We start from the raw sequence: 115,343 nt of genomic DNA on the forward strand, positions 1-115,343 counted from the left end.
CCGGTGCGCGATGACCGGGGCGCGGTGGACGAGACGGCCGTACTGCCTCCGGTACGGCAGGACGCGCTCGCGGACCGTATGCCGTCCGGGTTCTTCCGGGACGAGCGGGAGGGCGCCGCGCCCGACGGCTCCGAGGGCCGCACGCGCGAGCTGCCCCAGGTCGACGAGGCGGGCGCGCCCCGGCAGCGGCCCCGGCCGGACTGGGCCGAGGAGACCCCGCTGGACGACCTGCCGTCCCTCGCGGACGAGCTGCTGGGTCCGCACCGCGACGACGACGGGTTCGACGAGGACCGGGACGGCGGCCGGGGACGCGGCCGGCGGCGCTGAGCAGGACGGGTGCCCGAGCAGTCGGTGCCCGAGCGGGTCGGGTGCTCGAGCGGGTCGGGTGCCTGAGCGCCACGGGGGTCATCCAGCCGTTTCGGCCGGTGGCCCCCGTTGTCGGTGGGGGCCCGCACAATGGAGACCGGCAGCGGACGTGACGGAAGGGCGGCGTGACCCATGAGCGTGTGGGACGACCTCGTCGGGCAGGAGAAGGTGAGCGAGCAGCTGACCGCTGCCGCCCGGGACGCCGACGCGCTCGTGACCGCGGCCGTCTCCCAGACCCCGCCGCCCGAGGCCTCGAAGATGACCCACGCCTGGCTGTTCACGGGCCCACCGGGGGCCGGCCGGACCCAGGTGGCGCGGGCGTTCGCCGCGGCGTTGCAGTGCGTGAGCCCCGACCGCGCGCTGGGCGGCGCCCCCGGCTGCGGCTTCTGCGACGGCTGTCACACGGCGCTGATCGGCACCCACGCCGACGTCACCACCGTCGCCGCCGTCGGCACCCAGATCCTCGCCGAGGACATGCGGGACACGGTCCGCAAGTCGTACACCTCACCGGCCACCGGCCGCTGGCAGGTCATCCTCGTCGAGGACGCCGAGCGGCTCAACGAGAAGTCCGCGAACGCCGTCCTCAAGGCGGTCGAGGAGCCCGCTCCCCGGACGGTGTGGCTGCTGTGCGCGCCCTCCCTGGAGGACGTGCTGCCCACCATCCGCTCCCGCTGCCGGCACCTGAACCTGCGGACGCCGTCCGTCGACGCCGTCGCCGACATGCTCGTCCGGCGCGAGGGCATCGAGCCGGGGGTGGCCGCGGCGGCCGCCCGCGCCACCCAGGGGCATGTGGACCGGGCCCGCCGGCTGGCCACCGACCCGGCCGCCCGGGAGCGCCGCGCGTCGGTGCTGAAGCTGCCGCTGCGGATCGAGGACGTCGGGGGCTGTCTGAAGGCCGCCCAGGAACTGGTGGACGCGGCGGCGGAGGACGCCAAGGTGCTCGCCGAGGAGCGGGACGGCAAGGAGACCGAGGAGCTGAAGGCGGCGCTGGGCGCGGCCCAGGGCGGCCGGATGCCGCGCGGTACGGCGGGCGTGATGAAGGACCTGGAGGACAAGCAGAAGCGCCGGCGCACCCGGACCCAGCGCGACAGCCTCGACGTCGCGCTGACCGACCTCACCGCCTTCTACCGGGACGTCCTCGCGCTCCAGCTGGGCTCCCGTATCGCGATCGCCAACGCGGACGCCGAGGACACCCTGGAGCGGCTCGCCCGTGGCACCACCCCCGAGTCCACCCTGCGCCGGATCGAGGCCATCGGTGCGTGCAGAGAGGCACTCGACCGCAATGTGGCGCCGTTGCTGGCGGTGGAGGCGATGACGATGGCGCTGAGAGCGGGCTGACCGGGGCGGCGCCGGGGCGCGGCCGAGATGGGGCCGCGGCGCGGGTGAACGTCGGCCGGGGGTTGACGGTGTCGCTCGTCCGTGGCGGTTAGCGCACGGAAAGCACTCGCGCAGTAGCGCAGAGTTAGGCTCACTGGATGCACCTCAGGAGCTGTCCCCGCAGGCCCCGCAGGCCAGGTATGCCCCGCAGGACCCGCACCGGCATCGCCCTCCGCGCCCTGTCCGCCCTCCCCCTCGCCGCACTGCTCGCCGTCTCCGCCTGTTCCTCCGGAGGCTCGACGGCCACCGCAGGCTCCGCGGCGCGGGCGGAACTGGCGGCGCTGCCGAAGGCGACACCGTCGGCGCTGGAGCCGTACTACGGGCAGAAGCTGTCCTGGCGGTCCTGCGGCGCCCCCGGCTTCCAGTGCGCCACGATGAGGGTGCCGCTGGACTACGCCCACCCGGGCGCGGGGGACATCCGGCTCGCCGTGTCCCGCACCAAGGCGACGGACCCCGCCGAGCGGCTGGGATCGCTCCTGGTCAACCCGGGCGGGCCGGGCGGCGCGGCCGTCGGCTACCTCCAGTCGTACGCCGGTGTCGGCTACCCGGCCTCGGTCCGCGCCCGGTACGACCTGGTCGCCGTCGACCCCCGGGGCGTGGCCCGCAGCGAGCCCGTGGAGTGCCTCGACGGGCGCCCGATGGACACGTACACCCAGACCGACACGACCCCCGACGACCGGCGTGAGACGGACGGGCTGGTCGAGGCGTACCGGGGGTTCGCCGAGGCCTGCGGCGCACACGCGGCGCGGCTGCTCCGCCATGTCTCCACCGTCGAGGCGGCCCGGGACATGGACATCGCGCGGGCGGTGCTGGGGGACCGGCGGCTGACGTATGTGGGGGCGTCGTACGGGACGTTCCTCGGGGCGACGTACGCGGGGCTGTTCCCCGACCGGGTGGGGCGGCTGGTCCTGGACGGCGCGCTGGACCCGTCGCTGTCCGCCCGCGAGCTGAACCTGGAACAGACGGCGGGCTTCGAGACGGCCTTCCGGTCCTTCGCGAAGGACTGCGCACGGCGGGCGGACTGCCCCCTCGGCGACAAGGGGAGCGGGATCGGGCCGCGCCTGAAGGCGTTCTTCGGCGCGCTGGACCGGCGCCCCCTGCCCACCGGCGACCCCGACGGCCGCAGGCTCGGCGAGGCGCTCGCCACCACCGGGGTGATCGCGGCGATGTACGACGAGAGCAGCTGGGAGCAGCTGCGCGCCGCGCTGACCGCGGCGATTGAGGACCGGGACGGGGCCGGGCTGCTCGCCCTGTCCGACAGCTACTACCAGCGCGACCCCGACGGCCGGTACTCGAACCTGATGTCCGCCAACGCGGCCGTGAACTGCCTCGACCTCCCGGCCGCCTTCGCCACACCCGAGCAGGTGGAGCGGGCCCTGCCGGCCTTCGAGAAGGCCTCGCCGGTCTTCGGCGAGGGCCTCGCCTGGGCCTCCCTGAACTGCGGGTACTGGCCGGTGAAGCCCACGGGCCGGCCGCACCGCATCACCGCGAAGGGCGCCGCCCCGATCGTCGTCGTCGGCACCACCCGCGACCCCGCCACCCCCTACCGCTGGGCCGAGTCCCTGGCCCGCCAGCTCTCCTCCGCCCGCCTGCTCACCTACGTCGGCGACGGCCACACGGCCTATGGCCGCGGCAGCGCCTGCATCGACTCCACGATCGACGCCTACCTCCTCCACGGAACGCCCCCAGCACGGGGAAAGCGCTGCTCATAGCCCCACCCCGACCCCCGGAACGACCCCCTCCGGGGGTGGTGCGGAGCACCCCCGGAAACTGTGTAGACTTACCGACGTTGCCGATCGCACCATAGTGCGGACGGCGCGCCGCCTTAGCTCAGATGGCCAGAGCAACGCACTCGTAATGCGTAGGTCTCGGGTTCGAATCCCGAAGGCGGCTCTGTGGTGAACCCCAGGTCATTCCTTTGACCTGGGGTTTCTTGTTTCTGGTTACCTTGGAATTCGGGCCAATTGGGCACGTGGGGTCTGTGCATCGCGATGCGTAGGTCTGAGGTTTGCATTCGGTGGCGGTTTTGCTCTACAGGGCTGTGAGCTGGTCTTTTGTCTCTCGCGGTCACTTCTCTTCGGGCCAGCCGGATTGGCGTGGTGGCCGTGTGATGGCCGAGCGTGCAGACCTGCTCCCGGCCAACCGCGAGATTGGCAGTCCATGGGGGGAGCCATGGTTCGTGGCATCCCGACAATCGCGCGTCCAACTGCGTCCATGTTCGGGAGGTCGCCGGGCCTGGCAGGTTGTCGCCCGCTGGGCTGGGTCCCGTCCGCGCTGCTCGTCGCGATCGTTCTGTGCCGGTGTAATCGCGTCTGTGAGCGGCTGCGTGCGGAAGGGGCCGTCGAAGCGGACCTGGGCGGCATCCCGAGTCTTGGTGCCGCCCGGCCTGACAGCGTCGGCGTACCGATCTTGCGGTGTCTCTCCAGAGTTTGACGGCTGCAGCGATTGAGGTCATGCGGTCTGGGCTGACGCGGGGCAGGCGGAAGATACGTCAGGGATTTCAGCTGTGGTACCCCGTCTTCGATGGGGTGTCCGGGCCTGGAACGGCTCGTGCGCTGATGCGGAGACCGTTCGCCGCTTCGAGGGCCGTTGCGCCCGATGGCCACCCGCGGGCCGGCCACAAGTTCTACGTGCTGGGCCGCGGGTGGACACTGGTCTCCGACCTGCGCGTCGGCGACCCGCTGCGCACCCCGGATTGCTCCGTCAAGGAGTTGACGGCCGTCAGGGACCGTTCGGGCCTGGCTCCGAGCACGGTCTACGACCTTACCGTCGACGACCTGCACACGTTCTTCGTGCGCACCTCGGGTGAGCAGTCCCAGGATCTCCTTGTCCATAAGTGCCTGGACCTAATACTCCAGCTGTAGATCTTGATCTTCATGTCTGGGATGCAGCTTGTCGCCGATAGTGGCTGGCTCGTGATCGCGCCTGGTGGCGGCGTCGCCAGGCGGACCAACGGAGTCGGTAGGCTGGGCCGTGATCGGGCCGGACGGCGACGGTGATGAACAGGCGCTGGATCTCGTTGCAGGTCTGAGGTTCCCCCGCTGTGCGAGAGGTGCTGACTAGCTGGTCAGGGCGGGGTGACGTGGTTTCAGGTTCACTTGTTCGGTCGCTGCCTGGTCGGCGTAGTGTTTCTCCTCGTACTCGATGGGGCTGAGGTAGCCGAGCCGTTTCTGGATGCGGCGGGGGTTGTAGAAGCCGTCGATGTACTCGAAGAGCGCGAGGTTCGCTTCGGCCCTGGTGGTGAAGACGCGTCCGCGGATGCATTCGGTCTTGACCAGCATCCACAGGTTCTCCGCCAGGGCATTGTCGAACGAGTCGCCGACCGAGCCCATGGACGCCTGGATACCGGCCCTGACCAGGCGTGTTGTGAGCTTCACGGACGTGTATTGACAGCCGTGGTCCGCGTGGTGAACGAGCTCGCCGGGCGTGACTTCGCGGCTGGCCAGGGCGTATTCCAGCGAAGTGAGGACCAGGTCCGCGTCGGCGCGGGCGGAGGTTTCCCAGGCCACGACCCGGCGCGAGAACGCGTCACGGATCGCGGACAGCCACAGCGGGCCCTCCAGCGTCGTGACCATGGTCAGGTCGGTGACCCACAGCCGGTTCGGCCCGTTCGCGGTGAAGTCGCGTTGCACCAGGTCAGGGGCAAGATCGGTGTCCGGGTAACGGCAAGTGAAGCCCTTGCCACGGCGGGGGCTGATCCCGGCCAGGCCGGCCTGGCGCATGAGCCGCTCCACGCGCTTGCGACCGACGCGGACGCCCTCACGCTTGAGGACGGCGTGCACGCGGGGTGAGCCGTAGATCCCGCCGGACTCGTCGTGGACCTGCCGGATCCTCCCCGTCAGCTCGGCGTCCCGGCGGTGCCGCTCGCACGGCTCGGTCTCGGCCCGGCGCCACCGGTAATAGGTGGAGGAGGGGATGGAAAGCTCCCGGAGAACAGGCTCGACCCCCAGATGCGGGTGCTCGTCGACGAGCGCCGTCACCTGGGCCGGGTCGGGTCGAGCTGGGCCGCGAAAAAAGCCGAGGCCGTCCGCAGGACCTCATTCGCACGCTTGAGCTGGGCATTCTCCTTGCGCAGGGCGGCAAGCTCCTCACGCTCGGCGGTGGTGAGCATGTCACCTCGATCGCCGGTATCGGCCTCGGCCTGGCGAATCCAGTTGCGCAGGGCCTCGTGGTGCACGCCGAGTTCCTCGGCCATGCGGCGGATCACGGGCTTCGGCTCGGAAGCGCGGTACATCCGCACCGCACGCTCACGCAACTCCAGCGGGTACTTCCTCGGGGCAGGCATCGTCAGAGCTCCTCTCGCGAGCCCCATCTGACCTGCTGTCAGCTCTCCCCGCATCTCGGGGGAACCTCAGTCAGCGGGATCAGGCCGTCCGGTGTGGGCTGGTGCGTGTGTTCGTCCGCGCGGACGACGGCGAGGAAGGCATGGGCCAGCATCGCGAGGGTGACCCAGCGGGCCCAGGAGGGGTAGCGGCGGACCTGGTGCTCCCGGTGGGCACTTCGGTCGAGCAGGCTACCGCGAGGACGTAGCCGATGCCGCGCTTCTCCAGCGCCGTCCGCAGTTTCGGGTTGCCGCCGTAGACCTCGTCCCCGGTGACCCAGCCCACGTGGTGTCCGGCGTCCAGGAACCGTTCGATCATCATTCTGGCCAGTTCCGGCTTGGTCGCGAACGCGGTGTCCTCGCCAAGCCCCGCGGCCTGGCAGCGGTCCGGATCGCAGGTCCAGGAGCGCGGGATGTACAGCTCCCGGTCCACCGCTGCGTGCCCGCGCATCCCGGCGTAGACGAGGTAGACGGCGACCTGGGAATTTTCGATCCGGCCGGCGGTGCCGGTGTACTGGCGTTGGACGCCGACGGTGTGGGTGCCCTTCTTCACGTCGCCGGTCTCGTCGACGACCAGTACCGCGGCCTCGTCGTGGAGGTGCTCGACGACGTATTCGCGCACGTCGTCGCGGACGGCGTCGGCGTCCCAGGAGGCCCGGCACAGCAGGTGCTGCATGCCGTGCGGGGTCGATTCCCCGGCCCACTCCGCGATCGTCCAGCAGTTCTTGCGCGGCAGGTCCGACAGCAGGCCCAGCACCAACCGTCCCGCTCGCAGCCGGGGCTCAACGCGGGCGAACCGGCCCGCAATCCGGCCCATGGCCACTTTGAACGCCTCCCGCCAACGGGTGGGATCTACGCTGTGGCCTGCGGCCACCGTCTCTTCGTCAGTCCACACAACTCACGATGATCAACGGTGGCCGCACCCCTGCGGTGTTGCCTGTCAGTCCCGGACGAGACAGAACGGGTGACCTGCGGGATCCGCGAAGATGCGCCAACTCCGCTTTCCATCGCCCTCATCGAGCAGTGCGGCGCCCATATTGAGTACGTCCTCCTGAGCTTGGTCCAGGTCCGTGACCCCCATGTCGAGGTGGAACTGCTGGGGCCGAGCGGGATCCGGCCACCGTGGTGGCTGATGGTCTTCCACGCGCTGGAAGGCCAGCACGAGCCCACCCTCGGTGTGGAGCGTTGCCCACCTGTCGCCGAGTGACCACCGCGGATCCGGCTGGTTCACCACGCCGCCGAGAAGCGACTGGTAGAACCGCGACAGCTCAACGACATCGGCACAGTCCAGCACCACACACTGCAGCTTGGCGATCATGCAGGGCAGCGTAGAGCAGCACCGCGCACCAGGCTCAGGCGAGCCTGATCAAGATCTACAGCTGGAGTACTAAGGGACCACCTGTTGGGTGCGCGACGGTGTCGCCTTTGGGGCACTGGCCCCAACCTGGGGCCGTCACAAGGAAATAACAATCCTCGAGACAGTAACTTCACAGACTCGGTGGGGTGTTTGGCATACCTTGTGACGTTGTCTCGCTATGTCTGACAGGGGTGGCATCGGTCAGTCATAGAGTTCGCAGTTCTTAGAGTGCCGACTTCCGGTCAGGTCAAGGAGCAGGAACATTACTTGCGCGTTTCTTCCATTCATTCACCTCTACCAGGAATTCCCTCCACAGCTTCTTGACCTTTGATTACGGCGCTTGTGACGCAGTGGGTGTCGCGAGATGATCACAGGAGTTGTGATGAGACTCAAGGGGAAAAGAGTCTTCCCGGCTTCCAGGGGGCGGGCGAGATCCTCGTGCGCTGCGCTGAAGCGGACGGCGTTGGCGGTCGCGGCGGTCCTGGCGGCGGAGACGGCGCTGGTGTCGCTGGAGACGGGGGCGGCGTTCGCGGCCGACTCGGGCACGACCGAGGTGACGTTGACGTCTGACGACGCGAAGTCAGCTGTGTCGTCAGCGGATTCGATGGCGGCAGCGCTGTTGATGGCCCGTCTGCAGGACCGCAAGATCGAGGTGTTGTCGGAGCGTTCGGCCACGTCGACGACCTATGCGCTGCCGTCCGGGGAGTTGCAGACGTCGACGTATGCGGGGCCGGTCCGGCAGAAAGTGGACGGCAGTTGGAAGGACATCGACACCTCGCTGTCGGATACGGGTGCGTCGCTGGAGCCGGATGTGGCGGCGGCGGACATCGCGGTCTCGGACGGCGGTGACACCGCGCTGGTGTCGGTCGACAAGGGGAGCAAGTCGTTCGGCCTGGGGTGGGAGTCCAAGCTGCCGACGCCGACGGTGAAGGACGACACCGCCTCCTACGACCTGGGCGACGGTCAGACCCTGACGGTCACGGCACTTGCTCAGGGGTTCAGTCAGAACGTGGTTTTGGATTCCGCGCCCGAGGGGGGCCTGGAGTACCGCATCCCGTTGACACTGGGCGGACTTGAGCTGTCGATCGCCGACTCCGGGCATCTGCTGCTGAAGGACGCCGACGGCAAGCTGGTCGCCGAGGCGCCCGCGCCGATGATGTGGGACTCATCCACCGACGACGCCTCCGGTGAGTCGAAGTACCAGGCATCCGTCACGACCAGGGTGGAGACGGCCGACGACGGCTCGCAGACCCTGGTGCTGACCCCGGACGCGGACTACTTCACGCAGGATCTGACCTATCCGGTCACCATCGACCCGACCACCACCCTGGCCGTGACCACGGACACGTGGCTGGCCACCAACTACACCGACTCGCAGGTCTCCTCGACCGAGCTGAAGTCGGGTACGTACGACGCCGGGTCGACGGTCGCGCGGTCGTATCTGAAGTTTGATGTGTCGGCGTTCAAGGGCAAGCACATCACCGACACCAACCTGGCGCTGTACTCGTACTACTCATCCTCCTGTACGGAGGGTTCGGGCACGGTGGTGCGCCGGGTGACCGAGTCCTGGGACTCCTCCTCGGTCACCTGGTCGACCAAGCCGGCAGGTACCACGACCGGTCAGGTGATCAATACCGCGGCGAAGGGGTACAGCGATTCGTGTCCGGCGGGCACGATGAATTTCGACATCGACGACATCACTCAGGCGTGGGCGGACGGGACGTCCAATTACGGTCTGCTGGTCCGCGGTGTGACGGAGACAGACTCCTCCACCTGGCGCCGCTTCCGGTCGGCGAACTACGTCTCGGGTGACGGTTCGACCGAGCCGCATCTGACAGTGACGTACAACTCCTACCCATTGGCGCCGAGTTCGCCGGCGATCTCGCCGTCGCAGGTCAACGCCTACAACGGCAAGCGGTACGTCACCTCGCTGACCCCGACGCTGTCGGCGAAGGTGACCGACCCGGACGGCTCCAGCAGCAAGGGCCAGTTCGAGATCACCGCCGATCCGGACTACGCGGACACCACGTACTCCTACACGGGCACGTCCTCGTCGGCGTCCTCCGGCTCGACGGCCAAGCTGACCGTCCCGTCCGCCTCCGCCCTCCCGGCCGGTGTGCATCTGCGCTATCGGGTGCGGGCGTACGACGGCACGGACTACGGATCCTGGTCGGGCTACACGACGTTCGTGATGAACACCGGTCTGCCCGCCGCTCCGACGGTCACCTGTGACACGTACCAGGAGAACGGCTGGACCGCCAAGGCCGACGACGCCGTCGCCTGCACCATCGACACCAGCTCCAGCGACGGTGCCGGCTACTACTGGGGGCTGGACAACAGCAGCCTGCCGAACAAGAAGCTGGACACCACCAACGGCACCGGCGGCGACTCGGCCACCGTGTCGATCAATCCGGCGAACGGCTGGCACACGCTGTACGCTCGCACGGTCGACTCCGGTGGCAACCTGTCGTCGGCCACGACGAAGTACGCGTTCGGTGTGGGTGAGGACGGCGCCGCGATCCTGTCTCCGGAGGACGGCGACGACACGGCCCGCCGTCTGACCCTGTCGGCGAAGGGCCTGGCCTCCTACACCGGGGTGACCTGGCAGTACCGCCGCGGTGAGACCGACTCCTGGCACACCGTCCCGGTCGGTGACGTCAACGCCTCCGGCGACGCCGTCTCCGCGTGGCCAGTCTCCGTCACCGACGGCACCGCCACCAAGCTCATGTGGAACACGGTCAGCACGCTCGCCGAGGACGGCGTGATCGAACTGCGTGCCGCGTTCACCGACGGCACGACCACTGGGCACTCCCAGACCGTCGAGGTCACCCTGGACCGAGACGCGGGCACCGCCCCGACTGCCGCGGTCGGCCCCGGTGAGGTCAACCAGCTCACCGGCGATTACACGCTGGAGGCCACGGACGCGAACGCGTTCTCGGCCAGCGTGGAGCGCACGTACTCATCGCGCGCCAACGACACCGACACCGAGGGCCAGGTGGAGATCTTCGGCCCCGGCTGGACCTCCTCGATTACCGCTGAGGCGAGCGACTACACCCAGATCCGCAAGACCTCCGACACCTCGGTGGAACTGCTCTCCGGCGACGGCAGCGCGACCGCGTTCACCCTCAACTCGGACGGCAGCTGGGCAGCGGAGACCGGCGCCGAGTACCTGACCCTGACCGGCACACTGTCGGGTACGAAGTTCACGCTCACCGACACCGACGCCGGCAACACCGTGTTCGCCAAGGCGGCGACCGCGGCGACCACCTGGACGCTGTCCTCGTCGGCGACCGCGGTGGACGACACCACGGTCTCCACCGTCTCGGAGACCGTCACCTCCGGCAGCGAGACCCTGGCCCGCCCGAAGTACGTGATCTCGCCGACCGGCGCGGTGACCGCGTCCACCTGCCAGACCGAGCCCACCACCAAGGGCTGCCGCGTCCTGGAATTCGTCTACGCATCCTCGACGACGGCGACCGACTCCTCGCTGGGTGACTACGCGGGCCAGGTCAAGGCGATCAAGCTGTGGGCCACCACCCCGGGTGCCTCCACCGCCACCGCCGAGACCCTCGCGTCGTACGCGTACGGCTCCTCCGGCAAGCTCCGCCAGGTCTGGGACCCGCGGATCAGCCCGGCACTGAAGACGGAGTACACCTACGACTCCGACGGCCGCGTCGACACCCTCACCCAGCCCGGCCAGCTGCCCTGGAACTTCACGTACGGCAAGGCCGGCTCGGCCCTGACCGCGGGCTCCGGCATGCTGCTCAGCGCGAGCCGCGCGGCCCTCGTGGAGGGGTCCGACAGCACCACATCGGGCACTGCCGTCACCACCGTCGTCTACGACGTGCCGCTTTCCGGTGATACCGCCCCGTACCAGATGGACACCGACACGGTCGCCGGCTGGGCGCAGGACGAGGCGCCGACCGACGCCACCGCCGTCTTCCCGGCGGACTTCGTCCCCGCCTCCAGCACGGGCAGTGAGCTGACGTCTTCCGCCTACGACCGCGCCACCATCACCTACATCGACGCCAACGGTGAGGAGACCAACACCGCCACGCCCGGCGGCTCGATCACCACTACCGAGTACGACGTCTACGGCAACACAGTCGCCGAACTGACGGCGGCCAACCGCGAGCTGGCACTGGACGGCTCCGCCGAAGACCTGGCCTCGCTCGGTCTGAGCGGCCTGTCGACGGCTGACCGTGCCCAGTTGCTGGCTACCGTCTCGCAGTACTCGGCGGACGGGCAGCGTTTGACCGACGAGTACGGTCCACTGTACGAGGTCACCCTGACTGAGGAACTCACCGGCTCCACCACCGAGTCCACCCTGGCCGCAGGCACAGTGATCCCGGCCCGCGCCCACACCGCGTACACCTACGACGAGAACAAGCCGGACACGGCCGCGGTTTCCGGGCTGGTCACCTCCGTCGTGATGGGAGCCGCCATCTCGGGCTACGCCACCGACGCCGACACCCAGCAGTCGACGGCCACCTATGACTGGTCGACCGGTCAGCAGAAGTCCACGACCGGTGGAGAGACCAGCAACGCCGTCACCACCTACGACGCCGGACGGGTGGCCACCACCCGCACCGCCGGATCGTCCGGCTCGGACGCGGGCACCCTGGCGTACACGTACTACGACGCGGACGCATCTGGTACTTGCGCATCCGCCGAGTGGGACGGTCTGCTCTGCAAGACCGTGCCTGCGGCTGCCGTCACCGGCGGAGGTGACAACCCGACGGAGGCGGTGACCACCGTCTACACCTACAACCGCTGGGGCCGGCTTGCGACCAAGGCCGAGACCGCCAACGACGTGACCCGCACGACTACCACCACAGTCGACGCGGCCGGCCGTGCGACCAGGACGACGGTCACGGGCGGCACCGGCGAGGAAACCCCGGCGACCACGTACACGTACGACGAGTCCAACGGTCAGATCGCCACCCAGACGTCGAACGGCCAGACCATCGCGAACGGTTACGACGACCTTGGCCGTCAGACGTCCTACGCCGACGGTGCGGGCAACAGCGCCACCACGACGTACGACGTCCTGGACCGTCCGGTGAAGGCAACCGACTCCGCCCCGTCCACCGTCACCTACGCCTACGGCACCGCCGGTGACTTGAAGACCCTCACCGACTCGGTCGCGGGCACCTTCACCGGCATCTACAACGCCGACGGCAGGCTCATTACCGAGACCCTGCCTGGCGACTACACCCTCACCCTCACCACAGACCCGGTCGGCCAGCAGACCGGACGAGAGTACGTAGCGTCGGACGGCACGACGGTCGCCTCTGATACCGCCGGTTACACGGTTACCGGACTCCAGTCCGGTCACACCCAGACCGACGGTTCCACGACGGCAACCTCCTATGCCTACGACACCGCAGGTCGCCTCACTCAGGCAGCCGACACCACCGCCACCGGCTGCACCACCCGCGCCTACACCTTCGACGCGAACAGCAACCGCACGGCGCTGGCCACGACGTCGGACGACTGCGACACCAGCACTTCCGACACCGCCACGGCCACCACGTCGTACACGTACGACTCCGCTGACCGCCTGGTCAACTCCGGCTACGCGTACGACGCTTTCGGCCGCACCACCACCAGCAGTGACACGACCCTGTCGTACTACTCCAACGACCTGGTCGCGACCGAGACCCTTGGCACCAGCCGCAATACCTGGACCCTCGACGCAGCAGGACGCCTCGCCGTCCAGACCGCCCAGAGCCAGGGCACTGACGGCACCTGGACCACATCGAGCACCACGACCAGTCACTACGGTGGAAACGGTGACAGCCCGACCTGGACCGCGACCGGCAGCACCGTCAGCCGCATCGTCAGGGACCTGACCGGCGGCCTGGCTGCCATCACCTCGGCGTCCGGCAGCACGGTCCTGCAACTTGCCAACGTTCACGGTGACGTCACGGTTCAGCAGCCACTGGACACCACCGTGGCCAGCGTCGTCCAGCACTATGACGAGTACGGCAGTGCCCTGGACGAGACCGCGGCCACGACGTATGGCTGGCTCGGAACACATCAGCGTTCCTCGGACATGCTCAGTGGCTACATCCTCATGGGCGTCCGGGTGTACGACGCTGGGACCGGACGGTTCCTGCAGACCGATCCGGTATATGGGGGCAATTCCAACGTGTACGTCTATCCGGCGAACCCAATCAGCCGGTACGACCTCGACGGCCGCAAGGCCATCAAGAAGTACAACAAAACGGGGATTTCGTGCGGTTGGTACAGCTGCACGCTGAAATTGAAGCGGCGTCACGCAGGCATGCTGCAGGACATCCTGACAGGAAACTCTCCCACGGTTGGAGGTGCAACTGTCTTCCTGGAAAGGGTGACGAAGGCCAGCTGGAGTGCATCGGCCTACATGGCTGTCGCAGTTGCCGCGCTCTGGTATACCCTGGGGTGGTACATCGGCTTTCTGCTGAAATGGTGGCCGCGTCGCGGAATCAAGATCGTTCACACCTATTCAAGTGTCATGTGGGCCTGGCACCAGTAGAGGCTGGAGATAGATGAACCACGTGAGATCACTTCTTTCAACCCGGCCTGGGCGGCTTTCGCTGGCCCTCTTCCTGGCTGGAGTGGCCATTTCGATCTGGGGTACAGTCCGCATGGTTAACACCTGGACGCCGGATTCCCACCAGGGCACTTACATGATGTACGCGGGTGCGGCCGTCATACTGTTCGGAGTTCCCTTCGTTGGGGCCCACCATCGACGACTCGAATCGCGTCAGCGTGAAACCGGCGAGAAGGACTGCTGAGGGGCAAGTGGTCAGCTCATTCCATTGAGCGCCAGCTCGTGATGGATTCCGGCCGTTGGTGTGATCCTCTCTTTGGTCACGCCGACGGCCGGTCGCGTGGGTCACGAAACTTCGAGGTGAGAAGGTGACGGGGGGCGGCGGGAACTGAGTGGCCCTGTAGGTGCCGACACTTCCGTTTTGTGCCGCGAGGTCCAGTCAGGGCGGTTAAGGACGCGGCCGTCCGCGATCACAAAGTACGGCGACACCTTCTCGCCCCTGCCGGCGCAAAGCCTTTGCATTCATTGCGGAAATGGAGGCGTGCCGAGCGGCGACGCGGGCTGATGACGGGTGTGAGCTGGTCGGTGACATGCCCTTTGGTGATGCACTGCGACGCGCGATCACCCGGACCCGCCTGGATTTCGAGCGGAGCCAACCACGGGGTGGCAGACGATCGCCGACACGATTCTCGCCGTCTGTGGGAAGACGACAACCCTGGTGCCTCGGCTCTTTGCCATCCGAGATGTCCTTCCCGGTGGCCAGCCGGTGGCCGGACGCCTTTGGACGGTGCGGCACGAGGCGCCATGATTGCTCATGGCCTCGTCATGCTGGCTGATTGCCGAGCGCGGTCGGGGGCTCGCGCGGCGTCATGCGTGAGCGGGTGTGCCCGCGATCTGCACGCGTCAGGCTTTGATGACCGCGACGGCGGGTCCACAGAGCAGACTGATGTCCTCAGGGTCGGAGGTGAGGACGGTGACTGGTCTTGGCGCCGAGCGTGCAACGGCCGCGAGGACGGCGTCGATGGCGTACTTGTGGCCGCTGAGGCGGTGGTCGCGCAAGAGTGCTGCCGCTTGGTCGGTGACGCTCTTGGTGACGTCGTGGGCGTCGATCCGGGAGAGCACCCACCGGATGCGGGCGGGGTGGATGTGCTCGTAGTCCGCCTCGAGCGTGGTCATGGCGGTCGCGGCCACGCGGATGCCTTCTTCCGAGGCTGCTTGGACGAGACCTAGGACGGTGCGGTCCTTGAGGTAGAGCTTGGACAGGCACTCGCTGTCGAGGAGGAGCGTGCCGGGCATCAGGCTGCGGCACCGCTCGAGTCGCGCTGATCATGGCGCAGTACGGCGCGTGCCGCTTCGATCTCTTCCCGGGGCAGCGGGTCGTTGTCGGTCTCGAAGTCGGCGACGATCTCACGAAGCTTGTCCATGGCCACACGCTGCTCGAGGGCCTCGGCCACGTAGGCGGAGAAGCCGCCTGGGCCTACATGGGTACGTGCCAGCCCACACGGGCACAGTGGCCTTCTGGGCCCGAACGCGGTATCCGCGCACTCAGCTGTGCACAAGCCCGTGCAGCTGGCTGCGGGGTCCCGCGCTTCCCCGTCCACGCTTCCCGTGGGCGGCCCGCCCACCCCTTCGGGGGTGCTGGAATGGCAAGGCGCGGCGACCGAGACGGCGCCGGTGACGACTGGCGGCTCACCATCGCGATTACGGACTCGCCGATGCCGGTGGCCGAGCACTGCGACACCGGCACGGCTGCGCGTCCAGCTGTGCATCCTCCTGAGGGTGGGGCATGGGGGGCGGCATGGGGGGGCGGTTCGGACAGGAGATTCGGGTCGTCCGCAGACCGGCGGTTCGGAGGTGGCGTAGAAAGGCGTTTCTGCAAAATCGCGGCGGATTCTCGCCGAACTGGTCAGGCCGAGGGCCCGTGGACGGCGTGAGCCCCCGGGGGACAGGAGGGTGTCCCGCCGGGGGCGGCTCGGTTGCCGGGCTTCCGGTCAGCGGGTCACTTGACGCCGATCTGGATCATCAGGCGCAGGATGCTCGCGATCGCCTGGAGCGTGTCGAAGTGGTAGCGGCCGATGTTGGGCGTGGGCGCGGTGTGCGGGTTGTTCATCCGGTTCTGGAGGTTGTTGCCGATCGTCTGCCAGTTGTGGATCAGGCCGTCGTCATCGGCGTCGAACTGGTATCCGGTGCTCGATCCCATGTTCGCCTGGATCCGGTCGGAGATCGCGTTGAAGCGGGCACCCTCGGCGATGGCCTCGACGTAGAACATCAGCGCGCCGGCGCGCTGGGCACCCGTTGAGTTCGCGCCGGCCAGGATCCCCTGGTTGTACGCCATCCAGGTGTAGGAGAACCGGGGGCTGCGCGGGGTCTGGTGTGCGTAGCTCGCCATGGAGGCGTAGCTGCCGCCGAACGGCAGCCGCAGGGCGCGGGGCGGGTTGGCGGACGTGCCCGCACCGGGCCAGTGGCTCAGTGTCGCGTCGCTGAAGTAGTAGTACGTCCTGGTCCCCGGGACGTAGTAGCCCTGGACGTACAGGTCGTGGGCGCGGAGCAGGATGCGGATCTGCGGGTGCTCGTTGCTGGTGATGTTGACGGTGAAGTAGTTGTTGATCTCGTCGTTGCTGATCTGCTGCTTTTCACTGCCGGTGTGCTCGGTGGGGACCGTGTACCACGTGCTCGACGACCTGCTGCCGTAGGCGACGCCCAGCTCGGCGCTGGCCCGGACCTCGTCGATCATGCTCCGGTACGCGGACTTGCCGCCGTTGAGGTTCCAGTGGACGTCGTCGTTCTGGTCGATGGCGTGGGCCCTGGTGGCGCCGAAGGGGGCGAGCAGGGTGAGGATCAGGGCGATCAGGGCGGTGCCGGTGATGGCCAGCGGGGTGCGGACGCGGCCGGTCCGGGGCCGGTCGGAGAGCAAGAGGTCACTCACGATGGTGCTCCAGTCGTTCAGGGTGTTCGGTGAGCCACGACCGACGTTCGCAACCGGCGGATTGATTGGCACCCCACTCTCATCAGGGCAATCAATCCTTTTCCGGCGGACCATGTCACCCATCCGTCACCTGACGTCCATCCCGTCGTTTCCGCCCGACCCTTAAGGTCTTCGCTCCTGATGTCGCTTCCGCGGCGTATACGGAGGTACGAGAGCATGGGGCGTCCTGAGCGACCGGTGGACCCGCAGACCGGTCCCGTGCAGCGGCTCGCGCACGACCTGCGTCAACTGCGCATGGCGGCCGGCGGCCCCTCGTACCGCGAGATGGCGAAGACCGCGGGCTTCTCCGCGACCACCCTGTCGCAGGCCGCCGCCGGAGAGCGCTTGCCGTCCCTCGCCGTGGTGCGGGGGTACGTGCACGCGTGCGGGGCGGACCCCGAGGAGTGGGAGCCGCGCTGGAAGGAGGCCGAGGCCGAGGTCGGCGCCCGCCCGGACGACGAGGACGTGCCGTCGCCGTACCGCGGCCTGGCCCGCTTCGAACCGGCCGACCGGGAGCTGTTCTTCGGCCGCGACCGGCTCGCCGACGACCTGTGCGCCCTGGTCTCCGAGCACCGGTTCGCGGTGCTGTTCGGCGCCTCCGGCAGCGGCAAGTCCTCCCTGCTGCGAGCCGGCCTGATCCCGCGCCTCCAGCACGAGATCGGGGCCCGGGGCCGCCCCGCGGTGCTGCGGGTGCTCACCCCCGGCGACAAGCCCGCTCAGACCTACGGGCATCTCCTCGCGCCCGCCGAGGGCGAGCCGGAGAGCTGGGTGGTGGTCGACCAGTTCGAGGAGGTCTTCACCCTGTGCCGGGACCGCGCCGAGCGCACCCGCTTCCTCGACCTGCTGCTCACCGCCCGCGCCCCGGCCGGCCGGCTGCGCGTGCTGGTCTCCGTACGCGCCGACTTCTTCCCGCGCTGCGCCGAGCACCGCGACCTCGCCGACGCGCTGCGCGGGGCCGGGCTGCTGGTCGGTCCGATGACCGCCGACGAGCTGCGGGAGGCGGTGATCAAGCCGGCGCAGGCCGTCGGCCACCTCGTCGAGCGGGAGCTGACCGCGCGGATCGTCGAGGAGGTCCTGGACCAGCCCGGCGGACTGCCGATGCTCTCGCACGCCCTGCAGGAGACCTGGCGCCGGCGCAGGGGCCGGATGCTGACGTTGGCCGCGTACGAGGCGGCCGGCGGGGTGCGCGGGGCGATCGCGGCGAGCGCCGAGGAGGTGTACGGGGAACTGACCACGTCCCGCCGCCGGGCCGCCCGGCAACTGCTGCTGCGGATGATCGAGCCCGGCCGCGGCACCCCCGACACCCGAAGACCGCTCGGCCGCGCCGAACTCGACGAGTGGGCCGATCCGGACGTCCCGGCGGTGGTGGAGGGCCTGGCCCGGGCCCGGCTGCTGACCGCCGACGAGGACGGCGTCCACCTCGCCCACGAGGCGCTGATCACCTGCTGGCCCCGGCTGCAGGACTGGATCGAGCAGGACCGCGAACGGCTGCGCGCCCACCGCGCGCTGACCGAGGCCGCCCGTACCTGGCTGGAGCACGACCGCGACTCCGGCGTCCTGTACCGGGGAGTGCGCCTGGAGCGCGCCGAGGAGCATTTCCCGGACCACGAGCACGACCGCGCGCTGACCGCGACCGAGCGGGCCTTCCTGGTCGCGTCCCTCGAAGCCCGCGAGGCCGAGCGGCAGATCGCGGCCCGCCACACGCGCCGGGCCCGGACCGCGCTCGGCGTGTTGTCCGCCGTCCTCGTCGTGGCCCTGGTGGCCGGCCTGGCCGCCTGGACGCAGAGCCGCGACAACCGTCGTCGCTCCACCGAGGACGCGGCCCGCCGGATCGCCTCCGTCGCCGCCGGCCTGCGCAGCACCGACCCGCGCACCGCCCAGCTGCTGGGCGTCGCCGCCTGGCGGGTGGCGCATCTCCCGGAGAGCCGCGCCGCCCTGCTCGGCTCGCTCGGCCAGACCGAACGGGACATCTTCAGCGACCCGGCCCTGGACGAGGGCACCACCCGCTTCCTCACCCACCAGGGCCGTACGCTGCTCAGCGTCGCGGGCGGCGCCTGGCGCACCTGGGACACGGTGACCCACCGGCGCACCGGCACCGGGCGGCTGCCGGCCGGCGGCAGCGTGGAGTCGGCCAGCCCCGACGGACGGCTGCTGTCGGTCCGTTCCCCGGACGGCGTACGGCTGTGGGACACGGCCGCGGGGCGCTGGCGCGGCCGGAAGCTGGCGGCGACCGCGTCCGTGGAGTTCTCCGGCGGCGCCTACCTGGTGAGCGACACCGACACCCCCGAGGTGCAGGTCCGCTCGACGGCGGACGACCGCACGCTGTTCAGCACCGAGGCGAACGACTCGGCCGTGGTGGCGGTCGGCCCCGACGGCTCGGTGGTCGCGGCCTGCCCGAACGGCGGCGGTCCCCTCCAGGTACGGGACCTGCGCACCGGCCGTACCCTGTCGGGCCGCTGGCAGCACACGGGCGAGGTCTGCGGCCTCGAGCGCTCGCTGCTCGTGCTCGGCGGCCGGGGTCAGCTCGCCGCGCTCACCCCGACCGGTGTCCTCGTCTGGGACGTCCGCACCGGCCGGCAGCTCGCCGACCTGAAGGACACGGGTGTCTCGTACGTCTCCTTCAGCGGGGACGGCCGGTTCGTGGCGACCGCCGACGCCCGCGAGATCAGACTCTGGCGCCCGGGCCTGGACGCCCCCGTCCTGCGGCACGACCTCAACAACCAGCACCTGTACGGCGGTCTGCTCTGGGACGGCTCCCACCCCGTGCTGCGCTACCTGGAGGGCGGCACCGTGCACACCCTGGACGTCTCCTCGGCGACCACCTCCGCCTGGCAGGACACCCCCGTCGACCGGGTGCTGCTCAGCCCCGACGGCCGTACCCTGGCCACCGCCCGCCGCATGGGCGACCACTACCGCGTCGACCTGCGCGACCCGTCCACCGGCCGCGTGCTGCGCACCCTCCCCGCCCCGCGCCTGCCCGTCTCCACCGACCCGTCCTACCCGGTCTACGGGCCCGACACCTCCGCCCTGCTGTCCTTCTCCCCCGACGGCAGGACCCTCGCGTACGGCGTCTCGGCGCCCAGCAGCGACACGAACCGCCAGCCCCTCACGCTCTGGGACCTCCCCGGCGGCCGGACCCGCACCACCCTCGACCTGGCCGGCCACGGCTCCACCGGCGCCGTCGTCACGGTCGCCCTGGGCCCGGGCGCCCGTACCCTCTTCGTCACCCGCGCCCTCCTCTCCGGCAACGCGGCCGGCGGCACCGGCACCCTGAGCAACGAGGTCTGGAACACGGCGGAGGACCGCAGAACAGGCCTGCTCCCCGCCTTCTCCAGCAGCCATCTGGCGGCTTCGCCCGACGGCCGTGTGCTGGCCGGCGACAACCGGGTCGCCGCCCTGCCGGCGGACCGGGTCAAGGCCCGGGACCTGGTCCAGGGCGACGGGATCGGCGCCCTCGCGTTCGCGGCGGACGGCTCGCTGTTCGCCGCCGGCGACCAGACCGGCCGGGTCGCCCTCTGGGACGGCCGCCTGCGCGAACGCGTCGGCATCCTGCGCAACGTCTTCTCCGCTCTGCCCGACGACATCGGCGACGCCGTCTTCGGCGACACCTCGGAGGCGGTCACCGCTCTCGCCGTCAGCCCCGACGGGAAGACCCTCGCGGTGGGCGGCGAGGCGGGCAGCCTCCAGCTCTGGGACATCCCCACCCAGCAGCCTCTCGGCGACCCCCTCACCACCTCCGGCGAACAGATCGACACCCTGGCCTTCAGCCCCGACGGCGGCACGGTGTACGGGGGCAGCGACCACGTCCCCCTGCGGCACTACACCGTCGACCCCGCGAAGGCGATCGAGACGGTGTGCGCGCGGACGGACGACGGCGAGCTGCCCCGGGCGCAGTGGCGGACGTACGTGCCGGGGGTGCCGTACCGGAAGGTCTGCTGAGGGCCCCGGCCGGGCCGGTCGCGGCGGGCACGGGATTGATTTCCCTGATGGAACGGGTGTCGGATCAACTTCCGGCTGCCGAGCATGGGCCGTGTCACCGCACCCGAACCGACGGGAGACGATCTCATGCAGCTCAAGCTCGGCCGCCGCAGGCCGGCCGCTCTGACCCCCGCTCTCGCCCTCGCCCTCCTGCTGATCCCCTTCTCCGCCGGGACCGCGAGCGCCAACACCAGCCCCGGCTGGGGCGACGACAAGCCGGACGTGATCTGGGACTGCAACCACGGCAAGACGGACCTGTGCCAGTACCACGAGGTCAACGCGTGGACCTCGCTCGCCAAGCGGCGCCAGGTCTCCAACGTGATCAGCAACTGCTCCAGCAACCGGGACGTGACCCTCACCCGGACCGACTCCAACACCACGAGCACCGGGTACTCCTTCGAGCGGTCGACGTCCGTCGAGGTGTCCGTCGGCTTCAGCGACAAGCTGGAGGAGGGGGTGAAGGCCAGTTCCTCGCAGACCGAGACCTGGACCGTCGGCAGCTCCCACACCGCGACGGAGACCCACACCTCCGTCGTCCCGGCCGGCCAGCGCGGCGCCTGGTGGTTCGCCCCGTACGTCCGCCACTCCCAGGGCTGGCTGGAGGTCCACTACGGCAAGCGCAAGCACGGCCACTACTTCTGGTACTACCCCGGCAAGGGCAGCACGGGCGTCCAAGTGGACACCCCCGTCTACCTGAAGAGCAACGGCGAGCTGAAGGGCAACTTCTACTGGGCGACCTGGAACTGCTGACCGGCGGGCCGGGTCCGGGACTCCCGGACCCGGCTCACGCGGCAGGTGGAGCAGGTTCCGGTCCACTGCGTCTTCGGCGGCTCCGGAGGAACCCAGGTCAGATACTGCGCTGACCTGGGTTTTTTTGCGTCCTGTGATCGAACACGGCCCCGGTGAACCGGGCGCTGGCACGTGCTTACGTGTGATGGCAGTTGACACTCAACTCTGGCACCTGCAAGTATTTGTTTGCAGATAGAGGAGGGGCATGGAGCTTTCCGAAGTGACGGGTGATCGGCTGGTGCAGATCCTGGCCACGCTCGCCAACCCGCACCGGATGCGCATCGTGGCCGCCCTCGCGGGTGGTCGGGACTACGTGAGCCGGTTGGCCCGCGAACTGGGGATCAGCCGCGCGCTGCTCCAGGTTCATCTGCGCAAGCTGGAGGCGGCCGGGCTGGTCACCTCGACGCTTGTGCTGTCCGAGGACGGCAAGGCGATGAAGTACTACGACATCGAGCCGTTCTCACTGCTACTCACGCCGGAGGCCGTCGCCGCGGCCACGCGTTCTCTCACCGCCGACCGAAGTCAAGGAGACTCTGAATGAGCACCACGCAGCTGGCCGCAGACGACGGAATGATCTGGTCCTTCGGATCGATGGGCTTCATCCTCGTGTGCGCGATCCTGGTCATCTGGCCGACGATCGCGGTGTGGCGGGCCAAGTCGACGATGTCCCGCGAGAGCGACTACAAGCAGATCGCGGAGAAGGCCGTGACGGCCCAGCAGGACATGGAGCGCGAGCTGATCGAGGTGCGTCTGCAGCTCAACGACATGAGCGACCGCGTGAAGTCCGTCGAGCGGGTCCTCAAGGACGTCGAGTAGTCGGGGCGGTCCAGCCCTCAGCCCCTCACCCCCATCAGCTGGAAGGACACTGCCATGCTCGGGAACGTCGCGATCCGCAGGACGCCGACGGCCGCAGGGGCGGCCGCTCCCGCCCCGCTCCCGGCGAGAGGGGCCGCGCGCCCGGCTGCCGGAACGGCCTTCGTGCTGGCCAACAGCGGAATGAAGGTCCGGCTGGTGCCGGACGCGGCACGGCCCGGCGAGGTGTCGCTCGCGCTGGTGGCCGACGACGGCATCATGGCCCTGACCTCGGCCCGCGGTGACTCCCGCCCCGTCATCGCGGGCGCGGTGCACGGGCGGCGCGCGGGACGCCCCTGGTCGCTCGCGTGGGGGCGGCTGCGCCCCGGCGGGATCAGCGTCTGCGCCGAGTTCGTCGGCGAGTCGCGCGGCCGTGCCCCTCGTACGATTTCGGCCACTCTGCTGGCGGAGGGCTTCTGGATCGCCGAGACCGCGGGCGACTATCGCGGGGTCACCATCACCACCGCGGACAGCCGGCTCCACAGCGAGCTCTGGCCCGTACCCCGGGTGCGCCCGGCTCTGTGACCCTCCGGGGACACCCCGCGCCGGAATGGCATCGTCCTGTCATTGCAGGAGGCTGACACGTCGATCCAGTGACAGTTCCGCGCCAGGACGGCAGGATTCTGACCGGGAGAACTTGATGGTTAGCGAGTGGATCTGATCGTTTCCGGCGCTTTCTGAATGGAGCCGACCTGTATCCGGGTCCCCGGCACATCCTGTTCACCTTGCAGCAGGTGAGGTTCTGGGGGGAGATCCAATGGCAGAAGGCGCGGTGGATCCATCGTTCGCCGTCATCTCCGGCGCGCAGGTGCACGACGCACTGCACGGCCAGGAGAAGAAGATCGTCGCACTCGTCGACGAGACGTACCGGCTGCACGGTTCCGGGGGGACCGTCAATCCGCCGTCCTACTTCCTGAGATTCCCGGACCGTCCGACCTCGCGGATCATCGCCCTCCCGGGTTCCGTCGGAGGGCGACGGCGGCTGGACGGCATGAAGTGGATCTCCAGCTTTCCCGGGAACGTGGACCGGGGCCTGCCCCGCGCCTCCGCGGTGCTCGTCCTCAACGATCCCGACACCGGCTACCCGTTCGCCTGTCTGGAAAGCTCCATCATCAGCGCCACCCGCACCGCCGCCTCCGCGGCGCTCGCGGCCGACGCCCTCACCCGTGACCGTGCCCGCCCGCGCAGCGTCGGCTTCATCGGCACGGGACTGATCGCGCGCTACATCCACACCTACCTCGCCGCCACCGGCTGGTCCTTCGACGAGACCGCCGTGCACGACCTGTCCGCCGAGTCCGCCGCGGGCTTCCGCGGATACCTCGAACAGGCCGGCTCCACCGGCCGAATCACCGTGCACGACCGGGCCGAGGACCTGATCCGCTCCTGCGACCTGGTGGTGTTCGCCACCGTCGCGGCCGCCCCGCACATCACCGAACCCGCGTGGTTCGCCCACCGCCCGCTCGTACTCCATGTGTCCCTGCGCGATCTGTCGCCGCAGATCATCCTCGGCGCCGTCAACGTCGTCGACGACATCGAGCACTGTCTCAAGGCGGACACCTCACCCCACCTGGCCGAACAGCTCGTAGGCCACCGGGACTTCGTCCACGCCACGCTTCCCGACGTCCTCGCGGGACGAGCCGCCCTGCCGGCCGACCGGCCGCTCGTCTTCTCGCCCTTCGGACTCGGGATCCTCGATCTCGCCGTCGGCGGACACGTCTACGAGGAGATCCGCGACCGCGGCGAACTCCGCCTCGTCGACGGCTTCTTCCACGAACTCGATCGCTACGCGCGCAGCTGAGCGGATCCTCCGCTCGCTCCACCGCGCCCGCGACACGATCCGCGCCCGGCCACCCGCCGTGGCGCCTGTTCCCGGCCGGCGCACAAGGCGGACACCACCGCCTGCCGTCGACGGCCCCAGGAAGGGCCGCCAGGGGCACCGTCCCCGCCGAGCGGTTGTTCCCCGGGCCGGTCCACCACACAGCCGCAGCAGCCGTGGAGTGCTCCTAGCGGGGAGACGCTCCTCGTCCGCTCATGCATGCAGAGGGACACCATGAGATTCCAGGTTCTTGGCCCGGTCGAAGCGTGGACGCACCCCCACGGGAAGGTCGCCCTCAGCGGATCCAAGCTGAGAACCGCCCTTGCGGCGCTGGTCCTCGCCCGCGGCAGAGTCGTGCCCGACTCGCACCTCTCCTCCCTGCTGTGGGGCGAGGCCCCGCCCGCGACCTCCGCCGCACAGATACAGACGTACATGTCACGGCTGCGGCAACTGCTCGACGACCACGCCGAGGTGGTGCGACAACGCCCCGGCTATCTGTTGCGTGTACCCGACGACGCCGGCGGACAAGGACCGCTCGACACCGATCTCGCCGAGTTCGAACAGGTCGCCGGTCTGGGCCGCGACGCGCTGGCGGCCGGCGACTCCGCACGCGCGGCCCGCTTACTGCGCCAGGCGCTCGCGGTGTGGCGGGGGCCGGTGCTGGGCGGAGTGACCGACTTCCTCGCCGAGGCCGAGCGCGGCCGTCTGGAGGAGATGCGTCTGGCCGTGCTGGAACGGCGCATCGAGGCCGACTTCGCACTCGGACGGCATGTCGAACTCGTCTCCGAACTGATCGGCCTGACCGCCGCGTACCCGCTGCGCGAGCAGTTGTGCGGTCAGCTCATGAAGGCCCTGTACCGCTGCGGACGGCAGGCGGACGCCCTGACGGTGTACCAGGACTGCCGGCGGACCCTGGCCGACGAACTCGGCATCGACCCCACTCCGTCGCTCCAGCGGCTGTACCAGTCGATCCTGACCGCCGCTCCCGTGCTGGCGACGCCGACGCCCGACGGGAGCCGAGAGCGCGGCCCCGCACCGGCGCCCGCACCCCCTGCCGAACTCCCACCCTCGCTCCCGGACTTCACCGGCCGCGAGCAGGAGCTCATACGGCTGCGGACCCAGCTGACCGCCACCCGCGCCGGAGTCGGCAGCGCGACCGTCGGCGCTGTCGTCGGTATGCCGGGGGTCGGCAAGACCGCCCTCGTGCTGCGGGTGGCGCACCACCTGGTGGAGGAGTACCCCGACGGGCAGCTCTGGGTGGACCTGGGCGGCAGCACGTCCTCCCCGCTCGACCCGTCCGACGCCCTGGCGGACCTGCTGCGGGCGCTGGGGACCGACGGCCGGGAGATGCCCGCCGGGCTCGCCGAGCGCACCCGGCTGTACCGCAGCACGCTCGCCGAACGCCGCTGTCTGATCGTGCTGGACGACGCCGTGGACGCCTGGCAGGTGCGGCCCCTGCTGCCGGCCGCTCCCGGCTGCGGGGTGCTGGTCACCGGCCGGGCCCAACTGGCCGCGCTGGAAGGCGTCCGCCCGATCGTGCTGGGCACCTTCAGCCGCGAGGAGTCCATGGCGCTGCTGGGCAGCACCGCGGGGGAGGAACGGTTCGCCGCCGATCCGCAGGCCGCGGAGGACCTCGCCGAGGCGTGCGGCGGACTGCCCCTGGCCGTGCGGATCGCGGGGTCGAAGCTGGCCGCCCGGCCGTACTGGACACCGCGTGACCTGGCCGACCGGATCGTTCACCCGCGGCGCGGGCTCGACGAGTTGAGCGTGGGCGACCTGAGGGTGCGCGACACCCTGGAGGCGGCCTACCGGCGGCTGGGCGAGCCCGCCCAGCGGGCCCTGCGGCTGCTGGCCCGGCCCGACGTCCCGGCGTTCACCGCGCGCACGGTGTCGCTCCTGCTCGACCTGCCTCTGGAGGCGGCCCGGGACCTGATGGAACTGCTGGTCGACGACCATCTGCTGCAGCCCGTCGAAGGGGAGCACGGCGGTTACCGCATGCACCCCCTCGTCCGGGCCTTCGGCCTGGAGCGGGCGGCCCCGTGCGAGACGGTCCCGCAGCAGCGCACCGTCCTCGACCGGGCCACGCCCGACCGGACCGGCCGGCCGCAACCGAGGCTGGTCAGGGACCGCGAGCGTGACGAAGTGGCCTGACGGACACTTCGTCACGGGGCGGGTGCGGCGGGGGCGTCAGGAGGTGACGGTGACGGTCCCGCCGCCGGATTTGGCGGTCACCTTGTGCGAGGAGGCGGGGTCCGTTTTGACGGTCACCTTCTCGTCGCCGCCCTGGGCGTCCGCGTCCACGGCATAGGAGCCGCTCGGCAGCTTCAGCGTGAGGTCTCCGCCGTCGGTGCCGGCGTCCACGGCATCGGGGGCGGTGGCGAAGGCGGCGTCCACATCACCGCCGGAGGTGCGGATCTCCGCGGTCGTGGACGCCAGCTTCTCCCCGCTCGCCGAACCTCCGTCGGTGGCGACGGTCAGCTCTCCCGACACGGCGCTGACCTCGACGTCGCCGCCCTGCGAAGCGAGGGAGAGGGCCAGCTCACGCGGCACCTCGATGCGGTACGACACCTCGCAGGGCGAGGAGCCGGAGGAGCAGTCGGCCGTCGTCAGGGAGAGCGTGGAGCCGCTGACCGTGTGCTTCGTCTCCGGCTTGCCGTCGGAGTAACGGAACGTCTCCGTGACCTCCACGGTGGTGCGGTCGCTCGCGACCACCTCGATGAGACCGCCCCTGCTCTGCACCTTCAGCGCCGAGACGGACTCGCTCACCGTATAGGAGTTGGTGTCCGAGGTGACGTCGTCGGACGAGCAGCCGGAGAGCAGCGCCATGAGCGTCAGCGCCGCAGCAGCGGGAGCCTTGGATTTCACGGAGGGTCTTCCTTTGCCTTGAGTGACACGGCACGCGAACGGTCCCGTCCGCTCTGTCGACAAGTCTGCTTACCCTTCGGGGGGCTGTCAGGCCACCGCGATGGCAGGAGCCTGCGGTGGCAGCTAGTTGCCGCCCCGAGCGCCACAACCACCCCGCGCCGACAGTGCCCCGTGTGCCATGGTGAAGCCGCGCCCCGGCTGACGCCAGAGCGTGTCCCTCGGACCGGCCCGACGCCACGGTACGTCGCCCAGCCGGCCCCCGCGGCCCGGTGCGGGCCGAAGGACACATCCCAGGGGCCTCGCGTCCGCCGTCCGGCCGCGACGACATCTCCCGGACCCCGGCCCGTCGCCGGTGGGCGCGGACCGACAGAGAGCCGAAGACGAGAACATGGCCGATCGCGGTGGTGAACTCCCCGTACGGCACCGGGCGATGCCCCTGCCATGGGGCCGCGATAGGTGCGGCATAGAAGCGCGCCGCAGGCTGTTCGCGGTCAGCCGGTGCCCTGCGGCGGTTTCCGACGGGTCCCGGGACAACACGATTCAGCAGCGGAGGGCAGCCGACATGGGCCGTCCCGTGCTCAACGGAATTCTGGCGGCCATTGGGGACACCCCGTTGGTGGAGCTGGGAAAAGTCAACCCTGGTCTGGGCTCCAGGGTCTTCGCCAAGATGGAGAGGTTCAACCCCGGAGGAAGCGTCAAGGACCGGTCAGCCCTGGGCATGCTGCTGAGCAGGATCCGGGACGGTGCGCTCGTCCCCGGCCGCTCGGTGGTGGTCGAGTCGAGTTCCGGCAACCTCGCCGTCGGTATCGCCCAGATCTGCCGGTACTACGGACTCGACTTCATCTGCGTCGTCGACGCCAAGACCACACAACAGAACCTGGCACTCCTACGGGCCTACGGTGCCAGACCCGAGGTGGTCACCAGCCCCGACCCGAAGACGGGCGAGTACCTGGGCGCACGGCTCGCACGGGTGCGCGAACTCGTGGCGACCGTGCCCGGGGCCTACTGGCCCAACCAGTACTCCAACCTCCTCAACCCGCAGGCCCACCGGGACACCATGCGCGAGATCGTGGAGGCGCTGGACGGGCGGGTGGACTATCTGTTCGCCGCCGTCAGCACCTTCGGCACCCTGCGCGGCTGCTCGGAGTACCTGCGTGACCAAGGGCTCGACACCACCGTGGTGGCGGTCGACGCGGTGGGCAGCAGGATCTTCGGCCAACAGGGGGCGCCCCGGCTCATCCCCGGGCACGGAGCGTCCGTACCCCCGGCGCTCCTGGACCCCGACGCCGCCGACCACGTGGTCCATGTGTCGGACATCGACTGCGTCGTGGCCTGCCGGCGGCTGGTGCTGACCGAGGCGATCCTCGCCGGAGGATCGTCCGGCGCGACCCTGGCGGCCCTGCACAAGTTCGCCGACCGCATCACTCCCGGCTCCCACTGCGTCCTGATCTTCCCGGACGGCGGCGACAGATACCTGGACACGATCTACTCCGACCGCTGGGTCAATTCGTCTTTCGGTGAGATCTCCCACCTGTGGAAGCAGCCGCGGGGCAGCCACGGCTGACCCCGCCCGATCCACCACGGTCCGTCGGCCCCTCACACCGTCGGCGGACCCACAGGCGTGTCGCGCAGGCCCGCGCGGTACTTGAAGGAACGAACAAGAAGGAGAGCCGCTCGTGTCCTCCCAAGGTGAGCCGGCTGCCCACACCGACCCGATTCCGTCAGGACGGGGACAACCCCTGCTCGAAAGGGTGGCCACCTGGTCGGCACGCCGCCGCAAGACCGCCCTGTTCGGCTGGCTGCTCTTCGTCGTGCTCACCTTCGCGGTGGGCGCGGCCGTCGGCGGCAAGGGACCGCAGAACCATGACCCGGGCGAGTCGGGCCGGGCCCAGACCATGATCGAGGAGGCGGGTGACGACACCCGGCCGCCGAGCGAGAACATCCTGGTCCAGGCCGACGCCGACTCCCCCGGCTTCGGCAGCGACACCGCACTGCAGAAGGCCGTCCAGGACGTCGGCACGATGCTGCGCGGCCTGACCGGCAAGGTGTCGGACGTCACGGTGCCCACCCCCGCCGAACCCGGCGGCCTGGTCTCCACCGACGGCCGTTCCGTGCTCGTCACGTTCTCCCTCGACGGGTCCGGCCACGGCTGGGACACCGCGGCCGAGGTGGTGGAACTGACGCAGAAGAAGGTCGCCGAACTCGCCGACCAGCACGAGGACATGACGATCGTGCAGGCCGGTGACGCGAGTGTCGACCTCGCCGTCGACCGGGCCACCAGCGAGGACTTCGCCACGGCGGAGCTGACGTCGATCCCGCTGACGCTCGTCATCCTCCTCGCGGTCTTCGGCGCGCTCATCGCGGCGGGCATCCCCCTGCTGCTGGCGGTGACCGCCGTCCTCGCCGCGATGGGCCTGCTCACCCTGGCCGCCAACTGGCTCCCCGTCAGCGACACGGCCTCCTCGGTCGTGCTCCTCGTGGGCATGGCCGTCGGCGTCGACTACACCCTGTTCTACCTGCGCAGGGAACGCGAGGAACGGCTCGCGGGCCGGGACACGGCCGAGGCGCTGCGGATCACCGCGGCCACCTCCGGGCGCGCGGTCGTCGTCTCCGGACTCACCGTCGCGATCTCCATGGCCGGACTGTTCCTCACCGGCATCGACACCTTCACCGGCATGGCCGTCGGCACCATCGCCGTCGTGCTGCTCGCTGTCGTGGGCTCCCTGACCGCCCTGCCCGCCGTGCTGTCCATGCTCGGCGCGAAGGTGGACCGCGGACGCATCCCCTGGCTGGGCCGGCGGCGTGCCGAGGCGCGCAGCTCACGGGTCTGGACGGCGGTCGTCGCCCAGGTCGTGCGGCGCCCGCTGATCTGGGGCGCGGCCGCGGTCGCCGCCCTCGTGCTGGCCGCGCTCCCCGCCGCGGGCATCCGGTTGGCCGACCCCGGACTGCAGGACCGGTTCCCCGACACCGTGCCGGAGATCTCCCACCTGATCGCCATCCAGGAGGCCTTCCCCGGCAGCCCGGCCCCCGCCCAGGTGGTCGTGACCGGATCCGCTCTCGACACCGACGCCTTCGACACGGCGCTCACCGCGCTGCGCGAGCAGGTCGCCGACAGCGGGGGCGCGCTGCGCGAACCCGTCAAGGCCGCGAAGATCGGCGACGGCGACACCGCAGTCGTCACCGTCCCGCTGGCCGGCAGCGGCAACGACGCGGCGTCGCGGAAGGCGCTGAAGGTGCTGCGCGAGACGGCCCTGCCCCGCAGCCTCGGCGAGGTCGACGGTCTGCGCTACGCGGTCACCGGCCAGACCGCCGGCCCCGCCGACATGGCGGCCGCGCTGGACAGCCGTACGCCGGTCGTCTTCGCCTTCGTCCTGGTCTTCGCGTTCCTGCTGCTCGTCTCGGCGTTCCGGTCCCTGGCGATCCCGCTGGTGTCCATCGCGCTGAACGTGCTGTCCATCGGAGCGGCGTACGGAGTCGTCACGCTGATCTTCCAGGACGGCCACCTCAGCGGGCTGCTGGGCTTCCAGTCCTACGGCGGGATCATCAGCTGGCTCCCGCTGTTCATGTTCGTGATCCTCTTCGGGCTCTCGATGGATTACCACGTCTTCATCATCAGCAGGATCCGGGAACTGCGGATGGGCGGCGCCGACACCAACACCGCCGTGACCCGCGGCATCGGCGGCAGCGCGGGTGTGGTGACCAGCGCGGCCGTCGTCATGATCGCGGTGTTCTCGATCTTCGCGACGCTGTCCATGCTCGACTACAAGATGCTCGGCATCGGTATGGCGGCGGCGATCCTCGTGGACGCCACGCTGGTGCGCGGTGTCCTGCTGCCGGCGGCGCTGGCCCTTCTCGGGGAGCGCAGCTGGACGCTTCCCCGGGCGCTGGCCTGGATCCCGGCGGTGGCGGCGGAGGCCGCACCGCAGGCGCCGGCGAAGCCTGAGCCGACGCACGAGGGCGACGAGCGGACGCCGGCGGACGAGGACCGGGACAAGGGCCAAAACACGGACGAGGGCCAAAGCAAGGACGAGGACCGGGACAAGGACGAGGACCGGGACAAGGACGTCGAACGAGTCTGATTCCCGCCCCGCGTCGCACCGTCCCTCCGCGTCGCGTCTTCCCCGCGGCCCGGCCGTCCCGTCACCCACGGGGCGGCCGGGCCGCGGCCGTCCCGTCCTCGCGCCCTGTCCGGCTGTCTCGATAGCTCCGGTAGAGCCGGAGTATGGGAGCCCCCGGAAAGGTGGGCAGCACGATGCCCGCAGCCTGACGGAGCGACCGCGGGCCAGGGCATCCGCTGCCGCGTCATCGGCGGGCAGCGCCGACACACCACCCCGACGAGGAGTCCTGTGATGGCCGACGAGCGTGCCGACGACCGCATCTACCACGTGGTCCTGAACGACGAGGAGCAGTACTCGATCTGGGCGGCCGACCGCGACCTGCCCGCCGGCTGGCGCGCGGAGGGCACCACGGGCAGCCGTGAGGAGTGCCTCGCCCGCATCGGCGAGGTGTGGACCGACATGCGCCCGCTGAGCCTGCGGCGCCGCATGGAGCAGCAGGCGAGCGCCTGACCTTCCCCCTCCGGGCCCGTCGGCGGCCGGCCGTCGGCGAGCCGCGCGCGGTCGCGCCGCACCCCATCCACCGCTGACCATCCAGGAGCACCCATGAAGTCCGAGTCGGCACGGAACGGCTCGCTCGACGAGACCATCACCGTCCAGGAACTCGTCGCGATCCAGGCGGCTCGGACGCCGAACGGGACCGCGGTCAGCCACGGAACCCAGTCCCTCACCTACGGGGAACTGGACGCGCGCGCCAACCGGCTCGCCCACCTCCTCCGCGACCTCGGCGTCACCCCGGACACACGGGTCGCCGTCTGCCTGGAGCGCGGCCTCGACCTGGTGACCGCCTTCCTGGGCGTATGGCGGGCCGGCGCCGCCTACGCACCGCTGGACCCGGCGCAACCCGCCGCCCGGCTGGTGGGCCTGCTGGCGGACCTGGGGGCCGACCTGGTCCTGACCGACGAGGCGACGGCACCCCTCGCAGCCCGGGCCGGTGTACGCCCGCTGGTGCCGGCCGCCGCCGACACCGCCGGTCTGCTGGCGGTCCGGCCCGCCGACCCGCCGGCCGTCGACATCCACCCGGCCCAGGCCGCCTACACCCTCCACACCTCCGGCTCGACCGGGCGGCCCAAGGGCGTCGTCGTCACCCACGAGGGCATCGCCAACCGCGTCCGCTGGGCGGTCGAAGCCCACGGGCTCGACGCCCGGGACCGGATCCTGCAGAAGACGGCCGTCACCTTCGACGCCTCCTGCTGGGAGATCTTCGCCCCGCTCGTCAGCGGCGGCACGGTGGTCCTCGCCCCCGCCGGGGCCGAACGCGACCCGGCCGCCCTGGTGCGGGCCGTCGCCGAGAACGGGGTGACGGTCCTGCAGGCGGTTCCCTCGGTCCTCCGGGCACTCGCCGAGGAACCCGGCTGGGCGGACTGCACCTCCCTCCGGCTGCTGTTCTCGGCCGGCGAACCCCTCCACGCCGACCTGGCCCAGCGCCTCCTGGCCGGTCTCCCGGGCCTGACGATCTGGAACACCTACGGTCCCACCGAGTGCTCCATCGACGTCACCGCCCACCGCTTCGACCCCTCCCAGGCGACCGGCCCCGTGCCCATCGGCCGGCCCATCCCGGGCATGCGGGTGCTGGTCCTCGACGCCGCCGGCGCCCCGGCCGCGATCGGCGCACCCGGTGAACTCCACGTCGGCGGCGTCGGCGTGGCCCGCGGCTACCTGGGTCTGCCGGACCTCACCGCCGACCGTTTCGTGCCCGACCCCTACGGCAGGACCGGCGGCGCCCGGCTCTACCGCACCGGTGACCGGGTCCGCTGGAACCCCAACGGTCACCTGGAGTACCTGGGCCGGTTCGACGACCAGACCAAGGTGAACGGCGTCCGTATCGAACCCGGCGAGATCGAGGCCGCCCTCGCCGCCCACCCCGGCGTGCGCGGCGCCGTCGTCGTCCCGGTGAAGACCGAGGACGGCACCACTCGCCTCGCCGCCCATCTGCTGCTGAGCCGGCCCGAGACCCTCGCCGACGTACGGGACTTCCTGCGCGGCCGGCTGCCCGACAGCCACATCCCGTCGGCCTTCCTGGACGCGGGGGAGTTCCCGCTGACCGCCCACGGCAAGGTCGACCGCGTCGCGCTGGCCGAGCGCGGCCTGGACGCCGGTCAGACGCACATCCCGCCGCGCACCGAGGCGGAGAAGCTCGTCGCCGGGGTGTGGCGGCAGCTGCTGAAGGCCGAGAACGTCGGTGTCCACGACGACTTCTTCCAGCTCGGCGGCTCCTCCCTGCAACTCACCCGGCTCGCCAACCACCTGCGCGCCGCCGCCAAGCAGGACATCCCGCTCCGCGGACTGCTGACCGCGACCACCATCGAGACGCAGGCCCTGCTGATCGCCCCCGCCGCCGACGAGACCGCGCAGCAGACGGACTCCCTCGACGCCGTCGTCCCCGTACCGCGCGGCGGCAGCCTGCCCGTCTCCTCGGGCCAGCGCCGGCTGTGGGCCCTGGACCGGATGAACCCCCGGAGCGCCGAGTGGGTGGCGGGTGTCTTCCTGCCGGTCCCGGCCGAGGCGGACACCGGCACGGTCCGCCGGGTGCTCGACGCCCTCGTCGCCCGGCACGAGTCCCTGCGCACCCGGTACGTCACCGAGGACGGTGAACCCCGCCAGCTCGTCGACGCACCCGCACCCGTGGAGCTCGGCGAGACCGAGACCTCCCGGGAAGGCCTCGCCGAACTGCTCGGCACCCTCCTCGGCCACGGCTTCGACCTCGAACGCGGCCCCCTGCTGCGGGCCACCGTGGTGCGCACCCTCGACGACGACCGACGCGTCCTGGTGCTGGCCGTCCACCACATCACCAGCGACGGCTGGTCCACGCAGGTCCTCCAGCGCGACTTCCACGAACTGATCTCCGCGGCCCTCGACGACCGCACCCCGGTGCTGCCGTCCCTGGGCGTGCAGTACGCCGACTACGCGAGCTGGCAGCAGGCCCGGCTCGGCGAGGACGTGCTGGAGCGCGAACTCGCCCACTGGCGCGCCGTCCTGGCGGACAGCACCCCGGTGGCCCTGCCCACCGACCGGCCGCGCCCCCCGGCGCGGGACGGCCGCGGCTCCGTCGCCGCCTTCACCGTCCCCGCCGCCGTGGCCGAGGCCCTCACCGACCTCGGCCGCAGCCGCGGCGCCACGCCCTTCATGACCTTGCTGACCGCCTACGCCACCCTGCTGGCCCGGCACACCGCACAGTGGGACCTCCCGGTCGGCACTCCCGTGGCCGGCCGCGACCGCCCCGAACTCGAGGACGTCGTCGGCTTCTTCCTCAACAACGTGGTGCTGCGCTGCACACTCGACGCCGATCTCACCTTCGTCGAGGCTCTCGACCGGGTACGCGGTGTCTGCCGGGACGCCTTCGCCCACCAGGACCTGCCCTTCGACCGTCTGGTCGAGGACCTGGCGCCCGAGCGCGACCTGTCCCGCACCCCGCTCTACCAGCTCGCCTTCGACCTGCACGACCAGGAGTTCACCGGTCGTGCGAGCAGTCTGGAGGACACCGGCACCCTCGTCGAGTCCTGGCGACTGGCCCACACCGACCTCACGCTGCTGATGCGCCCGGCCGCCGACGGCACCCTGCAGGGCGCCTTCGAGTACGCCACCGCCCTGTTCGAGCCCGCCACCATGAAGCGCCTGGCGGCCCAGTTCGAACAGCTGCTGGCCGCGGTCGCGGCGGAGCCCGGCAGCCGGCTCGGCGACCTGCCCGTCCTGCCGGAGAACGAGGCGGGGATGGTCGCGGAATGGTCGGTGGGTGTGGGTCCGGTGGTGGAGCGGCCGGTGGTGGAGGTGTTCGAGGAGCGGGTGGTGCTGGCGCCGGATGCGGTGGCGGTGGTGTGTGGTGGTGTGTCGTTGTCGTATGCGGAGCTGGATGCGGAGGCGAACCGGCTGGCGTGTCATCTGCGGGAGTCGGGGGTGGGTCCGGAGTCCGTGGTGGGGGTGTTGCTGGAGCGGGGTGTCGGGTTGATGGTGGGGCTGCTGGCGGTGTGGAAGGCCGGTGGTGGGTATGTGCCGTTGGATCCGGGGTTGCCGGGGCGGCGGGTGGCGGGGATGCTCGCCGATGCCGGTTGCCGTGTGCTGGTGACGCGTGGTGGTGGGCCCGAGGGGTTCGCGGGGACGGTCGTGGACGTGGACGCGGATGCGGGGGTGATCGCGTCGCGGTCGGCGGAGCGTACGGGTGTGCGGGTGGATCCGGACGGGGTGGCGTATGTGGTGTTCACCTCGGGTTCCACGGGGCGGCCGAAGGGGGTGATGGTCTCGCACCGGGGCCTGGGCAACCATGTGGGCTGGGCGGCACGCGAACTCGCCGCCCGGGGCACTGGCGGTGGTGCGGTGTTCTCGTCGGTGGCGTTCGATCTGGTGGTGCCGAATGTGTGGGCGCCGTTGTGTGTGGGGCAGCGGGTGGCGTTGTTCGACGCGGAGGGTGGTCTGGATGCTCTGGGTGGCTGGCTGGTGGAGCAGGGGCCGTTCAGTTTCCTGAAGTTGACGCCGGGTCATCTGGAGGTGTTGTCGCATCAGGTGTCGCCGGAGGAGGCGGCCGGGCTTGCGGGTGTGGTGGTGGTGGCGGGTGAGGCGTTGCCGGGTGGGCTGGCCGCACGCTGGGCGGGCTTGCTCGGTGAGGGCCGTCTGATCAACGAGTACGGGCCCACGGAAGCCTCCGTCGGCACCACCGTCCACCCGGTGCCGCTCTCCACCGACCCGGACTCGGTTGTGCCGATCGGTCGTGCGTTGCCGGGGATGCGGGTGTATGTGCTGGACGGGGGGTTGCGGCCGGTTCCGGTGGGTGCGCTGGGTGAGTTGTATGTGGGTGGGGTGGGGGTGGCTCGTGGGTATGCGGGTCGGCCCGGGCTGACGGCGGAGCGGTTTGTGCCGGATCCGTTCGGTGGTGCGGGTGGGCGGTTGTACCGGACGGGTGATGTGGTGCGGTGGGGTGTGGGGGGTGCGGTGGAGTTCCTGGGGCGTGCGGATGATCAGGTGAAGATCCGTGGGTACCGGGTGGAGCCGGCCGAGGTGGGTGCGGTGCTGGCGGGGTGTCCGCTGGTGCGGGATGCGGTGGTGGTGGCGCGGGCGGACGGCGGGGAGACGCGTCTGGTCGGGTATGTGGTCGCGTCGGGTGTGCCTGGTTCGGTGTCGGGGGAGCGGTTGGCGGCGTATCTGGGGGAGGTGTTGCCGGAGTACATGGTGCCGTCGGTGTTCGTGGAGCTGGAGGAGATCCCGCTCAACGCGAACGGCAAGACCGACCGCGGGGCGCTGCCCGTGCCGGAGGCCACGGCGGGCGATTCCGCGCACGTCGCCCCCCGCGACGAGGTGGAGGAGCGTATCGCCGAGCTGTGGCAGGACGTCCTCGGCCCGGTCGGGTTCGGCGTCCACGACAGCTTCTTCAAGGTCGGCGGCAACTCCATCCTCGCCATCCGCCTGATCGCCGCGCTGCGCGCCGAGTACGAGATCGACCTTCCGGTCCGCGTCCTCTTCGAGGGACCGACCGTCGCCGCTCTGGCCGAGGCCGTCGAGGCCTGCATCAGAGCCGAAATCGACATGATGTCCGACCTAGACGTGGCGGACTCGATGCTGCCGAAGGAGCAGAACCGATGAGCAACGGGGTCCCCGAGTCCCACGTTCCGTCCACCGCCACGTCCGCCCGTGACGAACTGGTGCGGCGACGGCTGGCCGGCCGGCGAACGGGCGGCGGCCGTGCCGCGATACCGCGCGCCGACCGCACCGCCCCGCTGCCGCTGACGTCCGGGCAGCAGCAGATGTGGTTCCTGCAGCGGCTCGACCCGGACAGCACCGAGTATCTGATCCCGCTGGTGGTCAGATTGCGGGGCGCCCTGGACACCGAGGCGCTCGAGCGTGCCCTGGGCGAGATCACCGCCCGCCACGAGATCCTGCGCACCCGCTACGCGATGACCGACGACGGACGCCCCGTGCAGCTCGTCGACGCGCCCGACGGACCCGCGACCGCCCTGCCCGCGGAGCAGGTGCCCGGCGCATCCGCCGCCGAACGCGAGCGGAACCTCGCCGAACTGGTCGCGGCAGGCACCGCGGCCCCGTTCGACCTGGAGACCGAATGGCCGCTGCGCACCCGGCTGTTCCGCATCACCGAGGACGACCATGTCCTGAGCCTGGTCTTCCACCACATCGCCTGCGATGCCTGGTCCACCCGTATCCTCCTGACCGAAGTCAGCGCCCTGTACGGCGCGTTCGTCGACGGACGGCCGTCTCCGCTGCAGCCGCTCGCGCTGCAGTACGGCGACTACGCGGCCTGGCAGCGCGAGCAGCTCTCCGGAGAGCCGCTGCGGCGTCAGCTCGCCCACTGGCGGGAGGCCCTGGCGGACGCCGCCCCCACCGAACTGCCCACCGACCGGCCGCGCCCCGCCGTGCGGGACCACACCGGCGCCGAGGTGCTGTTCGACTTCCCCGAGGGGCTGTCGGAATCGGTGCGCGCGCTCGCCGCCGCCCATGACACGACCCCGTTCACGGTGATGATGGCCGCGTTCTGGGCGGTCGTGGCCCGCAGCACGGGACAGAGCGACATCTCCGTCGGCACCGTCGTCTCCGGACGGGCCCGGCCGGAGCTCCAGTCGCTGATCGGATACGGCATCAACAGCCTTGTCCTGCGCGGGCGGTGGGACGAGAACACCGACCCCGCCTTCGCGGACCTGCTCGACCGCACCCGCGCCACGGTGCTGGACGCCTTCGACCACCAGGATGTGCCGTTCGCCCGGCTCGTGGACGAACTCCAGCCCGAACGCGACCTCTCCCGCACCCCGCTGTACCAGATCGCGTTCACCATGCACGAGTCCCGGCTGGACGCCGTGGACCTGCCGGGTCTGAGCGTCGAACCCTTCTCCGGCGGCGCGCCCGTAGCCAAGTGCGACCTGACCCTCCAGGTCGAGGAGGCCACCGACGGCTCCTTCCACGGACGCGTCGAGTACGCCGCCGCCCTCTTCGATCCCGCGACCGCGCAGCGCACGGCCCGGCACTTCCTCGAGTTCCTCACCAGCGCCACGGCCGACCCGGCCGCCCGTATCTCCCGCCTGCGCATGCTGGACAGCGCCGAGCACGCCATCGTCACCGGGGCCCTCGACGGCCACGTCCCGTCCACCGGGGTGGAGCGGTGTGCGCACGAGGTGTTCGAGGAGCAGGTGCGGCGGACGCCGGACGCGGTGGCGGTGGTCGCGGGCGGGGTGTCGCTGACGTATGCGCAGCTGGACGCGGAGGCGAACCGTCTTGCGCATCATCTGCGGGAGCTGGGTGTGGGCCCGGAGTCGTTGGTGGGGGTGTGTCTGGAGCGGGGGCCGGAGCTGGTGCCGGCGTTGTTGGGTGTGCTGAAGGCGGGTGCGGGTTATCTGCCGCTGGACCCGGCGAATCCGGCGGACCGGTTCGGGTTCGTGCTGGCGGACGCGGGTGCGCGGGTCGTGGTGACCTCCGGTGCTCTGGTGCCGGTGCTGGACGGTGTGTTCGACGGTGAGCTGGTCGTGCTGGACCGGGACGCGGAGGTCATCGCGTCGCGGCCGGGGACGGCTCCCGTGGTGTCGGCGGTGCCGGACAACGTGGTGTACGTCATCTACACGTCGGGTTCGACGGGCCGCCCGAAGGGTGTGGCGCTGGCCCACACGCAGGTGGTGCGACTGCTGGAGACGGCCCAGGCCCACTACGGGTTCGGTGCGGACGACGTGTGGTCGATGTTCCACTCGTACGCGTTCGACGTGTCCGTGTTCGAGATGTGGGGTGCGCTGTTCCACGGCGGCACCCTGGTGGTGGTGCCGCGTGAGGTGACGCGTTCACCCGAGGAGTTCCTGGACCTGCTCGTGCAGGAGCGGGTGTCGGTGCTGTCGCAGACGCCGACGGCGTTCCGGTCGCTGGTCGCGGCGGCGGGCCAGGACGATCCGCGGATCGGCCGGCTCTCCCTGCGTGCGGTGATCTTCGCGGGCGAGAAGCTCGAGGTGGGCGAGTTGCGGCCGTGGACGGACCGGCTGGGTCTGGAGCGGCCGTGGCTGGTCAACATGTACGGCATCACCGAGACGACCGTCCACACCACCTTCTACCGGGTCGGCGAGGAGGACTTCGAGCCTTCGGCGGCCAACCGGGTGGGATACCCCCTCAGCGACCTCACCGTGCATCTGCTGGACCGGTTCGGGGAGTTGGTGCCGGTCGGTGTGCCGGGTGAGATGTACGTGGGGGGTCCTGGTGTGGCCCGTGGGTATCTGAACCGTCCGGAGCTGACCGCGGAACGCTTCGTGCCCGACCCGTTCGGTCCGGCCGGTGCCCGGCTGTACCGCAGTGGTGACCTGGCGCGGCGTCGGCCGGACGGCGGCCTGGAGTTCCTGGGGCGTGCCGACGACCAGGTGAAGGTGCGTGGGTACCGGATCGAGCCGGGCGAGATCAGTGCCCGGCTGTCCGCCCACGACGCGGTGCGTGAGGCCGTGGTGGTGGTGCGCGACGAGCGGCTGGTCGCCTACCTCGTCACCGACGGCGAACTCCCGTCGACGTCCGAGCTGCGGGCGTTCGTGGCGCGGGAGTTGCCGGAGTACATGGTTCCGGCCGCCTTCGTGGCGGTGGAGCGGATTCCGCTGACGGTCAACGGGAAGCTGGATCGGCGGGCTCTGCCGGCGCCGGACTCTGCCGCGGTGGAGAGCGGGAGCCGGTTCGTGGCGGCGCGTACTCCCACCGAGGAGCGCGTGGTGGCGGTGTGGCGGGAGTCGTTGGGGGTGGAGCGGGTCGGGGTCGAGGACGGGTTCTTCGAGCTCGGCGGCGACTCCATCAGGGCCGTCGCCCTGGTGGGGGCGTTGCGGGCGGCCGGGTTCGATGTGGCGGTGCGGGATGTGTTCGAGCACCGTACGGTGGCGGGGCTGGCGCGGCTGATCACGGGGCGGCCCGCCGTGGTGGACGCGGACCGGTGGGTCGAGCCGTTCGCGCTGGTGGGTGCGGAGGACCGGGCGAGGCTGCCCGAGGGACTCGTGGACGCCTATCCGCTCTCGCAGATCCAGCTGGGCATGGTCGTCGAGATGCTCGTCGACGACAGCCGCAACAACTACCACAACGTCAGTACGTTCCGGATCCTGGACGACAAGCCGTTCTCGTTCGAGGCGCTCGAAGCCGCCGGCCGTGTCGTGGTCGAGCGCCACGAGGCGCTGCGTACGTCGATCGACCTCAACGCCTACACGATCCCGCTCCAGCTGGTGCACGCCACCGCTCAGCTCCCGCTCGGCATGCAGGACCTGCGGGGCAGGGGCGAGGCCGAGGTGGAGCAGGAGCTCCGCGCCTTCACCGTGCGCGAGCGTGCCGACCTCTTCGACCTCGGTACACCGTCCCTGATGCGCTTCTTCGCGCACGTCACAGACGGCGACTGCTGGTGGATCTCGGTCACCGAGTGCCATCCGGTGCTGGAGGGGTGGAGCCACCACTCCCTGCTGATGGAGCTGCTCGACCTCTACCGCCGGCTGCGGGACGGACAGGAGCCGGAGCCGTACGACGCCCCGGGTGTGCGGTTCGCCGACTTCGTGGCCGGTGAGCTCACCTCGCTGGCCTCCGCCGAGGACCGCGCCTACTGGCACGGCATCGTCGAGCGCCACGCCCCCTTCTCCCTGCCCGAGGGCTGGGGCGGGGAGCAGGACGGTCCGCGCGAGCTCTACCAGGCCTGGACGTCGTGGGAGGACCTGGAGCGGGACCTGCGCAAGCTGGCCACGTCCGCCAAGGCCTCGCTGAAGAGCGTGCTGCTGGCGGCGCACCTGAAGGTGATGAGCCAGCTCACCGACGAGGAGGCCTTCTACACCGGCGTCGTCTGCGACGCCCGCCCCGAGGTGCTCGGCGCCGACCGCGTGCTCGGCATGTACCTCAACACCCTGCCGTTCGCGGTGGACCGCACCGCGCGGACCTGGCGCGAGCTGGTCCAGCAGGTGTTCGCCCGGGAGGTCGAGCTCTGGCCGCACCGCCGGTTCCCCATGCCGGAGATCCAGCGGGACGCCGGAGGCGGCCGACGGCTCCTGGACGTCATGTTCAACTACCAGGACTTCCGGCAGATGGACGCCACCGTCGTCGACGATCGGGCGGGCCTCGACGACAGCCCGACCGAGTTCCCGCTGACGGTCTCCTCGCGCGCCGGTCACATCATCATCACCGCCGATCCCCGCGTCCTCGGCCGCGCCCACGGCGACCGGCTGATCGGCATGTACCGCGCGGTGCTGGAGTCGATGGCGGCCGGTGCCGACGGCGACGCGCGTGCCGTGTACCTGCCGGCGGCCGACCTGGACGTCCTGGCCTCCACCGCCCTCCCCGCCGCTCCGTCCGCTCCGGTGGAGCGGTGTGTGCACGAGATCTTCGAGGAGCGGGCGGCGCTGACGCCGGATGCGGTGGCGGTGGTGTTCGGTGAGGTGTCGCTGACGTATGCCCAGGTGGACGCGGAGGCGAACCGTCTTGCGCATCATCTGCGGGAGCTGGGTGTGGGTCCGGAGTCGTTGGTGGGGGTGTGTCTGGAGCGGGGGCCGGAGCTGGTGCCGGCGTTGTTGGGTGTGCTGAAGGCGGGTGCGGGTTATCTGCCGCTGGACCCGGCGAATCCGGCGGACCGGTTCGGGTTCGTGCTGGCGGACGCGGGTGCGCGGGTCGTGGTGACCTCCGGTGCTCTGGTGCCGGTGCTGGACGGTGTGTTCGACGGTGAGCTGGTCGTGCTGGACCGGGACGCGGAGGTCATCGCGTCGCGGCCGGGGACGGCTCCCGTGGTGTCGGCGGTGCCGGACAACGTGGTGTACGTGATCTACACGTCGGGTTCGACGGGCCGCCCGAAGGGTGTGGCGCTGGCCCACACGCAGGTGGTGCGACTGCTGGAGACGGCCCAGGCCCACTACGGGTTCGGCGCGGACGACGTGTGGACGCTGTTCCATTCGTACGCGTTCGACTTCTCGGTGTGGGAGATCTTCGGTGCGCTCCTCCACGGCGGCCGCCTGGTGATCGTCCCCGAGATGACCGCGCGGGAACCGGGCCTCTTCCACGAACTCCTCGTACGCGAGGGGGTCACGGTCCTCAACCAGACCCCGTCGGCGTTCAACCAGCTCATCGAGGAGAACGCCAGGCGCGACGACGAGGCCGACGGCCTCGCCCTGCGCACGGTCGTCTTCGGCGGCGAGGCCCTGGACTACCGGCCCCTGCAGAAGTGGGCGGCGCGGCACGGGCTGGAGCGGCCTCGGCTGGTGAACATGTACGGCATCACCGAGACGACCGTGCATGTGACGTACTCCCCGGTCACCGAGGAGGACGTGGCCGCCGGGGGTTCGGCGAGCCCGATCGGACGCCCGCTCGACGACCTCACCGTGCATCTGCTGGACCGGTTCGGGGAGTTGGTGCCGGTCGGTGTGCCGGGTGAGATGTACGTGGGGGGTCCTGGTGTGGCCCGTGGGTATCTGAACCGTCCGGAGCTGACCGCGGAACGCTTCGTGCCCGACCCGTTCGGTCCGGCCGGTGCCCGGCTGTACCGCAGTGGTGACCTGGCGCGGCGTCGGCCGGACGGCGGCCTGGAGTTCCTGGGGCGTGCCGACGACCAGGTGAAGGTGCGTGGGTACCGGATCGAGCCGGGCGAGATCAGTGCCCGGCTGTCCGCCCACGACGCGGTGCGTGAGGCCGTGGTGGTGGTGCGCGACGAGCGGCTGGTCGCGTATCTGGTCGCCGAGGGCGAGCTGCCGTCGTCGTCGGAGCTGCGGGCGTTCGTGGCGCGGGAGTTGCCGGAGTACATGGTTCCGGCGGCCTTCGTCGCCGTGGAGCGGATACCGCTGACGGTCAACGGCAAGCTCGACCGCCGTGCCCTGCCCGTCCCTGGCGAGGGCGCGCTCGCGGAGTCGGTGTTCGTCGCCCCGCGGACGACGACCGAGGAGCGGATCGCCGCCGTCTGGCAGAACGTGCTGAACGCGGAGCGGGTCGGCGTCGAGGACGGGTTCTTCGAGCTCGGCGGCGACTCCATCAGGGCCGTCGCCCTGGTGGGCGCGATGCGGGCGGCCGGGTTCGACGTCGCCGTACGGGACGTCTTCGAGCACCGGACCATCGCCGGGCTCGCCCAGCTGATCACCGGTCTGCCCGCCCCCGAGCCGCAGCAGCTGTCCGTCGATCCGTTCGCGCTGATCGGCGCGGACGACCGGGCCCGGCTGCCCGAGGACGCGGCCGACGCCTACCCGCTGTCCCAGGTCCAGCTCGGCATGATCGCCGAGCAGCTCGCCGACGACCGGCGGAACAACTACCACAACGCCGGCCTCTTCCGGATCCGCGACGGCCGTCCGTTCGATGCCGCCGCCCTGCACGAGGCCGTGCGGACCGTCGTCGAGCGGCACGAGGCCCTGCGCACCTCCGTCCACCTGGACGGATACACGGTGCCCCTCCAGATCGTGCACCGGTCCGCCGAGGCTCCCGTGACCGTGCGGGACCTGCGCACGGTGACCGACCCCGACACGCGGAACACCATGCTCCGGGACTTCGTCGCGGCGGAACGCGCCGCCGCGTTCGACCTCTCGGCGGCCCCGCTGCTGCGGGTCTCCGCCCACCTGGAGAGCGACGAGGCGTGGTGGCTCGGGCTCACCGAGTCGCACGTCGTCCTCGAAGGCTGGAGCGTGAACTCGCTCAGCAGCGAACTGCTGGCGCTCTACGGCGAACTGCGCGACGCCCGCCGCCCGGAGCCCCACCGGACACCGCCGGTACGGTTCGCCGACGCCATCGCCGCCGAACTGCGCGCCCTCGCGTCCGAGGAGGACCGCGCGTACTGGCGGGACGTCGTCACCGCGCACGCCAAGTTCGTGCTGCCGCCGGGCTGGCACGCAGACCTCGACGTCCCCGCCGAGCCGGTCGGCGCCGCCTTCCGCCTGGGCGACCTGGAGCCGGGGCTGCGTGCGCTCGCCTCCGTCTCCCAGACCTCGCTGAAGAGCGTGCTGCTGGCGGCCCACCTGAAGGTGATGAGCCAGCTCACCGACGAGGACGCCTTCCACACCGGCGTCGTCTACCACACCCGGCCGGAGGCGCCGGGCGCCGACCGTGTCCTGGGCATGCACCTCAACACCCTGCCCTTCGCCGCGGACCGCACGGCGCGGACCTGGCGCGAGCTGGTCGGCCAGGTGTTCTCGCGCGAGGTCGCCAACTGGTCGTACCGCCACTTCCCGATGCCCGCCATCCAGCGGCAGAACGGATCCGGCGAGCGTCTTGTCGACGTCTTCTTCAACTACCTCGACTTCCACCAGGTGGACGGCGAACTGGTCGACGAGGGCGCGGAGCTGAGTGAGAACCCCAACGAGTTCGCCCTCGCCGTGACGGCGATCAACGGTCTGCTCGGCATCCGTGGGGACTCCCATGTCATCAGCCGCGCCAACGTCGAGCGGCTGGCCGGGATGTACCGCGCGGTGCTGGAGTCGATGGCCGCCGACCCGGACGGCGACGCGCGTGCCGTGTACCTGCCGGCGGCCGACCTGGACGTCCTGGCCTCCACCGCCCTCCCTGCCGCTCCGTCCGCTCCGGTGGAGCGGTGTGTGCACGAGATCTTCGAGGAGCGGGCGGCGCTGACGCCGGACGCGGTGGCGGTGGTGTTCGGTGAGGTGTCGCTGACGTATGCCCAGGTGGACGCGGAGGCGAACCGTCTTGCGCATCATCTGCGGGAGCTGGGTGTGGGCCCGGAGTCGTTGGTGGGGGTGTGTCTGGAGCGGGGGCCGGAGCTGGTGCCGGCGTTGTTGGGTGTGCTGAAGGCGGGTGCGGGTTATCTGCCGCTGGACCCGGCGAACCCGGCCGAGCGTCTGGGGTTCGTGCTGGCGGACGCGGGGGCGCGGGCCGTGGTGACGTCCGGTGGGCCGGCTGCGGTCCTGGCGGGCGTGTACGACGGTGAGCTGGTCGTGCTGGACCGGGACGCGGAGGTCATCGCGTCGCGCCCGGAGACCGCGCCGGCGGTTCTCACCGCGCCGGACAACATCGTCTACGTGATCTACACGTCGGGTTCGACGGGCCGTCCGAAGGGCGTGACACTCGCCCACGCGCAGGTGGTGCGGCTGCTGGAGACGATGCAGGAGCACTACGGCTTCGACGAGCACGACGTGTGGGCGCTGTTCCACTCGTACGCGTTCGACGTGTCGGTGTTCGAGATCTGGGGCGCGCTGCTGCACGGCGGCACGCTCGTGGTGGTGCCGCGCGAGGTGACACGCGCGCCCGAGGAGTTCCTGGACCTGCTCGTGCAGGAGCGGGTGTCGGTGCTGGCGCAGACGCCCACCGCCTTCCGTTCCCTGGTCGCGACGGCGACCGCGCCCGGCGAGAAGCGCGTCGGGCAGCTGTCGCTGCGGGCCGTCGTGCTGGCCGGCGAGAAGCTGGAATCGGCCGATGTACGTCCCTGGGGCGAGCGTCTGGGTCTGGAGCGGACCGCGCTGGTCAACATGTACGGGCCGACGGAGACGACGGTCTACTGCACCTACCACCGGCTCACCCCGCGCGATGTCGCGCCGGGAGCCGTGGCCCCGATCGGCCACCCGCTCGGCGACACCACGATCCATCTGCTCGACGCCGAGGGCGCGTTGGTGCCGGTCGGTGTTCCGGGTGAACTGCATGTCGGGGGTCCTGGTGTGGCCCGTGGGTATCTGAACCGTCCGGAGCTGACCGCGGAACGCTTCGTGCCCGACCCGTTCGGTCCGGCCGGTGCCCGGCTGTACCGCACCGGGGACCTCGCGCGGCGCCGCTCGGACGGCAGCCTGGAGTTCGCCGGCCGTATCGACGACCAGGTCAAGGTCCACGGCTACCGGATCGAGCCCGGTGAGATCAGCGCCCGGCTGTCCGCCCACGACGCGGTGCGTGAGGCCGTGGTGGTGGTGCGGGACGAGCGGCTGGTCGCGTATCTGGTCGCCGAGGGCGAGCTGCCGCCGTCGTCGGAGCTGCGGGCGTTCGTGGCGCGGGAGTTGCCGGAGTACATGGTTCCGGCGGCTTTCGTGGCGGTGGAGCGGATTCCGCTGACGGTCAACGGGAAGCTGGATCGGCGTGCTCTGCCGGCGCCGGACTCTGCCGTGGTGGAGAGCGGGAGCCGGTTCGTGGCGGCGCGTACTCCCACCGAGGAGCGTGTGGTGGCGGTGTGGCGGGAGTCGTTGGGGGTGGAGCGGGTCGGGGTCGAGGACGGGTTCTTCGAGCTCGGCGGCGACTCCATCAGGGCCGTCGCCCTGGTGGGGGCGTTGCGGGCGGCCGGGTTCGATGTGGCGGTGCGGGATGTGTTCGAGCACCGTACGGTGGCGGGGCTGGCGCGGCTGATCACGGGGCGGCCCGCCGTGGTGGACGCGGACCGGTGGGTCGAGCCGTTCGCGCTGGTGGGTGCGGAGGACCGGGCGAGGCTGCCCGAGGGGCTCGTGGACGCCTATCCGCTCTCGCAGGTCCAGCTCGGGATGGTCGTCGAGATGCTCGTCGACGACAGCCGTAACAGCTATCACAACGTCAGCGGCTTCCGGATCCATGACGAGCGGCCCTTCGACGCGGACGCCCTGCGGGAAGCCCTGCGGACCGTGGCCGCACGCCACGACATCCTGCGGACCTCGTTCACCATGCACGCCTGCTCGGTACCGATGCAGCTGGTGCACGCCGAGGCCGAGATCCCGCTGACCGTGCACGACCTGCGGGAGCTGGACGAGGAGGCGCGGGGGCGGGCCCTTCGCGACTTCGTCGCCGCCGAGCGGGAGGCGGTCCTCGACCTCGCGGCCGCGCCGCTGCTGCGGGCCGCCGCGCACGTGGCGGACGACACCGGCTGGCGGCTGACCTTCACCCAGCCCCACGCCATCACCGAGGGCTGGAGCCAGCACTTCCTGCTGACGGAGGTGATCTCCTGCTACCGCAGGCTGCGGGACGGACAGGAGCCGGAGCCGTACGACGCCCCGGGTGTGCGGTTCGCCGACTTCGTGGCCGGTGAGCTCACCTCGCTGGCCTCCGCCGAGGACCGCGCCTACTGGCACGGCATCGTCGAGGAGTACACGCCCCTCTCCCTGCCGGCCGCTTCGACCGCCGCCGACGAACCGGGCGAGGACTACACGGTCGTCGTCCCGCTGCGGGACCTCGAGGCGCCGCTGCGGGCCTTCGCCACCCGGTCGAAGGTGTCGCTGAAGAGCGTGCTGCTGGCGGCGCACCTGAAGGTGATGAGCCAGCTCACCGACGAGGACGCCTTCCACACCGGCCTGGTCTGCGACGCCCGCCCCGAGGCGCTGGGCGCCGACCGGGTGCCGGGCATGTACCTCAACACCCTGCCGTTCGCGGTGGACCGCGGCGCGCGGACCTGGCGCGAGCTGGTCCAGCGGGTCTTCGCCCGCGAGGTCGAGCTGTGGCCGCACCGGCGGTACCCGCTGCCGGAGATCCAGCGGCAGGCCGGCACCGGCCGACGGCTGCTGGAGACCATGTTCAACTACCTGGACTTCACGGGGGCCGTCGACACCGCCGTCGTCGACACCGACGCGGGGCTCGGCGCCGGGGCGATGGAGTTCGCGCTCGCCGTGACCACGGCCGCCGAGGGCCTCGTCCTGAAGACCGGGACGGCGCACTTCGACCGGGCCGACGGTGAGCGGCTCGCCGCCATGTACCGGGCGGTGCTGGAGTCGATGGCGGCGGACGACGAGGGCGACGCGACCGTACCGCTGCTGCCCGCCGGGGAGCGGGAACTGATCCTGGGCACCTGGAACGCCACCGGTGCCGAGCACGTCGACGCCTGTCTGCACGAACTGTTCGAGCGGCAGGCGGCGGCCACCCCCGACGCGGTGGCCGTGGTGTGCGAGGACGAGGAGGTCGGCTACGCCGAGCTCAACGCCCGCGCCAACCGGCTCGCCCACCACCTCCGGGCGGTCGGTGTGGCCCCGGGCACCCTCGTCGGGGTCTCCGTCGAGCGCTCCGTCGACCTCGTCGCCACCGTCCTCGCGGTGTTCAAGTCCGGCGGTGTGTATGTGCCGCTGGACCCGGAGTACCCGGCCGAGCGGCTCTCCCACATGATCCGGGACGCGAAGATCGCCGTCCTGGTCACCCGGCGGGAGCTGCTGCCGCTGGTCGAGGGCAGCGGTGCGGCCGAGGTCCTGCTGGACGACGCCGACCGCTGGAGCGGTCAGGGCACGGACGACCCGGAGCCGGTCACCGGACCGGACGACGCCGCCTACCTCATCTACACCTCCGGATCGACGGGCCGGCCCAAGGGCGTGCTGTGCGACCACCGGGGCCTGGTCAACCGGCTCGACTGGACGCAGCGCACCTATCTGCGCCTGACCTCCGACGACGTGGTGCTGCTGAAGATCCCGATCGGCTTCGACCCGTCGCTGGCCGAGATCTTCGGCCCGCTGATGGCGGGTGCGCGCATCGCCGTGGCCCGGCCCGGCGGCCACCGCGACCCCGCCTACCTGCGGGCGGCGATCGCCCGGTACGGCGTCACCAACCTGCACTTCGTGCCGTCGATGCTGGCCGCCGTCCTGGCCTCGGACGACCTGTCCGAACTGCGGTCCCTGAGGATCGTCGTCTCCGGCGGCGAGGACCTCTCCGTGGCGCTCGCCCGGGAGTTCACCACCCGGCTGCCGTGGGCCGAGCTGCACAACCAGTACGGGCCGTGCGAGGCCGCGGTCGACGTGTCGGCCTGGCACTGCGCGCCCGAACGGCTGGCGGGGCTGCAACGGGTGCCGCTGGGCGCGCCCATGCAGAACGTCACGATCCATGTCCTCGACGCCGGGATGCACCCGGTGCCGGTCGGCGCTCCCGGCGAGCTGTACATCGGCGGCGTCGCCCTCGCCTTCGGCTATCTGAACCGGCCGGACCTGACGGCGCGGGCCTTCGTGCCCGATCCGTTCGGCCCGACGGGCGCCCGGCTCTACCGGACCGGCGACCGGGCCCGCTGGCGCGCCGACGGCACCGTCGAGTTCCTGGGCCGCACCGACGACCAGGTGAAGATCCGTGGCGCGCGCGTCGAACCGGGCGAGACCGAGGCGGCGCTGGCCGCGCTGCCCGGAGTCTCGAACGCGGCCGTCGTGGTCCGTGCGGACACCGCGGGACTGCCCCGGCTGGTCGCCTACGTCGTCCCCGTCCCGGGCCAGTCGGCCGACCCGGCCGAGCTGCGCTCGCGGCTCGCCCACGAACTGCCCGAGGCGCTGATGCCGACGGCGTTCGTGCAGCTGGACGCCATGCCGCTGGGCGCCAACGGCAAGGCGGACCGGCGGGCCCTGCCCGCCCCGGGCCTGGACGCCTTCGCCGCGGGCGAGTACGTCGCGCCGCGCTCCTGGCTGGAGGCCCGGATCGCCGCGGTGTGGAGCGAGGTCCTCGACCTCGAGCGGGTCGGTGTCGAGGACGGGTTCTTCGAGCTGGGCGGCGACTCCATCCGCGCCGTGGCGCTGGCGGGCGCCCTGCGTGCCGCCGGTTTCGAGACCGGCGTCCAGGAGGTCTTCGAGCACCGGACGGTCGCGCGGCTGGCCGCTCTGCTGGCCGGTCGTACCCCCGCCGTGGCGGGGACGGCGGCCGAGGACGGCGTACGGCCGTTCGCCCTGCTGCCGGAACCGGACCGGGCCAGGCTGCCCGGGACGGCCGTGGACGCCTACCCGCTGACGCAGGCACAGCTCGGCATGGCCGCCGAACTGCTCTCCGGCGACGGCCGGAACAACTACCACAACGTGACGATGGTCCGGGTCCGGGACACGGGCCCGTTCTCCGAGCGGGCGCTGCGCGAGGCGGTGGCGCTGCTGGTCGAGCGGCACGAGGTGCTGCGCACCTCGGTGCACCTGTCGGGCTGGTCGGTACCCCTGCAGATCGTCCACGCGACGGCCGAGGTGCCCGTGTCCTGCACCGACCTGCGCGGCACCACCGACCGCGCGGCCGGCGAGCGGGAACTGCGCGCGTACGCGGCCCGGGAGCGGGCCGAGCTGTTCGAGCTGACGCGGGCGCCGCTGCTGCGGATCTCCGCGCACCTGGAGAGCGACGACGCGTGGTGGCTGACGCTCACCCAGTCGCACGTGATCCTGGAGGGCTGGAGCCACCACACCCTCCAGACGGAGCTGCTCGACTGCTACCGGGTGCTCAGGGACGGCGGCGTACCGGAGCCCCACCAGGCGCCCGCCGTGCGCTTCGCGGACTGCGTCGCCGGTGAGCTGGAAGCACTGGCCTCGGCCGAGGACCGCGCCCACTGGGCGCGGGTCGCCCAGGAGCACCGGCCGCTCACCCTGCCGGACGACTGGGCCGACGGCTCCGGACGGCCGCTGGAGGTGTACAGCGTCCGCGTCCCCGTCGAGGACCTCGCGGACCGGCTGCGCTCCCTCGCCGCCGAGATCCACGTCCCCGTCAAGAGCGTGCTGCTGGCGGCGCACCTGAAGGTGATGAGCCAGCTGACGGACGAGGACGCCTTCCACACCGGCGTCGTCTTCCACACCCGGCCGGAGGCGCCGGGCGCCGACCGTGTGCTGGGCATGCACCTCAACACCCTGCCGTTCGGCTTCACCCGCGGCGCCCGCACCTGGCGGGAGGCGGTGCGCCAGGTCCTGGACACCGAGCTGGCCGCGTGGCGGCACCGCCGTTACCCGATGCCGGAGATCCAGCGGCAGTGGGGCGGCGGCCGCATGGTCGACGTGTACTTCAACTACGTCGACTTCCACCAGGTGGACACGGACGTCGTGGAGACCGGCACCGGTATCAGCGACGCGCCCAACGAGTTCGAGCTGTCGGTGCACGGCCACGGCACGCACCACCTCACGCTCGCCACCCACAGCCATGCCGTCAGCCGTGCCAACGGCGAGCGGCTGGCCGGGATGTACCGCGCGGTGCTGGAGTCGATGGCCGCCGACCCGGACGGCGACGCCCGGGCCGTGTACCTGCCGGCGGGCGAACGGGAGGCACTGCTCGGCGCGGTGTCCTCCGTACGGACCGCTCCGGTGGAGCGGTGTGTGCACGAGATCTTCGAGGAGCGGGCGGCGCTGACGCCGGACGCGGTCGCGGTGGTCGCGGGCGGGGTGTCGCTGACGTATGCGCAGCTGGACGCGGAGGCGAACCGTCTTGCGCACCACTTGCGGGAGCTGGGCGTGGGCCCGGAGTCGTTGGTGGGGGTGTCTCTGGAGCGGGGGCGGGAGCTGGTGCCGGCGTTGCTGGGTGTGCTGAAGGCGGGTGCGGGTTATCTGCCGCTGGACCCGGCGAACCCGGCCGAGCGTCTGGGGTTCGTGCTGGCGGACGCGGGGGCGCGGGCCGTGGTGACGTCCGGTGGGCCGGCTGCGGTCCTGGCGGGCGTGTACGACGGTGAGCTGGTCGTGCTGGACCGGGACGCGGAGGTCATCGCGTCGCGCCCGGGGACCGCGCCGGCGGTTCTCACCGCGCCGGACAACATCGTCTACGTGATCTACACGTCGGGTTCGACGGGCCGTCCGAAGGGCGTGACACTCGCCCACGCGCAGGTGGTGCGGCTGCTGGAGACGATGCAGGAGCACTACGGCTTCGACGAGCACGACGTGTGGGCGCTGTTCCACTCGTACGCCTTCGACGTGTCGGTGTTCGAGATCTGGGGCGCGCTGCTGCACGGCGGCACGCTCGTGGTGGTGCCGCGCGAGGTGACACGCGCGCCGGAGGAGTTCCTGGACCTGCTGATCGAGCACGAGGTCACCGTGCTCGCGCAGACGCCCACCGCCTTCCGTTCCCTGGTCGCGACCGTGACCGCGCCCGGCGACAGGCGCATCAAGCAGCTGTCGCTGCGGGCCGTCGTGCTGGCCGGCGAGAAGCTGGAAGTGGCCGACGTACGCCCCTGGGTCGAACGCCTCGGCCTCGGCCGGACCGCGCTGGTCAACATGTACGGGCCGACGGAGACGACGGTCTACTGCACCTACCACCGGCTCACCCCGCGCGATGTCGCGCCGGGAGCCGTGGCCCCGATCGGCCGCCCGCTCAGCGACACCACGATCCACCTGCTGGACTCGTTCGGTGAACTCGTCCCCATGGGGACGGTGGGCGAGCTCCACGTCGGCGGCCCGGCCGTCGCCCGCGGCTATCTCAACCGGCCCGAACTGACCGCCGAACGCTTCGTACCGGACCCGTTCGGTCCGGCCGGCTCCCGGTTGTACCGCACCGGGGACCTTGCGCGGCGCCGCCCGGACGGCAGCCTGGAGTTCGCCGGCCGTATCGACGACCAGGTCAAGGTCCACGGCTACCGGATCGAGCCGGGCGAGATCAGCGCCCGGCTGTCCGCCCACGACGCGATCCGCGAGACCGTGGTGGTCGTCCGCGACGAGCGGCTGGTCGCCTACCTCGTCACCGACGGCGAACTCCCGTCGACGTCCGAACTGCGGGCGTTCGTGGCACGGGAACTGCCGGAGTACATGGTCCCGGCCGCCTTTGTGGCGGTGGAGCGGATCCCGCTGACGGTCAACGGCAAGCTCGACCACCGTGCCCTGCCGGACCCCGGCACCTCCTCGTCGGCGCGCACCGGGCGCGACCACGTCGCCCCCCGCACCCCGCTGGAGGAGCGGGTCGCCGCGATCTGGCAGGAGACGCTGGGCGTCGAGCGGGTCGGCGTCGACGACGGCTTCTACGAGCTGGGCGGCGACTCCATCCGCGCGGTGATGCTCGTAGGCGCCCTGCGCGAGGCCGGATACGCCGTGACCGTCCGCGAGACGCTCCAGGCGCAGACGCTCGGCACGCTGTGCGAGCGGCTCTCCGGACGCACCACCGACGGCGGTGCGACGACGCCGGCGGTCGCACCGTTCGCGCTGATCGGCGACGCTGACCGCACCCTGCTGCCCGAGGGCCTCTCCGACGCCTACCCGATGCTGCAGAACCAGATCGGCATGCTCGTCGAGATGCTCGGCGCCGGCGACCGGCTCAACTACCACCTCGTGACCTCCCTGCGGGTACGGGACGGCCGCCCGGTGGTGACCGGGGCCATGCGGTCCGCGGTCGCCGAACTGCTGCGCCGCCACGACGTGCTGCGCACCTCCCTGGAGCTCGACCGCTACTCGGTGCCGCTGCAACTGGTGCACGCCGAAGTGCCCGCGCCCGTCCGCTTCTTCGACCTCGGCGGCCTCACCGAGGCCGAACAGGACGACGCGCTGCGCCGGTTCGTGGAGCGCGAGAACACGACCGCGTTCGACCACGCCGCCGCACCCCTGGTGCGCATCGCGGTCCACCAGTGCGGCGACGGCAGCTGGCAGTTCACCATCGCGCAGTCCCATGTGATCCTCGAGGGCTGGAGTTTCAGCGCCCTGCTGACCGAACTCCTCGACATCTACCGCGCGTACGCCGACGGCCGGGATCCGGACGAACAGCAGACCCCGTCGATCCGCTTCGCCGACACGGTCGCCGCCGAGCTGTCCGCGCTGGCCTCGGACGGACACCGCGCCTACTGGCGGGACATCCTCGCCGGCCGCGAGAAGTTCACCGTGCCCGAGGGCTGGGGGGACCGCGCCGACGCGGCGGCGGGCACCGCCGAGAAGTACAAGCTGGAGGTGGCCTTCGACGACCTCACCGACCGGCTCCAGCTGCTCGCGACGGCGGCGAAGGTGTCGCTGAAGAGCGTGCTGCACACCGCCCATCTGAAGGTCCTCTCCCAGCTCACCCGCGAGGAGGAGTTCTTCACCGGCCTCGTCGCGCATGTGCGGCCCGAGGCCGTGGGCGCCGAACGGGTCTACGGCATGTACCTCAACATCCTCCCCTTCGCCGTCGACCGCACCGCCCGGACCTGGCGGGAGCTGGTGCAGAAGGTCTTCGAGCAGGAACTCGGCATGTGGGAGCACCGCAACTTCCCGATGCCCGCCATCCAGCAGGAGTTCGGCGGCGGCAGCCGGATCATCGACGTGTACTTCAGCTACCAGGACTTCAGCGGCAGCGACACCAGCATGATCGATGCCGGCGCCAGTACCGGGAACAGCACCAACGAGTTCGGCTTCTCGGTGTCGACCGCGCCCGGCCGCATCAACCTGCGGGCCGACTCGCGCACCCTCGGCCGCGCCGACGCCGCCCGCCTGGCCGGGATGTACCGCGCGGTCCTCGAGGCCATGGCGGCCGACCCGGACGGCGACGCCCGGCTCGTCCATCTGCCCGAGGGCGAGGCGGACACCGTGGCCGAGTGGTCGGTGGGTGTGGGTCCGGTGGTGGAGCGGCCGGTGGTGGAGGTGTTCGAGGAGCGGGTGGTGCTGGCGCCGGATGCGGTGGCGGTGGTGTGTGGTGGTGTGTCGTTGTCGTATGCGGAGCTGGATGCGGAGGCGAACCGGCTGGCGTGTCATCTGCGGGAGCTGGGGGTGGGTCCGGAGTCCGTGGTGGGGGTGTTGCTGGAGCGGGGTGTCGGGTTGATGGTGGGGCTGCTGGCGGTGTGGAAGGCCGGTGGTGGGTATGTGCCGTTGGATCCGGGGTTGCCGGGGCGGCGGGTGGCGGGGATGCTCGCCGATGCCGGTTGCCGTGTGCTGGTGACGCGTGGTGGTGGGCCCGAGGGGTTCGCGGGGACGGTCGTGGACGTGGACGCGGATGCGGGGGTGATCGCGTCGCGGTCGGCGGAGCGTACGGGTGTGCGGGTGGATCCGGACGGGGTGGCGTATGTGGTGTTCACCTCGGGTTCCACGGGCCGGCCGAAGGGGGTGATGGTCTCGCACCGGGGCCTGGGCAACCATGTGGGCTGGGCGGCACGCGAACTCGCCGCCCGGGGCACTGGCGGTGGTGCGGTGTTCTCGTCGGTGGCGTTCGATCTGGTGGTGCCGAATGTGTGGGCGCCGTTGTGTGTGGGGCAGCGGGTGGCGTTGTTCGACGCGGAGGGTGGTCTGGATGCGCTGGGTGGCTGGCTGGTGGAGCAGGGGCCGTTCAGTTTCCTGAAGTTGACGCCGGGGCATCTGGAGGTGTTGTCGCATCAGGTGTCGCCGGAGGAGGCGGCCGGGCTTGCGGGTGTGGTGGTGGTGGCGGGTGAGGCGTTGCCGGGTGGGCTGGCCGCGCGTTGGGCGGGCTGGCTCGGTGAGGGCCGTCTGATCAACGAGTACGGGCCCACGGAAGCCTCCGTCGGCACCACCGTCCACCCGGTGCCGCTCTCCACCGACCCGGACTCGGTTGTGCCGATCGGTCGTGCGTTGCCGGGGATGCGGGTGTATGTGCTGGACGGGGGGTTGCGGCCGGTTCCGGTGGGTGCGCTGGGTGAGTTGTATGTGGGTGGGGTGGGGGTGGCTCGTGGGTATGCGGGTCGGCCCGGGCTGACGGCGGAGCGGTTTGTGCCGGATCCGTTCGGTGGTGCGGGTGGGCGGTTGTACCGGACGGGTGATGTGGTGCGGTGGGGTGTGGGTGGTGCGGTGGAGTTCCTGGGGCGTGCGGATGATCAGGTGAAGATCCGTGGGTACCGGGTGGAGCCGGCCGAGGTGGGTGCGGTGCTGGCGGGGTGTCCGCTGGTGCGGGATGCGGTGGTGGTGGCGCGGGCGGACGGCGGGGAGACGCGTCTGGTCGGGTATGTCGTCGCGTCGGGTGTGCCTGGTTCGGTGTCGGGGGAGCGGTTGGCGGCGTATCTGGGGGAGGTGTTGCCGGAGTACATGGTGCCGTCGGTGTTCGTGGAGCTGGAGGAGATCCCGCTCAACGCGAACGGCAAGACCGACCGCGGGGCACTGCCCGTGCCGGAGGCCACGGCGGGCGATTCCGCGCACATCGCCCCGCGCACGCCCACCGAGCGCAGGCTCGCGGAGATCTGGGGCGAGGTCCTCGGCAAGGAGGGGATCGGCGCCTCGGACAGCTTCTTCGAGCTGGGCGGGCACTCGATCCTCGTCATCCAGGTGATCGCGGCCGCCCGCCAGCAGGACCTGCCGCTCTCCCTGTTCATGCAGTACCAGGCCCGGGACCTGGCCGAGCTGGCCGCCATGGTCGACGAGGCCGTCGCCGAGACCCGGGCCCAGGAGGCGGCCGCGGAACAGCACACTGCCCCGGCGGCCGCGGGGTCCACGCTGTCGGCCCTGCCCGCCCGGCTCGCCGAGCACCGGGTGCCCGGCGCCGTGGTCGCCGTCGTCGAGGGCGGCGAGGTGGTGGCCGTGGAAGCCTTCGGCACCCGGTCCGCCGACGGCCCCGAACCGGTCACCCAGGAGACGCTCTTCCACGTCGGCTCACTGAGCAAGCACATCACCGCGCTCGGTGTCCTCAAGCTCGTGGACGAGGGGCTCCTGGAGCTGGACGCGGACGTCAACCGGTACCTCACCGGCTGGCGGGTGCCCGGCGACGCGGACGCCGTGCCGGTGACCGCGCGGCATCTGCTGGGCCACCTCTCGGGACTCACACCGACCCCGGGCAAGGGCTTCGCACGCGACACCCGCACGGTGCCGTCGCTGCTCGACCTGCTGCACGGCCGGGCCCCCGCGACCACCCCGCCCGTCGGCCGCGAGACCGTGCCCGGCAAGGAGTTCCGCAAGGCGAACGTCCACTACTCGGTGCTCCAGCAGCTCATGTGCGACCTCACCGGCCGGCCCTTCGCCGAGCTGATGACGGAGCTCGTCCTCGAGCCGCTGGGCATGCGGGCGACCAGCTTCGACCAGGCGTTCCCGGAACGGTCCGGACGTCCGGTCGCCCTCGGCCACGACGAGCGGGGGCGGCCGGTCGACGGCGGCTGGCTGGTCCGCGCCGACCAGGCCGCGGCCGGTCTGTGGACCACCGCCGCCGACCTGGCCAGGGCCGCGCTGGAGATCCGGCGCTCCGCCCTGGGCCGCCCGCTCGGCCTGCTGTCGCAGCCGACGGCCCGGCTGATGCTCGCGCCCAGCAGCGACAGCTTCTACGGACTGGGCACGGTCGTGGACACCACCCACGACGAGGTGGAGTTCGGTCACGCCGGTTCGCCGGTCGGCTACCAGGCCGTGTCCCTCTGCGGCCTCCAGCGCGGCAACGGCTTCGTGGTCCTGACCAACGGCGAGGCCGGCAAGCACCTCGTGGCCGATGTCGCCGAGGCGCTGGGACACGGCGGACGGCGATCCCCTCTGGGACCGGTCGGACAGGCCTGACCCCTCCCGGTGCCGGCGGACACCCCCTCCGTCCGCCGGCACCGTCCGCCGGGGCGCTGTCCACCGACATCCCGCCCGGTATTCGTACACACGCACGAGACACCCTCTGGAGCGCTCCGTGACCGCACGGCATCTGATATCCCTCGACGACCTCACCGACGCCGACCTGCGCCACCTCGTGGACCGGGGCGCCGCGTTCTCGCAGGGCACCGCCCGGCCCGGCGGAGTCCTCGACGGAACCATCGCCGGCATCTACTTCCGCCGTACCTCGACCCGGACCCGTACGGCCTTCTCGGCGGGCGCTCTGCGGCTCGGGGCGCGGATCATCGCGTACGGGGGAGGCGACCTCCAGACCAACACCGGTGAGACCAGCGAGGACACGGGGCAGGTGTTCTCCCGGATGCTCGACGTCCTCGTCGCCCGCACGGCCGACGACCCGGCGGAGATGCGCGGCTGGGCCGCCCAGCACCGGATGTCGGTGATCAACGCCATGAGCTCCGACGAACACCCCACCCAGGGCCTGACCGACCTGAGCACCCTGATGTGCCGGTTCGGCCGGATCGAGGGACTGCGGCTGCTCTACGTGGGAGAGGGCAACAACACCGCCGCCGCGCTCGCCCTCGGCCTGTCCCGCTTCGCCGGCACCGCACTGGACCTGCGCACCCCGCCCGGCTACGGGCTGGCCCCCGACATCCTCGCGCGCGCCCTGGCCCATGCCGAACGCTCCGGAGCCACCGTGACCGAGCGTCACACCATGGACGAGCTCCCCAAGGACGTCGACGTCGTCTACACCACGCGCTGGCAGACCACCGGCACGAGCAAGCCCGACGCGGACTGGCGGGAGCGGTTCGCCCCGTTCCAGGTGACCCGGGACCTGTGGACGCACAGCCCCGACGCGCTGTTCATGCACGACCTGCCCGCCCACCGCGGCGAGGAGGTCACCGCCGAGGTGCTCGACGGGCCGGCCAGCATCGCCTTCGACCAGGCCGAGAACAAGATGCACAGCGCCATGGCGGTCCTCGAGTGGTGCCGCGGCGGGAACGCCGGCGCTCCCGCATGAGCCTGACCGAGGAGTCCCGCGACGGGGGCGCCGGACCCGGCGCCGACCCGCCCCCGCTGCGCAGGAACCGGGACTTCCTGCTGCTGTGGACCGGCGCGGGGATCTCCCTGCTCGGCACCCGCGCGAGCACCGTCGCCTACCCCCTGCTGATGGTCTGGTACGGCGGCTCGCCGACCGGCGCCGGACTCGTGGGCTTCGCCGCGCTGCTGCCCCAGCTCCTCCTGCAGCTTCCGGCCGGGGCGCTGGTGGACCGCTGGGACCGGCGCCGGCTGATGATCCTGTGCGATGTCGCCGGCCTCACCGCCATGGGCAGCGTCGCCGCCGCGCTGGTCACCGGCCGGCTCTGGCTGCCGCACCTCATGCTGGCCGCGTTCGTGGAGGGCGCGGCGGCGATCTTCTACCGGCTCGCCGAGCGGGCCGCCGTACGCAACGTCGTCCACCCCGACCACCTGTCCGTGGCGCTCACCCGCAACGAGGCCCGCGGCCAGGGCGCCGGGCTGCTCGGCCAGCTCTCCGGCAGCTCGCTGTACGCCCTGGCCAAATGGGTGCCCTTCCTGTTCACGGCGGTGACGCACCTGGTCGCCCTGGTCACCCTGGTGATGATCCGCAAGGAGTTCCAGGGGGAACGCCCCGACCGGCCCGGCGACCTGCGCCGCGAGATCGGCGAGGGGCTCACCTGGGTGTGGCGGCACCGGTTCATGCGGGCCGCCGTGGGACTGATCGCCGGCAGCAACATCCTCTTCCAGGTCCTGTCCCTGGCCCTGGTGCTGATCGTCAAGGAGAGCGGCGGCTCCCCGGCCACCATCGGCCTGATCGGCGTGGTGTCCGGCCTCGGCGGTATCGCCGGCGCGTTCACCGGGGCGTGGTGGCTCAAGCGCCTGTCACCCGGCACCCTGGTCACCGGGACGCTGGCCGTGTGGGCCCTGCTGATGCTGCCCGTCGGCCTGGTCACCGGGGTGCCGGTCATCGGCGCCCTGTTCGCCGGGATGTCCTTCGCCGGAGCGCTGCTCAACGTGGCGGCGGGCGTGTACCAGGTGCAGATCACCCCGGACGCCATGCAAGGCCGGGTGACGAGCGTCTTCGCGCTCATCGGGTCGGGCATGAACTCCGCCGGCGCGCTCGCCGGAGGCCTGCTGCTCGCCGCGTTCGGTACGACCCCGACCGTGCTCGGGGTCGCGGCGGCGATGGCCGTCATGGCGGTGACCGCCGTCCTCAGCCCGGTCATCAGGAACGCCGGCCGGGAACCCGAGGCCGCCGGACCGCGCACCGGAGAAATGACCGAAGAAATATAGGCCGCCCCGACACAGTGGAGGACGGGCGGGGATCGCCCTGTCCGACCCGCTGCCCGATTCCCCGCCCCTCCCATCGTCTTCCAGGAAGGCACGCCACCGACGATGTCCGCCCACCGCACAGCCCCGGCGCCGCGGCCGCTGCCGCTCCTGGTCGAGGCCGCCCCCGAGGACCGGGATGTCATCCGACGGATCAAGACGGACCGAGAACAGCTGCGCGCGTCCCTCAGGACACACGGCGCACTGCTGCTGCGCGGGTTCGACGTCGGCGGCGTCGACGGCTTCGACCAGGTGGTGCGAGAGCTCTCCGGCGAGCCGCTGACCTACTCCGAGCGGTCCTCCCCCCGCAGCACGATCAAGGGGAACGTCTACACCTCCACCGACTACCCGCCCGAGGAGGAGATCTTCGTCCACAACGAGAACTCCTACCAGGCGAGTTGGCCCCGGACGCTGTACTTCTACTGCGACCGGCCGCCGGCGACACAGGGCGCCACCCCGCTCACCGACATCCGGCAGGTGCACGCCTCCCTCGACCCGGACGTCCGCGAGGAGTTCGCCCGGCGCGGCTGGATGGTCGTACGCAACTTCCACGACCGCTTCGGCGTGGCCTGGCGGGAACTGTTCAACACCGACGAGCGGGCCGAGGTGGAGGCCTACTGCCGCGCCAAGGACATCGAGTTCGAGTGGCTCGGCGCCGACGGACTGCGCACCACGGCCCGCCGCAAGGCGGTCCACACCCACCCCGACACCGGCGAGACGGTGTGGTTCAACCACATCGTCTTCTTCCACCACACCACGCTGCCCGCCGAGGTCCGCGAGGGCCTGCTCGGCCTGTTCGGCGAGGAAGGGCTGCCCACCAACACGTACTACGGCGACGGCGGCCGTATCCCCGACGAGGTCACCGACCATCTGCGGGCCTGCTACCGGGCCGCCACCGTCCGCTTCGACTGGCAGCAGGACGACGTGCTCGTCGTCGACAACATGCTCGCGGCGCACGGCCGGGAGCCCTTCACCGGAGCACGCCGTATCGCCGTCGCCATGGCCGAGGCGTACACGCCGGGCGAACGGACCGCCCCGTGACCCTCCACCACACGGCACCCGTGGACGCCTGGCTGCGCCGGTACGACCCACGCCCCCGGGCCCGGCTGCGGCTGATCTGCTTCCCGCACGCCGGCGGCAGCGCGAGCGCCTTCCGGGACTGGCCGGAGCTGCTGCCCCCCGACATCGAGCTGATCGCCGTGCAGTACCCCGGCCGCCAGGACCGCTACGCCGAACCGCTCGTCGGGGACTTCCCCACCCTGGTCTCGGAAGCGGCCCGGGCGGTGCTCCCCTGCCTCGACCGGCCGGTGGCGCTCTTCGGCCACAGCCTCGGCGCGACCGTCGCCTACGAGGTCGCCCGCGCCCTGCGGGCCTACGGCGCCCCCACGCCCGGCCGGCTGATCGTCTCCGCCCGCAAGGCACCCTCCGCGCCCCGCGCGGACACCGTCCGCTTCGCCACCGAGGAGGACGTCATGCGGTACATCCGCGACCTGGGCGGATCCGGCGCCACCCTGCTGGAGGACGAGGACCTCTTCCAGCTCGTCCTGCCCATGCTGCGCAACGACTTCGGCCTCGTCGCCTCCTACCGGCATGTGCCCGGCGCCCCGCTCGGCTGCCCCGTCACCGCCGTCGTCGGCGACGAGGACACCTCGGTGAGCGAGGACGAGGCCCGGCAGTGGGCCCGTCACACCACGGGACCCTTCGACCTCCATGTCCTCCCCGGCGGCCACTTCTACACCGAGACGGCGACCAGCCGGCTGGTGACCCTGCTGGCCGACACGCTGAGCGACGTCACGAAGAGGATGTGACCACGCCATGAGCACCCACCCGTTCGACGACCCCGCCGCCGTGTACCACGTGCTGGTCAACGACGAGGGCCAGCACTCGCTGTGGCCCGCCTTCGCGGACGTGCCGGCCGGCTGGACCGTCGCCCTGCGCGAGGCCGGGCGCGAGGCGTGCCTCGAGCACGTCAACACCCACTGGACGGACATGCGGCCCAGGACCCTGCGCGACCGGACGGCGTGACCGCCCCGCACCCCTTGTCCCTCCCGCACCTCTTCTCCCTCTGCGCCCACGCGCACCCTTTACCGGTACCCGGAACCCTGGTGGTGGAACAGCCGTGCCCAAGCCCGAAGCAGCAGGAATCGTGAGCCTCCCTCTGTCGGCGGCACAGGCGGGCGTCTGGGCGGCGCATCAGATCGACCCGACCGGCGCCCGCTACAACATCGCGGAGTACATCACCCTCCACGGGGCCGTCCGCCCCGACTGGCTGGAGGCCGCCTGGCACCAGCTCCTCAGCGACGCCGAGACGCTCCGGGTGCGGGCCGTCGTCAAGGAGGACGGCGAACTGCGCCAGCAGGTCCTGCCCGAGCTGCGCCCCGCGCTGCCCGTCGTCGACCTCACCGGCGAGGCCGACCCCGAGGCCGCCGCCCGGGAGTGGATGCACCGGGACCTGCACCGCCCCGTCGATCTGGCCGAGGGCGGCCTGATCACGTTCGCCCTGCTCAAGGTGGCCGAGGAACGGTTCCACTTCTACGAGAGGGTCCACCACGTCCTGATCGACGGCTCCGGCGGCCCGCTGATCACCGGCCGGATGGCCGAGGTCTACACGGCCCTGGCCCGCGGCGAGGAATGCCCTCCGAGCACGTTCGCGCCGCTGTCCACACTGCTGGAGGAGGACGCCGCCTACCGCCGGTCGCCCGACTTCGAGGCCGACCGCGGCCATTGGTCCGAGCTCCTCGCGGACGCCCCGGAGCCGCCGCGCCTCGCCGAGCCCGCGCCGCCCGGCGACCCGTCCCTGTTCCTGCGCCGGACCAGCCACCTGCCCGCCACCGAGCTCGACCGGATGCGGGTCGTGGCGCGCGCGCTGCGCACCCGCTGGCCCGTGGTGACCATCACCGCCGCGGCCGCCTACCTGGCCCGCACCACCGGGCACCGCGACATCGTCCTCGGTCTTCCGGTCACCGCCCGGACCACGCCGGCGGACCGCCGCACCCCCGTCCTGCGGGCCAACGTCGTACCGGTGCGGGTGCGCATCGCGCCCGAGGACACCCTCGCCGGGCTCGTCCCCCAGGTCACCCGCGCCATGCGCGGCGCCCTGAAGCACCAGCGGTACCGCTACGAGGACATGCGGCGCGACCTCGGCCTCCTGGGCGACGACCGGCCCCTGGTCGGCCCGGTCGTCAACATCATGGACTTCGACTACGACCTGGAGTTCGGCGGGATCCGCGCCAGCGCCCACAACCTGTCACTCGGCCCGATCGACGAACTGTCCATCGCGGCCTACCACCGGGCGGACGGACAGGGCCTGCGGTGCGACTTCGACGCCAACCCCGCCCTCTACACCGCCGACCGCCTCGCCGACCACCAGGACCGCTACCTGCGCTTCCTCACGGGCCTGGTGGCGGACCCGGAACGGCCCACCGGCGAGGTGGACGTCCTGTCGCCCGAGGAGCGGGAGCAGCTGCTGGAGGAGGCGAACCCGCCCCGGCGGGAGGTTCCCTGCGGCCCGCTCGGCGACCTGTTCGCCGCCCGCGCCGCGGCCACCCCCGAGGCGCTCGCCGTCGTCGGCGACGGTGTGGCACTGACCTACGCCGAACTGGACGCCCGCGCGAACCGGCTGGCCCACCGCCTGGCGCGGCTCGGGGTGACGACGGAGACGCCGGTGGCGCTGCTGCTGGAGCGGTCCGCGGACGCCGTCGCGGCGACCCTGGCCGTGGTGCGCGCGGGCGGCGTCTATGTCCCGCTGCACACCGGCTTCCCGGCGGAGAGGCTGGCCTGGGTGCTGCGCGACGTAGGCGCGACCCTGCTCCTCACCGACCGCGAGGTGCCCGACCTCGGCGTCCGCACGGTCCCCCTCGACGCGGCCGTCTGGTCCGGCGAGGGCAACCCCGGGGCACCGGACACGACCACGCGCCCCGACCACCTGGCCTACGTGATGTACACCTCCGGCTCGACGGGCGTGCCGAAGGGGGTCGCGATCCGGCACCGGGACGTCGCCGGGTTCGCGGCCGACCACCGCTGGCGGTCCGGCGCGCACGAGCGGATCCTGCTGCACGCCCCGCAGTCCTTCGACGCCTCCACGTACGAGCTGTGGGTTCCGCTGCTCAACGGCGGCCGGGTGGTGGTGGCCCCGCCGGGCCAGGTCGACGGCGCCGTCCTCGCCCGTATGGTCGCCGAACACGGCGTCACCGCCGCGTTCCTGACGTCCGCCCTGTTCAACCTCGTCGCCGACGAGCACCCGAAGGCCTTCGCCGGCATGCGCACGGTGTGGACCGGCGGCGACGCCGCTTCCGCCGCGGCCATGGGCCGCGTCCTGGAGGCCTGCCCCGGCATCACCGTCGGCAACGGCTACGGCCCGACGGAGACCACCACCTTCGCCGTGACCGACCTCGTCCGCACGCCCGAGGACATCGGCACCGTCCCGCCCATCGGCCTCCCCCTGGACAACATGGGGGCGTACGTCCTGGACGCCGGCCTCCGGCTGGTGCCGCCCGGCACGGTGGGTGAGCTCTACGTCTCCGGCTCGGGCCTGGCCCGCGGCTACGTCGGCCGCCCCGACCTGACCGCGGAACGCTTCGTGGCCTGCCCGTACGGCGAGCCGGGCGAGCGCATGTACCGCACCGGCGACCTGGTCCGCCGGCGCCGGGACGGCCGGCTCGAGTTCGTCGGCCGCGCCGACCTCCAGGTCAAGATCCGCGGCTTCCGTATCGAACTGGGCGAGATCGAGGCGGTCCTGGCCGGCCACCCCTCGGTCGCGCAGGTGGTCGTGGTCGCCCGCGAGGACCGTCCCGGCGACAAGCGGCTCGTCGCCTACGTGGTGCCGGAAGGGGAGAGCGCGGATCCGTCGGAGTTGAGGGTGTTCGTGGGTGGGGTGTTGCCGGAGTACATGGTGCCGGTGGCGTTTGTGGTGGTGGAGCGGCTGCCGTTGACGGTGAATGGGAAGGTGGATCGGGGTGCGTTGCCGGCGCCGGAGTTTGTGACGGGTGTGGGGTGTGGGCCGCGGTCGGGTGTGGAGGAGGTGTTGTGCGGTCTGTTTGCTGAGGTGCTGGGTGTGGAGCGGGTGGGGGTGGGTGATTCGTTTTTCGATTGTGGTGGGGACAGCATCATGGCGATTCAGTTGGTGTCGCGTGCGCGTCGGGCGGGGTGGGTGTTTTCGGCGCGTGAGGTGTTTCAGTTTCCGTCGGTGGAGCGGTTGGCGCGGGTGGTTGTTCCGGTGGGGGATGTGGGTGTGGTGGGGGAGGTGTCGGGTGCTGGTGTGGGGGTGGTGCCGTTGACGCCGGTGATGGGGTGGTTGCGGGGGTTGGGGGGTCCGGTGGGTGGTTTTCATCAGCATGTGGTGGTGCGGTTGCCGGGGGGTGTGGGGCGGTCGGGGTTGGTGTCGGCGGTGCAGGCGGTGGTGGACCGGCATGACATGGTGCGGTCGCGGTTGGTGCGTGAGGGTGGGCAGTGGCGGTTGGAGGTGGCGGAGCCGGGGACGGTCGACGCCGACCGCCTCCTGGAACGGGTCGAACTGGGCGCCCACGACGAGGAGTCCGTCCTCAGGGCGGTGACGGAACAGCGCGCGAGGGCCCAGGAACTCCTCGACCCGGATGCCGGAACCATGCTGCGTGCGGTGTGGCTCGACGAGGGCTGGCTGCTGCTGGTCGCGCACCATCTGGTGGTGGACGGGGTGTCGTGGCGGATCATCCTGGAGGATCTGCGGGCTGCGTGGGAGGGCCGGGAGCCGGAGCCGGTGGTGTCGTCGTTCCGGGGCTGGTCGCGGCGGCTGCGTGAGCAGGCCGCGGACGGGACCTACGCCGGGCAGCTCGACCTGTGGCGCGAGGTGATCGGCGACCGGCCCGGACCACCGCTCGGCGCACGGCCGTTGGACGCCGCCCTGGACACCACGGCGACCCGGCGCGAGCTGTCCCTCACCCTGCCGGTGGGGGTGACGGAGGCGTTGCTGACGCGGGTTCCGTCGGTGTTTCACGGTGGGGTGAACGATGTGTTGTTGGCGGGGTTGGCGTTGGCGGTGGGGGAGTGGTGCCGGCGTCGGGGGCGTGTGGTGGGTGGTGGGGTGCTGGTGGATGTGGAGGGGCATGGGCGGGTGGAGGTGCCGGGGGTGGATGTGTCGCGGACGGTGGGGTGGTTCACGTCGATTCATCCGGTGCGGCTGGATGCGGGTGAGGTGGTGTGGGGGCAGGTCCGTGCGGGTGGTGCGGTGGTGGGTCGTGTGGTGAAGGGGGTGAAGGAGCAGGTGCGGGCGGTTCCGGATGACGGGATCGGGTTCGGGGTGCTGCGGTATCTGGATCCGGTGGCGGGTGCGGAGCTGGCGGGGGGTGGCCGGGCGGAGCTGGGGTTCAACTATCTGGGGCGGTTCACCGGTGGTGGTGGTGCGTGGGAGCTGAGTTCGCGGGCCGGGATGGTCGGTGGTGGTGCGGATGCGGGGCTGGCGTTGGCGCATGCGGTGGAGGTGAACGCGGTCACGTATGACGGGGTGGAGGGTCCGGGGCTGCATGCGGGCTGGGCCTGGGCGGACGGTGTGCTGTCGGAGGGTGAGGTGCGGGAGCTGGCGGAGCTGTGGTTCGAGGCCCTGGAGGGTCTGGCCGTGCACGCGAGTGCTCCGGACGCCGGCGGGCTGACCCCCTCCGACCTCGACCTCGTCCAGCTCAGCCAGGCGGAGATCGAAGCACTCGAGGGCTTCGAGGACGACGACTACGACCTTGACTGGGAGTTCTCAAAGTGAGCACGTCGCGTATCGAAGACATCCTGCCCCTTCAGCCGCTTCAGGAGGGTTTCCTGTTCCATTCGCTGATGGCGGACGGGGCGGTGGATGTGTACACGGCGCAGTTGCGTTTCGATTTCGCCGGTGAGGTGGATGCGGGGGCGTTGCGCCGGGCGGGGGAGAGTCTGCTGGCGCGGCACGCGAATCTGCGGGCGGGTTTCCGGCACGAGGGGCTGAGCCGGCCCGTGCAGGTGATCCGTCGCCGGGTGCGGCTTCCGTGGGCGGAGGTGGATCTCACTGATGTGGCCGGTGCGGAGGAGCGGGCGGGGGAGCTGGCGGCGCGGGACCGGTTGCGTCCGTTCGATCTGGCGCGTCCTCCGCTGCTGCGGCTGACGCTGCTGCGGCTGGGGGAGCGGCGGTGGCGGCTGCTGTTGACGGGGCATCACATCCTGTGGGACGGCTGGTCGGTTCCGGTGCTGGTGGAGGAGTTGTTCCGGTTGTACGCGGCCGGGGGTGAGGGCGCGGACCTGCCGCCGGTGACTCCGTACCGGGAGTATCTGTCGTGGCTGGCGGGGCAGGACCGGGAAGCGGCCGGGGAGGCGTGGTCGTCGGCGCTGGCCGGGCTGACCGAACCCACCCTCGTCGCCCCCGACACCACCCACAGCTCGACCGCGCTCCAGGCGTACGTGTCCACCGACGTCCCGCACGAGCTGATCGAGCGGGTCACCGCGCTGGCCCGCCGTCACGGGGTCACGCTGAACACGGTGGTGCAGGGGGTGTGGGGGCTGGTGCTGGCACGGCAGACCGGGCGGGAGGACGTCGTGTTCGGTGCGACGGTCTCGGGCCGGCCGCCGGAGCTGGACGGGGTCGAGCGGATGCTGGGCCTGTTCATCAACACACTGCCGGTCCGGGTGCGGCTGCGGCCGGAGGAGACGCTGATCGGGCTGCTGACCCGGCTCCAGCAGGAGCAGGCCCGGCTGATCCCGCACCACCACCTCGGCCTCCCCGACATCCAGCAGAAAACCGGACTCGGCACCCTCTTTGACACCAGCATGGTCGTCGAGAACTACCCGCTGGACCCGTCCGTCCTCGCCACCGTCCTGGGCGACCTCGACCTCGTCGGCATCGACTTCGACGACGCCACCCACTACCCCCTCAGCGTCACCGCCCTCCCCGTCCCGGGCGCCGGCCTCACCCTCAAGGTCAGCTACCGCCCCGACGTCTACGCCCGGGACGAGGCCCGGCGCATCAGCGACCGTCTGCTGCACGTCCTGCGGACCCTCGTCGAGGACCCGCGGCGCCCGGTCGGCACGCTGGACGTCCTGCCGCCCTCGGAACGGGAGTTCCTGTTGTCGGTGGCGGGTCCGGCGATGGCCTCCGCTCCGGTGGAGCGGTGTGTGCACGAGATCTTCGAGGAGCGGGCGGCGCTGACGCCGGACGCGGTCGCGGTGGTGTTCGGTGAGGTGTCGCTGACGTATGCCCAGGTGGACGCGGAGGCGAACCGTCTTGCGCACCACTTGCGGTCGTCGGGTGTGGGTCCGGAGTCGCTGGTGGGGGTGTGTCTGGAGCGTGGGCCGGAGCTGGTGCCCACGCTGCTGGGTGTGCTGAAGGCGGGTGGGGGTTATCTGCCGTTGGATCCGGCGTCTCCGGCGGAGCGGTGGGGGTTCGTGCTGGCGGATGCGGGTGCGCGGGTCGTGGTGACGTCCGGTGCGCTGGTGCCCGCGGTGGAGGCGGTGTACGGCGGTGCGGTGGTGGCGGTCGACCGGGATGCGGAGGTGGTGGCGGGGTGGCCGTCGACGGCTCCGGTGTCGGGGGTGACGCCCGGGAACACGGTGTATGTGATCTATACGTCGGGTTCGACGGGGCGGCCCAAGGGTGTGGTGCTGGGGCATGCTCAGGTGGTGCGTCTGTTCGAGACGGCGCAGGCCGATTTCGGTTTCGGTGCGGACGACGTGTGGACGCTGTTCCATTCGTACGCGTTCGACTTCTCGGTGTGGGAGATCTTCGGGGCGCTGCTCCACGGCGGCCGCCTGGTCGTCGTACCGGAGGCCACGGTCCGTGACACCCCCGTCTTCCACGACCTGCTGGTCCGCGAGGGCGTGACCGTCCTCAACCAGACACCGGCCGCCTTCAACCAGCTCATCGAGGAGAACCGGGGCCGCGGCGAGGAAGCCGGCCGTCTCGCCCTGCGCACGGTCGTCTTCGGCGGCGCCGCCCTGGACTACGGGGCGCTGCAGACCTGGGTGGCGCGGCACGGGCTGGAGCGGCCTCGGCTGGTGAACATGTACGGCATCACCGAGACGACCGTGCATGTGACGTACTCCCCGGTCACCGAGGAGGACGTGGCCGCCGGGGGTTCGGCGAGCCCGATCGGACGCCCCCTCGACGACCTCACCGTCCATCTGCTCGACGGCAACGGCGCGCTGGTGCCGGTCGGTGTGCCGGGCGAGATCCACGTGGGGGGTCCTGGTGTGGCCCGTGGGTATCTGAACCGTCCGGAGCTGACCGCGGAACGCTTCGTGCCCGACCCGTTCGGTCCGGCCGGTGCCCGGCTGTACCGCAGTGGTGACCTGGCGCGGCGCCGGCCGGACGGCGGCCTGGAGTTCCTGGGGCGCATCGACGACCAGGTGAAGGTGCGCGGCTACCGGATCGAGCCGGGCGAGATCAGTGCCCGGCTGGTGGCGCACGAGGCGGTCCGTGAGGCCGTGGTGGTCGTCCGCGACGAACGGCTGGTCGCCTACGTCGTCCTCGACGACGAGGCCGTCGATCCGTCGGAGTTGAGGGTGTTCGTGGGTGGGGTGTTGCCGGAGTACATGGTGCCGGTGGCGTTTGTGGTGGTGGAGCGGCTGCCGTTGACGGTGAATGGGAAGGTGGATCGGGGTGCGTTGCCGGCGCCGGAGTTTGTGACGGGTGTGGGGTGTGGGCCGCGGTCGGGTGTGGAGGAGGTGTTGTGCGGTCTGTTTGCTGAGGTGCTGGGTGTGGAGCGGGTGGGGGTGGGTGATTCGTTTTTCGATTGTGGTGGGGACAGCATCATGGCGATTCAGTTGGTGTCGCGTGCGCGTCGGGCGGGGTGGGTGTTTTCGGCGCGTGAGGTGTTTCAGTTTCCGTCGGTGGAGCGGTTGGCGCGGGTGGTTGTTCCGGTGGGGGATGTGGGTGTGGTGGGGGAGGTGTCGGGTGCTGGTGTGGGGGTGGTGCCGTTGACGCCGGTGATGGGGTGGTTGCGGGGGTTGGGGGGTCCGGTGGGTGGTTTTCATCAGCATGTGGTGGTGCGGTTGCCGGGGGGTGTGGGGCGGTCGGGGTTGGTGTCGGCGGTGCAGGCGGTGGTGGACCGGCATGACATGGTGCGGTCGCGGTTGGTGCGTGAGGGTGGGCAGTGGCGGTTGGAGGTGGCGGAGCCGGGGACGGTCGACGCCGACGGCCTCCTGGAACACGTCGGGGCCTCCCATGCGGACGAGGACGCCCTGGCCCGCGCCATCGACGAGCGGGCGGAGGCCGAGCGCCGGCGCCTCGACCCGGACGCGGGAGTCGTCTTCCGCGCGGTGTGGTTCGAGGAGGGCTGGCTGCTGCTGGTCGCGCACCATCTGGTGGTGGACGGGGTGTCGTGGCGGATCATCCTGGAGGATCTGCGGGCTGCATGGGAGGGCCGGGAGCCGGAGCCGGTGGTGTCGTCGTTCCGGGGCTGGTCGCGGCGGTTGCGTGAGCAGGCCGCGGACGGGACCTACGCCGGGCAGCTCGACCTGTGGCGCGGCATCGTGGGAGAACCCCGTCTCCAGCTGGGGACGAGGGAGCTGAGCGCGCAGGACACGGTGGCCACCCGCCGGGTTCTGGAACTGTCCCTGCCGGTGGGGGTGACGGAGGCGTTGCTGACGCGGGTTCCGTCGGTGTTTCACGGTGGGGTGAACGATGTGTTGTTGGCGGGGTTGGCGTTGGCGGTGGGGGAGTGGTGCCGGCGTCGGGGGCGTGTGGTGGGTGGTGGGGTGCTGGTGGATGTGGAGGGGCATGGGCGGGTGGAGGTGCCGGGGGTGGATGTGTCGCGGACGGTGGGGTGGTTCACGTCGATTCATCCGGTGCGGCTGGATGCGGGTGAGGTGGTGTGGGGGCAGGTCCGTGCGGGTGGTGCGGTGGTGGGTCGTGTGGTGAAGGGGGTGAAGGAGCAGGTGCGGGCGGTTCCGGATGACGGGATCGGGTTCGGGGTGCTGCGGTATCTGGATCCGGTGGCGGGTGCGGAGCTGGCGGGGGGTGGCCGGGCGGAGCTGGGGTTCAACTATCTGGGGCGGTTCACCGGTGGTGGTGGTGCGTGGGAGCTGAGTTCGCGGGCCGGGATGGTCGGTGGTGGTGCGGATGCGGGGCTGGCGTTGGCGCATGCGGTGGAGGTGAACGCGGTCACGTATGACGGGGTGGAGGGTCCGGGGCTGCATGCGGGCTGGGCCTGGGCGGACGGTGTGCTGTCGGAGGGTGAGGTGCGGGAGCTGGCGGAGCTGTGGTTCGAGGCCCTGGAGGGTCTGGCCGTGCACGCGAGTGCTCCGGACGCCGGCGGGCTGACCCCCTCCGACCTCGACCTCGTCCAGCTCGGCCAGGCGGAGATCGACGTCCTGGAGGACGGCGAGGCACAGGTGGAGGACATCCTTCCGCTTCAGCCGCTTCAGGAGGGTTTCCTGTTCCATTCGCTGATGGCGGACGGGGCGGTGGATGTGTACACGGCGCAGTTGCGTTTCGATTTCGCCGGTGAGGTGGATGCGGGGGCGTTGCGCCGGGCGGGGGAGAGTCTGCTGGCGCGGCACGCGAATCTGCGGGCGGGTTTCCGGCACGAGGGGCTGAGCCGGCCCGTGCAGGTCGTCCACCGCCACGTCCCGCTTCCGTGGGCGGAGGTGGACCTCAGTGACGTGGCCGGTGCGGAGGAGCGGGCGGGGGAGCTGGCGGCGCGGGACCGGTTGCGTCCGTTCGATCTGGCGCGTCCTCCGCTGCTGCGGCTGACGCTGCTGCGGCTGGGGGAGCGGCGGTGGCGGCTGCTGTTGACGGGGCATCACATCCTGTGGGACGGCTGGTCGGTTCCGGTGCTGGTGGAGGAGTTGTTCCGGTTGTACGCGGCCGGGGGTGAGGGCGCGGACCTGCCGCCGGTGACTCCGTACCGGGAGTATCTGTCGTGGCTGGCGGGGCAGGACCGGGAGGCGGCCGGGGAGGCGTGGTCGTCGGCGCTGGCCGGGCTGACCGAACCCACCCTCGTCGCCCCCGACCTGCCCCACGGCCGAAGCCCCGTCCAGGACATGATCCGTACCGAGATGCCCAAGGACCTGGTCGAGTCCCTGGCCGCCACCGGACGTCGTCACGGGGTCACGCTGAACACGGTGGTGCAGGGGGTGTGGGGGCTGGTGCTGGCGCGGCGGACCGGGCGGGAGGACGTCGTGTTCGGTGCGACGGTCTCGGGCCGGCCGCCGGAGCTGGACGGGGTCGAGCGGATGCTGGGCCTGTTCATCAACACGCTGCCGGTCCGGGTGCGGCTGCGGCCGGAGGAGACGCTGATCGGGCTGCTGACCCGGCTCCAGCAGGAGCAGGCCCGGCTGATCCCGCACCACCACCTCGGTCTCTCCGACATCCAGCAGAAGACCGGGCTCGGCACCCTTTTCGACACGACCACCGTGCTGACCAACTATCCGCTGGACCCGTCGGTCCTGGACACCGTCCTCGGCGATCTGCGTCTGCTGGAGCTCGACAACGAGGACGCCACCCACTATCCGCTGCGGATGGCGGTCGTCCCGGACGGGACCGGGCTGGGGCTGAGGCTGGGCTACCTGCCGGAGTTGTACTCGCGTGACGAGGCCCGGCAGATGCTCGACCGCGTCCTTTCCCTGATGGAGCTCCTGGCGGAGGATCCCGAGCGCCCGGTGGGCGGCATCGACCTGATGACCGAGGAGGAGCGCCACCAACTCCTCGTGGAGTGGGGTGGTTACTGATTCCGATGTGGCACTTTGCTGCAACCGACAGAAGCGGACATGGGTTCTACTGGCGGCCCGTCAGACCCCGTTGAAAGAATCATTACATCGGGATGAGCCGATATTCGAATTCTGAAAGGTGTGTTGTGAAGGGCCTGGGACGACTGAAGTTCGCTCTGCTGGTTCCGCTTGCCGCCCTACTGACCGCGGTGGCCGCATCTCCCATGGCGGGGGTTCCCGCCGGTCAGGTGGCCGTGTATGTCGAGGCGGAGACACCGCCTTCCACCGCCCTCGCGGACAACACCTGGGGGCCGTGAGCCGGGAGGGCGGCATGGCGGGCCGTCAGCTGGGCAGCCATCCCCGCGCGACGGCCAGTACACCGGCCTGGAAGCGGCTGCCCGCGTTGAGGCGGGTCATCAGGGCGGCGGTCATACGGCGGACGGTGCGTACGGAGACGGCCAGCTTGCGGGCGATCATCTCGTCCGTGAGCCCTCGTGCGAGGAGCTCCAGCACCGCCCGCTCCTGGGCGATGAGCCCGTGCGCGTCGGGCGTGCGGTCCGCGCCGAGCGGGGCGGCCTGTTCCCAGGTCCGCTCGAAGAGCGCGTGCAGGGCGTGCACCACGCCCGGGTCCTCCAGGGTGATCGCGGCGGCGTCCGCGGCCTGTGGATCGACGGGCACGATGGCCAGCGAACCGTCGTAGATGAGCAGTCGGGTCGGCAGGTGCGGCACCGTCCGTACCTGGCCTCCCTGCCGGGTGAGCCACTGTGCGTAGGCGGTGGTGGCACCGTCGTTGCGGACGCTGTCCAGATACACGTAGCGCACCTTCACCCCCCGGCCGAGGACCTCGGAGTCGAGGGGTTTGGCCGCGTCCAGACTCTCCGCCGGCTGGCCCCCGCCGGTGGCGAAGACGGCGACCTCGGAGGTGCAGGTGTGGGCCATGTTCTCGATGAGGGAGCGGATCGCCTCCATGCCCTCCACACGACGGGCCCGGTGGTAGTCGGCGGGATCGGACTCGGTGTATTCGGCGAGCAGCCGGAAAACGGCGTGACGGCTGGTCGCGATTTCCTTCTGGCGCCGCATCAGTTCCTCCTCCTGCCGGTCCAGGAACGCGATGAGGTTGCGCTTTATCCGGGCGATCCGGTGTTTGGAGGGAGAATTTTCGGGGCCCAGTGAAGAGATGTGAATGAGTTTGTTGAAAGAGGCTGTCACTCGTTCGGGAGGCCAGTTCAGGAATTCGGAAAGGCCGGCCACGGTCAAGTTCGGTTTTTCGAGGAGCGCCCGGTACAGGGCTTCCTCGTCGTGGCCCATTTCCAGGCTGTCGATCATGATGGTCCCCCGTGTTCGTGGCTCCGCCCGTGCAACCGCATCACGGGGCGAAGCCTCTTCGCGCCCCCGGTGAAAGCGGGGCCGAATGAAGATTGTTTAACTATCTTCTAATTGATCGCCTCGTGCGGTCTGTCCTCCCCCGCCTCGGGCAGCGGCACCCAGCCCCGGGCCGCCGCCAGGGCGCCGGCCTGGAACCGGCTGCGGGCGCCGAGGCGGTTCATCAGGCCCGACGTGAGGCGCCGCCCGGTGCGCACGGACACCCCGAGCCGGCGGGCGATCACCTCGTCGGTGTTGCCCGCGCAGAGCAGTTCGAGCAGGGTGCGCTCCTGCTCCGTGAGCGCTTCCGCGTCGTCGCTCGACGCCGAGCCCAGCGGAGCGGCGTGCGCCCACACCTGGTCGAAGAGGGTGAGCAGGGCGGTGACCGCACCCGTCCCCTGGATGGCCAGCGCCTCCGCGTCCGGCTGTGCGGGGTCGGTGGGCACGATGGCCGAATAGCGGTCGAAGATGATGACCTGCGGCGGCAGATGCCGCGCCGTCCGCACCTGCCCGCCCCGGGCCGTCAGCCGGTCGGCGTACCGGACGGTCGGGGCGTCGGAACGCATCCGGTCGGGGTAGACGCGGCGTACGTCGACACCGCGCGACAGCATCGCCGAGTCGAGCCGCTCGGCGGCTTCCAGACGCTCCGCCGACTGTGTGTCGCCGACCTCCAGGGCCGCGATCTCCACCTCGCAGGCCGCCGCGAACCGGTCGATCCGGTCCCTCACCGCCTCCTGGCCCGGCAGCCGCACGACATCGGGGCGGTCCTCGGGGGCGTTGTACGCCGCGATCACCTGGGTGACCGCCGTGCTGCTGGCCGCCACCCTCCTGCGGTGGTCCAGGAGCGCGGCCTCCTCGTCGAGGAGCAGTGAGGCCAGGGCCAGCTCGGGCCGGACGAGGACCGGCCGGCCGGGGGCGTCCCGGGGGAGCCGGACGAGCGAGCGCCGGGCGAGACGGTCGATGGCGGCCGCGACTCTTCCGGTCGGCCACCCGAGATGTGCGGCGAGTTCGGTCGCGCTCATGCGAGGGTTCGTCAGCATGGCCCGGTACGCGGACTCCTCGTCCGGGTGCAGGCCAAGACTGTTGGTGAACACCGACGTCTCCAAACCGGCCGTGCGTGGGGGGCCTGTTTGCTCAAGGAACTGGTGGGGGGCCGAACGACGGAGGGGCCTCAGAAGTACGTACCCATGTCCTGATCCCCCCTCGAGTCAACCGCAGACGTTCCCTGGATTGTAAAACAACCGGTCTGATCGCGTGAGGTTGAATTTCACAACTTCCGTATTCCATAGAATTCGTGATTACATGAAATAAATCGCTTATCTCGGTATGTTTTGCAAAGCCCCGTTCCGGGCCCGCCGTATCAGCCGCAGGCCGGTACGCACCAGCTCAGATCGGCACCGACGGCGGCGGCCGCCCGGCCGAGCGCGGTCGGCGGCACCGGGGCGTCGGTGTGGAAACCGGCGAGTGCGGTGGCCCCGGAGGCGTCCCGGGAGACCTGCATGGCCGCGATGTCGGCGCCCTCCGCCGCGAACTCGCCCCCGATGAGCCCCACCGCGCCCGGCCGGTCCGGGTAGCGCAGAAAGGCGAGATGGCCCGAGAGCGGAAGATCCAGCTCATGGCCGAGCACCTCGACCAGCCTCCCCCGCAGACGGGGCCCGGCCAGGGTGCCCGTGACCGTGACGACCCGGCCGTCGGGGAAGATCCCGCGCAGCGCGACCGCCGACCGCTGCCCGCCGGCGCTCTCCCCGGTCGTCGGCCCGGTCGTCGGCCCGCAGGTCAGCCCGGAGGTCAGCCCGCGCTCCCGGGCGACCAGCGGAGCGTTCACATGGCTGACCGCGCCCGTGGCCCTGTGGTCCAGCACCCCCTTGAGGGCGCCGAGTTCCAGGACCCCCGCCGGCTCCCCGGCGAGCCCGCCGAGCAGCCGGACCTCCAGCCGGGCCGGGACCCCGCCCGCGGCCCGGGTGAAGACCTGGCCGAGCCGCTCCGCGAGCGGCAGCCACGGGCGCACCGCCTCGGAGACCGGCCCGCCCCGCACATTGACGGCGTCCGGCACGGCGTCACCCGCGAGCGCCAGCCGCACCGAGCGCGCGGCGGCGACACCCGCCTTCTCCTGGGCCTCGTCGGTGGAGGCGCCCAGATGGGGAGTCACCACGACGCTGTCGAGGCCGAACAGGGGCGAGTCCGTGCACGGTTCGCTTTCGAACACGTCGAGCCCGGCACCCGCGACGCGGCCCTCCTTGAGCGCCGCGTACAGCTCGTTCTCGTCGACGATGCCGCCCCGCGCCGCATTCACGATACGGACCGTCGGCTTCACCTTGCGCAGCGCCTCGAAGCCGATCAGACCCGTGGTCTCCCGGGTGCGCGGCAGATGAACGGTGAGGAAGTCGGCCCGCGCGAGCAACGCGTCGAGGCTCAGCAGCCGTACCCCGGCCGCCGCCGCGTGGCCGGCGCTCACATACGGGTCGTAGCCCACCACCTCCATGCCGAAGGCGGCCATGCGGTGGGCGACCAGGCTGCCGATGCGGCCGAGACCGACGACCCCGAGGACCTTTCCGCTCAGCTCCGTCCCGGTCCAGCGGGCGCGCTGCCACGAGCCGGCCTTCAGTGCCGCGTCGGCCTGCGGGATGGTGCGGGCGACGGCGAGCAGCAGGCCGCAGGCGAGTTCCGCGGCGCTGGCGATGTTGGAGGTCGGGGCGTTGGCGACCAGGACGCCGGCCTCGGTGGCGGCCGTGACGTCGACGTTGTCCAGGCCCACCCCGGCCCGCGCGATGATCTTCAGCCGGGGAGCGGCGCCGAGCGCCTCCCGGTCCATCAGGGTGGCGCTGCGCACCAGGACGGCGTCGGCGTCGGCGAGGGCCGGCAGCAGGGCGGCGCGGTCGGTGCCGTCGACACGGCGGACCTCCACGTCCGGGCCGAGCGCGTCGACGGTGGCGGGGGAGAGCTCTTCGGCGAGCAGGACGACGGGGGGTCGGGGCACGGTGGGGCCTCTCTGCGAGGGCCGGGCGGCCCGCCCGGCCGGAGTCGGTGACAGCTGTGCGGCAGGTGCCGGAACGCGGAAGGGCCAGGACCGGAGGAGGAATGGACCGGTCCTGGCCTGCTTGGGGGTTCCCGGGGCGTCAGTCCGACATCGCGACCAGGATCCGCCGCGGTCCGGTGAACGGGCGTCGGCCATGGCCGACCAGCACGTTGTCGATGAGCAGCAGATCGCCCTCGTGCCAGTCCACGTCCACCGCGTGCTCCAGCCCCCGGTCACGCACCTGGAGCACATACGAGTCCGGGATGGGACTGCCGTCGGCGAAGGTCACCGACTGCGGGAGTTCGTCCGCCGGCATGATCTGCGCCAGCGCCTTCGCCGTCTCGTCGCCGAGCGAGGCCGGATGCCACTGGTCGGACTGGTTGAACCAGACCTCCGCACCCGTCCCGGGGTGGCGGACGGTGGCATGACGCACCTGGCTGACCCGCAGACTTCCGCCCGGTCCCCAGTCCCACTCCGCCTCCGCCCCCTTGAGGAAGGCGTCGACCTCGTCGCGGTCCTGCGTCTCGAAGGTGTCCTGCCAGCTCTTGCCGAGCCCCCGGCCGCCGTGCAGGTTCTGCGTGTAGCGCACCCCGCCCCGGAAGGCCTCGCGGACCTCGTCGTCCAGCGACTCCAGCCACAGCGCGGCGTCCACGACCGGCGTCGCACCCAGCGTCGTGGGCGCGACCGCACAGTAGAAGGCGAGCCGGGTGGGCCAGGCGTGGGCGTACGACATCTCGTTGTGCATCGAGATGGTGTACTCCTGCGGGTACTCCGTGGAGGTGTAGACGTTCGAACCCACCTTGGTGCGCGGCGAGTTGCCGTGCACATAGGCGAGCCGACGCGGCAGCAGACGGTCCAGCACGGGATCCAGCCCGTCACCCGGCACCTGGAACCCGCGGAAGACGACCGCCTTCTCGCGGACCAGCAGCGCGTCCAGGTCGACGGAGTCCAGATACTCGATCAGTGCCCCGGGGGTGGCCTCGGCGCCGATGTCTCCCGGCGTGACCTCCAACGGCGCCCAGCCGTTCCGGTCGCTCATGGATGGTTCCTCTCGTACGGTGCGATACGGATCAGCTGGTCGACGCGGCGAGCCGGGACAGATAGGCGGTGTAGCCGAACAGGACGTTGCCCTCGTCGGAGACGGCGTACAGCGAACCGTCCGCCGTCGTGGCCAGCTCGTCGACCGCCGTGCCCTTGGTCAGCGTGCTGTCCGTCTGCCAGGCGCTGCCGTTCCAGCGGACCAGCTTGGGCGAGGTGCTCAGACCGGCGTAGAGCTGGCCGCCGTAGTACGCGAACGAGGGCCACGACGCCGGGGTGTCCCGGCGGCTCCAGGCCGTGCCGTCCCAGTGGCTCACCTTGCTGCCGGCCGCGACCCAGGCGTCGTTCGGCCCGTTGCTGATGACCTCGCGCAGGATGTAGTTCTCGCCGGACACCTCGGGGATGGACACCTCGGTCCAGCTCGTGCCGTCGTAGTGCATGACGAGGCCCTGGTAGTGGCCGTCCGCCGTGCCGCCCTTGTTGCGGAAGCCGACCGCCCAGATGTCGGTGTCCGAGTTCACGTCGAGGGTCTCGAACTCGCCGTCGATCCCGGTGAACTTGGTGGTGGTCCAGGCACTGCCGTTCCAGTGGGTCACCATCGGGTACCAGGCGCTGCCCTCACCCCGGTAGTTGCCCACCGCCCACACACTGGTGCGGCTGACCGCCTGGGCGTCGAGGACCTCGGCGTTCTTCGGCTCCGGGTTGAGGTTCGAGGTCCAGCTGGTGCCGTCGTAGTGGTTGAAGCGGTAGCTGCCGGTCGTCGCGTATCTGCTGCCGAAGACCCACAGGTCGTCGGTCGCGGTGCCGGCCAGCACCCCGACCTCGGCGTCGGCGGCCGGCGTCAGCTGCTTCCAGGTGGTTCCGCTCTTCTGCCACAGCTTCGGCGAGGACGTGCACTCGTCGAAGCACAGGGCCGTCGACTTCGCGAAGGCGTTCTGGCCGTCGAGGGGCAGGACCGAGATGTCGGCGTTCGTGGTGGGGACGGTCTGCGTCTCCCAGGCCGGCGTGGCCGCGCTCGCGGGCGACGCGACCAGGGCGACACTCGCGGCGGCGACCGCGACCAGAACGGTGACCGCGCGCTTGTCGCGGGAAGTGCTCCAGGTCATGGTGCTTCCTTGTCGGTTCCGAAGGGATGGGTACGGCCGTGACCGGACGGCGTCACGGCAGGAAGCCCTCCACCCGCACCCCGAGCCCCTGGGCCCGGGCGGCGGAGAGGACGTCGACCGCCAGGGCGATGTCCAGGACACCCAGCCCGAACGGCGCGTAGACGACCGCGCGGCCCGGCTCCGGGGTGAACACGCCGTCGGAGCCCTCGTCGAGGAGCAGCCGGCCGATCGTCGGGTCGATGAAGTCACGGTGGCCGGCCGCCTGCACGGCCAGATCCAGCGAGGTGCGCTCGCGCAGCGCGTGGTCGACGTCGTCGACGATGTTGTGCGCGTCGGTCAGCGACTCCGGCAACAGGTCCCGCAGGGAGATGTGCAACACCACCGTGCCCGGGGCCGCCGCCTTCAGGTCCAGGTGCGGCTCGATCGCCGACGTGGCGATCGAGACCAGGCCGTGCGCCGCCAGCGCCTGCTCCGCGCTGTCCAGCGTGACCACCTCGGCGCCGGGCAGCACGGTGGCCGCCCGGGCCGCGAACCCGGCCGCCCGGTCGGCCGAACTGTCGTACAGAGACAGCGTCTTCAGCCCCGGTACGGCCGCCCCGACATGACGCAGGATCTCCAGGTTGATCACACCGCAGCCGATCAGCGCGATGCCGTCCGGGCGCCGGCCGCGGGTCAGCAGCTCGGCGGCGAGCGCGGCGCTGGCGGCGGTGCGGGTGGCCGAGATCAGCGACCCCTCGACCAGCGCCTCGGGCCGTCCGGTCTCCAGGGAGTTGAGGATGATCGCCGCGCTGGCCCGTTCGACGCCCCGCTCGATGTTGGCCGGGAACGACGAGATCCACTTCATCCCCGCGGCCGGCCGCTCCCCGCCCCGGTAGGCCGGCAGACCGATGATGCGGTTGCGGGGCTGTCCGGGAAACCGCAGGAACGTGGAGTGCGGCACCGCCGTGTCACCCTGCGCGTGCAGGCGGTAGGCGTCGGCGACGGCCTGGATGTTGTCGAGTTCACGGCCGTCGAGGATCTGCGCGACGTCGGAGTGCCGCAGGATGAGCATGACGGGATTCAGTCCTTCCACAGGTGCGCGACGGCCCGGGACCACAGCCGGCGCCGGCGCGTCGGAACGGATCGTGTCGAGGTCGAGAGCGCGGTCACCTCCCGCGCATCGATCCTGCTGGGAGCCCCTATCAGGGGCCTATACCGCCGGTATGCCGTCGCTCGCGGACCCGGCCGGATCCGGGACGGGGCCGCCCGACGCCGGATGCGCGGCGGCCCGTACGGCGGGCACCGCGGCCGCCGCCAGAGCGGTCACCGCCATCAGCCCGGCGACCGCGAGCACCGTCCAGCGGCTGCCCCAGCCGTCCAGCATCATCCCGCCCGCCAGCGCCCCGACCGCGGCGGCGCCGTACGCCAGCATGCCCACCGCACCGGCGGACCGGCCCAGCAGCGCGTCGGGGGTGATGCGGATCTGGTAGACGGCGGCGACCACATTGAAGACGCCGCTGACATAACTCATCGCCACGAACACCGGAGCCATCAGCAGCGGGTGACGGACCACCGCCACCAGCGGAACCAGCGCCGCCCACAGCCCGAGCCCACCGATCAGCACGGTCCGCAGATACAGCCGGGGAACCCACCACTGGGCACTGAGCGCCCCCAGCATCCCGCCGAGCCCGCCGGCCGCCGTCACGACCCCGACCGCCACCGCCGACCGGCCGTCCTCCTTCACCAGCGCGAACGGCACGACCAGCACCAGCACCTGGAAGAGGACGTTCGTCGCGGCCACCAGACAGACCGCCGCCCGCAGGAACCGCTGCCCCAGCAGCCACTCCACCGCCTCGCGCATCTCCCCCACGAGCGACCCCGTCCGGCGCTCCCGCCGGTCCTGGAACTCCCGGCGGATCAGCAGCAGGCCGAGCAGCGACAGCAGCTGCCCGAGAGCCGCGAAGGCGAACGGCAGCCAACGCGTCAGGGCGAACAGGGCGGTCCCCAGCGGCCCGCCGATCAGCCCCGCCGCCCGGGCACGGGTCTCGTTGCGCGCGAGGGCCGCCCCCAGCTGGTGCGAGGCCACCACATGGCGCACCGCACCCTGCTCCGCCAACTGGTGGACCAGCCCCAGGCTGGTCTCCACCACCGCCACCGCCATCAGATGCGGCAACCAGAACCGCCCGGCCGCGGCCGCGCAGGCCACACTCAGCAGGGCCAGCACCCGGCCCACCTCGCAGCCCACCATCAGCCGCTTGCGGTCCCAGCGGTCGACCAGCGCCCCGGCCGGCAGCTGCACCACCAGGTTCGGCAGCAGCGCGGCGAACGCCACCAGTCCGGCGGCCCGCCCCGACCCGGTCGCCCACAGCGCCAGCAGCGCGTACCCGGCGGTGGCGGCCCGGGAACCCAGCACGGAGAGCCCGCTGCCCGTCCACAGCAGCCAGAAGTCCCGGTTACGGCCGAGCGGCGGCGTACGGTCCACCGCGTCCCGGTCGGCGACGGCACTCATCGCGCACCCGCGATCCGGCGCAGCACACCGCCGAGGATCCGGCCGATGGCGGCCACCGGAGCGGCCTCCATCATGTCGGCATGGCTGGACTCGATGCCGTACTCCTCGATCCGCCCCCCGGAGTACGGCTCCCAGGCCGTGACGTCCGGGCTGCCCTCGGGCCGCTCCAGCAGGGCCGTGAAGTACACCAGCCCCACGTCCAGGGGCTCGGGCCGGTACTCCCGCAGGATCAGACTGGCGTTCACCGAGGTGTCCCACATCGCGTTGACCTGCTCCCGGGACATCCCCTTCATCAGGGCGAGCTCCTTGCGCCGGGTGTGTCCGTACGCGGAGTCGTCGCCGTCGTCCTCCACGATGTCCGCCGGGTCCACGTCGAAGCCCGCGACCACCTTGTACAGCCGCTTGCGCTCCACCGACGGCGTGGGCCTGTCCATCAGATCGCTGGGGCAGGAGTCGAGCAGCGCGACGAGCGCGACCGGCTCACCGAGCCGGCGCAGCCGTACCGCGACCGCGTGCGCCACGTTCCCGCCCACCGACCAGCCCAACAGCTGGTACGGGCCGTGCGGCTGCACCCGGCGGATCTGCTCGACGTAGTCGTCGGCCATCTCCTCGATCGTCCGCGGCCGCCGCCCCTCGCCGACGATGCCCCGGGCCTGCAGCCCGTACACCGGCGTCGTCTCGCCGAGATACGGCACCAGCCTGGCGTAGCACCAGCTGAGACCGCCCACCGGGTGCACACAGAACAGGGGAGTCCCGCTGCCCTGCGGCCGGATCGGCAGCACCACGTCGAACGACGATTCGTCCCCGCCGTCCCGCTCCACGAGCGCGGCCAACGAGGCCACCGTCGGCGCCTGGAAGAGGCTGCGCAGATGCAGCTCCACCCCCAGCACCGCCCGCACCCGGCTCACCAGCCGGGCCGCCAGCAGCGAATGCCCGCCCAGACCGAAGAAGTTGTCCTCCGCCGAGACCCGGTCCAGACCCAGCACCTCACCGAAGAGCTCGGCCAGCGCCTTCTCCGCCGGAGTGGCCGGTTCCCGGCCCGCGCCGTACGCGCTCTCCGGCATCGGCAGCGCCTTGCGGTCCAGCTTCCCGTTCGGGCTGAGCGGCAGCGCGTCCAGCACCACGAACGCCCCCGGCACCAGGGGCCGGGGCAGCCGCTCCGTCAGGGCCCGCCGCAGCGTCTCCGCCGTCGGCTCCGCCCCGGGCTCGGGCACCACGTACCCGGTCAGCAACTGCCGGCCCGGCAGGTCCTCGCGCACCACGACACCTGCCTGCGCGACCCCGGGCACGGCCGCCAGAACGGCCTGGATCTCGCCCAGCTCGACCCGGACACCGTGCAGCTTGACCTGGTCGTCGGCGCGGCCGTGGAACTCCAGCGTGCCGTCGGCCCGCCACCGCGCCAGATCACCGGTCCGGTACATCCGCGCGCCCGGCCGCACCCCGTACGGGTCCGCCACGAACCGCTCGGCGGTCAGCCCCGGACGGTTCACATACCCGTCCGCCAGATCGTCACCGGCGAGATACAGCTCACCGACCGACCCCGCGGGCACGGGCCGCAGCCACGCGTCGAGCACATAGCAGCGGGCGCCCGCGATCGGCCGCCCGATCGGCAGCCGGGTGCCCTCCCGGGCGTCCTCCTCCGTCACCGGATGGAAGGTCGCGGTCATCGTCGACTCGGTGGGCCCGTACTGGTTCACCAGCCGCCAGTCCCTCCCGATCGCCGCGGCCCGCCGTACGTGGGCGGCCGTCAGCGCCTCACCGCTGACCAGCCCCATCCGCAGCCACGGCGACGGCTCGGCGTCCGCGTCCCGGGCCGCGTCGGCGAGCGCGTTCAGCATGGTCGGCACCAGGGCCGGCAGCACGGTCACCCGGTGCCGCGTCAGCAGGTCCAGCAGCGCCGCCGGATCCTTCGCCTCCTCCGGCCGGGCCATGACGAGCCGCGCCCCGGACGTCAACGGTCCGAAGACGTCCCGCACGGACGGGTCGAAGGAGACCGAGGCGAGGTTCAGCACCGTGTCACCGGCCCCGAACCCGGTGAGTTCCCGCAGGTAGGCGAGGTAGTTCACGACCGCGTCATGGCGGACGACGACCCCCTTGGGACGCCCCGTCGACCCCGAGGTGTAGATCACGTACGCCGGCATCCGGGCCAGGTCCGCCAGGTCTGCCGCGGCGTCCGGGTCGGTCGCGGGCCACTCGCCCGGCTCCCGCACCGCCTCGGGACCGTCCAGGACGGCGACCGACTCGACGTCCGCCAGCATGAACGCGATCCGCTCCGCCGGGTAGTCGGGGTCGACCGGCAGATAGGCGGCCCCCGACTTCAGCACACCGAGCAGGGCCACCACCAGCTCCACCGAGCGCGGCAGCGACACGGCGACGACCGTGCCCGTCCCCGCTCCGTCCGCGATCAGCCGGTGCGCGAGCCGGTTGGCCCGGGCGTTGAGCTCGGCGTAGGTGAGCTGCTCGTCGCCGTGGACCAGGGCGACCCGGTCGGGCGTGGCGGCGGCCTGCGCCGCGAAGAGACCGTGCACGGTGCCGGGAGCCGTACCGGCCGGGGTGCCGTTCCACTCCTCCAGGAGCTGGTGGTGCTCCTCGGGGGTGAGGAGCTCGTGCCGGGACAACGGTTCGTCGGGCCGCTCGACGACGGCTTCGAGGAACCGTACGAGCCGTCGGCCGAGCAGATCGACCGTGTCCTGGTCGAACAGATCGGTCGCGTACTCGATCGCACCGCGCAGCCCGCCGTCCGCCGCGTCCCGCACGGTGAAGGACAGATCGAACTTCGCCTGCCCGGTGCCCAGTTCGATCTCACTCACCGTGATGCCGCCCGCCAGGTCGAGGACGGCCTCGGTGTTGTTCTGGAAGTTGAGGGCGACCTGGAAGAGGGGGTGGCGCGACAGGGAGCGTTCGGGGTTCAGGACTTCCACGAGGCGTTCGAAGGGGATGTCCTGGTGGGCGTAGGCGTGGAGGTCGGTTTCGCGGGTGCGGTGGAGGAGGGTGCGGAAGGTGGGGTCGCCGGTGGTGTCGGTGCGTAGGACGAGGGTGTTGACGAAGAAGCCGACGAGGTCGTCGAGGGCTTCGTCGGTGCGTCCGGCGATGGGGGCGCCGATGGGGATGTCGTGTCCGGCGCCGAGTCGGGTGAGGAGTGCGGCGAGGGCGGCCTGGACGACCATGAACAGACTCGCGCCCGACTCACGGGCGAGCGCCTGGAGCCTGCCCAGCAGTTCCGCGTCGACGTCCCAGTACGAGAAGCCGCCCCGATGGCCGGCCACGGCGGGCCGTGGCCGGTCCGCGGGGAGGACGAGCTCGCCGGGGAGACCGGCGAGCTGGGCCTGCCAGTAGCCCAGTTGGCGTGCGGCCTGGCTGTCGGGACGGCGCTCGTCGCCGAGGAGCCGGTGCTGCCAGAGGGTGTAGTCGGTGTACTGGACGGGGAGCGGCTGCCAGTCGGGCGCGGCCCCTGCGGCCCGGGCGCGGTAGGCGGTGGACAGGTCCCGGGCGAGGGGTGCGAAGGACCAGCCGTCGCCGGCGATGTGGTGCAGGACCAGCAGCAGTACGTGGTCGTCCTCGGCGAGCTTGAACAGGGTGGCCATGAACGGGAGCTGACGGCCCAGATCGAAGGACGTCCGGGATACGGCGTCCACCAGCAGCTCGTGAAGATCCGCCGCCGCGACCGAACGCTCCCTCATCCCGATCCCGGCCTCCTCGGTGGACACCACCTTCTGGGTGGGTTCGCCGTCGTGTTCTTCGAAGAGGGTGTGGAGGGTGTCGTGGCGTTGGACGACGTCGGTGAGGGCGGTGTGGAGTGCGGTGGTGTCGAGTGGGCCGTGGAGGTGGACGGCGAGGGGCATGTGGTAGGTGGGGCTGCCGTGGTCCATTTTGTCGAGGAACCAGAGGCGGCGTTGGGCGTGGGAGAGGGGGGTGTGGTCGGGTCGGGGGTGGTGGGGGGTGAGGGGTGGTCGGTGTTCGTCGTGGTGGTGGGTGAGGTGGTGGGTGAGTTGGGCGACGGTGGGGGCTTCGAAGAGGGTGCGCAGGGGGAGTTCGGTGCCGAGGGTGGTGCGGATGCGGCTGGTGAGGCGGGTGGCGAGGAGGGAGTGCCCACCGAGAGCGAAGAAGTCGTCGTCGAGGCCCACGGGGGTGCCGATGCCCAGCACTTCGGCGAAGAGAGCGCAGAGCACCTCTTCTTGAGCGGTGCGAGGGCGACGCGAGCTGGAGCCGACGGCGACTTCGGGAACCGGGAGCGCACGTCGGTCGAGTTTGCCGTTGGGGGTGAGGGGGAGGGCGTCGAGTTTGATGTAGGTGGTGGGGATCATGTGGTCGGGGAGGTGGTGGCGGAGGGTGGTGAAGTCGGGGGTGGTGAAGTCGGGGATGGGGGTGTCGGGGGTGGTGACGTAGTAGGCGGTGAGGCGGTCGTTGTGGATGTGTACGGCGGCTTGGGTGATGGTGGGGAGGCTGGCGAGGGTGGTCTGGATTTCGCCGAGTTCGACGCGTTGTCCGCGGATTTTGATCTGGTCGTCGGTGCGGCCGAGGTAGTGGAGGTGGCCGTTGGGGGTCCAGGCGGCGGTGTCTCCGGTGCGGTAGATGCGTTCGCCGGGGGTGCCGTGGGGGTTGGGGATGAATTGCTGTGCTGTGAGGTCGGGTCGGTTGAGGTAGCCGCGGGCGAGTTGGGTGCCGGCGAGGTAGAGGTCGCCGGGGGTGCCGATGGGGACGGGGTTGAGGTTGGTGTCGAGGACGTAGAGGCGGGTGTTCCAGACGGGGGTGCCGATGGTGATGTCGGTGTCGGGGTGGCAGGGGGTGTGGGTGACGTCGATGGAGGCTTCGGTGGGGCCGTAGAGGTTGTGCAGTTCGGTGTGGGGGAGGGTGCGGAAGAAGGTGTCGCGGGTCTCGGGGGGCAGGGCTTCGCCGGAGCAGATGACGCGGCGTAGCGAACCGCACGTGTCGGTGTGTGCTTCGCCGAGGAAGACCTGGAGCATCGAGGGCACGAAGTGCGCTGTGGTGATGCTCTGCTGGGTGATCAGCCGGGTCAGGTAGGTGGGGTCTTTGTGGCCGTCGGGTTCGGCGATGACCATGGTGGCGCCTTGGAGGAGGGGCCAGAAGAGTTCCCAGACGGAGACGTCGAAGCCGATGGGTGTCTTGTGGAGGATGCGGTCGGTGGGGGTGAGTCGGTACTGGTGCTGCATCCAGTGCAGGCGGTTGACGACACCGCGGTGGGGGATGGTGACGCCCTTGGGGCGGCCGGTGGAGCCTGAGGTGTAGATGACGTAGGCGGGGCAGTCGGGGTCGACGGTGATGGTCGGGTTGTGTGTGGGCTGCCCGGTGGTCAGGCCGGTGAGGGTGGTGTCGTCGATCTGGAGTGCGGCGTGGGAGTTGTCGAGCATGTACTGGCGTCGTTCGGCGGGGTAGCCGAGGTCGATGGGGAGGTAGGCGGCACCGGTCTTGAGGACGCCGAGGAGCGCGGCGACCAGCTCGGTGGAGCGGGGCAGGGCGACGGCGACGATTGATTCCGGTCCTACGCCGTGGGCGGTCAGCCCGTGGGCGATCTGGTTGGCGAGGGTGTTCAGCTCGCCGTAGGAGACCTGTTCCTCGCGGAAGGCGAGAGCGCAGGCATCCGGGGTCGCGGTCGCCTGCTCCTCGAAGAGCTGGTGCAGGGTGCCGGGACCGGTGAGCTCGACGGCAGTGTCGTTCCATTCCACCAGGACACGCCGTCGCTCCGCCTCATTGAGGACGTCCAGATCCTGAAGGAGGGTGCCCGACTCGCTTTCGAGCGCCGCGACCAGACGCTCGGCTGTGACGCTCACTCGCTCGCACATGGCGTGTGGGTCGATGGGGGTGGCTGTCTGGGCGGTGATGGCGAAGGCGTCGCCGGTGTCGTCGATCGAGATGGTGATCGGGTAGTTGGTGCGCTCGTGGGCGAGGAGTACCTCGATGCCCTCCAGTGCCTCAACTGTTCCGGATTCACTCAGATTTGAGCTGTGGCGGTAGTTGAGGAGGGAGGTGAACAGGGGGGTGGGGGCGGTGATGCCGCTGTGTTGTTGGGCGAGGGAGAGGGGGGCGTGTTCGTGGGTGAGGAGATTGGCGAGTTGGTCGCGCATGGTGGTGATGGCTTGGGTGAGGGTGGGGGAGGTGTCGCGTGTGCGGACGGGGAGGGTGTTGATGAAGAGGCCGGGTATGCGGTCTGCTCCGGTTCCGGCGTTCATGCGGCCGAAGAGCACGGTGCCGAAGACGGTGTCGTGGCGGCCGGATGTTGCGGCGGTGACGCGGCTCCAGATGACGTGGAAGAGGGTGGCGGGGCTGACGCCGTGGTGGTGGGCCTGTTCGCGCAGGCGGCGGGAGAGGGTGGTGTTGAGTGGCAGGGTTGCCTCGGTGATGTGGGAGGCGTTGCCGTGGGTTTCGAGGATTCCGTAGGGGGCGGTGGGTTCGGTGACGTCGCCGAGGAGGGCGGTGAAGTAGGCCTGGTGTTCTTCTTGGGGTGTGCCCAGGCGGGCCTGGGCGACGACGTCGCGGAAGGGCAGGGGGGTGGGGAGTTCGTGTTCCCGGGCGTCGAGGATCGAGCGGACTTCGTCGAGCACGACACTGAGCGCGGTGTGGTCCTGCACCAGATGGTGGACCTGGAGCACGGCGTGCACCTGGCGCTTCTCGTCCGGCTCGGTGACGTGCAGGTGGAGCAGGGGTGCCGCACGTAGGTCCATGACCGGCGGGCAGGCTGCCAGCAGTTCTTCCGCCAGGTCGCCCTGTTCCGGGTGGATGGTCGTGACGGGGATGTCGGCATGGCGCAGTACGACCTGGACGGGTTCCTCAAGCCCTTCCCAGACGATGGCGGTGCGCAGGATGTCGTGCCGGTCGACGACCTTCTGCAGTGCCGTGCGGAAGCGGTCGAAGCGGTCAGGGGAGTCGAAGCGCAGTACTGCCGGCAGTACGTAGACATCGTTCTGCCCTGCGGTCATGAGGTGGTGGAAGAGGATGCCTTCCTGCAGGGGTGCCAGGGGGTAGATGTCGGCGATGTTGGGTGCTCCGCCGGGGATCTGGGCGACGACGGCTGCCACTTGCCGGGTGTTGAGGGTGGTCAGGGGGAGCATGTCGGGGGTGATGGTCTGTGCGTCGGCGGGGATGAGATTGGGCGGGACTGTCACCTGGGCGCGGCCGGTGGCTGTGGCCAGGCCGGCCACGGTCGGGGTCGTGAACAGGGTGCGGACGTCGATGGAGACGCCGCGTTCACGCAGGCGTTCCACCAGGGAGACGGCGAGGAGGGAGTGGCCGCCGAGTTCGAAGAAGTCGTCGTCCAGCCCGACCTGGGGCACGCCCAGGGTCTCGGCGAAGACCGTGCACAGGATCTCTTCCCGCACCGTCGACGGCCCGCGACCCGAACCACCCGCCACGACATCGGGAACCGGGAGGGCGCGTCGGTCGAGTTTGCCGTTCGCGGTGAGCGGGAGGGCGCCCAGGGTGACGACGGCCGACGGCACCATGTGCTCCGGCAGCAGCCTTCTGACCGCCTCCCGCAGCGCGGCCCCCTCGATCTCGGTGGCTTCGGACGCGGGCACCACGTACGCGGTCAGGCGCTGGTCGCCCGGTGTGTCCTCCCGGACGACGACTGCAGCCTGTGCGATCCCGCGGCAGCTCAGGAGCGCGGCCTCGATCTCGCCGAGTTCGACGCGTTGTCCGCGGATTTTGATCTGGTCGTCGGTGCGGCCGAGGTAGTGGAGGTGGCCGTTGGGGGTCCAGGCGGCGATGTCTCCGGTGCGGTACATACGCTCGCCGGGAATGCCGAATGGGCAGGGGATGAACTGCTGTGCTGTGAGGTCGGGTCGGTTGAGGTAGCCGCGGGCGAGTTGGGTGCCGGCGAGGTAGAGGTCGCCGGGGGTGCCGATGGGGACGGGGTTGAGGTTGGTGTCGAGGACGTAGAGGCGGGTGTTCCAGACGGGGGTGCCGATGGTGATGTCGGTGTGGGGGTGGCAGGGGGTGTGGGTGACGTCGATGGAGGCTTCGGTGGGGCCGTAGAGGTTGTGGAGTTCGGTGTGGGGGAGGGTGCGGAAGAAGGTGTCGCGGGTCTCGGGGGGCAGGGCTTCGCCGGAGCAGATGACGCGGCGTAGCGAACCGCATGTGCCGGTGCCGGTGTCGGTGAGGAAGACCTGGAGCATCGACGGGACGAAGTGGGCGGTGGTGATGTGTTCGTGGTCGATGAGCCGGGTCAGGTAGGTGGGGTCTTTGTGGCCTTCGGGTTCGGCGATGACCATGGTGGCGCCTTGGAGGAGGGGCCAGAAGAGTTCCCAGACGGAGACGTCGAAGCCGATGGGTGTCTTGTGGAGGATGCGGTCGGTGGGGGTGAGCCGGTACTGGTGCTGCATCCAGTGCAGGCGGTTGACGACACCGCGGTGGGGGATGGTGACGCCCTTGGGGCGGCCGGTGGAGCCTGAGGTGTAGATGACGTAGGCGGGGCAGTCGGGGTCGACGGTGATGGTCGGGTTGTGTGTGGGCTGCCCGGTGGTCAGGCCGGTGAGGGTGGTGTCGTCGATCTGGAGTGCGGCGTGGGAGTTGTCGAGCATGTACTGGCGTCGTTCGGCGGGGTAGCCGAGGTCGATGGGGAGGTAGGCGGCACCGGCCTTGAGGACGCCGAGGAGCGCGGCGACCAGCTCGGTGGAGCGCGGCAGGGCCACGGCCGCCACCGATTCCGGTCCCACACCCTGGGCGGTCAGCCCGTGGGCGACCTGGTTGGCGAGGGTGTTCAGCTCGCCGTAGGAGACCTGTTCCTCGCGGAAGGCGAGAGCGCAGGCATCCGGGGTCGCGGCCGCCTGCTCCTCGAAGAGCTGGTGCAGGGTGCCGGGACCGGTGAGCTCGACGGCCGTGTCGTTCCACTCCACCAGCAGCTGATGCCGTTCCTCGGAACTGAGGAGTTCGTATTCCGCCGTCCGGCGGTTCGGGTCGGCGGCGATGCCCTCCAGGAGCCGTACGAACCGCTCCGCCATGCCCTGAACGGTCGCCTCGTCGAAAAGATCGGTGGCGAAGGCCACGGTTCCGTGCAGTTCTCCGGTGGCCGCCGTGACCACGTTGAACATGAGGTCGAACTTGGCCGCGTCGACCGTGACCGTCTCGGTGCTCACCTCGAGCCCGGGCAGCCCGAAGGCGGAAGCCGCAAGGTCGTCCTCGAAGTTCAGCATCACCTGGAAGAGGGGGTGTCGTCCGGCCGAACGCGCCGGATTGAGCTTCTCCACGAGGCGTTCGAAGGGGATGTCCTGGTGGGCGTAGGCGTGGAGGTCGGTTTCGCGGGTGCGGTGGAGGAGGGTGCGGAAGGTGGGGTCGCCGGTGGTGTCGGTGCGTAGGACGAGGGTGTTGACGAAGAAGCCGACGAGGTCGTCGAGGGCTTCGTCGGTGCGTCCGGCGATGGGAGCGCCGATGGGGATGTCGTGTCCGGCGCCGAGTCGGGTGAGGAGTGCGGCGAGGGCGGCCTGGACGACCATGAACAGACTCGCGCCCGACTCACGGGCCAACTGCTCGAGGTCGTTCCGCGTGGATGCCGTGAGCCTCCAGGCCACGCTGTGACCTCGGTTGCTCGGCTGCCGAGGACGCGACCTGTCGTACGGCAGGGCCATCTCGTCCGGCAGATCCGCCAGCTGCTCCGTCCAGAACCGGATTTGGCGTGCGGCCTGGCTGTCGGGACGGCGCTCGTCGCCGAGGAGCCGGTGCTGCCAGAGGGTGTAGTCGGTGTACTGGACGGGGAGTGGCTGCCAGTCGGGCGCGGCCCCTTCGGTCCGGGCGCGGTAGGCGGTGGAGAGGTCGCGGGCGAGGGGTGCGAAGGACCAGCCGTCGCCGGCGATGTGGTGCAGGACCACGAGCAGTACGTGCTCGTCCTCGGCGAGCTTGAACAGGGTTGTCCGTAGCGGGGGTTCGGCAGCCAGGTCGAACGGCTGGGTCGCGGCGGACTTCAGCAACGCGGGCAACTCTGCGCCGGACGCGTTCACTTGCTCCAGCACCGGCTGGGCCGAGGGCCCGTGCAGCACCTTCTGGGTGGGTTCGCCGTCGTGTTCTTCGAAGAGGGTGTGGAGGGTGTCGTGGCGTTGGACGACGTCGGTGAGGGCGGTGTGGAGTGCGGTGGTGTCGAGTGGGCCGTGGAGGTGGACGGCGAGGGGCATGTGGTAGGTGGGGCTGCCGTGGTCCATTTTGTCGAGGAACCAGAGGCGGCGTTGGGCGTGGGAGAGGGGGGTGTGGTCGGGTCGGGGGTGGTGGGGGGTGAGGGGTGGTCGGTGTTCGTCGTGGTGGTGGGTGAGGTGGTGGGTGAGTTGGGCGACGGTGGGGGCTTCGAAGAGGGTGCGCAGGGGGAGTTCGGTGCCGAGGGTGGTGCGGATGCGGCTGGTGAGGCGGGTGGCGAGGAGGGAGTGCCCACCGAGAGCGAAGAAGTCGTCGTCGATGCCGAGAGGGGCGTCGACGCCGAGTACCTCGGCGAACAGCCCGCACAAGATCTCTTCGCGGGGGTTGCGCGCTGCGCGCAGCGTCCCGGAGCGCTGGGACACGGCAGGGGTCGGCAGGGCGCGTCGGTCGAGTTTGCCGTTGGGGGTGAGGGGGAGGGTGTCGAGTTTGATGTAGGTGGTGGGGATCATGTGGTCGGGGAGGTGGTGGCGGAGGGTGGTGAAGTCGGGGGTGGGGGTGTCGGGGGTGGTGACGTAGTAGGCGGTGAGGCGGTCGTTGTGGATGTGTACGGCGGCTTGGGCGATGGTGGGGAGGCTGGCGAGGGTGGTCTGGATTTCGCCGAGTTCGACGCGTTGTCCGCGGATTTTGATCTGGTCGTCGGTGCGGCCGAGGTAGTGGAGGTGGCCGTTGGGGGTCCAGGCGGCGGTGTCTCCGGTGCGGTACATGCGCTCGCCGGGGGTGCCGTGGGGGTTGGGGAGGAAGGCGGTGGCGGTGAGGTCGGGTCGGTTGAGGTAGCCGCGGGCGAGTTGGGTGCCGGCGAGGTAGAGGTCGCCGGGGGTGCCGATGGGGACGGGGTTGAGGTTGGTGTCGAGGACGTAGACGCGGGTGTTCCAGACGGGGGTGCCGATGGTGATGTCGGTGTCGGGGTGGCAGGGGGTGTGGGTGACGTCGATGGAGGCTTCGGTGGGGCCGTAGAGGTTGTGGAGCTCGACGTCCGGGAGGGTGCGGAAGAAGGTGTCGCGGGTCTCGGGGGGCAGGGCTTCGCCGGAGCAGATGACGCGCCGCAGTGAGTCGTATGTGCCGGTGTGTGCTTCGCCGAGGAAGACCTGGAGCATCGAGGGCACGAAGTGCGCTGTGGTGATGCTCTGCTGGGTGATGAGCCGGGTCAGGTAGGTGGGGTCTTTGTGGCCGTCGGGTTCGGCGATGACCATGGTGGCGCCTTGGAGGAGGGGCCAGAAGAGTTCCCAGACGGAGACGTCGAAGCCGATGGGTGTCTTGTGGAGGATGCGGTCGGTGGGGGTGAGTCGGTACTGGTGCTGCATCCAGTGCAGGCGGTTGACGATGCCGGTGTGGGGGATGGTGACGCCCTTGGGGCGGCCGGTGGAGCCTGAGGTGTAGATGACGTAGGCGGGGCAGTCGGGGTCGACGGTGATGGTCGGGTTGTGTGTGGGCTGCCCGGTGGTCAGGCCGGTGAGGGTGGTGTCGTCGATCTGGAGTGCGGCGTGGGAGTTGTCGAGCATGTACTGGCGTCGTTCGGCGGGGTAGCCGAGGTCGATGGGGAGGTAGGCGGCACCGGTCTTGAGGACGCCGAGGAGCGCGGCGACCAGCTCGGTGGAGCGCGGCAGGGCCACGGCCACCACCGATTCCGGTCCCACACCCTGGGCGGTCAGCCCGTGCGCGACCTGGTTGGCGAGGGCGTTGAGCTCGCCGTAGGAGACCTGCTCCTCGCCGAACACGAGAGCGCACGCATCCGGGGTCGCGGCCGCCTGCTCCTCGAAGAGCTGGTGCAGGGTGCCGGGACCGGTGAGCTCGACGGCCGTGTCGTTCCACTCCACCAGCAGCTGCTCGCGCTCGCCCGGCAGCATGACGGACAGGCCGGAGATCTCGGCCTCGGGGTCGGTCGCGAAGGTGTCGAGGAACGTGGTGAACCGGCGCAGGTGCCCCGCGAGTTCCGCCTCGGAGTAGCGGGCCGGGTTCGCCGCGAGCTGGAGCTGAAGACCGCCCTCGCCGGGTACGAGGTAGGCCGCGAACTCGACGTCCTCGATCGGGCCGGAGGTGAGCCGGTGGGCGATGCCCGGGCTGCCCGCGAAGGAGACGTTCAGGTCGAAGCCCAGGATGTTGACGACAGGCCCGAACTGGCGGCCTGTCCGGGGCGCCCCCGTCTCGCCGGAGCCGTGGGCGTCGCGCCGGTCGCGCAGGTCGCGCAGGATCTCCTCGTACCGGTACTGCTGGTGCCGCAGCGTCTGGCGGGTCTCATCGAGGGCGCGGCGGATGAGGGCGCGGACGGTCGTGCCCGCGTCGGCCTTGACGCGTACGGGGACGATGTTGGCCGTCATGCCGGGGGTCTGCTTCGCGACGGCGGTGGCGCGGTTGGCGACGGGCAGGCTGAGGAGGATGTCGTCCTGACCGGTGACGCGGTGCAGATAGGCGGCGATGGCGGCGATGAGCCCGGTGGACCAGTTGGTCCGAGCGAGGCGGGCGGTCGCGGCGAGCCGGTCCAGGGTGTCCTGCGGGATGCGGCCCGCGGCGCGTACGAGGTCGCCGTCCGCCGTCCGCCCGCCGCGTTCGCCGAGGCTGAGGGTGGCGGGTTCGGGCAGGTCCGTGAGCCGCTCGGCCCAGTGGGCACGGTCGGCGGCGTACCGCTCGGACGCGTGGTAGTCCGCCTCGGCGGTGTGCAGTTCGGCGAGCCCGGGCAGGGTGCCCTCGGCGGGATCGCGGCCTTCGCGCAGGGCCGTGTAGATCTCGGCGGTCCGGCGCAGCACGAGAACGCCGCTGTGTCCGTCGAGAACGAGGTGATGGGCCCGCTGGTAGAAGAAGTGCCGGTCGGGCGAGACGGTGATCAGCGCGAAGGAGAAGAGCGGGTCGCGGGCGATGTCCGTCGTCCGCGCGAGGTCGGTGCGCATCCAGGCGCGGGCCGCGGCCTCGTCCGCCGCTTCGACGACAGGCAGGGTCCAGTCGTCGTCCGGTGCTCCGATCTCCTGACAGGGCGCGCTGCCGTCCGTCCCCGGCGTGAACCGCAGCCGCAGTGCCTCGGTCTCGGCCACGGCCTGACGGGCGGCCGTACGGAAGTCGGGGATGTGTAAGGGGCCACGTATGTCGGTGTAGAGGCCCACGGAGTACTGCTGCTCGGCGGTGCCCAGTTCGAGGCTGAACCAGATTCCGGACTGGCCCGCGAGGAGCGGGAGCGGGCGTGCCGGGTGAGCCGGGTTCGGTACGGAGGCAGAGCTGTGACTGGGCATGGGCATGGGCAGGGGACTCCATCCGGGAAGCAGTGTGCGGGTGGTGTGACGGTCAGGGCGTTTTCGCGCCGACGGGCCGGAACCGCGCCGACGGGCGGGGACCGTGCCGGGCGGGGCCTTGGACGGGGCGGCGACCCGGGACCGGCGCGACGGTGATGGGCGCGGGCGTGCGGGGATCCATTGCGGACCGACCCGCCTGCCGTACGGCCACGGCGGACGCCGCGTCGCGGGTACGGGCCGGGCACCGGAGCAGGGCGGCCCTGGCCGTCACCCGAGGGCGGTGGCGATGCCGTAGTCCGTCATGGCGGGGCAGCGACGCACGGATCCTCCAAGGGGCGGGCCATCGGGTCGGCGATCATCACCAAGATCCGCGACCGACCTATAGTTCACCTCTAGCGCGGTGCGCCTCGGGGCCACAAAGACCTGTCCCGCGCGGATGTCCGGCCACTGGTGAGAAGGCTCGGGCGCCGCACATCGGGAATCAGGTGACCGGCGGTGCGTCCGGCCGGTCGGCGGTCTCCACGGGGGCCAGTGTCCGGCGGTACCAGCTCTCGTATGGGGCGAACCGTTCGCCGAAGGACCCCGGTGTGTGGTCGAGGTCGGCCCACAGGGGCGCGCCGTCGAACCAGTGGTCGGTGACCAGCATGTCCAGGTCGTGCCGCGGGACTCCGCGCTCGCGGCACCAGGCGTGGGCCTCGTCCAGGGTGAGGTCGCGGTGTGGTCGGGGGACGGAGGCGAGGTCGGCGACCGCGCTCAGGACCGTGTGCCAGGGCACGGGCTCGGGGTGACAGGCGTGGTAGACGGGCGCGGTGAGCCGTTCGGCGGGGGCCAGCGCGGCGGCGACCAGGGCGTGGGCCAGATCCTCGGCGGCGATCAGGGAGACCCGGGCGCGCCAGCCCTCCACCGTGCCGGGCAGGCCGCGCAGCAGCCGGGCCAGCGCGGGGACCACCCGGGTGTCGCCCTCGCCGTACACGAGGTGGGGACGTACGACCGTGCCGCCGGCGGCCAGGACGGCGTCCTCGCCGGCCGCCCGGGTCCGTGAGGTGGCCGAGACCGGCGCGCGGTCCAGGTCCTGCGGCCGGGCCCGGCGGAAGGTGCCGCGCCCGTACACGGCGGCGGTGCTGAGGTGGACGACGCGGCCGACGCCGGCCCGGCGGGCCTCGGCCACGAGCGCCGCCGTACCGCGGGCGTTGACCGCCTCGCACCGTGCGTCCGGGCCGCCGATCTGCGAGGCGCAGTGCAGCAGGGCGTCGGCGCCGTCGCACAGGCCGCGCAGGGAGGCCGGGTCGGTCAGGTCGGCGGGGACGACCGTCGTGCCCGGCGCGCCTGCCCGCACCTCGGTGTGATGGGTCGTCAGCCTCAGGGTGAGGCCCCGGCGTTCGGCCTCGCGGACCACATGCCGGCCGATGAAGCCGGCGGCTCCGGTGATCACCACGGTGGGCATGGTCCGGTTCGTCACGGGGACACCTTGCTCGAAGAAAGGGCGGCTGAAACAGCAGGAGCGCGGCTCCCGTTCGCAGGAATCGGAACGGAAGCCGCGCTCTGCCGTGTCGCGCCGGGCCGGAGCCCGGTGTCAGCCCAGTCGCTGCACCGTGTCCCAGCCGCTCGACCTCAGTGTGGTCGACGTGCCGAGGCTGGTGGCGCCGCCCTGGTAGAGGAGCAGGGCGCCGGCCGCGTTGGTCGTCCAGATGTCCGGCAGACCGTCGCCGGTGACGTCCGGCGTGCCGTAGATCAGCGGGAAGGCCGCGTACGTGTAGCTGGTGGCGGCGTAGGTGTCGTCGCCGTCCAGGCTCGCCGCGGACGTGCCCAGGCTGGTGAGGACCGTGCCCACCCCGTCAGCGTCGAGGATGCCCTTGCGCAGGATGAGGTTGCCGGACGCGGTGCGGAAGGTCATGTCGGCCGCGCCGTCACCGTTGTAGTCGGCGATCGCCACGAAGTCCCGCTCGGTGGCGCCCCACGCGGAGGACGTCATCTTCGTCGCCTCGCTGAAGGTGCCGCCGCTGTAGCCGGTGAACACCCACAGTTCGGCCCCGTTGGTGCCGCCGGCCACGAACAGTTCCGGCTGCCCGTCGCCGGTGATGTCGCCCGCCGACTTGATCTCCGAGAAGGTGGAGGGGGCGGGGGCGTTGGCGGGCAGGCGGATCTCGACGCGCTTGCTGACGTCGATCGCGCCGTAGCCGTCGCCCGGGTAGAGGAACAGCCGGCCCTCGGGGGTGCGCACCACCCAGTCGGTGACGCCGTCGCCGGGGGCGAAGTCGCCGTTGTGGGTGACCAGGGCGTAGGTGCCGGTGCCGTCCCAGATGTGCGGGGCGGTGCCGCCGTCCTTGATCAGGGTGCCCTTGTCGTGGGTGCCGAAGGCGCTGGACACCCAGGTGCCGTCCTGCGACACCGAGTCGATCCAGAGGTTTCCGGCGGCGGTGACATGGGCGAAGTCGGCGTCGCCGTCCCCGTTCAGGTCGCCGGGGCCGTCGGCGGTCGAGCGGGGCTGGACGTAGAAGAAGTACTTGCGGGCGTTGGGTGAGATGTTGCCCGCCGAGTCCACGGACTTGACGTACAGGGTGTTGGGTCCGGCTGCCGGTGGCTTGATGCCGGTGATGGTGGCCGTCTTGACGGCCGTGGTGCAGGACTTGGTGAGACCGCCCGAGGTGCCCTGGGCGCCGCCCGAGCAGGCGTAGCCCGCGTAGCTGGTGGAGTTGATGGACCAGACGAACTTCACGATGTCGGTCTCGGAGGTCGAGCCGACCGCGAAGGTGAAGCTGCCGGTGTTGCCGAAGGGCTTGACCGACCACACGTCGGGCTCGCTGTCCCCGTCGTCGTCGCCCGGGAACTCGGTCGAGACCACCGGGGCGGGGGAGTCGGGCAGATCGGTGTCGTAGGTGAACCGGCACACGCCGTCGCCGCCGGTGGGCGCCCAGCCGCTGCTGACCTTCGCGTCCCAGGCGCGCACCCGCCAGGAGTAGGTGACGCCGGTGGTCAGGGAGGACTTGATGGAGACCCCGCCGACCTCGCCGTCGTCCACGGCCTTGGTGAAGGTCTTCGTCGTGGTGTCGGCCTTGCCCGTCTGCCAGAGCTGGAACTCCAGCTTGGCCAGGTCGCTGTCCGGGTCGGTCGCCTTGCCGCTGATGGTGATGGTGTCCGCCTTGCCGACCTTGATGTACGGGGAGGCGGAGGTGTCGCAGGAGCCGGGGCTCATGGTCACCGACGTCGGCGTGTTCGGCTTCCGGTTGTACGTGATGGACAGCGACGGGGAGCCGTCGCCCTCGGCCTTGAACTTCTTCCAGGAGTAGGTGTCCGTCTCCAGGCTGCTGGAGGAACCCGTCGGCGCGGAGGACGAGGTGGAGGCCACCAGGCCCAGGTTGAAGCTGGTCACCCCGTCGTCGGCGGCGTCCTGGGCCAGCGAGGTGACCGTGAAGTTGACGTACGCGTCCGGGCAGGAGCTGTTGGACTTCCAGCCGTAGGCGAACGACTTCGAGGTGATCTTCCGTTTCCAGGACGGCTGGCGGTTCCAGGTGGTCTTGGAGGTGAAGTCACCCGTGCCCCAGAGCTGGACCGTGCGCTTGCTGCACGACCAGGAGTGGGTCTCCAGGACCTTCAGGGTGGCGCTGGAGACGTCCGCGCCCTTGATGGAGTTCTTCAGCTTCATCCGGAAGAACGAGCGGGCCGTGCCCCAGGTCTCCCGCTCGAAGCCGACGCGGGCTTCCTTGGTGTCCTCGTTGTAGTTCGCGCCGTCGTAGAAACTGGAGCTCGGGTACCGCTTGTAGACCGTGGTCCAGTTGGCGCGGATGCCGGTGGTGGAGGGGTCGAGGAACAGCGGGTAGGTGAGGTCCTCGGTGTCCTCGAGATAGCTGCTCGGCGGGGTGATCGTCAGCACGTCGTCGCCGAACGCGGCGCCGGCCGTGGTGGCGTGGGCGCCCTCGCCGGGGCCGTTCACGGCGGGCAGGGCGAGCGTGTCGGAGGCGGACGCGCGGATGCCGTCGTAGGCGACGGGGTCGGCGTTGCTCTTCGTGTCGTCCGGGTTCTCGTTCGGGACCTCGTCCGCCGGGACGTCGTCGGGGTTCTCGCGTGCGGGCGCCTCTTCGACGACCTCGGGGTCCTCGTTGGTGCCGGTCGCGGTCTCCGGGTCGGCGGACGCGCCGTCCGTGTCGTGCGTGCCCGCCGAGTCCCACAGGAACGGCGTGGGGGAGACGGCGATCTCGTTGCCGTCGCCGTCCTTCGCCATCAGCACGTCGGTGCCGGGGTCGAGGGTGAAGGAGAGGGTGGCGGAGGTGACGCGGTAGCGCGGCGGGTCGGCGGCCAGCTTCTCGGCGGCCTCCGGCGTGTGGACGACCAGGACGTGGGTGAAGCCGGTGTCGCGCGCGGACAGCATCAGGTCCACGCCGGGCAGGACGTTCTCGTACAGCGCGCGGTTGTCCTCGACGACCGGCTCGGGCAGTTCGCCCGGCCAGGCGAAGGCGATCTCGTGGCCCTCGGCGGTCATCGTCAGCAGCGGGGTCCAGGAGCTGGAATCGGCCACCGGGCGGATTCCGCTTCCGGTCCGGAAAACGGCCGACTGAGCGGTCGTACCGGAGGAATGGGCTGCCGCTTTGCCGGCGCCACCGCTTCCGCTTCCGCCGGGCGAGAAGGTCACCGGATAAGGGCTGTTGACGGTGCGCCAGCCCTTTTCGCCCTTGCGCAGATCGGTGTCGACCGGAGCCCATTCACCCTGGGCGTTCTTGGCCCGCAGGGGTGCGACGGAAGCCGTGTAGGTGAAGGTTCCGTCGGGGTTGGCGTAGGTGGTCGAGAACTCGTCGGTGAGTGTGGCGACTTCGACCTTCTTGCCGCTCTTGCGGGCCCGTTGCTGGGCCTCGTCCTCGTCGACCGGCTGCGCGGCCCGCTTGGTCCTGGCGTCGGTGACGGTGTCGCCGTCGTCGCGCAGCGCGAGCAGCGCGCCGCCGCCGGCCAGCACGGCCAGCGCCACGGCCGTGGCCAGGGCACGCCGAACGCGCCGTCTGCCAGGGGGACTTGGTTCCATGGCGGGGTCGAGGTCGCTCAAGGGGCCCTTCTCCACAACAGGCTGGACCGCGGTGCGGCGGGCGCCGCCGCGGCATGGCGCTCGACGCGCCGGATTGGGCGGTTGGAGTATGAACAGCTCCTCCCGGCCAGATCAACACCCTTTGGCAGGCCTGCAGTTTGCAATCGCCGCGCAAAGACGCCTGGAGCGTTTCTTTGCTATTTTTTGTCTGATTTTGATCAGTGACATAGCTAACACAGATTCAGGGAACCTTGACGCAGATCTTCACGATGTCTTTATTTTCGTGCTCGGTCGGTAAGTCAATGCTCACCAAGTGCCATCGCTTTGAGCATTTTTGATGGTGTGTCGGTTTGTGACGGGGGAAGGTCAACTTGGCCGTGCATACGGTGCTGTCCTGGTGCGGCAGGGGTTCGCTGGCGAGATCGCCGCGTGAGCGTCTGGTTCGTCGCAGAACGCGGCTCGGTGTCGTCGCCGGACTGGTTCTCGCCCTCAACGTCACCCTGCTGCCGAGCGCTGTGGCGTTCGGCCCCAGCGACCCCCGTACGGCTGTCGAGCTGGAGGACCTCCAGGAGACGGACGCCGTCCCGGTCGACGAGACGCTGACCGACAACCTCGAGGAACTCTCCGGCTCCGCCGCGACCGACCCCGCGCAGGCGTACACGCCCGCCGCGGTCGCCGAGGTGCCCGCCGCCTCCGGCACCAAGGCCGTCGACACGGTGACCGCGGGCGGCACGACCGAGGTCGCGAAGTCGGCCGACGGCACGATGTCGATCGGTGTCGGCGCCCCCGACGGCGCCACCTCCGCCGAGGCCGACGCCCTCGAAGGCCAGTGGAGCGTCGCCGCCGCACCCGAGGCCGACGCAGTCGCGAGCGGCGCGCAGGGTTTCCTGCTCGCGGTGGACGCGCCGGACACGGCCACGGGTGACGCGGTGGTCTCCATCGACGCGACCAAGCTGGCCGAGACCTACAGCGCCCAGTGGCTGGACCGGTTGTCCTTCACGCTGATGCCGGCGTGCTACGCGACGACGCCGGAGGACGAGGCGTGCTCGACCGGTATCCCGGTGACCACCGAGGTCGAGCGCACCGGCGACACCGCCACGGTGGCCCTGGACGCCGGTGACTCCTCGGGCTCGGAGGCGGACACCGGTGAGGACGGCGCCTCCGACGAGGTCAGCGGGTCCACCGACACCACGGTCGAGGTCCCCGAGACCCTGGTCAACGTCATCCTGGACACGGCCGACCTGGCGTCGGTCTCCGGCACCACGTCCACCGCGAACAGCGCGGTGAGCACCGGCTCCGGCAGCGTCGACTCGGCCGTCTGGCACGAGGACGCGGCCAGTGCCGTCCGGCAGATCGCGGACTCCTCCGGCGGCGGTCTGCTCGTGGGCAGTTCCTACGGCGCGGGCGCGGGCGGTGACTTCTCGGCGAGCCCGATCGTCTCGGCCGGTTCCTGGACGGCGGGCGGCTCCTCCGGCGCGTTCAGCTACTCGTACACGATGGCCGCCCCGCAGGTCCCGGCGGGCCCGGCGCCGAACGTCACGCTCAGCTACAACTCGCAGACCTCGGACGGCCGTACGTCCTCCACGAACAACCAGGTCTCCTGGGTCGGTGAGGGCTGGGACTACAACCCGGGCTCGATCACCCGCACGTTCGTGGGCTGCGCCGCCGACACCGCCGACGCCAACAACGCCAAGCACTTCACCGGGGATCAGTGCTGGGGCTCGTACAACGCGGTCCTGTCGCTGAACGGGACGACCATCGAGCTGGTGCGTGACGACACCACCAAGGAGTGGAAGGGCGCGCGCGGCGAGAACATGCGCGTCGAGCTGCTGACCGCGGCCGACTACAAGGCCCTCACCGGCATCGACGGTTCCAACAACGGTGACAACAACGGTGAGTTCTGGCGGGTCACCACCGACGACGGCACCCAGTACTACTTCGGACTGAACCGGCTGCCGGGCTGGACCTCGGGCAAGCCCGAGACCAACTCCGTGCTGAACGTGCCGGTCGCGGGCAACCACTCCGAGGACCCCTGCTACGCGACGAAGTTCGAGGACTCCTTCTGCGACCAGGGCTGGCGCTTCCAGCTCGACTACGTCGTCGACGGCACCGGCAACGCGATGTCGCTGTGGTGGGAGAAGGAGAAGAACGCCTACGCGCGCAACATGAAGGAGGCCAAGGCGGTCTCCTACGACCGTGCCGGCTACCTCTCCCACATCGACTACGGACAGCGCGCCACCACGCTCTTCTCCACCGAGCCGCTCGGCCGGGTGAAGTTCAACGCCCGCGAGCGCTGCTTCGACGACCCCGCCCTGAACGTGGCGTGCTCGAACACCAACTTCGACTCCAAGCAGTCCGACCAGACCCGCCCCTGGTTCGACACCCCCGCCGACCTCGCCTGCACGAGCGGCAAGAAGTGCACCACGTACGCCCCCACCTTCTGGTCCCGCAAGCGCCTCGCCTCCGTCGACGCCTGCACCCAGCGCGAGCAGGGCGTGACACTGACCGAGTACACCTCGGACGCCGACGGCAACGAGACCGGCCAGCGCAACGCCTGCGGCCTCGACGGCGACTCGGCGACCACGACCTCGCTGTCCAAGGTCGACTCCTGGGGCCTGAAGCAGTCCTTCCCCTGGAACCTGACCGGTGAGTACACCGCGCTGTGGCTGGAGTCCATCAGCCGCACGGGCTACGCCGTCGACGGCTCCACCGACCGCCTCAACCCGGTCTCCTTCGGCCACAACGAGAACCCGCTGCCCAACCGGGTCAAGAACGGCTCCTCCGACACCAACCCGTTGTTCGCGCGGCTGCGCATCCAGGACGTCGTCTCCGAGTACGGCGGCCGCACCCACGTCGACTACAAGGCGCCCGAGGGCAAGTGCCTCACCGGCGCCGACCGCCCCACGATCGACAGGAACCACTCCCTGTGCTACCCGGCGTACTGGCACGCCGACGGTGAGCTGGAGGACAAGCGGATCTCCTGGTTCCACAAGTATGTCGTCAGCAAGATCACCGAGTTCCCGCGTCTCGCCGACGCACAGGACATCGTGACGACGTACACGTACGACACCGACAGCGACGCCGTCGACGGCGCGCTGTGGGCCAAGAGCCAGTCCGAGTTCTCCCGCCCGAAGAAGCGCACCTGGGACGACTTCCGCGGCTACCCGGTCGTCACCACGACCACCGGCACCACGGACGCGGTCGGCGGCAGCGTCGCCTCCAAGTCGGTCACCCGCTACTTCCGCGGCATGAACGACGACGTCCTGGCCGACGACACCCCGGAGAAGTCCTCCGACGACGTCAAGCGTTCCGTTGTGATGACCGACATCACCGGTGCGACCCTGGCGACCGACCGCAAGGCCTACGCCGGCATGGTCGCGGAGTCGCTGACCTACCCCGACACCTCCGCCGACACCGCCACCGGCTGGGTCGCCCGCACGATCAACATCCCGGACGCCCCGGTCCGCCTGGCCACCCGCAACCGCACCGACGGCCCCGACGTGACCTCCGAGCGGGTGACGCTCGGCAAGACCTCGACCATCTCCAAGGCCTCGGGCCAGGCCGCGGACAAGCTGACCCTGCACACCATCACGTCCGAGACCGAGTACGACCCCACATACGGTCTGCCCACGAAGGTCAAGGACTACGGCGACACCGCCGTCTCCGGCGACGAGTCGTGCACCGCGACCTCGTACGTGCACAACACCTCCGGCACGAACTACCTGATCGGCCTGGTCGCCCAGACCGTCACCACGACCGGCACCAGCACCTGCTCCACCGACCTGTCCAGCTCCACCGCCGCCACGCTGGTCAGCGGCTCGCGGATGTTCTACGACGGCGCGACCTCGTCCACCGCCACGCCCTCCAAGGGCCTGGTCACCCGGACGGAGGCGCCGACCGGCGCGGGCACGGGCTGGGAGACGACGAACCCCGAGTCGCGCACCGAGTACGACTCCACGGGCCGGGTCACGAAGGTCACCGACCCGACCGGCGTGTACAACACGACGACGTACTCGCCGTCGAGCGGGCAGGTCTACAAGATCGAGACGGTCACCGGCAACAAGGTCGTCGACGGCGCCGTGGTCGCGGGCTTCACCGACACCACGACGCTGGAGCCCGGCCGCGGCACCACGATCACGTCGACCGACGCCAACGGCCGCAGCGAGACGTACGAGTACGACCCGCTGGGCCGCGCCGTCGCCGCCTGGGACGCCACCCAGACCGTCACCGACGACCCGACGGTCAAGTACACGTACAACATCGACCCGAAGCAGCCGGTGTCGGTGGTGACAGAGTCCCTCTCCGACAATCCCAGCACTGCTGCGGGCGACGGAAAGTACGAGAAGTCCACCGCGATCTACGACGGTCTGGGCCGCGAACGTCAGACCCAGACCCCGGCGGTCGACGGCGGCCGTCTGATCACCGACACCCTGCACAACAGCGCCGGCCAGGTCCGCTACACCCGCAACGCGTACTACATGGAGGGCGACCCGGGCACCGAGCTGGTCGTCCCGGCCTCGGAGTCGCTGGTCCCCAACGCGACGGCGTACACGTACGACGGTCTGGGCCGGGTGCTGACGGTCACGCCGGTGCACTCCTCGTACCCGCAGACGGGTGAGTCGTTCACCAACGCGGGCAAGACGGTGACCACCACCGACCGCCGCACCCGCTACGAGTACGCCCTGGACTACACGGTCGTGCGCCAGCCGAAGGGCACCCCGGCGTCCCGGGTGTGGACGGACGCGCTGGGCCGCACGACCCGCCAGGACACCTTCTCCGACACCTCGCTGTCCGAGGCCGACGCGATCAGCACGACGTACGACTACGACCTGCGCGGCGACATGGTGACGTCCACCGATGACGTCGGCAACACGCGGACGTGGAAGTACGACGCGCTGGGCCGGGTGACGGACACCACCGACCCGGACACGGGCGCCACGCACACCGACTACGACGCGTACGGCCGGGTGGACAAGGCGACGGACGCGCGCGGTCAGACGGTCGCGTACTCCTACGAGCGTCTGAACCGTGTGGAGCAGGTCAAGGTCACCCCGAAGGGCGCCACGACCTCCACCCTCGCCCAGACGTACGCCTACGACGGTGCGACCGGCGGCAAGGGGCAGCTCGCCTCGGCGACCCGCTACACCGACGGCAAGGCGTACACGACGACGATCGGCGGCTACACGGCCGACTACCAGCCGACCGACATGACGACGGCGCTGCCGCCGGGGTCCACCGCGGGCCTGACGGCCGACGGCTTCGCCACCCAGTACAAGTACAGCTACAAGTACAACGCCGACGGCCAGCTGGAGACGTACACGACCCCGGCGGCCGGCGGCCTGGACGCCGAGGACGTGATCACCCGCTACAACAAGGCGGGCCTGCCGACCTCGGTGTCGGGCAAGGACTGGTACACCTCCGAGGCCTCCTACTCCCCCTACGGGCAGGTGCTGCGCTCCACCATCGGCGAGCAGGGCCACCGCCTGTGGCAGGAGAACACCTTCAACGAGTCCACCGGTGAGCTGCTCACCAGCAGGCTCGTCCGGGAGAGCGCCACCGACACGACCGTCGTCCCCGGCAGCGAGGTCAGCAAGCGCTCCTACTCCTACGACCCGTCGGGCAACGTCCTCTCCGTCGCGGACCGGATGGGCACGACGACGGACCAGCAGTGCTTCAAGTACGACACGCTGGGTCAGCTGAAGGAGGCGTGGACGACGCCGGGCGGCGGCGCCTGCGTGGCCTCCGGCAAGACCACGGCCGAGCCGGTCTACTCCGACAACACGGTCAACGTCTCCTCCAACAACGACGGTTACTGGCAGTCCTACGACTACGACGTCCTGGGAAACCGCACCACGAAGACCGTCTACAAGGCCGACCCGACCTTCACCTCCGGCACCCGGGTCACCACCGGTGACGTCGTCACCTCCTACAAGTACGGCACCAGCGACACCGCCAAGAACGACCAGCCCCACACACTGACCTCGTCCACCGCGGCCTCGACGACGGCGGCGGGCGCGGCGGTGACCACCCGCTCCGCGCAGACCTACGACGCCGCGGGTGAGATGGAGACCCGCTCCACCGGCGGCGACACCGCGCAGACGATGACCTGGACGTGGGACGGCAAGGTCGAGTCGGTCACCGGGTTCGGCACGGACGGCTCCGGCGCCTGGATCGGTGTCGGCGACCAGTGCATGGATCTCGCCGGCGGCACCACCGTGGTCGGCACCGCCATCCAGGTCTACGTCTGCAACGGCAACAAGTCGCAGCAGTTCCGCCTCAAGGCCACCGACACCAACAGTGACGGCACGGTCGAGGACGCCACGATCGGCCAGCTCATGGTCGGCGGGCGCTGCGTCCAGCCCAACGGCACGGCGGCCGGCGCGGCGGCCCTGATCCAGGCCTGTGACAACGCGGTCGCGGCGCAGCGCTGGCAGACCCTGAGCACCGGTCAGATCAAGCACGTCTCGACCGGCCTGTGCCTGGCGGCCTCCGCGTCGACGGTCGGCACCGACCTCACCCTGGCGGCCTGCAACTCCACGGTGGCGGGCCAGCTGTGGAAGCCCGCGTCGAAGACGACGTACGTCTACGACGCGATGGGCAACCGCCTGCTGGAGCGCACCAGCGCGGGCGCGGTGCTGAACCTGCCCGACACCAAGGTCTCCCTGACCACGGCGGGCAAGGTCGTCTACGTCGAGCGGACCTACGCCGGCGTCGGCGGCCCGTCGGTGACCCGCTTCCGCGAAGGCGTCAACTCCACGGCCGGTGTCAGCGAGCACGTCTACGCCCAGGCCAGCGACCTCAACGGCACCCCGCTCGCGGAGGTCCGCCTCGACGGCGGCATGCAGGTCCGCGCCCAGAAGAAGGACCCCTGGGGCGAGGACCGGGCGATCAGCATGCCCATGCGCACCAAGACCGCCTTCCACACGGGTGACGACGACGTCGAAACGGGCCTGGTCCACATGGGCGCCCGCGAGTACGACCCCGGAACGGGCCGCTTCATCACCGCCGACCCCGTCCTGGACGAGAGCGACCCGCTCCAGGCGAACGGCTACTCCTACGCCAACAACAACCCGGTCACCCACTCCGACCCGTCCGGTCTCACGTCCTCCGCTTCCAGCTTCGACGCCTCGATCGCGGCGCTGGACGCGAAGATCGCCGAGTACCAGAAGACCCTGAACCGCTCCATCGGCGACGTGATCCTCGCGACCGGCTGGGCCGTCTTCAAGGAGTTCATCGGCTGGAACGACGTCGTCGGCTGCTTCACCCAGGGCGACCTGTGGGCCTGCGGCAGCCTGTTGATGGACGCCATCCCGTGGACCAGCGTCTTCTCCAAGGGCAAGAAGATGTGGCGCGCCTTCAAGGGCACCATGAGCGCGGTCAAGGCGTTCAAGGCGGCCAAGCGCGTGGCCGAGATCGGCATGAAGGCGGCGAAGGCGGCCAAGGCGGCGCTGATCAAGGCGAAGAAGGCGGCGGAAGCGGCTGCGGCGGAAGCCAAACGAAAGGCACGCGAAGCCGCGAAACGCGCCGCGGAGGCGGTGAAGAAGAAGGCGCATACGGGCTCGAAGGGCGCCAAGGGCAACCCGGTCCAGGTCAAGGCCCGTGCGCAGGCCCAGCACAAGGGATCCGCAGGCGGCGGCAAGGCCGAGAACAAGTCCGGCGGCTCACGCAACGGATCCGGCAAGGAGGACTCGGGCGGCGGGGGCGGCGCTAGTTGCCCGATCAACAACAGCTTCACTCCCGACACCAAGGTCCTGATGGCCGACGGCTCCACCAAGGCCATCAAGGACGTCAAGGCGGGCGACAAGGTCCTGGCGACCGACCCGGAAACGGGCGAGACCACGGTGGAGACGGTCACCGCAGAGATCAAGGGCAAGGGCGTCAAGCACCTGGTCAAGGTCACCGTCGACACGGACGGCAGGAATGGCTCGAAAACCGCCCAGGTCACCGCGACTGACGGCCACCCCTTCTGGGTCCCGGAGCTCGGTGAGTGGATCGACGCGACCGACCTCAAGGCGGGCGAATGGCTGCGCACCAGCGCCGGCACTCTGGTCCAGATCACGGCGGTCGAGCGGTGGACGGCGCTCGACGCGACGGTCCACAACCTCACCGTCAGCATGCTGCACACGTACTACGTGCTGGCGGGAGCATCTCCGGTCCTCGTCCACAACTGCGGTGACGCCGAAAGTACGGCGAACTGGGTCGAGGAAGGCGGCGATCTGAGCCAGCAGAGGTACGGCATGCCGAGTAACGCCTACGAGTTCCAGTCGGGGACCTCGGGAGCACGTTCCGCGGTTGGTAGCAGAAGAGCCCTCGCGCCGCAGTTGGAGATGCCGGCTGCGGACGGCTCGGTCGTCACTGCCAAGTTCGACGGCGTTGACGGAATTGAGATCATCGATCGCAAGACCAACCCGCGATTCACGGAAAAAGCGGTTGACCTGGCGCGGCGGCAGGCTGCGACAGCCGCCTATCATGGCCTAACGCCTGTCTACGAGGTGCCGAACGCGACGGCGCTCGCTGCGATGAACAGGTTTATGCAGTACGCCAAGGTGAGCACCATCGTCGTCAGGATTGGGCAGTGATATGAACCCGGAACCCCTGGTCAGGGCCATGCTGGTGGCCATGATGCTGCTTGAGGAGTGCGGGCCCGACGAGGTGGATCCCGATACTGCGGTGCGCGGTCTGGAGCACATGGGGTACGAGCTCCTTCAGTACACCGACAGCGAACGCGAAGAGTTCAGGGAGCTACTCGAGCGGATGGCTTCGTCCGAAGGCGACGCACACATGGCGGAATTCATCCGTGGGGTTCCCTTTGCGGTGGGATTGACCGAGGAGCAGTGAGCCCCGTACCTGCCTCAGGTCTCGGCCTGGGGCGCGGTGCGTCAGGGGGGCGGACTGTTGCCGGAGGTTGACGCGCATACGCGTGCCGTGAAGAAGGCTCCGGCAGTCTCCAGGGGTGCGGTAGGTGTGCTCAGTGGACGACCTCGCGGCGATTGAAAGGTGGACCACGAGGGTGCCCCGGAGGCGCAAAGGGTGATTGATCTTGATCCCCCTCGGGGGATGGGTGACCTGGTGATCGGTATGCCCATCGAGGATGCTGAGCGAATCCTGCGCGAGATCCCGGAATTCGTGCCGGCGGCCCCGGGGGAGGTCAGGAACAAAGGTTTCGCGCATTACGACTCGGGGTTGTCGATCTCTTTGGATTTCGACTCTCGCGGGGTGGTGCGAGCAATCGAGCTGTTCAAGCCCGAAGAGGATGTTCAGGTCATATTCCGCGAATTGTCCTTGTTCGAAGAGCCTGCCGATGTCGTGATTTCGCGACTCTCTGAAATGGTCCGGATCGAGATCGAAGGCGAGGGACTGAACGTTGTGGCTCCCGACGTCTTCATCGGGCTCTGGAGGAGCGTGACTCCCGAAGATTCTGGTGGCGAAGAGGGCCGTTACTTCGAGTCGGTCCTGATCGCTGCCCCTGGCTACGGGGCATAGGAAGTTCGGCTCACGCCTTATCCGTTCAAGATCTCGTGGCAGCCATGAGCGAAGCTGCGGAACGGCGCAGATGGGACATCAGATCGGTGTTCCCGAACCACGATGCTGTCGTGATTCAGACTGCCGGGAAATTTGTCGGTCGGGCGCGCGGCCACGGAAGATCAGTTTCGGGTGGGCGGCAGTATCCCGGAAAGCGACTGGGAGATTGGCGCGAACGGACGATCTCGGCGCGAACTGCACGCGGGATGGAGGGGCTGCCGGTCGGACCGGCAGCCTACCTAGGGACATACGAGGACGGGATCATCAGCCGCTGGCTGCTCATCGTCGTCACCCAGAGCAGGGCCACGGCCCGCTGGGCGGCCGAGCCCATCCACCTCGGCGTGCACGGCATGCCCTCGCTGACGGTCCGGCCGTTCGTCCTCGGGCCGGAGAACGTGCCGCTGATCGCGACCGAGCGGGAGGCCAGACAGGATCCACCCCTTGCGGTGCTCTCGGCCATGACACACGGCCGCGGCCGGCAGGCCCCGGCGATACTGGAACCGCTGGAAGCCGCCCTGCGGACCCTGGACCGCGAGACCGCCGTGGTGCTCGCGCAGTTCGTCGACTCGTGCGCGGACGCCCAGGCCCGGCAGATGTGGAGGGACATGATGACGGCGATGCAGTACTTCTGGCGGCACCCGTGGGCTGAGGAAGGCCGGGAAGAGGGCCGGGAAGAGGGCCGGGAGGAAGGCCGGGTCCAGGATCGGGCCGAGATGGTCCTGAACATCCTGCGCTGGCGCGGCATCGACATCCCCGACTCCGTGCGCGAGCGCGTCGAGGCCTGCACCGGCCTCGACCAGCTCACCACCTGGTCCCAGCGCGCCGTCCACGCCACCACCGCCGACGACCTCTTCGCCGCCGTCGAGTAGACACACTCCCGACCGCGGGCCCGGCTCCCCCGGACGCCGGGCCCCCGCGCCGCACACACCACCGGCCAATTCCCACCCGCCCCATTGACGCGCGTCACAGCCGCCCCCTACCTTCCCTCGTCGAAGCGCTTCGACGTCATGCATCAAAACGGCTCGACGACCTCGTCGAACGCCGCGTGACGGCTGTTCCTGCCCGAAGAACCATCCCGAACTCCCCCGGAGACACAGGATGTCGGCGGCAGGAAGGCGTGCGGTGGCGAGTGCGGCGGCGGCCCTGGCGGGTGCCCTGCTGCTGGCCTCCTGCGGCGGCACGGACGACAGCGGCAGCTCCGATCCCCAGACCCTGCGACTGTGGCACTACGAAGGCCCGACCAGCGCGATGGGCGTCGCCTGGGCGGAGGCGATCAAGGAGTTCGAGGCTCAGCACCCCGGTGTGAAGGTGAAGTTCGAGGAGAAGAGCTTTCCCGTCCGGACGGCGAGACCGTCTTCCACGGTCACGGCCCGTTCGACGGCGCCAATGGCACGATCACGGTTCCTGAAGGCACGTCTATCGCCTTCTACGGGGAGCACGCAACGACAATCTCTCGGGAGATGGGAATGAGGATTTCGGGCCGGGCAGCCCCCAGATGGAACCGCTTGAGGTGTTCGGCCCCGGCGACGTCATCCCGAACTACACGCTGGCACCGCTCGGCAGGGGCTTCACCTTCTGAGGCGGAGCGACTGTCGTGGAGGAGCGGACGCTGCTGAGTGATCTGCTGGAGTCCGGCATGGGCAGGGTGCACCGGGCCGCCTGCCGGAGCCTCAGACGATAGGGCTCTGGGGTCAGGAATAGGATCACAGCACTGATCTGCGGGTCTCGGGGGTGCCGCTTCGGTGGCACCCCCCCGGGTGTGATGACGAGGAGTGTCCGTGGAGTACCTCGATCTGTCTCCGTATGAGTACGCCCGCTTTCCTCTCCCCCTTCGCTGCATCGGATGGCTTGGGCGGGAGCATGGGGTACAGGGCGGTGCAGAGCATCCCCTGTCCATCGCTGAACTCACCCGGCTGAAGGCGGCGTCACAACGCTTGGGAAGTGTGACGCTCGGTGTGCACGAATGCGACTTCTGCCCGGAGGAATCGGCGTTTGAGGGAAACGGGGAATTCAGGTACTACCTGCGGAACGGCGAGACCTACTCCGCGCCAATGATGATGCTGCATTACATCGAAGTGCACGATTACCGGCCGCCTCTGGTCTTTCGGGAAGGGCTGGCAAAGACCCGCGACCTACCGTGGGACGGCCGGGCGCAGCGGCTTTCGGATCTCCTGCGGGACGAGTCAGAGGACTTCGACTCCCGGTGCGAAGCAGTGATCGACCTTGCGAACTGGCCGGACGCCCGCGCGCTCAGCGCCCTCGAACAGGCTGCCGCGGACGAGGAGTTGGCCGACATCGTGGGCGAGCAGATTCGCCTTTCCCGCGAGTTGGTACTCGGACGACTGAAGCCATGACGGGGGCAGAACCGAGCAGGTGGAATGCTCTGACGAAGTCACACCCCTCCTCACCGACTGGCTCGCCACCCCGCCCGCCTGACGCCCGCGCTCAACCGGATGCTGCCTGAAGGGGCAGTATGACGATCGCGTAGGCCAGGGCCGCGAACGGCACGGCCGCCGCCAGGGTGAGGGCGCGCTCCCGGTGTGTGCGGGCCATGAGCAGGGGGACCAGGGCGAACACGGAAGGCCGGGAAGAGGGACGAGAAGAGGGGCGGGAGGAGGGCCGGGAGGAAGGCCGGGAGGAAGGCCGGATCCAGGAGCGGGCCGAGATGGTCCTGAACATCCGGCGCCGGCGCGGCATCGACGTCCCCGACCAGGTACGCGCCCGCGTCGAGGCCTGTACCGACCTCGACCAGCTCACCACCTGGTCCCAGCGCGCCGTGCACGCCACCACCGCCGACGACCTCTTCGCCGCCGGAGAAGACGACCAGGGCCTGTCCGGCTGATCGCATCACCGACACGGGCGGTTCCAGCGGTATCTACGGCCTCGCTCTCGGCAAACGCGCGCTCACCCGGAGACCGGAGCCCCACCCCCCGTCGCCGCCCCACCGCCCAGGTCGTCCGACCGCAGCAACCGCAGGAACGCCTTCACCCCCGCGATGATCTCCTGATTGTCGGTCAGTCGGTTCACCGTGGACTCGAATTCACGCCCCAGCGCCGCCATCCGACGGTCCGTGCCCTCGGCACGCTCGTGCGTGCTCAGGGCCAGCGCGTCCATGGTGCGCCGCAGTTCCGCGAGGGCCTTGTACTGTTCCTCCGCCTTCTCCTCCAGAACCCGCGTCCCCGCCTCGGCGCGGTCCAGTCGGGCCCGCAGCTCCACGACGTCGTCCCGCGGGTACTTCACCTCCTTCAGGAGGGTGCCCAGGCGGCGCCGGAGCTGGGCGAAGTAGGCGCCGGCCGGGCGGAAGAAGGTGCTCAGGAGGAAGAACGCGGCGAACCAGTAGCCCGTGAACTCACCCGTAGCCCAGGTGACCGCCACCACGACCGCAGCCGTCACGACGTGACCCGCGACCGCCGCCCGGAGCATCGCGCGGGCGATCCGCGCGGCCTCGGCGTCCCTGGCCTCGGAGATCTCCATCCCCTTCTCCCGGCTCACCGTGATCTCGGCGAGCACGGCATGTGCCCGGAAGTACAGGTTCCAGGGCACGGTGAGCAGCAGCATCAGCCACAGCAGGCTCAGTACGCCCGCCCCGACGGCGAACACCACCGTCGGCGGCGCTCCCGCCACGTACGCGAAGACCAGCGCCGCAGCCGCCGCCACGACGGCCGCCACCGCCCCCAGGAATCTACCCATGCCCCCGCCTCCCACCGGTCCATCAGCACGTTCATCGTCCCCGCGCCGGTGGCGCTTGGCATGAGTAGGCGTACTCAGGCCGCTCGTCCGGGGCGGCGTTACGGTGGGATCGTGAGCGGCTACTCCGGCACCCCCCTCGCCAGGAAGCTCGGTGTCAAGCCGGGACACCGGCTCAGGTTCCTGCACGCGCCGACCGGGTGGGCCGTGCCCGACCTCCCCGACGCCGTCGACCTCGCCCCCGGCGGGCCCCTCGACGCCGATCTCACCGTCGCCTTCTACCACTCGTACGCCGAGCTCGCCGCCGAATCCCCGACCCTGGTGCACGACCTCGCCGACCACGCCATGCTCTGGATCGCCTGGCCCAGGAAAGCCGCCGGCCACACCAGTGACATCACCGAGAACGGCCTCCGCGACCTCTTCCTCCCCCGCGGTGTCGTCGATGTGAAGGTCGCGGCGCTGGGGGAGGACTGGTCGGGGCTGAAGTTCGTCCGACGGCGGGAAAATCGTCGTAAACTGGACGCAAAGTGAACCGGTGTTCGGGCAACCTCCGTATCTGAGGCAACATCTTGGTGAATGACGGGCGTCGCGCGACGGGAGCGCGGGAGAGTGCCGTCGTCGGCCGGACGGAGTGAAGAGGTTGAGCGACGTGGTGGAGCCGAGGATCGCCGTTGCCGTGGTGACCATGGGCAACCGGCCCGCCGAGGTCGACGCCCTGCTGGAGTCCGTCGCCAAGCAGGACCTGGCGCCCGCCCGGATCGTCGTCGTCGGCAACGGCTGCCGGCTTCCCGAGTTCGCCGAACGCCTCGCCCTGCCCGGCGAGGTCACCACCATCGACCTCGACGAGAACCTCGGCTGCCCCGGCGGCCGCAACGTCGGACTCGAGCGGCTGCGCCAGTTCGGCGACATCGACGTCGTCGTGGAGCTCGACGACGACGGGCTGCTCGTCGACGCCGATGTGCTGCGCGGCGTACGCGATCACTATGTCGCCGACCCCCGCCTCGGCATCGTCGGCTTCCGCATCGCCGACGAGAACGGCGAGACCCAGCGACGGCATGTGCCGAGGCCCGGCGCCTCCGACCCCATGGAGGGCGGGTACGTCACCGGCTTCCTCGGCGGCGGCCACGCGCTCAGCATGGCCATGCTCGACGAGACCGGCGACTGGCCCGCCGAGTTCTTCTTCGCGCACGAGGAGACCGACCTCGCCTGGCGCGCCACCGACGCCGGCTGGAAGATCCTCTACGCGCCCGAACTGCTGCTCCAGCACCCCAAGACCTCACCCGCCCGGCACGCGATCTACTACCGCGTCACCGCCCGCAACCGCGTCTGGCTGGTCCGCCGGAACCTTCCGCTCCCGCTCATCCCCGTCCACCTGGGTGTCTGGATCGCCGTCACCCTGCTGCGCACCCGCTCGATCGGCGGGCTCAAGGCCTGGTTCGGCGGGTTCGCGGAAGGCGTGCGCAAGTCGGCCGGGCCCCGGCGGCCCATGCGGTGGCGCACGGTCTGGCGGCTCACCCGCCTCGGCCGACCGCCCGTCATCTGAGCCCATGCCATCCGAGTCCACGCCATCTGAGCCCACGTCATCTGAACGCGCGTAGAAACAGGGCGCGGGCCCCGGTCGTTCACCTCCGCCGACCGGGCCCGACGCGCCCCCGGATCCGGCCGCGGCGGCGACACTCCCCCGAGTACCGCGTTCACACGCGCGCACCGTCGGGCCGGCTCCTGTTGTGATCACATCAGGTGGCACCAACGGATCGCTAACATATTGCCAACGGGTGTCCATGTCGTCGCTGGTCAGACGGTCTGACGCGAGTGTTTGCACATGGACGGAAAGGCGATGGGGGACGTGTTGCGGCAGGACGGGCTGCGGTTCGGACTGCTGGGTGCGCCGGTCCTCTTCTTCCCGGGCGCGTCCCACGGAAACGCCGACGGAGCGCCCCACGAACACCGGACCATCCGCAGCGCCAAACTCCGCACCCTCCTCGCCGCCCTCCTCCTCGACGCGAACCGGATCGTGCCCGTCGAGTCGCTCAAGGAGGCCCTGTGGGGCGGCGCGCCCCCGGCCTCCGCGCACGCCTCCCTGCACAACCACGTCACCCGGCTGCGTCGGCTCCTCGACGACCCGCAGCGGCTGCGCGCCGTGCCGCCCGGCTACCAACTCCGCGTCGAACAGGACGAACTCGACATCCATGTCTTCGAGCGGCACCTCGCCACCGCACGCGGGGCGCACGCCGCCCGTAACTGGGAGCGCGTCATCGCCGAGTGCGCCGCCGCGCTCGCGCTGTGGCGCGGCACCCCGTTCAGCGGCCTCCCCGCCGACCTCGGCGGCTATGCCCTTGTACGACGCCTGCGGGAGGCCCGGCTGCTTCTGCTGGAGTGGCGCTACGACGCCGAACTCGCCCTCGGTGAGCGCGGAACGGGCGGAGGAGCGGCGGCGCACGGGACGACCCGGGTGGCTCGGATCGTGCCGGAACTGACGGCGCTGGCCGCCGAGCATCCACTGCGG

The 115,343-nt window shown here is 70.7% G+C and carries 51 protein-coding genes, 1 tRNA gene and 4 pseudogenes (2 of these 56 only partly in view); 36 read left to right on the forward strand and 20 right to left on the reverse strand.

Going from position 1 to position 115,343, the window contains the following annotated elements:
- The 5 genes from tmk to ACYQ8Q_RS25745 form a co-directional block, all read left to right on the forward strand.
- Positions 1-327: the end of a dTMP kinase gene (gene tmk / locus ACYQ8Q_RS25725; protein WP_460068143.1), read on the forward strand. 3,111 nt of this gene lie to the left of the window's left edge; 327 of the gene's 3,438 nt are visible here — the last part of the coding sequence; the start codon falls outside the window, past its left edge; the stop codon is at positions 325-327.
- 171 nt (positions 328-498) lie between these two features.
- Positions 499-1,704, forward strand: a complete 1,206-nt coding sequence (locus ACYQ8Q_RS25730; RefSeq protein ID WP_460068144.1) for a DNA polymerase III subunit delta' — start codon at positions 499-501, stop codon at positions 1,702-1,704.
- A 179-nt stretch (positions 1,705-1,883) separates the two neighbouring features.
- A complete protein-coding gene (locus ACYQ8Q_RS25735) occupies positions 1,884-3,455 on the forward strand; it encodes an alpha/beta hydrolase (protein ID WP_460068146.1) in 1,572 nt (523 codons plus the stop codon).
- Positions 3,456-3,562: 107 nt separating this feature from the next.
- Positions 3,563-3,636 (forward strand) — tRNA-Thr (locus ACYQ8Q_RS25740).
- Between the two features lie 665 nt (positions 3,637-4,301).
- The gene (locus ACYQ8Q_RS25745) at positions 4,302-4,607 is read left to right on the forward strand and encodes a polymorphic toxin-type HINT domain-containing protein (RefSeq protein ID WP_460068148.1); all 306 of its coding nucleotides are present in this window, start codon (positions 4,302-4,304) and stop codon (positions 4,605-4,607) included.
- 10 nt (positions 4,608-4,617) lie between these two features.
- Here ACYQ8Q_RS25745 and ACYQ8Q_RS25750 read toward each other — a convergent pair.
- The 5 genes and pseudogenes from ACYQ8Q_RS25750 to ACYQ8Q_RS25770 form a co-directional block, all read right to left on the reverse strand.
- Positions 4,618-4,821 (reverse strand): annotated as a pseudogene (locus ACYQ8Q_RS25750) (hypothetical protein); the annotation flags it as partial.
- On the reverse strand, positions 4,803-5,723 hold the full coding sequence (locus tag ACYQ8Q_RS25755; protein WP_460068150.1) for an IS3 family transposase: 921 nt from the start codon (positions 5,721-5,723) through the stop codon (positions 4,803-4,805). The pseudogene ACYQ8Q_RS25750 and the gene ACYQ8Q_RS25755, both read right to left, overlap by 19 nt.
- The gene (locus ACYQ8Q_RS25760; RefSeq protein ID WP_460068152.1) at positions 5,720-6,028 is read right to left on the reverse strand and encodes a transposase; all 309 of its coding nucleotides are present in this window, start codon (positions 6,026-6,028) and stop codon (positions 5,720-5,722) included. Before ACYQ8Q_RS25760 ends, ACYQ8Q_RS25755 begins: the two co-directional genes overlap by 4 nt.
- Positions 6,029-6,135: 107 nt before the next feature.
- A pseudogene (locus tag ACYQ8Q_RS25765) lies at positions 6,136-6,881 on the reverse strand (IS701 family transposase); the annotation flags it as partial.
- A 123-nt stretch (positions 6,882-7,004) separates the two neighbouring features.
- Positions 7,005-7,382 (reverse strand): VOC family protein, encoded by a 378-nt coding sequence (locus ACYQ8Q_RS25770; RefSeq protein ID WP_460068153.1) that lies wholly within the window; start codon positions 7,380-7,382, stop codon positions 7,005-7,007.
- A gap of 502 nt (positions 7,383-7,884) precedes the next feature.
- Between ACYQ8Q_RS25770 and ACYQ8Q_RS25775 the strand changes: the two genes are divergently transcribed.
- On the forward strand, positions 7,885-13,941 hold the full coding sequence (locus tag ACYQ8Q_RS25775; protein ID WP_460068155.1) for a DNRLRE domain-containing protein: 6,057 nt from the start codon (positions 7,885-7,887) through the stop codon (positions 13,939-13,941).
- A gap of 921 nt (positions 13,942-14,862) precedes the next feature.
- On the opposite strand, the gene ACYQ8Q_RS25780 is transcribed toward ACYQ8Q_RS25775, so the two are convergent.
- The 3 genes from ACYQ8Q_RS25780 to ACYQ8Q_RS25790 all read right to left on the reverse strand — a co-directional run bounded on the left by ACYQ8Q_RS25780 (position 14,863) and on the right by ACYQ8Q_RS25790 (position 16,885).
- Positions 14,863-15,255, reverse strand: coding sequence for a DNA-binding protein (locus ACYQ8Q_RS25780; protein WP_460068156.1), 393 nt, complete (start codon positions 15,253-15,255; stop codon positions 14,863-14,865).
- Entirely contained in the window at positions 15,255-15,383 is a 129-nt protein-coding gene (locus tag ACYQ8Q_RS25785) for a hypothetical protein (RefSeq protein ID WP_460068158.1), read from the reverse strand. Before ACYQ8Q_RS25785 ends, ACYQ8Q_RS25780 begins: the two co-directional genes overlap by 1 nt.
- Before the next feature lie 575 nt (positions 15,384-15,958).
- Positions 15,959-16,885, reverse strand: coding sequence for a ribosome-inactivating family protein (locus tag ACYQ8Q_RS25790; protein ID WP_460068160.1), 927 nt, complete (start codon positions 16,883-16,885; stop codon positions 15,959-15,961).
- A gap of 216 nt (positions 16,886-17,101) precedes the next feature.
- On the opposite strand from ACYQ8Q_RS25790, the gene ACYQ8Q_RS25795 reads away from it, so the two are divergent.
- The 7 genes from ACYQ8Q_RS25795 (at position 17,102) to ACYQ8Q_RS25825 (ending at position 26,510) form a co-directional block, all read left to right on the forward strand.
- On the forward strand, positions 17,102-20,863 hold the full coding sequence (locus ACYQ8Q_RS25795) for an nSTAND1 domain-containing NTPase (protein WP_460068161.1): 3,762 nt from the start codon (positions 17,102-17,104) through the stop codon (positions 20,861-20,863).
- Positions 20,864-20,989: 126 nt separating this feature from the next.
- Entirely contained in the window at positions 20,990-21,652 is a 663-nt protein-coding gene (locus ACYQ8Q_RS25800; RefSeq protein WP_460068162.1) for a hypothetical protein, read from the forward strand.
- Positions 21,653-21,896: 244 nt separating this feature from the next.
- Positions 21,897-22,232, forward strand: coding sequence for an ArsR/SmtB family transcription factor (locus ACYQ8Q_RS25805; protein WP_460068163.1), 336 nt, complete (start codon positions 21,897-21,899; stop codon positions 22,230-22,232).
- A complete protein-coding gene (locus ACYQ8Q_RS25810; protein ID WP_460068165.1) occupies positions 22,229-22,507 on the forward strand; it encodes a hypothetical protein in 279 nt (92 codons plus the stop codon). The genes ACYQ8Q_RS25805 and ACYQ8Q_RS25810 overlap by 4 nt, the downstream gene beginning before the upstream one ends.
- Positions 22,508-22,561: 54 nt before the next feature.
- Positions 22,562-23,068 carry a hypothetical protein gene (locus tag ACYQ8Q_RS25815; RefSeq protein ID WP_460068167.1) on the forward strand — a complete coding sequence of 169 codons (507 nt, stop codon included), beginning with the start codon at positions 22,562-22,564 and terminating at the stop codon, positions 23,066-23,068.
- 232 nt (positions 23,069-23,300) lie between these two features.
- Positions 23,301-24,341: a 2,3-diaminopropionate biosynthesis protein SbnB gene (gene sbnB / locus ACYQ8Q_RS25820; protein WP_460068168.1), complete on the forward strand. Its 1,041-nt coding sequence runs from the start codon at positions 23,301-23,303 to the stop codon at positions 24,339-24,341.
- Positions 24,342-24,593: 252 nt separating this feature from the next.
- Positions 24,594-26,510, forward strand: coding sequence for an AfsR/SARP family transcriptional regulator (locus ACYQ8Q_RS25825; protein WP_460068169.1), 1,917 nt, complete (start codon positions 24,594-24,596; stop codon positions 26,508-26,510).
- 36 nt (positions 26,511-26,546) lie between these two features.
- On the opposite strand, the gene ACYQ8Q_RS25830 is transcribed toward ACYQ8Q_RS25825, so the two are convergent.
- On the reverse strand, positions 26,547-27,224 hold the full coding sequence (locus tag ACYQ8Q_RS25830) for a DUF4097 family beta strand repeat-containing protein (protein WP_460068171.1): 678 nt from the start codon (positions 27,222-27,224) through the stop codon (positions 26,547-26,549).
- A 562-nt stretch (positions 27,225-27,786) separates the two neighbouring features.
- Between ACYQ8Q_RS25830 and sbnA the strand changes: the two genes are divergently transcribed.
- The 12 genes from sbnA to ACYQ8Q_RS25890 all read left to right on the forward strand — a co-directional run bounded on the left by sbnA (position 27,787) and on the right by ACYQ8Q_RS25890 (position 72,276).
- Entirely contained in the window at positions 27,787-28,788 is a 1,002-nt protein-coding gene (gene sbnA / locus ACYQ8Q_RS25835) for a 2,3-diaminopropionate biosynthesis protein SbnA (protein ID WP_460068172.1), read from the forward strand.
- A gap of 187 nt (positions 28,789-28,975) precedes the next feature.
- Positions 28,976-31,303, forward strand: coding sequence for an MMPL family transporter (locus ACYQ8Q_RS25840; protein WP_460068173.1), 2,328 nt, complete (start codon positions 28,976-28,978; stop codon positions 31,301-31,303).
- A gap of 270 nt (positions 31,304-31,573) precedes the next feature.
- Complete coding sequence (locus ACYQ8Q_RS25845; protein ID WP_460068174.1) at positions 31,574-31,792, forward strand: MbtH family protein; 219 nt, start codon at positions 31,574-31,576, stop codon at positions 31,790-31,792.
- A 93-nt stretch (positions 31,793-31,885) separates the two neighbouring features.
- The gene (locus tag ACYQ8Q_RS25850; protein WP_460068175.1) at positions 31,886-36,910 is read left to right on the forward strand and encodes an amino acid adenylation domain-containing protein; all 5,025 of its coding nucleotides are present in this window, start codon (positions 31,886-31,888) and stop codon (positions 36,908-36,910) included.
- A complete protein-coding gene (locus ACYQ8Q_RS25855) occupies positions 36,907-57,231 on the forward strand; it encodes an amino acid adenylation domain-containing protein (RefSeq protein WP_460068176.1) in 20,325 nt (6,774 codons plus the stop codon). The genes ACYQ8Q_RS25850 and ACYQ8Q_RS25855 overlap by 4 nt, the downstream gene beginning before the upstream one ends.
- Positions 57,232-57,349: 118 nt before the next feature.
- On the forward strand, positions 57,350-58,291 hold the full coding sequence (locus ACYQ8Q_RS25860) for an ornithine carbamoyltransferase (RefSeq protein WP_460068177.1): 942 nt from the start codon (positions 57,350-57,352) through the stop codon (positions 58,289-58,291).
- On the forward strand, positions 58,288-59,583 hold the full coding sequence (locus ACYQ8Q_RS25865; protein WP_460068178.1) for an MFS transporter: 1,296 nt from the start codon (positions 58,288-58,290) through the stop codon (positions 59,581-59,583). Before ACYQ8Q_RS25860 ends, ACYQ8Q_RS25865 begins: the two co-directional genes overlap by 4 nt.
- A 102-nt stretch (positions 59,584-59,685) precedes the next feature.
- Positions 59,686-60,660 (forward strand): TauD/TfdA family dioxygenase, encoded by a 975-nt coding sequence (locus ACYQ8Q_RS25870; RefSeq protein ID WP_460068181.1) that lies wholly within the window; start codon positions 59,686-59,688, stop codon positions 60,658-60,660.
- The gene (locus ACYQ8Q_RS25875; protein WP_460068183.1) at positions 60,657-61,427 is read left to right on the forward strand and encodes a thioesterase II family protein; all 771 of its coding nucleotides are present in this window, start codon (positions 60,657-60,659) and stop codon (positions 61,425-61,427) included. The genes ACYQ8Q_RS25870 and ACYQ8Q_RS25875 overlap by 4 nt, the downstream gene beginning before the upstream one ends.
- Positions 61,428-61,434: 7 nt before the next feature.
- Positions 61,435-61,644, forward strand: a complete 210-nt coding sequence (locus ACYQ8Q_RS25880) for an MbtH family protein (protein ID WP_460068184.1) — start codon at positions 61,435-61,437, stop codon at positions 61,642-61,644.
- Between the two features lie 121 nt (positions 61,645-61,765).
- Positions 61,766-66,346 (forward strand): amino acid adenylation domain-containing protein, encoded by a 4,581-nt coding sequence (locus tag ACYQ8Q_RS25885; RefSeq protein WP_460068185.1) that lies wholly within the window; start codon positions 61,766-61,768, stop codon positions 66,344-66,346.
- Positions 66,343-72,276, forward strand: coding sequence for an amino acid adenylation domain-containing protein (locus ACYQ8Q_RS25890; RefSeq protein WP_460068187.1), 5,934 nt, complete (start codon positions 66,343-66,345; stop codon positions 72,274-72,276). The genes ACYQ8Q_RS25885 and ACYQ8Q_RS25890 overlap by 4 nt, the downstream gene beginning before the upstream one ends.
- A 321-nt stretch (positions 72,277-72,597) precedes the next feature.
- Here the strand turns inward: ACYQ8Q_RS25890 and ACYQ8Q_RS25895 are convergent, their stop codons facing one another.
- From ACYQ8Q_RS25895 to ACYQ8Q_RS25940, 10 genes are all read right to left on the reverse strand, one after another.
- The gene (locus ACYQ8Q_RS25895) at positions 72,598-73,335 is read right to left on the reverse strand and encodes a helix-turn-helix transcriptional regulator (protein ID WP_460068188.1); all 738 of its coding nucleotides are present in this window, start codon (positions 73,333-73,335) and stop codon (positions 72,598-72,600) included.
- Between the two features lie 353 nt (positions 73,336-73,688).
- Positions 73,689-74,711, reverse strand: coding sequence for a LuxR C-terminal-related transcriptional regulator (locus tag ACYQ8Q_RS25900; RefSeq protein WP_460068189.1), 1,023 nt, complete (start codon positions 74,709-74,711; stop codon positions 73,689-73,691).
- A 266-nt stretch (positions 74,712-74,977) separates the two neighbouring features.
- A complete protein-coding gene (serA, locus tag ACYQ8Q_RS25905; protein ID WP_460068190.1) occupies positions 74,978-76,594 on the reverse strand; it encodes a phosphoglycerate dehydrogenase in 1,617 nt (538 codons plus the stop codon).
- A gap of 139 nt (positions 76,595-76,733) precedes the next feature.
- Entirely contained in the window at positions 76,734-77,672 is a 939-nt protein-coding gene (locus ACYQ8Q_RS25910) for a TauD/TfdA family dioxygenase (protein ID WP_460068192.1), read from the reverse strand.
- Positions 77,673-77,703: 31 nt separating this feature from the next.
- Positions 77,704-78,777, reverse strand: a complete 1,074-nt coding sequence (locus tag ACYQ8Q_RS25915) for a hypothetical protein (RefSeq protein ID WP_460068194.1) — start codon at positions 78,775-78,777, stop codon at positions 77,704-77,706.
- A 52-nt stretch (positions 78,778-78,829) separates the two neighbouring features.
- Positions 78,830-79,828, reverse strand: coding sequence for a 2,3-diaminopropionate biosynthesis protein SbnB (sbnB, locus tag ACYQ8Q_RS25920; RefSeq protein WP_460068195.1), 999 nt, complete (start codon positions 79,826-79,828; stop codon positions 78,830-78,832).
- A gap of 138 nt (positions 79,829-79,966) precedes the next feature.
- Positions 79,967-81,265 carry an MFS transporter gene (locus tag ACYQ8Q_RS25925; protein ID WP_460068197.1) on the reverse strand — a complete coding sequence of 433 codons (1,299 nt, stop codon included), beginning with the start codon at positions 81,263-81,265 and terminating at the stop codon, positions 79,967-79,969.
- Positions 81,262-94,623, reverse strand: coding sequence for an amino acid adenylation domain-containing protein (locus ACYQ8Q_RS25930; RefSeq protein WP_460068199.1), 13,362 nt, complete (start codon positions 94,621-94,623; stop codon positions 81,262-81,264). Before ACYQ8Q_RS25930 ends, ACYQ8Q_RS25925 begins: the two co-directional genes overlap by 4 nt.
- Positions 94,624-95,098: 475 nt before the next feature.
- Complete coding sequence (locus ACYQ8Q_RS25935) at positions 95,099-96,076, reverse strand: NAD-dependent epimerase/dehydratase family protein (protein ID WP_460068201.1); 978 nt, start codon at positions 96,074-96,076, stop codon at positions 95,099-95,101.
- A gap of 114 nt (positions 96,077-96,190) precedes the next feature.
- Positions 96,191-99,649: an FG-GAP-like repeat-containing protein gene (locus tag ACYQ8Q_RS25940; protein ID WP_460068202.1), complete on the reverse strand. Its 3,459-nt coding sequence runs from the start codon at positions 99,647-99,649 to the stop codon at positions 96,191-96,193.
- A gap of 356 nt (positions 99,650-100,005) precedes the next feature.
- On the opposite strand from ACYQ8Q_RS25940, the gene ACYQ8Q_RS25945 reads away from it, so the two are divergent.
- The 8 genes and pseudogenes from ACYQ8Q_RS25945 (at position 100,006) to ACYQ8Q_RS25980 (ending at position 111,992) form a co-directional block, all read left to right on the forward strand.
- Positions 100,006-108,207 (forward strand): ricin-type beta-trefoil lectin domain protein, encoded by an 8,202-nt coding sequence (locus tag ACYQ8Q_RS25945; RefSeq protein WP_460068204.1) that lies wholly within the window; start codon positions 100,006-100,008, stop codon positions 108,205-108,207.
- 1 nt (position 108,208) lies between these two features.
- Positions 108,209-108,466, forward strand: a complete 258-nt coding sequence (locus ACYQ8Q_RS25950; RefSeq protein ID WP_460068206.1) for a hypothetical protein — start codon at positions 108,209-108,211, stop codon at positions 108,464-108,466.
- 219 nt (positions 108,467-108,685) lie between these two features.
- Positions 108,686-109,111 carry a hypothetical protein gene (locus ACYQ8Q_RS25955; RefSeq protein ID WP_460068207.1) on the forward strand — a complete coding sequence of 142 codons (426 nt, stop codon included), beginning with the start codon at positions 108,686-108,688 and terminating at the stop codon, positions 109,109-109,111.
- A 314-nt stretch (positions 109,112-109,425) separates the two neighbouring features.
- Positions 109,426-110,019 (forward strand): annotated as a pseudogene (locus ACYQ8Q_RS25960) (hypothetical protein); the annotation flags it as partial.
- Positions 110,020-110,248: 229 nt separating this feature from the next.
- Positions 110,249-110,482 (forward strand): annotated as a pseudogene (locus ACYQ8Q_RS25965) (carbohydrate ABC transporter substrate-binding protein); the annotation flags it as partial.
- Positions 110,371-110,766, forward strand: a complete 396-nt coding sequence (locus tag ACYQ8Q_RS25970) for a putative adhesin (protein WP_460068209.1) — start codon at positions 110,371-110,373, stop codon at positions 110,764-110,766. The pseudogene ACYQ8Q_RS25965 and the gene ACYQ8Q_RS25970, both read left to right, overlap by 112 nt.
- A 162-nt stretch (positions 110,767-110,928) precedes the next feature.
- Positions 110,929-111,504, forward strand: a complete 576-nt coding sequence (locus tag ACYQ8Q_RS25975) for a DUF7919 family protein (RefSeq protein ID WP_460068210.1) — start codon at positions 110,929-110,931, stop codon at positions 111,502-111,504.
- A 197-nt stretch (positions 111,505-111,701) separates the two neighbouring features.
- The gene (locus ACYQ8Q_RS25980) at positions 111,702-111,992 is read left to right on the forward strand and encodes a hypothetical protein (RefSeq protein WP_460068211.1); all 291 of its coding nucleotides are present in this window, start codon (positions 111,702-111,704) and stop codon (positions 111,990-111,992) included.
- 62 nt (positions 111,993-112,054) lie between these two features.
- Here ACYQ8Q_RS25980 and ACYQ8Q_RS25985 read toward each other — a convergent pair whose 3' ends face one another.
- Complete coding sequence (locus ACYQ8Q_RS25985; protein ID WP_460068213.1) at positions 112,055-112,840, reverse strand: hypothetical protein; 786 nt, start codon at positions 112,838-112,840, stop codon at positions 112,055-112,057.
- A 111-nt stretch (positions 112,841-112,951) separates the two neighbouring features.
- Between ACYQ8Q_RS25985 and ACYQ8Q_RS25990 the strand changes: the two genes are divergently transcribed.
- From ACYQ8Q_RS25990 to ACYQ8Q_RS26000, 3 genes are all read left to right on the forward strand, one after another.
- The gene (locus ACYQ8Q_RS25990) at positions 112,952-113,368 is read left to right on the forward strand and encodes a DUF3052 domain-containing protein (RefSeq protein WP_460068215.1); all 417 of its coding nucleotides are present in this window, start codon (positions 112,952-112,954) and stop codon (positions 113,366-113,368) included.
- Positions 113,369-113,486: 118 nt separating this feature from the next.
- Positions 113,487-114,380 carry a glycosyltransferase family 2 protein gene (locus ACYQ8Q_RS25995; protein ID WP_460073489.1) on the forward strand — a complete coding sequence of 298 codons (894 nt, stop codon included), beginning with the start codon at positions 113,487-113,489 and terminating at the stop codon, positions 114,378-114,380.
- A gap of 279 nt (positions 114,381-114,659) precedes the next feature.
- A protein-coding gene (locus tag ACYQ8Q_RS26000; RefSeq protein ID WP_460068216.1) for an AfsR/SARP family transcriptional regulator crosses the window boundary here: on the forward strand, positions 114,660-115,343 show its start. The gene runs 2,790 nt beyond the window's last position; 684 of the gene's 3,474 nt are visible here — the first part of the coding sequence; its start codon is at positions 114,660-114,662; the stop codon falls past the right edge of the window.

This window comes from Streptomyces sp. YKOK-I1 (genome assembly GCF_054660435.1).

Coding starts and splice junctions, on each gene's coding strand:
- ACYQ8Q_RS25850 (WP_460068175.1), top strand. CDS start 31,886: ATGAAGTCCGAGTCGGCACGGAACGGCTCGCTCGACGAGACCATCACC.
- ACYQ8Q_RS25910 (WP_460068192.1), bottom strand. CDS start 77,672: ATGAGCGACCGGAACGGCTGGGCGCCGTTGGAGGTCACGCCGGGAGAC.
- ACYQ8Q_RS25760 (WP_460068152.1), bottom strand. CDS start 6,028: ATGCCTGCCCCGAGGAAGTACCCGCTGGAGTTGCGTGAGCGTGCGGTG.
- ACYQ8Q_RS25805 (WP_460068163.1), top strand. CDS start 21,897: ATGGAGCTTTCCGAAGTGACGGGTGATCGGCTGGTGCAGATCCTGGCC.
- ACYQ8Q_RS25800 (WP_460068162.1), top strand. CDS start 20,990: ATGCAGCTCAAGCTCGGCCGCCGCAGGCCGGCCGCTCTGACCCCCGCT.
- ACYQ8Q_RS25865 (WP_460068178.1), top strand. CDS start 58,288: ATGAGCCTGACCGAGGAGTCCCGCGACGGGGGCGCCGGACCCGGCGCC.
- ACYQ8Q_RS25785 (WP_460068158.1), bottom strand. CDS start 15,383: ATGGACAAGCTTCGTGAGATCGTCGCCGACTTCGAGACCGACAACGAC.
- ACYQ8Q_RS25735 (WP_460068146.1), top strand. CDS start 1,884: ATGCCCCGCAGGACCCGCACCGGCATCGCCCTCCGCGCCCTGTCCGCC.
- ACYQ8Q_RS25770 (WP_460068153.1), bottom strand. CDS start 7,382: ATGATCGCCAAGCTGCAGTGTGTGGTGCTGGACTGTGCCGATGTCGTT.
- ACYQ8Q_RS25730 (WP_460068144.1), top strand. CDS start 499: ATGAGCGTGTGGGACGACCTCGTCGGGCAGGAGAAGGTGAGCGAGCAG.
- ACYQ8Q_RS25795 (WP_460068161.1), top strand. CDS start 17,102: ATGGGGCGTCCTGAGCGACCGGTGGACCCGCAGACCGGTCCCGTGCAG.
- sbnB (WP_460068195.1), bottom strand. CDS start 79,828: ATGCTCATCCTGCGGCACTCCGACGTCGCGCAGATCCTCGACGGCCGT.
- ACYQ8Q_RS25855 (WP_460068176.1), top strand. CDS start 36,907: ATGAGCAACGGGGTCCCCGAGTCCCACGTTCCGTCCACCGCCACGTCC.
- ACYQ8Q_RS25745 (WP_460068148.1), top strand. CDS start 4,302: ATGCGGAGACCGTTCGCCGCTTCGAGGGCCGTTGCGCCCGATGGCCAC.
- ACYQ8Q_RS25815 (WP_460068167.1), top strand. CDS start 22,562: ATGCTCGGGAACGTCGCGATCCGCAGGACGCCGACGGCCGCAGGGGCG.
- ACYQ8Q_RS25880 (WP_460068184.1), top strand. CDS start 61,435: ATGAGCACCCACCCGTTCGACGACCCCGCCGCCGTGTACCACGTGCTG.
- ACYQ8Q_RS25895 (WP_460068188.1), bottom strand. CDS start 73,335: ATGCGGCGCCAGAAGGAAATCGCGACCAGCCGTCACGCCGTTTTCCGG.
- ACYQ8Q_RS25980 (WP_460068211.1), top strand. CDS start 111,702: ATGAGCAGGGGGACCAGGGCGAACACGGAAGGCCGGGAAGAGGGACGA.
- ACYQ8Q_RS25810 (WP_460068165.1), top strand. CDS start 22,229: ATGAGCACCACGCAGCTGGCCGCAGACGACGGAATGATCTGGTCCTTC.
- ACYQ8Q_RS25925 (WP_460068197.1), bottom strand. CDS start 81,265: ATGAGTGCCGTCGCCGACCGGGACGCGGTGGACCGTACGCCGCCGCTC.
- ACYQ8Q_RS25870 (WP_460068181.1), top strand. CDS start 59,686: ATGTCCGCCCACCGCACAGCCCCGGCGCCGCGGCCGCTGCCGCTCCTG.
- ACYQ8Q_RS25915 (WP_460068194.1), bottom strand. CDS start 78,777: ATGACCTGGAGCACTTCCCGCGACAAGCGCGCGGTCACCGTTCTGGTC.
- ACYQ8Q_RS25985 (WP_460068213.1), bottom strand. CDS start 112,840: ATGGGTAGATTCCTGGGGGCGGTGGCGGCCGTCGTGGCGGCGGCTGCG.
- sbnB (WP_460068168.1), top strand. CDS start 23,301: ATGGCAGAAGGCGCGGTGGATCCATCGTTCGCCGTCATCTCCGGCGCG.
- ACYQ8Q_RS25845 (WP_460068174.1), top strand. CDS start 31,574: ATGGCCGACGAGCGTGCCGACGACCGCATCTACCACGTGGTCCTGAAC.
- ACYQ8Q_RS25930 (WP_460068199.1), bottom strand. CDS start 94,623: ATGCCCATGCCCAGTCACAGCTCTGCCTCCGTACCGAACCCGGCTCAC.
- ACYQ8Q_RS25955 (WP_460068207.1), top strand. CDS start 108,686: ATGGGTGACCTGGTGATCGGTATGCCCATCGAGGATGCTGAGCGAATC.
- ACYQ8Q_RS25950 (WP_460068206.1), top strand. CDS start 108,209: ATGAACCCGGAACCCCTGGTCAGGGCCATGCTGGTGGCCATGATGCTG.
- ACYQ8Q_RS25780 (WP_460068156.1), bottom strand. CDS start 15,255: ATGCCCGGCACGCTCCTCCTCGACAGCGAGTGCCTGTCCAAGCTCTAC.
- sbnA (WP_460068172.1), top strand. CDS start 27,787: ATGGGCCGTCCCGTGCTCAACGGAATTCTGGCGGCCATTGGGGACACC.
- ACYQ8Q_RS25825 (WP_460068169.1), top strand. CDS start 24,594: ATGAGATTCCAGGTTCTTGGCCCGGTCGAAGCGTGGACGCACCCCCAC.